Source organism: Diaphorobacter sp. MNS-0, from assembly GCF_019602835.1.
GTDB classification, from domain to species: Bacteria; Pseudomonadota; Gammaproteobacteria; order Burkholderiales; family Burkholderiaceae_C; genus Diaphorobacter; species Diaphorobacter nitroreducens.
This window is the reverse complement of record NZ_CP080761.1, coordinates 1883916-1999258: the sequence shown is the minus strand read 5'-3', so window position 1 is coordinate 1999258 and position 115343 is coordinate 1883916. Positions and strand designations below refer to the sequence as shown.

The following is a 115343-nucleotide window of genomic DNA, read 5'->3' as shown; positions in this document are numbered from 1 at the left end:
ATGCCCGCCTGCCCGAGGTCACCGTGTCCTCCAGCGGTTTGCAGCTGGGCGTGTCCGAAATGACGCAGCCCGTGTCTGTGCTGGAGGGCGACGCCCTCGTGCGCCAGCGCGAAGCCACGCTGGGCGAGACCCTGGACGGCGAGCCCGGCATCACCGGCAGCCATTTCGGCGCGGGCGCCAGCCGCCCCGTGATTCGCGGCATGGACGGCCCGCGCGTGCGCGTGCTCTCTGACGGGTCCGAACTGCACGACGCCTCCACCGTCAGCCCGGACCACGCCGTGGCGGCCGAGCCGCTGCTGGCCACGCAGGTCGAAGTGCTGCGCGGGCCGTCGGCGCTGGTCTACGGCGGCGGTGCCGTGGGCGGCGTGGTCAACGTGCTGGACGGCAAGGTGCCCACGGCCGTGCCTGACAAGGGCTACGAAGGCAGCGCCGAGCTGCGCGCCGGCAGCGCGGCCCGCGAAAAGGCCGGCGCTGTCGCGCTGACCGGCGGCGCGGGCAACCTGGCCGTGCACGTGGAGGCCGCCGGTCGGGACGCCGACGACTACCGCGTGGGCAGCGGCTGGGCCGAGGGGCGCAGCGTGCCCGGCAGCTTCAACCGCACGGGTACCGGCAGCGTGGGCCTGTCCTGGGTTGGCAGCCGTGGCTACCTGGGCCTGGCCTTCACACGCCAGAACGCCAAATACGGCCTGCCGGGCCACAGCCACAGTTTCGAAGGCTGCCACACCCATGGCAACCACCTGCACTGCGGCAGCCATGACGAGCACGACCACGAGGACGACGGGCATGACCACGACCACGACCACGAAGCCGTTCCTGTGGTGGACCTGCGCAGCGAGCGCGTGGACATCCGCGGTGAGCTGCGCGACCCGTTCACCGGCTTCTCCGCGTTGCGCCTGCGCGCGGGCGTGACCGACTACGTACACGACGAGGTGGAGGAGGGCACCGTCGCCACCACCTTCAAGAACAAGGCCCACGACCTGCGCGTGGAGCTGCAGCACGAGCCCGTGGCCGGCTGGCGCGGCGTGCTGGGCCTGCAGACCGGGCAGCGCAAGTTCAGCGCCGCGGGAGAAGAGGCCTACGTGCAACCCACCCTCACGCGCCAGTGGGGCGTGTTTCTGCTGGAGGAATACCGCCTGGGCGACTGGCATGGCGACTGGCGCATCGAGACCGCGCTGCGTCACGACCGCCAAAGCGCCGAAGCGCAGGACAGCGGTGTAGAGCGGCGCCACCACGGCACCTCCGCATCGCTGGGCGCGGTGTGGCGCTTTGCGCCTGGCTACGCCGCGGGTGCGAGCATCACCCGCGCCCACCGTGCGCCCACCGCCGAGGAGCTGTACGCGCGCGGCCTGCACATGGCCACATCCACCTACGAGCGTGGCGACGCCAGTCTGCGTGCGGAAACCTCGCGCAACATCGACCTGAGCCTGCGCAAGACCAGCGGGGACACCACGTTTGACGTGAGCGTGTTCCACAACCGCATCCGCAACTACATCTACGGCCGCACGCTCGACGAACTGGACGGCCTGCAGCTGCTGCAGTACAGCCAGGCGGGCGCCACCTTTACCGGCATGGAGGGCCGGGTGCGCCAGCGCATCACGCAGCGCCTGGGGGTCACCCTGTTCGGCGACAGCGTGCGTGCCCGCCTGGACGGTGGCGAACGGCTGCCGCGCATCGCCCCCGCACGCGTGGGCCTGCGCCTGGATGCCAACTGGCGCGACTGGGACGGCGCGGTGGAATGGGTGCAGGTAGCGCGGCAAAACCGCGTGGCCGCGTTCGAGACCGCCACGCCTGGCTACGGCATGCTGAACCTGGGCCTGGCCTACAACGGCCGCACGGGCAGTGGCACGCCGTGGCAGGTGTACCTGAAGGCGCGCAACCTCACGGACCGCCTGGCCTACGCCCACACCTCGTTCATCAAGGACGCGGCCCCGCTGGCAGGGCGCAACGTGACGGTGGGCGTGCGCGTGTCGTTCTGACACCGCCATCCCCAGCCCGCGGCGGATGCGCATGCACATCCGCCGCGCAGCACGCACGGCGGCGCACCAAAGACCGCGCGCCGCCGTGCGACAAGGTTGTCCCCCGGACTGCGCACTGCTAGCATGCGCGCCCATGTTCCCGACCACACCCGTCCGCCGCACCCGTGCGCGCAACCGCGTGGGCGTCGTGGCGCGTGTGCTCTGGCCATACCAGCCGGTCGCACATTCCTCCGCCCGGCGATAAAGCACCCTTCCTCTTTCCAACGCGCAGAACCACCATCGCCGGGCACCCGCCCTGCGCAACGGCGGACGACGCCTTCCCACGCCCGCTCACGCGGGCCCTTCGTTCGCCGGGTCACCCCGGGCCCCCGCAGCAGCACCGCACGGGCGCCTTGCAAGGATTGGAGCGTCGCATGGAATTCACCAAGCAGTTTCTCCGGGCCAAGAGCCCCTGCGCCAACGGCTTTCGCTGGTTCGTGCGCCATGTCGAGGACGGTGTGGGCTACCAGCAGGCGCTGGACCAGCTGGTGGCCGCCGGCCGCGTGGACGACGCGCTATGGCTGCTGGGCCAGTTCGGCCCCTCGAACGCAGTGCTGCACCTGGACAGCTTGGAGGCCGAGGCCCTGGTGTTCGCGGGCACCGTGCAGGTGCGCGGCGGCATCGAGGTGGACGGCGTGATCCACGTCGGCCGCTCCCTCCACGCAGGGGGCGGCATCCGCGCCGGCAGGGCCATCGTGGCGGGCGAGGACATCCGCGCCGGCGCGCACATCCACAGCGATGGGCGGCTGCACTGCGGCGGCCACCTGCGCACCGACTGGGGCGTGCAGGTGCAGGAATCGCTGCACTGCGGCGGCGACCTGCGCGCGGCGTGGGACGTGGTCTGCCACGGCGCGCTCAGCGTGGGCGCCAGCGCCTTCGTGGGACAGGACCTGCTGGTGCACGGCGGCATCGACTGCGGCAAAAGCCTGCGCGTGGGCGGGCATGTGAGCGGCGAAGGCAGCCTGCGCGCGGGGCAGGGCATCGTGGTCGGCGGAGCCATCAGCGGCCTGACGCACCTGGAGGCCGGCTGGGGCATCAAGGCGGGCGAGTGCATCCACACGCAGGGCGCCATCAAGGCCGGCGAGAGCCTGAGCGCGGGTGAGGACATCCGTGCGGGCGAAGGCTACGGCATTTTCGCGGGCCTGAACGTACAGGAGCCTGCCTGGGAGGTGTGTGCCCAGGTCTGGGCGCAGCAGCCGCCGGCCGGCCTGCGCAGCGGGGTGTGGATGGGGCCCTGCGCCATCTGATGCCCACAGCGGCTGCGGCCGCAAGGATCAGGAGGTCTGCTTGCGCGCGCACGCGCCGCGCTCCGCTGCTGGCACGCGGCGCCAGTCATCCGCGCGCCACGCGCAATAGCGATACTCGGGGTTTCGCGCCCGCTGCATGCCACCCATTTCTCCTTTCGCCGCCACACGCCACCAAGCCAGCGCCTGGCGGGTGTTCCTCATCTTCTTGCGCCTGGGCCTGACGTCGTTCGGCGGGCCGGTGGCCCATCTGGGCTACTTCCGCGAGGAATTCGTCGCGCGCCGCGGTTGGCTGACGGAAGACGCCTATGCCGACCTGGTGGCGCTGTGCCAGTTCCTGCCCGGCCCCGCCAGCAGCCAGGTGGGTCTGGCGCTGGGCCTGCGCCAAGCGGGGTGGGGCGGCGCACTGGCGGCCTGGCTGGGTTTCACGCTGCCGTCGGCCCTGGTGATGGCGCTGCTGGGCCTGGGCCTGGTGGCGGGGCAGGGCCTCGTGCCCGCGGGCGTGCTGCACGGCCTGAAGGTGGCGGCCGTGGCCGTGGTGGCGCAAGCCGTCTGGGGCATGGCGCGCAGCCTGTGCCGCGGGCCGGCGCGGCGGCTGCTGATGGTGCTGGCCTGTGCGCTTGCGCTGCTGTGGCCGGGCGTGGTGGGGCAGGTGGGCGCCATGCTGGTGGCGGCGCTGGCCGGCTTGGCCCTGTGGGGGCGCGCGGGCGCCATGCCGGCTCCACCATCGGAGGGCGGGCTGGCGGCCGGGGTGCGACCGCGTACCGGAGCGCTGCTGCTGGCCGCATGTGCGGCGCTGCTGGTGCTGCTGCCGCTGGCTGCGCGCGCCTGGCCTCAAGGATGGCTGGTGCTGGCCGATGCGTTCTACCGCGCCGGCGCCCTGGTGTTCGGCGGCGGCCACGTCGTGCTGCCGCTGCTGCAGGCCGAGGTGGTGGCCACCGGCTGGGTGGCGGCCGACGATTTCCTGGCGGGCTATGGATTGGCGCAGGCGGTGCCGGGGCCGCTGTTCACCTTTGCGGCCTTTCTGGGCGCTGCGGCAGGCCACGGCGCGGGCGGCTGGCTGGGCGCGGCCGTATGCCTGGTGGCGATCTTCGTGCCAGCATTCCTGCTGGTGGCGGGCGCGCTACCGTTCTGGGAGCGGCTGCGGCACAACGCACGTGCCCGGGCGGCCTTGGCGGGCGTGAATGCCGCCGTGGTGGGCCTGCTGCTGGCGGCGCTCTACCACCCGGTGTGGACCAGCGCCATCCATGCGCCAGCCGACCTGGCGTTGGCACTGGCGGCCTTTGCCGCGCTGGTATGGGCGCGCGTGCCGCCGTGGCTGGTGGTGCCGTTGTGCGGCGCAGCAGGTTGGCTGCTGGGCTGATGACGGAAGGAAAACGGCCTCAGCGCTTATCCATCAAGCGCTAGCAGCTCTCATTAATAGAGCATCACCCGCCCACGCTGCGGCGGTCGATCTTGCGGCTGAGCACGATGCTGGTCTGCGTGTTCTGCACGCCGTCCAGCTGGCCGATGCGGTCCAGCAGGCCGTCGAGCTGCTCGTGGCTGGTGCAGCGCAGGAACACCAGGTAGTCGAACGGCCCGCTCACCGCCGAAACCTCTTCCACCTGGGGCAGGGCCTGCAGCATTTGCAGCACCGCCGGCCCGGCCTTGGGCAGCACGCGCAGTGCGCACCACGCGCGCACGGCGCTGCCTGCCAGCCGCTGGCCCAGGCGCACGCCGTAGCCAGCAACCACCCCTTCACGCTCCAGCCGCGCGATGCGCGCCACCACCGTGGTGCGCGCCAGGCCCAGGCGGCGCGCCAGCTCGGCCGTGCCCTCGCGCGCGTTGGCCTGCAGCAGGCTGAGCAGTTGTTGGTCCAGTGCGTCCAGTTCCACGGGCATCTCCAATGCTGCCGATACGTCGCGTAATGCCGTCGATATGACGATCGTTGATGCTTTTATCGACAGTTGTGATGCTACACACTGACAACGATCCGGCCTAGCATGGCTCTACCGAACGACAACGCAAGGAGACCGCCATGACCCGCCTGCATCCCGTCAATGCTTCCCACCCGCACCGCGTACTGATCCTGGGCGCGGGCCATATCGGCCGTGCCATTGCGCTGCTATTGGAGGACGCGGGCAGCTACACGCTCACCGTGGCCGACCGCGACGCCGCCGCACTGAAGCGCCTGCAGGTCCACAGCGCCGCCACCTTGCAGGTGACGGACGACGCCATGCTGGAGGCTGCCATTGCCGGGCACCATGCGGTGCTGAACGCACTGCCGTTCCACCAAGCCGTGCCGGTGGCCACGCTGTGTGCACGCCATGGCGTGCACTACTTCGACCTGACGGAGGACGTGGCCAGCACCCGTGCCATCCAGGCGCTGGCCGAAGGCGCGCGCAGCGCGTTCATGCCGCAGTGCGGGCTGGCGCCCGGCTTCATCGGCGTGGTGGGCAACGCCCTGGCGCAGCGCCTGGACCGCGTGGAAGCGCTGCAACTGCGCGTGGGGGCGCTGCCGCGCTACCCCCAGGGCGCCCTGCGTTACGCCATGACCTGGAGCACCGAGGGCCTGATCAACGAATACTGCAACCCGTGCGACGCCATCGTGCAGGGCCGGCGCACCAGCGTGCCTGCGCTCGACGGGTTGGAAACGCTGCTGATCGACGGCGTGGAATACGAGGCCTTCAATACCTCGGGCGGCCTGGGCACGTTGCCCCAGACCTGGGAGGGGCGCGTGGGGCAGCTCGACTACAAGTCGGTGCGCTACCCCGGCCACCATGCCATCCTGCAGCTGCTGCTGCACGAGCTGCGCCTGCGCGACCGGCGCGACCTGCTCAAGGAACTGCTGGACGGCGCCGTCCCGACCACGCAGCAAGACGTGATCGTGATCCTCGCCAGCGCGCGCGGCCAGCGGGACGGCCGGTTGGTGCAGGAAAGCTATGCCGCCCACATCCTGGGCGCGCCGGTGCGCGGGCAGATGCTCAGCGCCATCCAGCGGACCACGGCCGCGGGCATCTGCGCGGCGCTGGACCTGGTCATCGCGGGCCAGCTTCCGCAGGCCGGTTTCATCGGGCAAGAGCAGATCGCGCTGGAGGACTTCCTGGCCAATCGGTTCGGGCGCGTCTACCGCGTGCCGGGAAGCGAGGGGGACGCCGGGTCGGCCCAGGCCCCGCTTGCGCGGTCATTGCAAGCGGTGGGGGCCTGAGCAGCGCTTTTGGTACATGGCCTCGATGGCGGCCGCGTAGTGCGCCATGAGGTTGGTGCGCTTGAGCTTGAGCGTGGGTGTCATGAACGCGTTCTCGATCGTCCATGGCTCGCGCACCAGATGCACGGCGCGCGGCACCGCATAGCGCGGGAAGCCGGCCGCCAGCTTCTCGATGCGCGCCAGTGCCGCCCGTTGGGCGCTGGGGTGCGCAAGGCTGGCAGGGTCGTTGGCGTCCAGTCCCAGTTGCCCGGCCAGTTGGCGCCACTCTTCGGCATGCACCACGGCCACGCAGGCGATGAAGGGGCGCTGCTCGCCCACCACAAAGGCCTGCTCGAACAGCGCATCGGCGGTGATGGCCAGCTCCAGGTCGGCCGGCGGCACCTTCTCGCCCGTGGAGGTGACGATGATTTCCTTGATGCGTCCCAGGATGCGGATGCGGCCGTCGACGATCTCGGCCTGGTCGCCCGTGCCCAGCCAGCCGTCGGCGGAGACGGTGCGGGCCGTATCCTCGGGGCGCTTCCAGTAGCCCTTCATGACGATGGGGCCGCGCACCTGCAGTTCGCGGTTCTCGCCGATGCGCACCTCCACGCCCGGCAAGGCGCGGCCGACGGTGGACGGGTCGTTGTCCTCCAGCGTGTTCACGCTGACCACGGGCGTGGTTTCGGTCATGCCGTAGCCCTGCACCAGTTGCAGGCCCAGGCCCAGGAAGCAGTGCGCGATGGTGGGCGACAGCGGCGCGCCCCCGCTCACGGCCACGCGCACGCGGCCACCGAACTGCGCCAGCAGCGGCTTGGCCACCAGGGCACGCAACAGCGGCCAGGGCAGGGCGCGCATCCAGCCGCCCGCGCCGTCGTCCTGGGGTGCTGGCAGGCGCTGCGCGGCGCAAAACCGCTTCCAGCCCACGGCCTGCGCGGCCTGGAACAGCTGCATCTTCAAGGGCGAGGGCGACAGCGTCTCGATGAGCTTGGCATGCACGCGTTCATAAATGCGCGGCACCGACACCAGCACCGTGGGGCGCACATTCTTCAAGTCCTCCGCCAGTTGCGCCACCGAGCGCGCATAGACCACGCAACTGCCAGAGGCCATGGGCAGGTAGTAGCCGCCCGTGCGCTCGAAGGTGTGCGACAGCGGCAGGAAGGACAGGAATACATCCTGTGGCGTGGGGGCGATGCGCTCCAGCACCGCCTTCACGTCGGCCACCACGTTGGCATGGCTGAGCATCACCCCCTTGGGCTTGCCGGTAGTGCCGCTGGTGTAGACGATCGCCGCCAGATCCTCAGGGCCGGGCGGCGAGGGCAGCGGCGTATCTGCCGCGGCATGCTGCAGCCAGGCAGCCAGCGATGCGACCGGTACGTCCTGCTCGGCGGCGGTGGGCAGGCCGGTGCTGGCGTTGGTCGTCACCACGCCCATCAGGTGCGGCAGCGGCATGCCCACGTCGCGGATGCGCCGCCATTGCTCGGGCTCTTCCACGACGAGCAGCGACACCTCGGCATCCGCCAGGATGTAGGCAATACTGCCCGGATTGTCGATGGCATGCAGAGGCACGGGCACACAGCCCGTGGCCATCACAGCCTGGTCGATGCTCATGGCATCCAGCCCGTTGGGCAGCAGGATGGCGATGCGCGCCCCCTGTGGCAGGCCCGATGCGGCAATGGCGCGGCTCCACTGCTGCACGCGCTCCTGGGTCTGTGCCCAGGTCAGGCTGATCCACTGGCCGGTGCCGGGGTCGCAGGCGCGGTAGGCCTCGCTGTGGGGAGTGAGGGCGGCGCGGAACGCCAGCAGTTCGGGCAGCGTCTGCACGCCGCGCAGGTCGGGGGTGGGGGAATTCATGCGTGCAATACGTGCAGTGCGTGCCGGCAGGGCGGGGCGACATTGCGGAGCCAAGCCGCCGGGCAAAAAGCGGAATCATAGGCCGGGCACGCGCGTTTTCGCACGATCGTTCGCAAACTTGTCGCTCACGCGACGGAAAAAAGAACGGCGGATGAGGGGCGGGCCCGGTCAGCCCGCTGCCTCCAGCCCATGCGCGAAATGCGCGGACATGGCGGCCACCGTGGCCTGCGGGTCGCGCGCGCGCAGCGCGGCCAGGATGGTTTCGTGCTCGGCCAGCGAATCCTCGATGCGTCCCTGCTTGAGCAGCGAGTTGTGACGGTTGAGCTTCATGACCTTGCGCAGGTCGGCCACCATCTGGCTGCGCCAGCGGTTGTCGGCCATCTCCAGCAGGCGCATGTGGATGCGCTCATTGATGGTGAAGAAGCGGTCGCGGTCCTGCACGGCGGCGGCCAGGTCGGCATGCAGCTGCTCCAGTTCGCGCAGTTGCTCCGGCGTGGCGCGGGCGGCCACCACGCCTGCGGCGTCGCTCTCCAGCAGGCTGAGCAGGTGGTAGACATCGTGCAAGTCCTTGTCGGACATCTCGGTCACGTAGGCGCCGCGGCGCACCTTCATGGTGACCAGGCCTTCCGCCGCCAGTACCTTGAGTGCTTCGCGCAAAGGCGTGCGGCTGATGCCGAACTCCTCGGCGATCTTCAGCTCGTCGATCCAGCTGCCAGGCTCCAGCTCGCGCCGAAAGATGCGCTGGCGCAGTTGCTCCGCCACTTGTTCATAGAGTGCGCGGGGAGTGAGGGTGACGGCTGACATGGGCGGACTGTACCTGAAAAAAACTAAGAATTAATAATTACAGATCAGGTAAACTCCGCAAAATTGCGAAAACGCAGCACGCATAACCACATCTCTTTGCCATCTTTGCGAAAGCGCCCCCGCCATGAGCAGCCATCCTGATCCCATCTTCCAGTCCGCCGACCTTGCCGCCTGGGCCAAGGCCGCGGCCAAGTCCGCGCCCGGCGGCGACGTGAATGCCCTGAACTGGGTGACGCCCGACGGCATCAGCGTGAAGCCCCTGTACACGGCGCAAGATACGCAGGACCTGCCCTACGCCAATACGCTGCCGGGCTTCGAGCCCTACCTGCGCGGCCCGCAGGCAACCATGTACTCAGTGCGCCCCTGGACCATCCGCCAGTACGCGGGGTTTTCCACGGCCGAAGAATCCAACGCCTTCTACCGCAAAGCGCTGGCCGCGGGGGGGCAGGGCGTGTCGGTGGCCTTTGACCTGGCCACGCACCGCGGCTACGACAGCGACCACCCGCGCGTGACGGGCGACGTGGGCAAAGCGGGCGTCGCCGTCGACAGCGTGGAGGACATGAAGATCCTGTTCGACGGCATTCCGCTGGACAAGGTGTCTGTTTCCATGACCATGAACGGCGCCGTGCTGCCCGTGCTGGCCGGCTATGTGGTGGCAGCCGAGGAGCAGGGCGTGAGCCAGGACAAGCTGGCCGGGACCATCCAGAACGACATCCTCAAGGAGTTCATGGTCCGCAACACCTACATCTATCCGCCCAAGCCGTCGATGCGCATCATCGGCGACATCATCGAGTACACGAGCAAGAACATGCCCAAGTTCAACTCGATCTCGATCTCGGGCTACCACATGCAGGAAGCCGGCGCCAACCAGGCGCTGGAACTGGCCTTCACCCTGGCCGACGGCAAGGAATACGTGAAGACGGCCATCGCCAAGGGCATGGACGTGGACGATTTCGCCGGGCGCCTGTCGTTCTTCTGGGCGATCGGCATGAACTTCTACCTGGAGATCGCCAAGATGCGCGCCGCACGCCTGCTGTGGTGCCGCATCATGAAGGGTTTCAACGCCAAAAACCCCAAGAGCCTGATGCTGCGCACCCACTGCCAGACTTCGGGGTGGTCGCTCACCGAGCAGGACCCCTACAACAACGTGGTGCGCACCACCATCGAGGCCATGGCGGCCGTGTTCGGCGGCACGCAAAGCCTGCACACCAACGCGCTGGACGAAGCCATCGCGCTGCCCACCGAATTCAGCGCACGCATCGCGCGCAACACGCAGCTCATCATCCAGGAAGAGACCCACATCACCAACGTGATCGACCCCTGGGCCGGCTCCTACATGATGGAAAAGCTCACCCAGGACATGGCCGACGCCGCTTGGAAGATCATCGAAGAGGTCGAGGCGATGGGCGGCATGACCGCCGCCGTGGACTCCGGCTGGGCCAAGCTCAAGATCGAGGCCGCGGCTGCGGAAAAGCAGGCGCGCATCGATTCGGGCAAGGAAGTCATCGTCGGCGTGAACAAGTACAAGCTTGCCAAGGAAGACCCGGTGGACATCCTTGAGGTGGACAACGTCAAGGTGCGCGAGAATCAGATTGCGCGCCTCAACGCCATCAAGGCAAAACGCGATCAAACCCAGGTCCAAAAAGCGCTGGCTGCTCTTACTTCTGCAGCAGAAAGCGGCCAAGGCAACCTGCTGGATCTGTCGATCCAGGCGATTCGCGCACGCGCCACGGTGGGCGAGGTGTCCGACGCGCTGGAAAAAATCTTCGGGCGCCACCGCGCCGATACGCAAAAGGTGACCGGTGTGTACGCTGCTGCCTACGACTCGGCCGAAGGCTGGGAAAAGCTCAAGGGTGAAATCGATCAGGCAGCCGAACAGCTCGGTCGCCGCCCGCGCGTGATGATCGCGAAGCTCGGCCAAGACGGCCACGACCGCGGTGCCAAGGTGGTGGCCACGGCCTTTGCCGACCTGGGGTTCGATGTCGACATGGGCCCGCTGTTCCAGACCCCCGAGGAGTGCGCGCGCCAGGCCATCGAGAACGACGTGCACGCGGTGGGCGTCTCCACCCTGGCCGCGGGCCACAAGACGCTGGTGCCCGCCATCATCGAAGAACTGAAAAAGCAGGGCGCCGACGACATCATCGTCTTCGTGGGCGGCGTGGTGCCCGCGCAGGACTACGACTTCCTCTACGGTGCAGGCGTCAAGGGCGTCTATGGCCCCGGCACGCCGATCCCGGCCAGCGCCAAGGACGTGCTGGAGCAAATCAAGAAGGCGCAGGCGCAGTGACCCCCCAGCAGCTGCAAGAAGGCATCCTGCACGGCACGCCCGCCGTGCGGCGCCGCGCCATGGCCAAGGCCATCACGCTGCTGGAATCCACGCGGGCCGACCATCGCACGCAGGGCGACGAACTGCTCACCGCGCTGCTGCCGCACACGGGCCGGGCGTTTCGCCTCGGCATCAGCGGCGTGCCTGGCGTGGGCAAGAGCACCTTCATCGAAGCCTTGGGCCTGCACCTGATCGCACAAGGCCTGAAGGTGGCGGTGCTGGCCATCGACCCGTCATCCACCGTCTCGGGCGGCTCCATCCTCGGTGACAAGACGCGCATGGAGCACCTGTCGGTCCAACCCGATGCCTACATCCGCCCCAGCCCGTCCAGCGGCACGCTGGGCGGCGTGGCCGAGAAGACGCGCGAGGCCATGCTGGTGTGCGAGGCTGCGGGCTATGACGTGGTCATCATCGAGACCGTGGGCGTGGGCCAGAGCGAGATCGCCGTGCAGGGCATGACCGACATGTTCTGCGTGCTGCAGTTGCCCAACGCGGGCGACGACCTGCAGGCCATCAAGAAAGGTGTGATGGAGCTGGCCGACCTGGTGGTCATCAACAAGGCCGACATCGACCCGCACGCCGCCACACGCGCGCAGGCGCAGATCACTTCCAGCCTGCGCCTGCTGTCCATGCATGGCAACCCCGAGCATGCGCACCACGACGAATCCCTGTGGACGCCGAAGGTCATCACGCTCAGCGCGCTGAAAGGCGAGGGGGTGGATGGCTTCTGGGCCGCGGTGCAGGAGTTCCGCCGCCTGCAGACGGCCAACGGCCGCCTGGCCGCGCGGCGCGAGCGGCAATCCCTGGCGTGGATGTGGGAGCGCATCGACGCAGGCCTGAAGCAGGCCTTCCGCCAGCACCCGCAGGTGCGCGAGCTGCTGCCCCGCCTGCAGCAGGACGTGACCGCGGGGCGCATAGCGGCTTCCACTGCAGCACGAAATCTGCTTGCAGCGCAATCTGGACAAGCGCTGCAAGCTACTATTTAAATAGCACTTCACTGAAAGAGCGACCATGCAAGACATCCTGGATCAACTGGAGAAAAAGCGCGAACTCGCCCGCCTGGGCGGTGGCCAGAAGCGCATCGACGCCCAGCACAAGAAGGGCAAGCTCACCGCGCGCGAGCGCATCGAGCTGCTGCTGGACGACGGCACCTTCGAGGAATGGGACATGTTCGTGGAGCACCGCTGCACGGACTTCGGCATGGAGAACACCAAGATCCCCGGTGACGGCGTGGTCACCGGCTACGGCATGATCAACGGCCGCCTGGTGTTCGTGTTCAGCCAGGACTTCACGGTGTTCGGCGGCGCGCTGTCCGAGACCCACGCCGAGAAGATCTGCAAGGTCATGGACCAGGCCATGAAGGTCGGCGCGCCGGTGATCGGCCTGAACGACTCGGGCGGCGCGCGCATCCAGGAGGGTGTGGCTTCCCTGGGTGGCTATGCCGACGTGTTCCAGAAGAATGTGCTGGCGTCCGGCGTGATCCCGCAGATCAGCATGATCATGGGCCCCTGCGCGGGCGGAGCGGTATACAGCCCGGCCATGACCGACTTCATCTTCATGGTCAAGGACAGCTCGTACATGTTCGTGACCGGCCCCGAGGTCGTGAAGACCGTCACGCACGAAGAGGTCACGGCCGAAGAACTGGGCGGCGCCATCACGCACACCACCAAGAGCGGCGTGGCCGACATGGCCTTCGAGAACGACGTGGAGGCGCTGATGATGCTGCGCCGCCTGTACAACTACCTGCCGCTCAACAACAAGGAAAAGGCGCCCGTGCGCCCGAGCAACGACCCGGCCGACCGCGCCGACCTGTCGCTGGACACGCTGGTGCCCGACAACCCCAACAAGCCGTATGACATGAAGGAGCTGATCGTCAAGACGGTGGACGACGGTGACTTCTTTGAGCTGCAGCCCGACTACGCCAAGAACATTCTCATTGGCTTCGCGCGCATGGAAGGGCAGACCGTGGGCATCGTGGCCAACCAGCCGCTGGTACTGGCGGGTTGCCTGGACATCAAGAGCTCCATTAAGGCCGCGCGCTTCGTGCGCTTCTGCGATGCGTTCAACATCCCCGTCATCACCTTCGTGGACGTGCCCGGTTTCATGCCAGGCACCAGCCAGGAATACGGCGGCATCATCAAGCACGGCGCCAAGCTGCTCTACGCGTACGCCGAATGCACGGTGCCGAAGATCACCGTCATCACGCGCAAGGCCTACGGCGGCGCGTACGACGTGATGAGCTCCAAACACCTGCGCGGCGACGTGAACCTGGCCTGGCCGAACGCCGAGATCGCCGTGATGGGCGCCAAGGGCGCGGTGGAGATCATCTTCCGCGAGGACAAGAACGACCCCGCCAAGCTGGCCGCCCGCGAGGCTGAGTACAAGGCGCGCTTTGCCAACCCGTTCGTCGCCGGCGCACGCGGCTTCATCGACGACGTGATCCTGCCGCATGAGACACGCAAGCGCATCTGCCGCAGCCTGGCCATGCTCAAGAACAAGCAGCTTGATAACCCGTGGCGCAAGCACGGGAACATTCCGCTGTAAAGGAGAGTTGGCATGGCGCTGATCGCAAATATCAAAGCGCAGCCACTGCAGTCGGTCGCAAAGCACTCGACAGTTGAATGCACTTACACCGTAGTCATCACAGACGATGGGAAGTGCTTGCAGCTAGACACATACGGTTCTGCCGGGCGCGCTCTCCCTGGGAAAAGAGTCAAAGTCTTCGATTCAGTCCTGAAGCCCTTCAGCAACTGAAGCAAATCATTCAAGAAAACGGGTTGTGAGAATGTTCACCAAAATCCTGATTGCCAACCGCGGTGAAATCGCCTGCCGCGTCATCGCAACCGCCCGCAAGATGGGCATTGCCACCGTGGCCGTCTACTCCGACGCCGACAAGGACGCGCGCCATGTCAAGCTGGCCGACGAGGCCGTGCACATCGGCGCTGCGCCCAGCCGCGAGTCGTATCTGCTGGCCGACAAGATCATTGCTGCCTGCAAGCAGACCGGCGCGCAGGCGGTGCATCCGGGCTACGGCTTCCTGTCCGAGAACGAAGCCTTCGCCAAGCGGGTGGAGGAGGAGGGCATCGTCTTCATTGGCCCCAAGCATGCGGCGATCGCCGCCATGGGCGACAAGATCGCGTCCAAGAAGCTGGCCAACCAGGCGGGCGTGAACACCATCCCCGGATACAACGACCCCATCGCCGGGCCCGAGGCCGCGGTGGAGATCGCCAAGGGCATCGGCTACCCGGTGATGATCAAGGCCTCGGCCGGTGGCGGCGGCAAGGGCCTGCGCGTGGCGTTCAATGACAAGGAAGCCTTTGAAGGCTTTGCCAGTTGCCAGAACGAGGCGCGCAACAGCTTTGGCGACGACCGCATCTTCATCGAGAAGTTCGTGCAGGAGCCGCGCCACATCGAGATCCAGGTGCTGGGCGACGCCCACGGCAACGTGATCTACCTGAACGAGCGCGAATGCTCCATCCAGCGTCGCCACCAAAAGGTGATCGAGGAGGCGCCATCCCCCTTCATCAGCGACGCCACCCGCAAGGCCATGGGCGAGCAGGCCGTGGCCCTGGCCAAGGCCGTGGGCTACCAAAGCGCCGGCACGGTGGAGTTCGTGGTCGGCAAGGACCAGGACTTCTACTTCCTGGAGATGAACACCCGCCTGCAGGTGGAGCACCCGGTGACCGAGTGCATCACCGGTCTGGATCTGGTGGAACTCATGATCCGCGTGGCCGCCGGCGAAAAGCTCACCATCCGCCAGGAGGACGTGAAGCGCGACGGCTGGGCCATCGAGTGCCGCATCAACGCCGAGGACCCGTTCCGCAACTTCCTGCCCTCCACCGGACGGCTGGTGCGTTTCCAGGCGCCGGAAGAGTCCATGTTCCAGGGCGACACGACCAAGAAGTATGGCGTGCGCGTGGACACGGGTGTGTTCGAAGGCGGTGAAATCCCGATGTACTACGACTCGATGATCGCCAAGCTGATCGTGCACGGCCAGGACCGCAACGACGCCATCGAGAAGATGCGCGCTGCGCTCAACGGCTTCGTGATCCGCGGCATCAGCAGCAACATCCCTTTCCAGGCGGCGCTGCTGGCGCACCCGAAATTCGTGGCCGGCCAGTTCAACACCGGCTTCATTGCGGAGCACTACGGCAAGGGCTTCGCCGCCGAAGACGTGCCGCACGACGATCCGCTGTTCCTGGTGGCGCTGGCGGCGTACATGAACCGCCGCTACCGCGCGCGTGCATCGGGCATCAGCGGCCAGCTCACGGGTCATGAGGTGCAGGTGGGCGCGCAGTTCACCGTGGTGGTGCTGGGCGCACAGGGCAACAACATCCACCATGAAGTGACGGTCACCGACTACGAGCCAGAGAGCCGCTCCAGCGCCGTGACCATCGGCAGCACCACCTACCGCATCAGCAGTACGGCCGGCCTGGGCGACATCCGCGTGCAGGGCCAGTGCAACGGCAAGGGCTTCACGGCGCAGGTGGAGCGCGGTACGGCCAAGAACCCGCTGGCGCTGCGCATCAGCCACAACGGTACGCAGATCGACGCGCTGGTGCTGTCGCCGCTGGGCGCAAAGTTGCACCAGCTCATGCCCTTCAAGGCACCACCGGACCTGTCCAAGTTCCTGCTGTCGCCCATGCCGGGCCTGCTGGTGGACGTCGCGGTGCAGCCGGGCCAGAAGGTGCAGGCCGGCGAGAAGCTGGCCGTGATTGAGGCCATGAAGATGGAGAACATCCTCTTCGCGGCGCAGGACGGCGTGGTGGGCAAGATCGTCGCGGGCAAGGGCGAGTCGCTGGCGGTGGATCAGGTCATCCTGGAATTTCAATGAAAACAGCATCTAACGCTTGCCCTGCAAGCGCTAGCAGCTATCAATAAAGGAGTAAATGGATGACACGCCCCTTCAAAGTGCTGGGCATTCAGCAGGTGGCCATCGGCGGCACCGACAAGCAGCGCATGAAGACCTTGTGGGTGGACATGCTCGGCCTCACGCAGACGGGTACCTTCCAGAGCGAGCGAGAGAACGTGGACGAGGACATCCTTGCCATGGGGCAGGGCGCCTTCAAGGTGGAGGTGGACATCATGCAGCCCCTGGACATCGAGAAAAAGCCTGCCGTGCACGCCACGCCGCTGAACCACATCGGCCTGTGGATCGATGACCTGCCCAAGGCGGTGGAATGGCTGACCGCACAGGGTGTGCGCTTTGCGCCCGGGGGCATCCGCAAAGGCGCGGCGGGCTACGACATCACCTTCCTGCATCCCAAGAGCAATGACGAGTTCCCGATCGCCGGGGAGGGTGTCCTGATCGAACTGGTGCAGGCGCCGCCCGAGGTGATCGCGGCGTTGGGTTGAAAAGGACAAGCTTCGACGAAGCACCTGACTGCTGAAAAACAAGAGAGCCCTGGTCCATGCGACCAGGGCTTTTTTTATGGTCATGCCGCATCTTCAGCAAAAACAGCAGGGTGTTTCTGGTAATTAAGGGGAGTTAAATGGGAGTTGATGGCAGATGAACAACATGACTTGCTTCCTCCATCTTCATTCCCGCTTTTTCACTTATATGCTTTCAAGACACATTAAAAATAACGCAAATACGCTTCTTTTAGGCACATCTTTTTTCATCCTGCTTTTTGAACGCTAAACCTTCACAGACCACTCAAGCCTTTACACAATCAGGAGCAGCGCCCAGCAGTGGCGACCGCAGAACCGGAGAAATTTGATGACCTCAGCCACAACAGCCCCGCATACAACCCAGACCCTGCAGTTTCATCCTCGCGTTGCCGAGAGTGTTGCGACGCAGCGAGGGGAGGGCTGGAGCATTCAAGCGGTACAGGAGCTCCTCGAGCTTCCATTCATGGAACTGCTCTGGCGCGCGCAGGCCACGCACCGCGCACATTGGCCCCAGGGCGACATCGAATTGGCCACGCTGCTGTCCGTGAAAACAGGCGGCTGTCCGGAAAACTGCGGCTACTGCCCCCAGTCGGCGGAGTTCGATACCGGCGTGAAGGCTGAAAAACTCATGAGCGTGCAGGAGGTAACCCAGGCAGCGCAAGCCGCCAAGGACGCCGGCGCGACGCGCTTTTGCATGGGCGCCGCCTGGCGAGCTCCGAAGGACCGCGACATCGAAAAGATGAGCGAGCTGATCACCGCCGTGAAGGACCTAGGCTTGCAGACCTGCGCCACGCTGGGCATGTTGCAGTCGCACCAGGCCCAGGCGCTGAAGGATGCGGGACTGGACTACTACAACCACAACCTGGACACGGCCCCCGAGTACTACAGCGACGTGGTCAGCACGCGCCAGTACCAGGACCGGCTGGATACGCTGCGCCATGTGCGCGACGCAGGCATCAACGTGTGCTGCGGCGGCATCGTTGGCATGGGCGAAGCGCCGGTGCACCGCGCGGGTCTCATCGCGCAGTTGGCCAACCTAAACCCGTATCCGGAGTCGGTGCCCATCAACAGCCTGGTGCGTGTTCCCGGAACACCGTTGGCCGACAGCGAGCCGGTAGACCCGCTGGACTTCGTGCGCGTGATCGCGGTGGCCCGCATCACCATGCCCAAGGCTCGCGTACGCCTGTCCGCCGGCCGCCAGCAGCTTGGCGACGCGGTGCAGGCTTTGTGCTTCTTGGCGGGTGCCAATTCCATCTTCTATGGCGACAAGCTGCTCGTAACGGGTAACCCGGATGTAGAGGCCGACACCCAACTGCTGGCCAAACTGGGGTTGAAGGGTACGCCCAACCAAACCACCACAGAAACTGCTTGCGGTGCTTAATCTGCATGCGCTGTTTTGTACAGAGGATGCGCGCCCTGAATAATCGGGGTGTCACCAGAGCCGGGTACGGTTTTCGGTACGCCATCGAGTAAGCGGCAGGATTAGTCAATTCAATTATTTAACATAATATACATCGTATCTAGTAGCCTGGGACTGAGGCTGCGGCGCAATGACCGTGACACCCGTCTACAACAGGCGCAGAAGTTCCGGGCCATGTACCGCAACCTGGGCTTGGACCTGTCCGGCTGCGCGAAGCTTCTTCATGTGACCGAGCGGACTTTACATAACTGGGAGTGCGGCAAACACGACATTCCCTATGCCACGTTCAAGCTGTTGCGCTTGCTCAACGGCATGGAGCTGCCCGGCGAGTCCTGGCGCGGCTGGAGCTTCCAAGGCGGTAAGCTATGGTCTCCTGAGGGTCGCGCGTTCGTTGGAACGGACGGCGCTTGGTGGTCGCTCCTGGTGCGTCAGGCTCACGGTTACAGGGAGCTGATGGCGCGGGGCGCTGAGGGCCGGGCGGCAGCAGGCGGCAAGCGCAGCGCGGCTGCTGCCGACCGGGCGGCAGTGCCCGGCCCCGATGCGCCAGCATCGGTGAGGCGCGAAGCGCCTGCGCCTATCGTTTTGCCGCTGTTGGCGGTGCGTTTGGGCCTCTCCGGCTTTGCTACCCCCCCGAGTAACACGGGGGTAAACAACGGTGTCTCATATCGTGGAATGGGGGGCGTTGTATGAATCCCTATGAAGCGCCGCGCCCGCCTCGCAAGCGGCACTATCCGCGTGATGCAAAGTCCGGGGCATTCCGTCCCGTCGAACCCCTCGACGACATGATCTTGTTTGGCTTCGTGCGCGATTCGCACGAGTCGCTGACCCGTGCCGCTCGGTTCTTGGAGCGTGTCCCGATTGCTGGCGATGAGGTGGCGGTGGGTCAGGTTCGGGACTTTGTGGTTGCCTACCTGGAGGTGGTGGCCGCTGAGCTGGCGCGGGATCTTGTGGTGGGTGATGGCCGCGCCGATTTGATGGGCCTTAACGATGGCTGACCCTGTTTCTTGGGGCGTTGTCCCCTTCCCTGCTCCTGCAGAAATCGTTCCCGGGAGCGTAATTAAGGCGGGGTATCGGGCGATTATGGCGCCGCGAACCCCTGACCAAAACCAGTCTTAGGAGGACTGATCATGGCTGTTGTGAATGCTACTACGTTGGAGAATGGACGGCTTTCCGGCGCTGTCGAGGAGCGCTTGTTGAGGCTGAAGCAGTTGCTTCAGATGGTGCATGACGCTGTCGGGGAAGGAAATACCCCTGCATGGTTGTTCACGGTGGATGACTACGTGGTTGCCATTGATGATGCATTCAGGGCGTATCACGGTTCTGTTTGGGAAAAGCTCTTGCCCCTGGCGCGTGACGTTGAGTCCGCATCTGCGCGGCTGGGCATGAAACCCGTCACTCGGGCCTGATGGGGTATGGGGGCCGTGGCCCCCATGTAAGCGAAGCGAAACCACACGATTAAACCCGTGGCGATTATTTGCCGCGTGGCGGAGCGTTTGTGCCCTTCGGCTGCTTGATCGCGCCTTGATAAACGGTCTTATTATGTGGATAACTCGCAACCCCTCTTTTTTTATGCGCAAATGAAGATTATTATCTAGGGCATGCTGATAATGGCGATATACATCGTATCTAGTACGCCAGCGGCTGGGCCTGAGGCACCACGATCCCGAAACCCGCGCACAGCTTGGAGAGCGCTTCAAGGCGATGCGCCTGAACCTGGGATGGGACCGGGCCACCTGCGCGAAAAACTTTCACGTCACCGAGCGGACTTTACATAACTGGGAAACCGGCAAGAACGACATCCCGTTCACAGCCTACAAGCTGCTGCGCCTGCTGAACCGGATGGAGTTGCCCGGCGACTCGTGGCACGGCTGGTACTTCCTCGGGGGCACGCTCTACACCCCCGAGGGGCACCCGCTCACGGGCCAGGATGGCTCCTGGTGGTCGCTCTTGGTGCGCCGGGCCGCCATGTTCGATCAGCTCTGCACCCGGGTGCATGGGGGCGGAACGGTGGGCGCGAGAACGCCCGGGGGGGCCCCGCCTGCGGGGCGGGCCCGGGCGCGAGCGCGGCCGCCGTCCCCACGGCGCCAGCCGGGGGGCGGCGCGAAGCGCCGCCGCCCCTAGATTTATCAATAGAACATATCTGTACAGGGGTTGATGTACGTAGCAGTGCCGTTACCCCGAGGAAAGCGGATTTAAACCCCGCTCCAGCGTCGGCAGATGCTACTAACATGATAGCGACCATCTTGCCCCCTAGCGATTCAAAGTGGTACCATTTTGAACCATGGCATTCTCCGTCCGACTCTCCCCCGATCTCGAAGCCGACGCCCGCGCCCGCTGCGAGCGGCTGGGCATCAGCCTCAACGCCCTGGTGGCCGTGGCGCTTGACGATTACCTTCGAGGTGGCGCTGGCGCAGCAAGGCCGCCAGACGGCGACGCAGGCCCCTCGGAGTCCACGCCCGCCCCTGCCCCTCGCCCTGCCCGAGAAAAGCCCGCCAAAGCTGCCCCAGGGCCCCAGCTCAACCGCCAGCAACGCCGCTGGCTGGCCTCCCGTAAGGGGTGAGCCCCCGGGCAGTCCAGGGGAGGCGGGGGCGAACCCCGTCCCCGAAGTCCCCGTCCTGTCGCGCAGCGTGCCCCCTGCCTGGGGCCTGACGCTCCCAGCGCGCCCGCAACACCCATCCCCGCCCGTCCGGCACGCCCCTGCGGCGTCTGTCCCGCCACGCCCCGGCAACGGCCCGCCGCGAGCCACCCCGGCGGGATTAACTCAGACGGTGAATCCGCGCCCCGTGAAAACGGGATTTGATTATGTGGATAACCAATATGAAACTATTATCTCGAGATGGGGGAGATAATGCCCTATACATCGTATCTAGTACGCCAGCGGCTGGGCCTGAGGCACCACGATCCCGACATCCGCACCCAGCTCAGGGAACGATCCCACCCTCCGCGTAAACGTTCAGTGACCGGCCCTTGTCAATTGACTACGATGGCTGGCATGTCCCAAACACTCTCCACGTCAACTATCTCCTTGGGCCATCACGGTCGCGTGTGTATTGTCACGGGCGGTGCCCAGGGCATTGGCGAGGCCTGCGTGCGCAGGCTGGCGCGCGACGGTGCCAAGGTGGTGATCGCAGACATGGATGATGCCCGCGGACGTGCTCTTGCCGATGCGGTGCCGCAAGCCGCCTACATTCATTGCGATGTGGGCAACAAGTCCGAAGTGGATGCCCTGGTAGGTCAAACCATGGCGCTGCACGGGCGCATCGACGTATTGGTCAACAACGCGGGTATCTTCCGCGCTGCGGATTTTCTGGAGGTGACCGAGGAAGACTTCGACGCGGTACTGCGCGTGAACCTCAAGGGTGCCTTTCTCATGGGCCAGGCCGTGGCACGCGAAATGGTGCGCTCGGGCGGCGGCAGCATCGTGAACATGAGTTCCGTCAACGGCGTTTTGGCCATTCCGAACATCGCCAGCTACAACGTGAGCAAGGGTGGCATCAATCAGCTCACCCGCGTGATGGCGCTGGCGCTGGCGGACCGTGGCATCCGCGTGAACGCGGTGGCGCCCGGCACCATTGCCACGGAACTCGCCGCGAAGGCCGTGCTGACGAGCGACGAGGCCCGGCTCAAGATCATGAGCCGCACGCCGATGAAGCGCCTGGGTGAGCCCTCGGAGGTCGCTGATGTGGTGGCATGGCTCGCCAGCGACGCCGCCAGTTATGTGACCGGCGAGATCGTCACCGTGGACGGCGGCCGCATGACGCTCAACTACACCGTGCCGGTCTAGCCCAGCCCATCACTCTGCGCAACAGGCCGCAGGGTCTTTGGGTTGACGGCACAATCCATGCCATGAGACTTCTGCACATCATGCTGCGCGTTGGCAATCTCCAGCGCTCCATCGATTTCTACACCCAGGTGCTGGGCATGCAGTTGCTGCGCACCTCCGAAAACCCTGAATACAAATACTCTCTGGCCTTCCTGGGCTTCGAGGGCGGCAACCCCGGCCAGGCCGAGATCGAGCTGACGTACAACTGGGGGGTGGAAAGCTATGAGATGGGCACAGCCTACGGCCACATTGCCCTGGGCGTGCCCGACGCCTACGCCGCCTGCGAGAAGATCAAGGCCGCCGGCGGCACCGTGACGCGCGAGGCCGGGCCGGTCAAGGGCGGCACCACGGTGATCGCCTTTGTGACCGACCCTGACGGTTACAAGATTGAATTGATCGAGCGCAAGAGCGATGCCGGCGCAGGCACCGGTCTGCGCTAGTTTGCTCCTTATTTAATAGCTGCTAGCGCTTATCCACAAAGCGCTATAGCCCATTTTACTTGTATTCATCAAACCCGCTGCAACGCGCTGGCTTCGCGCGCTAGACGGGTGATGCGGGACCAGTCGCCCTGCTCCAGCGCATCCGCGGGCACCAGCCACGACCCGCCCACGCAGGCCACGTTCTTGAGCGCCAGAAACTCCGCCGCATTGCCGGGCTGGATTCCGCCCGTAGGACAGAACGCCACGTCGCCAAACGGCCCCTGCCACGCTTTCAGCATGGCCGTACCGCCCGCCTGCACCGCAGGGAAGAACTTGAGCGCAGACAAGCCCTCTTCCTGCGCCGTCATGATCTCGCTGCCCGTGGCCACGCCCGGCAGCAGCGGCAAGCCCGCATCCCGGCAGGCGCGGCCTACGGCGGGCGTAAAACCCGGACTGACGGCAAACCGCGCCCCGGCGCGCGCGGCAGCAACCGCATCAGCACTGGTGCGTACGGTGCCTGCGCCGACCACGGCATCGGGCACCTCCGCGGCGATGGCCCGCATGCATTCGAGGGCTTGCGGCGTGCGCAACGTCACCTCCAGCATGCGGATACCACCGGCGACCAGCGCGCGCGCCATCGGCACGGCATGCCGCACGTCGTGCAGAACGATGACCGGGATCACGGGCGCATCGCGCATCACATCGAGCGCCGTGAGGGTGGGTTGCGTCACAGCCATGTACAGGCCCCCTCTTCCGCGCTGAGCGCATTGCGCCGCATGCCGGCGAACAGTTCGCGCCCCCAACCGCGTGCGTTGTCCTGCAGCAAGCCGGGCGGCACGGTGGCAGGGGTGCGCGCCTGCCATTCGGCCGCATCGACCAGCACATTGAGCGTGCCCGCCACGGCATCCAGCCGGATGACGTCACCGTCGCGCACCAGCGCCAGCGGGCCGCCGGCATGCGCCTCGGGCGATGCGTGGATGGCCGCAGGCACCTTGCCCGAGGCGCCGCTCATGCGGCCGTCGGTGACCAGCGCCACCTTGTAGCCCTTGCCCTGCAGCACGGCCAGCGGCGGGGTGAGCTTGTGCAGTTCTGGCATGCCATTGGCCTGGGGCCCCTGCCAGCGCACCACGCAGACCACGTCGCGGTCCAGTTCGCCGGCCTGGAAGGCCTGCTGCAGTTCGCCCTGCGAGGCAAACACGCGTGCGGGCGCCTGCACCACATGCCGGTCGGGCGGCACGGCAGAGACCTTGATCACGCTGCGCCCCAGGTTGCCCGACAGCAGCTTGAGGCCGCCCGTGGCGCTGAAAGGGTCGGCCGCAGGGCGCAGCACGCTGTCGTCACGCGAGGCGCCGATGTCGGCCCAGTGCAGTTGCTGATCGGCGGTTCCCTGCGGCTCGCGCGTGTATTCGCGGATACCTCCAGGGCGAACGGTGAGCACGTCCTCATGCATCAGCCCGGCATCGAGCAGCTCGCGGATCACATAGCCGGGGCCGCCGGCGGCCTGGAATTGGTTCACGTCCGCGCTGCCGTTGGGGTACACGCGCGCCAGCAACGGCACGACGGCGGACAGGGCGGAAAAGTCGTCCCAGTCGATCACGAGGCCCGCCGCGCGCGCCACAGCCACCCAGTGGATCAGGTGGTTGGTGGATCCTCCCGTGGCCAGCAGCGTCACCATGGCGTTGACGATAGCGCGCTCGTCTACCACGCGCCCGATAGGTGGGCATGACGCCCCCTTGTCGCCCAGCACCGTGCGTGCGGCCTCGCGCGTGAGTTCCTGGCGCAGCGCCTGACCCGGGTTCACGAAGGCCGTGCCCGGCACATGCAGGCCCATGGCCTCCAGCATCATCTGATTGCTGTTGGCCGTGCCGTAGAAGGTGCAGGTGCCCGGCGAGTGGTAAGCGGCCATCTCGGCCTCCAGCAGTTCACCGCGGCCCACCAGACCTTGCGCGGCCTGCTCGCGCACCTTGGCCTTGGCGCTGTTGGACAGGCCCGAAGTCATCGGCCCCGCCGGCACGAACACCGTGGGCAGATGGCCGAACTGCAGCGCACCCACCAGCAGACCAGGCACGATCTTGTCGCACACACCGAGCATGAGCGCGCCATCGAACACGTCGTGGCTCAGCGCCACGGCCGTGGCCATGGCGATCACGTCGCGGCTGAACAGGCTTAACTCCATGCCGGGTGTGCCCTGCGTCACGCCATCGCACATGGCGGGTACGCCGCCGGCCACCTGGGCCGTGGCCCCGCGCTTGCGCACCTCGTCCTTGATCAGGTCCGGGTAATGCTGTAGTGGCGCATGGGCCGACAGCATGTCGTTGTACGCCGTGACGATGCCGATGTTGGGTGCCTTCTGGACCACCACACGCAGCTTGTCGTTGCCAGGCATGCCGGCGAAGGCGTGGGCCACATTGGCGCAACCCAGGCGGTCTGCACCGCGGTCGCGGCGCGCCTGGAACTCAAGCTGCTGCAGATAGGCGCCGCGCGTAGGGGCGCTGCGCTGGCGGATGCGCTCGGTGACGGTGTGGACGGTGTCGTGCAGGGGCATGCTGGGTGGCGCGAGGGCGGCTGAAGGAAGGTTGCAGAAAACGGCTGCGGGCAAGCATTGCCCTGGGATCCTACGCGCCCGTGGGCGGCACAGGTGTAGGCCGAGGGCACATGGGCGGGGAACCGAAGGCAGGCGCCGCCGCCTGCCCCGCCCTTCGGGCTTACTTGGCGTTGCGCGCCTGCTGGACGGCGGCGTTCACCTCGTCCCAGGTCTGCTGGCCCACCGACTTGGCGATGCCCGCGTTCACGCTGACCAGCTTTTCGCGCATGCGGTTGGCCTCGGCGGCCGACAGCTCGTTGACCTGCATGCCCTTGCCTTTCAGGTCGGCCAGGGCCTTGGCGGCCTCTTCACGTGTGTCCTTGCGCTCGAAGTCGCGGCTCTTGATGGCGGCGTCCTGCAGCACCTTCTTTTCGGCGGCGGACAGGCCGTCCCACCATTTCTTGCTCACCGTGACGATCCAGGGGCTGTACACGTGGTTGGTCACCGTGAGGTACTTCTGCACCTCGTAAAACTTGCTGGAGACGATGGTGTTGTAGGGGTTCTCCTGGCCGTCCACGGCGCGCGTTTCCAACGCGGTGAACAGCTCGGAGAACGGCAGCGGCACGGCGTTGGCGCCCAGGGCCTTGAAGCTGTCGAGGAACACGTTGTTCTGCATCACGCGCAGCTTGATGTCGTTCAGGTCTTCCAGCTTGGCGACGGGGCGCTTGCTGTTGGTGAGGTTACGGAAACCGTTCTCCCAATACACCAGGCCCACCATGCCCTTGGCTTCCAGCTTGGCCTTGATCTTGTCGCCCACGGGGCCGTCCAGCACCACATCGGCTTCCTTGGCGTTGCTGAAGAGGAACGGCGTGTCCCACACGGCCATCTCCGGCACCAGGCCCACCAGCGTGGCGGTGGAGCCCACCATCATCTCCTGCGCGCCGCCGATCAGCGCCTGCTGCATCTGCGTGTCGGAGCCCAGCGAGGCGTTGCCAATGGCACGCACCTTCATCTTGCCGCCGGTGGCCTTTTCCACTTCTTGCGCAAACATGCGGGCCGCGCGGCCCTGGTTGGAGTTGTCCACCAGGCCATAGCCGAAACGCACGATGCGCGGCTTGAAGTCCTGCGCCTGTGCAGCGCCGGTGGCAACGAGTGCGGCCACGAGGCCGGCAAGAGCAAAGCGTATACGCATGGGAAGTCTCCTTTGGACAGTCAGGGTGAAAAGGGATGAAAAGCTCAGTGCATCCAGCGCAGCGGCGCGGTGATGAGGGCCGGGAACAGCGTGAACAGGACCGCCAGCAGCACATACACGGCCAGGAACGGCGTGGTGCCCTTGATCACGGTCTCCATGCGCAGGCGGCCCACGCCCGCCACCACGTTCTGCACCGTGCCCACGGGCGGCGTGATCAGGCCGATGCAGCCCACATAGATGAACATGAAGCCGAAGTACACGGGGTCGATGCCTGCCTTGGCGGCCAGCGGCGCGCAGACGGGGCCGAAGATCAGGATGGTGGGCGTGAGGTCCATGGCCGTGCCCACCACCAACAGGAAGGTCATCATCAGCGCCATGAACAGCACGGGGTTGCCCATCACGCCGGCGAAGCTGTCGGCCAGCATGTTGGGCAGGTCGGCCAGGGTGATCATGTAGGCCGTGACGGTGGCGGCGCCGCACAGGAACATGACCACCGCCGTGGTCTTGCCCGCGGCCAGGAATACGTCGTACAGCTGCGACCGGTTCAGTTCGCGGTACACGAACATGGACACCAGCAGCGCATACACGGCGGCGACCACGGCGGCCTCGGTGGGCGTGAAAATGCCGCCGCGCAGGCCGCCCAGGATGATGACCGGCATCATCATGGCCCAGAAGCTCTTGGTCAGCGCCTTCATGCGCGGGCCCCACGCCACGCGCTCCATCGAGGGCAGGTCGTGGCGGCGCGCAATCCAGGCCCAGGCGCCAATCAGGAAGATGCCCATCATCAGGCCCGGAGCCACGCCCGAGAGGAACAGCTTGCTGATCGAGGTATTCGTCGTCACCCCGTAGATCACGAACGGCATGGACGGCGGGATGATCGGCGCGATGATGCCGCCGGACGCCAGCAGGCCCGCGCTGTAGCTCATCGGGTATTTCTGCTCGCGCATCATCGGCAGCAGGATGGTGGCCAGCGCCGCCGTGTCTGCAATGGCCGAGCCGCTCATGGACGCCAACAGCACGGCCGCGCCAATCACCACGAAGCCCAGCCCGCCGCGGATATGCCCCACGAAGGCGCGCGCCAGGTCGATGATGCGCCGCGACAGGCCGCCCGCGTTCATCAGCTCGCCCGCCAGGATGAAGAACGGCACGGCCAGCAGCGGAAAGTTGTCAAAGCCGGCCTGCAGGTTTTGCGCCAGCAGCTGCGAATCGAAGAAATCCAGGTGCCACATCAGGGCGACACCCGTCAGCACCAGGGCGTGGGCGATGGGCATGCCGATCACCATGCCGCCGATGAGCACCAGAAGAAAGATGGCGGTAACGATCATGGTGCGCCCTACTCCACCGACGTTTCCGCGTCGCTGCCATGCGGCAGCGGCTCGCCGCGGCGCAGATCCACCACCACGCCCACCAGCAGGCCCACGGCCAGTACCAGCGTCGCCGCGGCGCCCAGCGCCAGCGGATAACCCAGCACGGTGCTGTAGCTGCCCATGCCGGCGATCACCTGTTCCCACGAACCCTTGAGCAGCAGCAGCATGCCGCCCGCCACCAGAGCCTGGCTGGCCCAGAACAGCAGCTTGCGCGAGCGGCCCTTCAGGCGCGAAGTGAGCATGTCGAAGCCCAAGTGCTTGCCCTCAAAGGCCGCGACGATGGTGCCCACCGCCACCAGCCACACGAACAGCAGGCGCGAGATCTCCTCGTACGAGACGATGCTCGTGGAGAACACGTAGCGCAATACCACGTTGACGAACACGGCCACGACCATGCCGGCCAGTGCGAGCACCATGAAATGCTCGGCCAGGCGCTGCACCAGGGGCTTGCGCGGCCGTTCCTGCGGGGAGGGGGAAGAAGCGCTCATGCACTGTCTCCGGAAGACGACGAAAGGGAAGCAGCTGCGTTGCCGCGCAGCCATTGGACGACGGACCGGGCCAGCTCGTCCACGGGGCGTGTGGCATCCAGCGTCAACACGCGCGGCTCGCCCTCGGGCGACTCCAGCGTGGCGAACTGATCGGCCACCAGAGCGGGCGAAAAGAAATGCCCCGCGCGCGTCTGCACGCGCTGCAATGCCTGCTCATAGTCCAGCGCCAGAAACACGAATCCCACGCGCGGGTTGCCCGCACGCAGGCGATCGCGGTATTTGCGGCGCAGCGCCGAGCAGGTCAGCACTACGCCCGCCGTGCCCGCAGGCGCCGCCAGCAATGCGGCCAACCGGTCCAGCCAGCCCGCGCGGTCGGCATCGGTCAAGGGCACGCCGGCGCGCATTTTGGCAATGCTCTCGGGAGCATGGTGGGCATCGCCCTCATGCAGCACCCAGCCCAGCGTTTTTGCGCAGGCCTCGCCCACGCTGGACTTGCCGCAGCCGGAAACGCCCATCACCACGATGGCATCGATGTCACAGGTCAAGATAGCGCTATCTCTAAAGATTCAAAAAAACGGCTGCATCCCAGGACGCAAGCCGTTCACCCGAAGTTCACGGCTTCACGCCGCGGCTTCTCATGGAGAAATTTCGCTGCATCGCATGGGGAGAAGCTACTCCTCCCCACAAACCCGCGAAAACCCCATGAAAGATAGCGCTATCTTAAGGGACAATTTTGGCCAGAATTCCTAGGAATAACCCTTGACCGCCAACCGACGACCGCGCCGCTCCAGCGGCCGCATCACCCTGAACGACGTGGCAGGCGCCGCCGGCGTGAGTCCCATCACCGTGTCGCGTGCCCTGCGCGGCGAACGCACCGTGGACCCTGCGTTGGCCGAACGCGTGCGCGAGGCGGCCGATCGGCTGGGCTACGTACCCGACCCGGCCGCGCGCGCGCTGGCGTCGCAGCGCAGCACGCAGGTGCTGGTGCTGGTGCCGCTGCTGTCCAACGCGCTGTTCGTGGATCTGCTGGAGGCGGTGCACCGCACGCTGTTCCCCAAGGGCTTTCAGCCGCTCATCGGCGTGACCCACTACGACAGCGCCGAGGAAGAGTTGCTGCTGCGCACCTACCTGCCCCACCGCCCCGCCGGCCTGCTGGTGACGGGGTTCGACCGCAGCGAGGCCGCACGCCAGCTCATCGTGCACAGCGGCGTGCCCTGCGTGCACCTCATGGAGACCAGCGCCGCGCCTGGTGTGGCCTGCGTGGGCTTTTCGCAGCAGGACGCGGGCGCCACCATCACGCGCCACCTCCTGGAACGCGGGCGCAAGCGCATCGCCTTTTGCGCCGCGCAACTGGACCCGCGCGTGCTGCAGCGTGCTGAAGGGTACCGGCGCACCCTGCGCGAAGCGGGCCTGTACGACCCGCGCCTGGAGTTGCTAAGCCCCGAGCGCTCTTCCATCGCCCTGGGCGCCCGGCTGTTCGAGGACCTGGTGCAACGCATGCCCGACGTGGACGCCATTTTCTTTTGCAACGACGACATTGCCCAGGGCGGGCTGCTGGCGGCCAACCGCATGCGCATCGACGTGCCGGGGCGCATCGCCGTCGCGGGATTCAACGACTTGGCCGGCAGCGCGCAGATGGTGCCGCCGCTGACCACCATCCGCACACCGCGCAGCGAAGTCGGCCGCGCCGGCGCCGACATGCTGCTGGGCCTGATGCGCGGCACGCTGGCCCAGCCGCAGTGCGTGCAGCTGGACTACGAGCTGATCGTGCGCGAGAGTACGTGAACAAGGATGCAGCGCAGTGCGCTACAGCTTTGGTAGCTTTTCGCGCTTGCAAATCAAGCACTCAAGGCAAAAAAGTACCTGAATCCTTCTTCAAACAAGCGCGACCAGCTATTGAATATGTAGCACGCCAGACACAAAAAAGCCCGGCATTACCGGGCTTTCGCAGGCTTGGCGCATCCAGGCTCAGGGAGCCAGAATCACCTCCACGCGGCGCGCCTCGGCATTGCTGCCGCTGCCCTGCGTGGCTTCGGGCTTCTTCAGCTCCACCTTCTCTTCGGCCACACCCAGGGCCTTCAGGGCGTCGCGCACGGCCAGCGCGCGCTGCTTGGCCAGCTCGGCGTTCACGGCCGCGTCGCCCGTGGCGTCATGGAAGCCCGACACCACGGCGGTCTTGCCGCCGTCCACCACGCCCTTGACCACGTCGCCCAGCGCTTCGTTGGCGCCCGGGGCCAGCTCGGCCTTGCCAGTGGCGAAGAAGAACTTCACCACACCGCCCTCCACCACCACGCTGGCGGCGTCCTCGGTGATCATGATCACCACGCCGGGCGCGGCTGCCTCAGCCGCAGGGACCACAGCGGCGGCCGGCGCCTTGGGGGCGTGGGCAATGCCACGCTTGTAGACCACCACGCCCACGACGGTGGAGACCACCAGCGCGATCAGCGCAAAGAGGAACCCGAGTGCGAAGCGTTGCTGGCTGTCGTCGTCGGAGCTGTTGAAGGACATGTTGAGAACTCCCGTGAATAATCGGTGCGTTGGACAAAACCCATCGATTGTAGAGTCTCGCCATGCCGCCGCTTGCCGCTCCCCTGCGTGACCCCGCCCCCATGCTCGACCGCGCGCTGCATGAATGGGGCGGGCGGGACGACCTGTGGATCTTTGGCTATGGCTCGCTGATCTGGCGGCCCGACTTTGCCTACGCCGAGCGGCGCGCGGCCACGGTGCACGGCTGGCACCGGGCTTTGAAGATGTGGAGCCGCGTGAACCGCGGCACGCCCGAATGCCCGGGCCTGGTGTTCGGCATGCTGTCGGGCGGCAGTTGCCGCGGCATGGTGTTCCGCGTGGACCACAGCCACGCGCGCCAGGTCATGGTCAACCTGTGGCAGCGCGAGATGGTCCTGGGCGTATACGACCCGCGCTGGCTCAACTGCCGCACGCCCCAAGGTGCGGTGCGCGCGCTGGCGTTCACGCTGTCGCGCAAGAGCCCCAGCCACACGGGCGTGCTGGCGGACGAGGAATACCGCCGCATCTTCGCGCAGGCCAGCGGCATCTACGGCACCACGCGCGACTACGCCGAGGCCACGCACGCCGAGCTGCAGCGCATGGGCATCCACGACCGAGCGCTCTCGCGTCTGATTGCGTTGGCGCGCGAACCGCGTTAGTTTGGCGGTTTTCAACCCTCCTGGAGAAATCGCATGTCCCTTCGCTACCTCCCCACGGGCGCGGCCCTGGCGGCTGCCGTCGCACTCGCCGGCTGCGCATCCATGTCCAGCGCGCCCTCGGCCACCGCACGGCTGGAGCCTACGCGCGGCAACAGCACCCAGGGCACGGTGCGCTTCGTGCAGAACGGTGATGCGGTGCGCGTCAGCGGCACGGTCAGCGGGCTCAAGCCGGGGGCGGAGCACGGCTTTCACATCCATGAAAAAGGCGACTGCTCCAGCGGGGACGGCAACAGCGCGGGCGGCCACTTCAATCCCACGGGCACACCGCACGGCCAGCACGGCAAGGGACCGCACCACACCGGCGACCTGCCCAGCCTGCGCGCGGACGGCAGCGGCGTGGCCACCTTCAACTTCGAGTCGCGCAGCATTCGCGTGGGCTCCGGCGCCACCGACATCGTGGGTCGCGGCCTGATCGTGCATGCCAACCCCGACGATTACGTCACCCAACCCACCGGCAACGCGGGCGCGCGCCTGGCGTGCGCGGTGATCGCCGGTCGCTGATCGTGCAGGGCTGGGCGCCCTGCGGGCACAATCCCCGCATGAGCCACAGCCCTCTTTCCTCCTCCATCGCCGACCTGCGCAAAAGCTACGAGCGCGCCGAGCTCAGCGAGGACGCCTCCCACGCCGATCCCTTGCAGCAGTTCGACCAATGGCTGCGCGAAGCCATAGCTGCCCAGGCGCCCGAGCCCAACGCCATGACCGTGGCCACCGTGGGCAGCGACCTGCGTCCCAGCACCCGGGTGGTGCTCATCAAGGGATATGACGCGCAGGGCATCGTCTGGTACACCAACTACGACAGCCGCAAGGGCCGCCAGATCGCGGGCAACCCCTATGCCGCGCTGCAGTTCCATTGGGTGGAACTGGAGCGCGTGGTGCGCATCGAGGGCGTGGTGGAAAAGGTGAGCGAGGCCGAGAGCGACGCCTACTTCCACAGCCGCCCGCTGGACTCGCGCATCGGCGCCTGGGCCAGTCCGCAAAGCCAGGTCATCCCCAGCCGCGGCGTGCTGGTGGCCAACGCGGCCAAGTACGGCGCGCAGTTCCTGCTCAAGCCGCCCCGCCCGCCGCACTGGGGGGGCTTTCGCCTGCGGCCGGATCAGTGGGAGTTCTGGCAGGGCCGCAAGAGCCGCCTGCACGACCGGTTGCGCTACCGGCTGGAGGGCGGCGCGTGGGAGCGCGAGCGGCTGGCGCCGTAAGCGCCCGGAAGACGCCCTGCTCCACGCGCGTCTTCAACGCGTTCAATGCATGAAGAACTGCGCCAACACCAGCACCACCGGCAGCGTGATCAGCGCCAGTGCGGTGGACAGCGCGATGGCCGAGGACACCTCCTCCTGCATCACGCCATAGCGCTGCGTGAACAACAGCACATTCGCGCCCACCGGCATGGCCGCGGCGGTGAACATCACCGCGATCGCCGGGCCTGACAGCCCCAGCGCCCACGCCAGCGTCCCCAGCGTGGCGGGCAGCGCCAGGTTCTTGATCACTGCCACCCGCAACGCGCCGCGCCAGTGGCTGCCAATACGTGTATGCGCCAGCGCTATACCCACCAGCAGCAGCGCCATGGGCCCCAGCGCCGCCGCCAGCACCTGCAGCGGGCGGTCCAGCATCTCGGGCAGCTTCCAGCCTGTCTGCGCGAACAGCAGGCCCGCCAGGATCGGTAGCGGCACCGGGTGCACGATGCTGTTGCGCACGGCCTGCCACACGGTGTGCGCCACGGGGCGCGGCGCGGCGCTGCCGGTGCGCTGCTGCTCGCGCGCCTCGGCCAGCTCGAACACCATGGTGGCCGCCGTCAGCAGCACCAGCGAATGCAGGGACACCAGCGTGAACAGCGTCACCAGGCCCTGCGGCCCATACACCAGGCCCATGAGCGGCGCGCCGATCATCACCAGATTGCTGAAGGTGTGCGCCAGCGCCCGCGCCGCCGCGGCCGTGGAGAACCGGCTGAACGCCAGCGTCAGCCCGAACAGCAGCGCCGCCGCGCTGAAGTACAGCAGCACGGGCTGAAAGTCCAGCTCTTGGAGCCGCACATGGCCCATGGTGCGAAACAGCAGCGCGGGCGTGAGCACCAGGAACACGATGTTGGACAGATCTGGCACCGCCGTGGCGCGCACCCAGCCCACGCGGGCGGTGAAGTAGCCGATGCCGATGCACAGAATGACGGGAACCAGGGGAACGAGGATCGAGGACAGCAAGGTGGGCAGAGGGTCGAGGTGCCGGCGCGGCGCCGGGCGGCAAGTGTAGGGCCTGGGGATGCGGCGCGCTTGCACTCATGAATTAATAGCTGCCAGCGCTTGATGGACAAGCGCTGGAGGCCGAAAACACCCTAAATCCCTTGCAACTGTGGCGCAGCGCCGGACCTGGGACAATACTGGCCCCCGCCCCGCTCCCTTGTCCCCCAGACCGCCCCGTTCTTCACCGTGCACGCTATGCCCTCCTCCATCGCCCACAGTCCCTGGCGCATGTCCGTCGCACCGATGATGGACTGACGGGAAAAACCAACATCCATGCGGGTTAGCGGGGTATGCCTGTGCAATCCGTGTGCATCTGTTTTTCACATTGCGAAATATTTAGGCTACGACAGTCGGTTTTTGCTCCCGATTTCTGCCGCAGTGCACACGCCCTACCCCCGGCACATTAGCACCAGCTCCACGCCTCGGCTGTTGGTGTCGATCACGCTCTCGATCTCGTACTGCTTGCCCTCATGCGTCACCTTGAGATCAGGCGTCACCCCTGGCCTGTAGCGCATGGTGATGCGCGTGGTCACCTCGGATTGAGCGGCCATCGCTGCCAGGTACTCCCGGCCCTTGAGCGGCTGCACGTTGGCCCACACGGTGCCCACGGCCACCAGCTCGTCGGGTAGCGGCGCTCCCCAGTCGTCAACACCTCCAGACAGGCGCCACAGCGTCACGCGTTGGTCGAGCTTCCCGGCCTGCATCACAGCACCTGCACGCGGTACGGGTTCAGCAGGCGTTCAAACGTCGGGTTCTTGGACAGCGGGCGCTCCACCAGGGCTTCCCGGTTTGAATAGAGATCACCCACCAGCAGCAGGCAGGCGGCCTTCACAGGAGCGGGCGCGGTGTCGTCCAGCGGCTCGGGCGCGTTGATGTAGTCGCCCACCGAAGCCACGGCGGCCTCGATCATGGCGGACAGCAACGTGTCCTCGTCGTTGGTGTCGATGCGGCAGTGCAGTTTCACTTCGGGCAGGGTCAGCATTTGAATCTTTCAAATGATTGGAAAAAGGGGTGCCAGCGCCGCAAGTGAAAGGGACAGGGCCACAGGTGCATCAGAGAATCACTCACCTTTGCATCCATGCCGTGAAGTCTTGCTCACTGGCTGCCGGGGTTTTTCTATGCATGGCACCTCACCGGCTAATCCATGTCCGGCCTTCCACTTGCGTGGCCCCCCGGCAAGGGTTAAACAAACAAGAAACCATCCCCCGCATAGGCGACAGCGGCCTCGGCACGGCTCGCGGCGCCCATAGCCATGGCAAGGGCCTGCATGCCGTCGATGCGGCCCGTGGCGCGTGATTTGTCGAGCTTGCGATTGCCTGCTGGATCACGAACGGTCGTGGCATTGGCTGCGCACATGGTCAGGACGGGGTGCCCGCCGTGGTTGATGCGTTGGTTAAGCAATTCGGCCTCCAGGGCGTCGAGGGCACCAGCCATATCGCGGAACCCCTGGCCATGCTCTACCAGCGGCAGCTCGGCGCCCAGCCGATCCAGCTCACGGCGCAGCTCACCGATGCGCCAGCGGTCGAATGCAATTGCCTGCACGTCCAGGCCGTCCAGAATCTCTAGCATGTCGGCGGCCACATGGGCATAGTCAACCGTGGCGCCTGGCGTGGTGCGAAGAAAGCCTTGCTTCACCCATACGTCATAGGGTGCGCGGTCACGGCGGGCGCGGTCTTGCAGGCCCTGCTCAGGCGTCCAGAAATGGGACTGCACTTGCCACACGCCATCGTCGTCCTGGCAGATCAGCACCAGGGCGGTAAGGTCGGTTCGGGCAGATAGGTCAAGGCCAGCGAATACGGGGGACTGCCCAAAATTGGACACACCCCCCGCGCAAGCCTTCCACACGTCCGGCGAGACAAAAGGCGATTCAGTCGAAACTCGCTGGTTGAGAAGCAGATTCCTGGCGCTGTTTTCCATGCTCGGCATGCGCTGCGCCTGCGTCATCTGCTCGCGTAGGTCATCTTCGGAGCGGAACAGGCCCAATGCCGGATTGGCGGCCTTCCAGGCTTCCACGTCCAGCAAGTCGGCACCCTCGGGCGCTGCATATACATGCGCCACGATGCGGGGATCGTCGCTGCGCTTGGCGTCGTCAATCCACTGGCTCAGGAGGTCAGCGTCCGATGCGGCTTGCGTCGAGATGGCGATCAGCAGCGGGTTTTCATGTGCACCTTGGCTGGTGGTGATGGCGTCGATGAAGTCGCTTTGCGGGCCACGCACCTGGCCGATTTCATCCAAGATCGCCAACACCGGGGACAGGCCGTGCGCGGTCTTGCCATCGGCGGCGAGGGCCTTGTACTCCACGTTGAGCGGCAGGCCGATCAGGCGCTTTCCACTGGGAATGATCTTCACCAGGGGAGACAGCTTCGGGGACTGCTGCACCATCTTGCAGGCCAGATTGAACACCAGGGCGGCCTGGTCGCGGGACATGGCGCCGCTGACGATTTGCGCGTTCTGCTGGGCCTCGGGCCCCACCAAATGGGCCAGCAGCAGGCCCGCAATCAGCCCGCTTTTGCCGTTCTTGCGCGCAATGCTCAGGATGGCGCGGCGGGTGCCTGCGGGGTTGTCGTAAACGTCCTTGATGAACTGCTTTTGGAAGTCAGCCAGCACCAGCGGTTTGCCCACATGCGCGCCCTCGGGCGTCACACAGAAACGCTCGATAAAGGCGATGATGCGGGCGGCTCGGCTCATACGGCGCGCAGGCGGGGGATCAGCTCGTCGCCGTCATCCTGGCGGGCTTCACGCTCGGCAGTGGCGGCGTTCACCAGGTCAGCAGCGCGGCCTACAGTCGCAGTCGGATGCACAGCCACGGCACGCGCCAGGGCCATGGACAGGCGGGTCAGCTTGGCATGCTCATCACTGCCGATCACAGCCGATTCAATGGCGTGCTGTACGCGGGCGAGGTTCGCAGCGTTCGCCAGGTCTGCATCGTTCCATGTGTCACGCGGGCGAGCGGTCACGATGGCATCCCAGAATGGACGGCAAGCGGCAGGCAGGGTGATGTACGGCGGCGGCTCGATAGGGCCTTGTGCGGCGTTCTGGTGGGCCTGCACTGCTGCTGCGGCGCTGTCGGAGCGTTTGCGCTTGGGTGTCAGCTTCATGGTTGCCTATTTTTTAAGCAGTCAGCGTTAAAAGAAGGGGAACCGGTCGGTGTTGCGGCCTCAGTCGCTGGTGATTTCTGATTCCAGTGGTGCGCCGGGTTGATCGGGTTGCCCTGCTCATCGCAACCCATGCGCGCAGGCCTGCCGTACAGGTCGGCCATCGTCTTAATGCTGTGGCAGGGCTTGCAGGTACTGACAAGGTTCTCCCGGCTGTTGTCGGCGGGATCGTTGTTCTTGTGGTCGACCTCGGTCGCGGGCGTCACGGCACCAGGCGGGCAGTACTGGCAAAGCGGCTGCTCGGCCAGCACGCGGCGGCGCAGCTTCCTCCAGGCGTCCGAGTTGAGCGGCAGCACTCGCCCGTTGTTGGCTTTCGTCCAACGCTTCGGGGGTTGATAGGGCCAGGTGCGCTCGGTGCTCATTGCTTGCTCGGGTAGGGCAGCGGTGCCCCAATCGGATTTGAAATCTGAGTGGGCGGCGCGTCGTCTATGCCCTCGATGGCGGGCAGGTTCTCCAGCTTGCGGGCCTCGCTCTTGAGCATCCAGCCCGATGCAATGCCGCTGCTGTAGAACGCTGCACGGTTGGCGCTGTCACCACGCAACAGGCCCTCCACCTGGTGTTCGGCAAAGTAGCTGCGGCGTCCGGCTTCGGTCAGCAGTTGCTTGGCGATGGCCTGCTCCCATGCCACCAGATGACGGCGCAGGGACAAGGTAATGAACTGTCGGGCCAGCTCGACGCTGTTGGAGTAGTTCGCTTCCTCCATGCTCTGCACGATGACGGGGGGCACACGGAACAAGCGGCACACCTCGATCACGGAGAACTTGCGGGCCTCGATCCACTGCGCATCCTCCAGGCTCATGGATAGGGCTTGGAAGTCCACGCCCTCATCCAGCACCGCGGTGCGGCCTGCATTGGCTCCACCGGCATATTGGCTGGCCCACGATGCGGCAATGGCCTGGCGCTGCTCTGGCTTGAGCTTGCCGGGGAACTTGAGCACGCCCAGCAGCTTGGCGCCGTTGGTGAACGTGTTCTTCCCGTGTTCCTGCTCGGACAAGGCCAGTTCCACCACACCACGCGCAGCAGTGATGGGAGACACGCCCAGCACGCCATCATCCCCCAGGCGGTGGCGCAGGTGCAGCACCTCATGGGCCAGCAGGCGGGTCAATACGCCTTCTTGCGTGTGCTCATACACCAGGCCCGAAGGGGTGCGACGAACCTGCACGGTGTCCGGGTTGAGCGGCCACAGCTCGCGTACCTGGCCGTCATACCCTCGGACGATGCGGGCGAAGGCATTGCCGCGCAGCAGGACACACGCTTGCATGTACTCGCGGAACTCCAAGGCGGTTTGCTCGGGGTTCGCCATGTCGTGCAGTACCCGATACAGCGGATGGTCGCTGGCGCGCTCGCGGTCGTCGCCGGTACGCTTGAACAGGATCAGCGGCAGGCTGGCGGTTGTCTCAGCGATGGCTTGCACGCAGGCATAGACAGCCGACACGCCTTGCGCACTGGCAGGCGTCACAGCACTGGCAGACAAGGGAATGGGCCAGCCATTCACGCCCAGGGTCGAGCGCTTTTCCAGGCCCACGGCAGACAGGACACGTTGAACCAGGCTCATTAGTACAGCTCCAGCCACAGGAAATTGGGGTCGCTATGCACGCGCAGTTGGGCAGGCTTGGAGCGCATGGCCACGGTGGTGTCCGAATAGGCCGGGTCGCTGGTCAAGGTGATTTCGGCCAGGTCAACGTCCAGCAGCTCGCGCACCATCGTGCTGCCCCGTTCCTCCCAGCGGTCGCCACCAGGGTTCACGCGGAACCCAAAAGAACATCCCTGCACATCGCCACGATCCACCAGAATGGCCAGGTCGCGCCCGTGGCTGGTGTCGGGCAGTGCCAGGGTGAAGGCCAGGCCCTTGGCGTCCTCGCGCAGTTGCAAGGTGCCCCCTCGGGTGGTGCCCAGCAGGGCTGTGCCGTCGTGTTGGTACAGGGCGCGAATGTTGGAGCCCGTCGCCAGCGATTTGGCGAAAGCGCCAGGGCGGATCACCTCGGAGAATGTGCCCAGGTTGGCCTCGGAATTGAACACGGCGGCGTAGCCGTGCAGAGTCTTGCCGGACGCTTGTAGCGTGCCGTGTCCGCGTAGTTCCAACATTCGCAACCCTCCTTACAGGCCCAGGTCGTCAGCCACCACGAACGCCTTGGGATGGCGCACCACGGCATCCATGCTGTGCATGATTCGCAGTTGAACGTCGCCCTTTTCGTAGTAACCAGCGGCGTAGGGGTTGGCCAGCACTTCGGTGGCGCCCCACTCACCGATCACCATTTGCGAGAAGTCGCCAGCGATCACGCGGCCCGTGTTGGGCGTGCCGGTCTTGGCGTCCAGTTGGTTGGTGACGTAGGCAGGCAGGCCAGCCACGCGGCCCCCTTGCATCAGGTACTCGCTACCGGCAGTGGCGTCCTTGAGCGTGGTTTGCAGCTTCGTCGCGGCCTTGGCATGGGTCACGATGGCATTGGCCGTGATGTTCTCCAGGCCCAGCTTTTCCAGCATGCCGACGATGGCGGCCCAGCTCAGGGTGGCCAGCGATGCGGTTTGGATGCCGGTCACGTTCAGGATGCCCACTGGCTGCTTGGCGGCTGCGGTGCCATGCAGCAGCGCCTTGTCCACGGCCAGGCCCACCACGGCGGCGATGTCATCGCGCAGCAGGGCTTCAATCGAGGGGTTGGACTGCAACGCCAGTTGGCGCGAGAAGGCCGTCAGCGCGCCCACGGTCTTGGGCTCCAGCTTGATGGAGCTGTACGTGGTGTTGCTCTCGGTCAGGCTGTCGCCTTCGTTCACCCAGTAGGCGGTGGCCGCGCCGGTCGCCTTCGGGATCACGGTGTCACCGCGCAGGCCGGTCAGCACGCGAGCGCCCAGGCTCTTCACGATCATGCTGTTGCGCAGCAGGCCGATGAATTGATCGGCGCGGTAGTCGTCGGGCACCACGGCAGCGGCGCCGGTCGTCGTCATCGTGGCGCGCTTTTCAAAGATAGATGTGGGCACGAGGATGCCGCCGTTACGGGCTTCGATGCCCTGGCGCTTGGCCTCGGCTTGGAACTCAGCCAATGCGCCAGTGGCGGCGCGGTTCTCGATCTGGCAGCGGATGGCGTCCAGCACCGTGACGGCGCTTTCCATCGTGCGCTGTGCCTTGTCCACCGGTTGGCCCACGCTGCGGCGCTCGGCGTCCTCGATGAACTGGGCGCGCTGCTCTTGCTGCTCCAGGCTGGTGATTTCGCCCTTGAGCTTGTCGAAGGCTGTCTGCTGCTCGGGCGTCAGGTTCTGGCCGTTGGCGTTGGCCAGCAGGGAGCGGGCTTCGGCCACCTTGGCGGCGCGTGCTTCGCGGATTTCGTGCAGTTGCATGTGGTGTCTTTCTTTGCAAAGAGAAGGGTTGATAGATTCCACTTCATGAAATGCAAATCTCACAATGCGGAATGTGCCTATTATCACATTTCGCAATGTGAAATCAATAGGTGATCGTAAAAAAACCCGCTCGGGACGGGTGGGGGGTTTTGAGGGGGGTTTAACGTGCCAGCACGATAAATCTGTGGGGGTGCATTTCCTGCGGTGGGCGTAACGTTACGGAAACGGTCGCTCACCGTCCGTTCACCGCCACGCGTCGTCACGCGTCACTGACGCGTCAAACCCATGGGTTAGCGTTGGGTTCGCCATGGGTTCCGCAACGGTTGCGCACGGTGCCAGCACAGTGCAAGCCCCTTGCTAGGCCCTTGCTAGTAGCAGGCGGCCGGCATGCCGTGGCGTTGCTTGGCGTTGCATGCCGTTGCATCGGTTCTTGATGCCGTGGCAATGCCGGGTGCTCGTCGTGGCAGTCGTGGGCCGCCCGTGGTTTTCCTTCCTCCAACATGCTCCACCATCTGCACACATGCCACCTCTATGGGTGGCAACATGCATAGGTGTTCAGAATCTGAAGCAGGGCAACAAAGTGTTTCCGACATGGTGAAAACGCTGGAAACCTAGGCTGCATGCGGGTTAGCGGCCTTTTTAGCCCTACTCGCCTGCTTCAGTTTTTGAACAAGTGAAACGGCAACTGCTTCAGAATCTGAATCGTTAAATCGGCTCAACGCTTCAGAATCTGAATCGGTACGCTTCAATTTCTGAAGGCCTGATTTGTTTTTGTCGGGCTGGCGTTTTGCATCGGCATGCGCTTTCTTGATGGCGCCCTTCACCTCGGCCAGCTTTTCAAAGCGTTTCCAATCATCAGTGGCTTGGCAGGCTTTCACGCCCACCTTGGGCTGCTCATAGACGGCTTCGTCTGTGAAACGGTATAGGCTGCACACCTGTCGCCCGTAGGCGATGCCGCCCTGGCGCGTGACAGCGATCAGGCCCACCGTTTGCAGCTCGCGCAGGGCCTTGGCCAGCGTGGCGCTGGTGGTGATGCCGTAGTGCTTCATATCGCCCAGGGCAGCGGATATGTTGCCGTTATTGGTGGACTGCAATCGGCGGCGCATGGCGATATAGACGGACTGGCTAGAGTAGGACAGCGCCCGCCATGCAAGGCTGTCGATCAGCGTCCAGTACAGGCGCACATGCCCGCCTCGGGGGTCTGAAGGCTTCTTGTGCGCCATCTAGCCTCCCAGCATCTTGACCATGCGGGCCAGGTGCGCCCGTTCGCTGGCCTCGGCCACCTTGGCGACGTGCAAGGCGTTCTCGGGCAACAAAACCTCCACATTGGCGCGCAGGATGGAGCGCAGGACGTGCGCAGGCATGGCCTCGGCTTCCACGGTGTATTCGATATGCTGGCTGCGCTTGTCGCCCTCCTTGCGCGGTTTGGTGGGCAAGTCGAACTCCTGCACCTGCTCATCGTTGATGGCGATGCGCCGGAAATCCATAGGAATATCTGCCCGCAGATGGGTGCGCAATTCCCGCTCCAAGGCGCGGTCGATCAGCACCCCGGCGGGGTCGTAGTCGCCCACGTAGAGCACGATCAGCGGGCGCGTGTCATCGTCGCCGTTATGTTCCTCGGCAGCAGCATGGGCAAAGCTCAGGCTGGCGAACCCCCCACAGGGGTACAGACTGACGGCCAGCTCCTCGCATGTGTCGGTCAGCACCGAAGCAATAGAACGAGACTCGGCCCAGACTTCACAGCGGTAATCGGCATCACGCCACAGGTCAGCACGGTAGTTTCCGGCCATGCGGCGGATGAAGTCGCCAGCGCCCGAGAACGTGTAGGTGAAATAGCCTCGGCGGCTCATGTCCGCGATCCAGTGGTACGGGATGCGGCCCGAGCGGCGCAGTTTGACGCAGCGGTCTTGAACGTGCCGATAACCCCGGTCGGATTTCTCCACCGGCTCAGGCAAGCGCGGATCGGTCATGCGGTAGAACACATGGCGCACCGACTGCGGATGATCTTCTTTCAGGACGGCGATGATCTGCGCATCAAGCTGCTCTAGGCGCTCTTTGGTTCGGCGCTCGCGTTTTAACGTGCTGGCACGATAAACCGCACTCACAGGCCCACCTCCGGCTCGGCTACCAGCGTGTAGAGCGCCACACGCGCATGGTGATAGCCGTCACGATCCACGATCACCACGGGGTCGGTGGTAATGCTGTAGCCGAATTTGTCGCGCAGTTCCTTGATGCGTGCCGGGGCTTGGTAAATGCCCAGGCGGCGCAGGTCGTAGGACGTTTTGGGACGCAGGCGCAGGGCCTCAATAATGCGCTTGTATTGCTCGCGGGTCGCGGTGGATTTAGACATTACAGCGCCTCCTTTGCGGAAACGCTGCTGCGCTCGCGGGTAATGCTCTCCAGATACTTCGCTACTGCCTTGCGCGGGTACAGGTAGCGATTGCCCAGCAGGATATAGGCCGGGCCCTGGCCACGCTTGCGCCAGGCTTCTACGGTGCTTTGGGACAGCTTGCCCAAAAGCATGATGTCTGTCTCTGTCAGACAGTCCAGCTTATCCGCGATATTGCGCAGGCGATCTAGCTGGTTCTCGGTGGCTTGCTGAATGACGGTTTCCATTTACCCATTACCTTTCTGGCGTAACGCCTAAGTGGTTGATGGGTGAATGGTGCTTTTCTGCCCTCCGGTTGTAATTGCAATTGCAGTAAGGCGGGCTGCAATTGCAGTTGTTCAACTCCCCCTTAGGCTGCGCTTCGCCTCTGGGAATTTGCGATTTAGATTGCTCTCGCTTATGCCGTGCTTGTCATCATAGTTGGCCACCAATTCTCGTATGATGGCAGCATCATCTTCTCTTCCAGGTCGAGGATTTTTCAGCATTTCAAGCATTGCGCCAATAATATTCATTAGCGCCCTGCGTTCATTGGTTCCAAGTGGTTTCTCAACTGCTGGTGTTGGAGTTTGCTCTGCTTTATCTTCAATAAATTCGCTGACAGCCTCGAACTCATCTATATCATCCATCATGAATATGCCGAAGGTTTCAAGGTCGGTCATTGTTATTGGTTCGTTCAACTTAAACCAAGTATCGAAACCAGGATAATATCCAACATGCGGCTCTCCAGGTGACTTATCGGAGTTAGCCCAGAAGAATCGATAGTGATATGCGCTATCGCGTTGTACTCTTTGTAAAAAAATAGGGTAGGACGGTCTTAGCTCAACCCATCCCTGATCCTCAATCACAGGTTCAAGGCTGTAGAAGGTGTGGTCACCCCGCTCGTTTTCCTCCCAGCTGTAAACAGATAGGCTTTCGGATGTAATAACCGCAGGAACGATTTTTCCCTCGCCAATAAGATAATGAAGATCTTCTGGTGAAATTGACCACCGTTGGCACAGTTCTTTGAAATTGATGTAATTCTTTTTAATTACTATTGCCATAAATGCGCCCCAAGCATTCCTCCCTGATAAGGTGCCAGCCCAGCCCGTCAGGGAAACGGGTTTTCGGGGATCAGCCTAGGGCTGGCGAATGGGGTTAGGCCAGCGACTTGATAAGCATGCGCTGTCGCTGGAGCACATAGGCGAGCCCCTGGGCGGCTTCAGTTTCCAGCCAATCGGCATTGCCGTAGGCGATGTTGTGAAGCTTTAACAGCTCATGCAGTTTGGAGGATGGCCGCGCACACATGGTGATTTCATCAACCAAGTCCCTGGCTTTGGTTACCCAATCCACCAAGTCGCCCAGGGCGGCGGCTTCCGATACAGCCATCTCGCGGTCAATGTGATTTACAGTCTCAGTAGCCATTGTCAAAGCTCCTTTTTGATGATGGTCAGACAGCCTCGGCGCTCTCTTCGCCCTGGCTGTCGCCTTGTTGCCCTGCATGATCCGGCGCAGGGCTTGCCGGTTTCTTGATTGCGTCGTGCACGTCCGATGGCTTGATGGCCGTATAGCGGCGTAGCATGGCCCATGTCTTATGCCCGGTCAGCAGCGCCACGCGGGGAATATCCAGGCCCATGCGGAAAAACTGTGCGGTTGCGCGGTGCCGCAGGTCGTGGAAGTGCAAGTCATCTATGCCCAGCTCAGTGCAGGCCCGTGTGAACGATGCCGACACGCTGCGCCCGTCGTAGGGGAACAGAAAGCCTGTTTTGCGCTCTTGGATGATGGGCTCCACGATGGCCCAGGCGTCGGGCAGTAGCGGGACGGTTTGATCGTTGCCGAGCTTCTGGCGCGGGTCTTTGCGGTCGCGGATCACCACAGTCTTGGCCTGCTGGTCTATGTCCTCGATTTCCAGGCGCGTGATTTCGCCCTGTCGCATGCCTGTGGCGAGGGCAAATTGGCAAATCGTCTGCATGGGGAGCTGCTGGCGCTTCATCGTCGCCCACAGGCCATAGATGCGGCTCAGTTCTTCGTCGGTAGGCTCCCGGTCGCGCTCCTTGCTGCGGGTCTTAAGGCCACGATGCTGGAGACTGGCGCGGGCGTCCAAGGCCAGGCGGTCGTTAATATCGAGCTGGCGGGCGTGGCGCCCCCACTTGAGGACTGCCGACAGAAAGGACAGGTCAGCGGCTATCGTCACGCCCCCTGCCCCGTCATCCTGGCGGCGGTCGATGAAGTCGCGCAGCACTACGGCGTTGAGGTTGGCCAGCTTCACCTTGCCCAGCTCGCGCCCCAGCATCAGCAGCGTGGCCTCCTTGGTCTTGCCTGCCCGCTGCGCCGCTGTCTCGCGGTACTTGTCGATCAGGTCGCCCAGCGTGGCGCCCTTCGGGACTGGCGCATATCCGCCGGTCGCTATGTGGTTGAGCTGCGCCTCCACTTGGGTGGCCCAGTCCTTGGCCTCGCGCTTGGTGGCAAAGCTCGCTGCGCGGTACAGGCCAGCCTTGCGAATCTGTGCGCGCCACTTGCCGGACGGGAGTTGAGAAAATGTCGCCATGCGTGTGCAGTCGTGTGCATTGGTTGATGCCCAGATTCTGCACTTTTGCGTGCACTTCGTGTGCACTTATCGTTAACTATTGCACACGTTGCCTAAATATTAAGCAGTAGCAAGTGGAAAAAAGCCTTATAAATCAACAATATAGCAAGTGGCGAATGAGCGTTGCGCCGATGATGGACTGGACCGACAGGCACTGCCGCTACCTGCACCGCCTGCTGTCGCGCCACACGCTGCTCTACACCGAGATGGTGACCACCGGTGCGCTGGTGCACGGCGACGTGCAGCGCCATCTGCGCTTTGACGCGGCCGAGCACCCCGTGGCGCTGCAGTTGGGCGGCAGCGAGCCGGCCGACCTGGCGCACTGCGCCCGTCTGGGCGAGCAGTGGGGCTATGACGAGATCAATCTCAACTGCGGCTGTCCCAGCGAGCGTGTGCAGCGCGGCGCTTTCGGCGCCTGCCTGATGAACGAGCCGCAACTGGTCGCCGACTGCGTGAAAGCCATGGTGGACGTGGTCCAGGTCCCGGTCACCGTCAAGCACCGCATCGGGATCGACCAGAACGAAGACTACGGTTTCGTGCGCGACTTCGTGGGCGTGGTGGCCGACGCGGGCTGCCGCGTTTTCATCGTGCATGCGCGCAATGCGTGGCTGAAAGGTCTGTCGCCCAAGGAGAACCGCGAGATTCCCCCGCTGCGCTACGACGTCGCGGCCCGGCTGAAAGCCGACTTCCCGCACCTGACCATCGCCATCAACGGGGGCTTTCAGACCGACGCCGCAGTGCTGGAGGAGCTGGCCCGGGTGGATGGCGTGATGGTGGGCCGCGAGGCCTACCACAACCCCTGGTGGCTGGCGCGCTGGGACGAGCAGTTCTTTGGCGCCGCGCCCGCCGCGCTCACGCGCGAGCAGGTCGAGGAAGACATGGTGGCCTACATGGAGCGCGAAGCCACCGCGCACGGCACGCACTGGTATGCGGTGGCGCGCCACATGCTGGGCCTGCGCAACGGCCTGCCCGGCGCGCGACGCTGGCGCCAGGTGTGGAGCGACCACCGCTTGAAACACCTGCCCGCGCGCGAAGTGATGGCCCTGGCGCGCACCAAGCCGGGCGCCACCGCGCCCGATGCACTGCGCGCAAGCGCCGTGCAAGCAGTCGCCCTGCCAACGGAGCCGCTCAGCCTTTGAGGCCCGCCAGCCAGTCCCGCAGTGGCTGCGGCAGCCCGAACAGATAGCCCTGCAGGCCATGGCAGTGGTGGGCGATGAGGAAGTCCGCCTGCTGCCGCGTCTCTACCCCCTCGGCCACCACGCGCAGGCGCAAGTGGCGTGCGACGGAAAGAATGGCCTGCACGATCGCCGCGTCGTTCGCGTCGGAGGGCGCGTCCTGCACGAAGCTGCGGTCGATCTTGAGCTCGTACAGCGGCAGGCGCTTCAGATACGCCAAGCTGGAGTAGCCGGTGCCGAAGTCATCGATGGAAAAGCGCACGCCCAGCGCCACCAGCTCGTGCATGCGCCGGGCGGTGTCCTGCCAGTTCTCCACCAGCAAGCTTTCCGTAACCTCCAGCGTGAGCAGCGCCGCGGGCGCGCCCGTGCTTTGCAGCGCCGCGCGCACCTGCTCCACGAAGTCCGCCTGACGGAACTGGCGGGGGCTGACATTGACCGAGATCGACAGCGCCCGGCCCTGCTGGTGCAGTTCGGCCAGCGTGGCGCAGGCCTGCTGGATGACACGCGCACCCATGCGCACGATCAACCCCGCCTGTTCCGCCACCGGGATGAACTGCGCCGGCGGCACGAAGCCGCGCTGCGGATGCGGCCAGCGCAGCAGCAGCTCCGCGCCGATGAGCTGGCCGGCGGCATCCACCTGCGGCTGCGCATAGGTCAGCAGCGCGTCGTTGTCGACCGCGCTCTTGAGGTCCTGCAGCAGCGCCAGGCGCTCCTGCGCTGCGGCGTGCATGTCCTGCTCAAAGAAGCACACCTGGTTGCGCCCCCGGTCCTTGGCACAGAACATGGCCGTGTCGGCCTCGCGCAGCAGGTCTTCCACGGCCTCACCGTTCTTGGGAAACAGCGTCACGCCGATGCTGCCGGTACTGCCGTAGTGCACCCCACCCAGGTCATAGGGCGCATCCAGGCATTCGCGCAGCTGCTGGGCGCGCCGGCAGGCCTGCTCACGCGCAACGGAGGGGGTGTCGCCCAGCCGCGGCACCAGCAGGACGAATTCGTCGCTCCCCAGCCGTGCCACGGTCTCCTGCGGCCCGGCCGCGTCCTGCAGGCGCGCGGCGACCTGCACCAGCAGCCCGTCGCCTACACCGTGGCCGCGCGCGTCGTTGATCTCCTTGAAGTTGTCCAGGTCGATGTAGAACAGCGCGCCCATGCCCCCCTGCTGCTGGGCCGTGACCAGTGCATCCTGCAGGCGCTGCAGCAGCAGGCGGCGGTTGGGCAGGCCGGTGAGCGCGTCGAAATACGCGAGCCGGTACATGGCGGCCTCGGCCTCGTGGCGCCGCGTGACGTCGCGCGACAGCGCGATGAAGTGGCGCTGGCCCGGGCCGCCCCCGGTCTGCGGCGCACCGCCCTGCTTGCAGGCCACGGACAGCTCGAACCAATGCTGGCTGCCCCCGATGTCCAGGCTGTACTGCCGCCCTTCGGAATAACCGTACTCGGCCGCCTCGTCCAGCGCAGCCATGCATTCGGCGGCGGCAGCGGGCGGCAACACATCCCCCAGCGTGCGCCCCACCAGCGCCTGGGCGCGCGTGCCGATCAGGTCCGCGCGGGCGGACCGGTAGTGGTGGATGCCTCCCTGTGCGTCCACCTCGAACAGTAGATCGGGCACGGCATTGAGTGTGGCTTCCAGCTCATCGCGCGTGCGGCGCAACTCGCGCGTCATCTCGCGGGCCAGCGCCATGGCCCGCTGTCGCGCGTTCACCTGCTGCCCCACGAACCATCCCGCCAGCAGGCTGAAGGCGGCGCCCAGCAGGGCAACCAGATGGTGTGTGGATCCTCCGAAGCGCTGCTCGAATGAGGGCAGCGGGTACAGCACCAGCGTCCAGCGCCTGCCGCCTACGTCGTAGCTGCGCACGGCCTCCAGCCCGCCATTGACCGCGTGGGGTGCATAGTCCGTGCGCGACGCAAACACCAGCACCCCACCTGCCACCGAGGGGCCGTCATGGATGGCCAGCGCAAGGTCGCTGTCCAGCTCGCGCGCCAGGCCCTGGATTACGTCGTCCATGCGAAATGGCGCGGCCACCCAGCCTGCAATGTTCTGGCGGCGCTGGGCCAGAGTGTCCACGGCAGCGTGTCTGGCATACAGCGGCAGGTACATGACCAGGGAGCTGCCGGCATTCCCTTCGCGGCTGCCCAGCGGGCCCGACAGCGCCAGCGTCCCGGAGTCGCGCGCGCGCAGCAGCGCCTCGCGCCGCGCCGGCTGCAGCATGGCATCCTGTCCCAATTCCTGCTGGTTTTCCGGCGTTTGGGGTGCGATGTGCGTGATCAACGCCTGCCCCGTGCGCGCCCCGGTGGATTCCGCCACGCGCGACAGCAGCGCCACGCCCTGCAGGCCCGGGCGCGTCTGCGGCAGGTGCAAGGCCTCCACATAGGCCTGGAATTCCTGCTGGTCGATGCTGTCGGAGCCTTCGTAGTAGCCCTTGACGCCACGCAACACCATTTCGTAGGCGGCGATGCGGTCCGACAGGTTGGAAACCACGCGGTCCACGGACAAGGCGAAAGCCTGCAGCCGGCGCTCGTCCCGTGCGCGCTCCACACCCTGCCAGACCAAATAGGTGACGGCGAGCAGCAGCAGTGAAAGCACCACTGCTGCAATCATGCCCGGATGCCATGGGGCCCAGTGCTGTGCGAACCCCCTCGGGGCAGCCACCTCTTTATTCATGCGTTTCCAAGCGTCGCATAGCGACCGCCGCAACACAATAGGGAAGCGCCAGATTGCCGTGCGCAGCGCGGCCCGTCTGTGGGACGCGGCCTTGTCCTACCCCGCCGAGGGCCGCCGCAGGCCTTTCCCTGCCTTACCATCCGTGGCTGTCCCTTGACCCCTGCGCCTGCCGTGCCCCTCCCCTCACCCGCGACCCATCTCACCCCTGAGGAGTCCGCGTTCCACGCGTTCTATGCGCAGGAGCGCCCGGCGCTGGACCACGCCTGCGCGTTTTACATGGCGCTGCTGCAGTCGCTGCTGTCGCAGGCGCGCCACATCGACATCGCCAAGATCGAAGGGCGCGTGAAGGACCGCGATGAATGCCTGCGCAAGTTCTCGCGCAAGTACCGCGCGGCGCTGGAGGAAAGCGGGGCCCCCTATGAAATCCGCCCCTACATCACCGACCTGATCGGCGTGCGCGTGGTCTGCCTGTACGAGGACGAGCTGGAAAAGGTGGCGCAGATCGTCCAGTCGCACTTCGACGTGATCGACGTGACCGACAAGGTCAGCGCCCTGGAGGGCACCGAGGCCTCTTTCGGCTACAAGGGCCTGCATCTGGACCTGCGGCTCAACGCCGTGCAGGCCGCCCTGCCCGAGAACGCCGCCTACGCGGCGCAGCCGTTCGAGCTGCAGTTGCGCACCATCATCCAGGACGCGTGGAGCGTGCTGGACCACAAGATCAAGTACAAGAAGTCGATTCCGGCCGAACTCAAGCGCCGCATCAACGTGCTGTCCGCCCTGTTCGAACTGGCGGACCGCGAGTTCCGCCAGATCCGCGATGCCACCGATGCCGAACTGCTCTACGCACCCGACGAGACCACCGAGGCCGAGACCGAAGCCAGCCGAACGTCGGCGCCCGGCAGCGAGCTCAACGCCTTCACGTTCCTGAAGATTGCCCGCCATTTCTTCAAGGACGTGGAGTTCGACGCGCAGAAGGTGGACCTGTTCGTGGACGACATGCGCGCATGGTCACCGGGCATCACGCGTGCCCGCTTCAACACCCTGATGCGCGAAACGATTGCCACCGTCAAGCGCTACAAGCAGTTCTACGAGGCGCAGAACCCCGAGGGCAGCTTCAACCCCTTCACCGTGATCCGCCACTGCCTGTACCTGGGCGACCGGCAGGCGTTTCGCCGCGCGCTGCGCAACAGCTCGCGCGAAGCCTTCGAAGCGTGGCTGCAGGAAAATCCCACCCTGATATAAGTCAAATCGACCTCCAGCGCTTGTCCATCAAGCGCTGACAGCTATCAAAAGCATTGCATCAAGCCCGCCCGCCAATGTCGCGCGCGGGACACTGAATGCGTAGTTGCACGACACGCAAGCAAATGCAACTGCTGATATATTGCACTGCAACATAACTTGGTCCTGCCCCATGCTGTACACCCTCTACGAGACCCAGCGCTCCCTCATGGAGCCCTTCGCCGACCTGGCGCAGGCCGCCGCCAAGTTCTACAGCAACCCGCTGTGGCCGTTCAGCGAGACGCAACTGGCCCATCGCATCTCGGCGGGCTATGAACTGCTGTACCGCCTGTGCAAGGACTACGAGAAACCCGAGTTCGGCATCAGCACCGTGGACGTGGATGGCGTGAGCGTGGCCATCCATGAGCGCGTGGACGTCGACAAGCCTTTCTGCGAACTGCGCCGCTTCAAGCGGTTTTCGGACGACCCGGCCACCTTGCTCAAGCTCAAGGGCCAGCCCGTGGTGCTGATCGTGGCGCCGTTGTCGGGCCACTACGCCACGCTGCTGCGCGACACCGTACGCTCCATGCTGGAGAGCCACAAGGTCTACATCACCGACTGGAAGAACGCGCGCATGGTGCCGCTGCAGGAGGGCGAGTTCCACCTGGACGACTATGTGAACTACGTGCAGGAGTTCATCCGCTACCTGCAGGGCCAATACGGTAACTGCCATGTGATGAGCGTCTGCCAGCCCACCGTGCCGGTACTGGCCGCCGTCTCGCTGATGGCCAGCCGCGGTGAGACCACGCCACTGTCCATGACCATGATGGGCGGCCCCATCGATGCGCGCCGCTCACCCACGGCGGTGAACAACCTGGCCACCCAACGCAGCTTGGAGTGGTTCGAGAACAACGTCATCTACCGCGTACCCAGCAACTTCCCCGGCGCCGGCCGCCGCGTGTACCCGGGCTTTCTGCAGCACATGGGCTTCGTGGCCATGAACCCGGACCGGCACGCCAGCAGCCACTACGATTACTTCAAGAACCTCATCAAGGGCGATGACGCCAGCGCCGAGGCCCACCGCAAGTTCTACGACGAATACAACGCCGTGCTCGACATGGATGCCGACTATTACCTGGAGACCATCAAGACCGTCTTCCAGGACTACAGCCTGGTCAACGGCACCTGGGACGTGCGCTCGCCGGACGGCGCGGTGGAGCGCGTGCGCCCCCAGGACATCACCCAGACCGCGCTGCTGACCATCGAAGGCGAGCTCGACGACATCTCCGGCTCCGGCCAGACCGAGGCGGCGCAGGATCTGTGCACCGGCATCGCCGCGGACCGGCGCAACCACCTTGAGGTGAAGGGCGCGGGCCACTACGGCATTTTCAGCGGCCGCCGCTGGCGCGAGCTGGTCTACCCGCAGGTGCGCGACTTCATCCGTGCCAACCAGTCCGCCCAGCCCACGTCACGCCCCCGCCGCGCACGCAGCGCCGCCTGACGCCGGCCATGACCTCCCCCGCAGCGCAGCAGGCGCTCGTCGAGCGCATTGACGCGGCCCTGCCCCAGACCCAGTGCACGCGCTGCGGCTACCCTGACTGCCAGTCCTATGCCCTTGCCATCGCACGGGGCGAGGCCGAGATCAACCAGTGCCCGCCCGGTGGGGCCCAGGGCGTTGCACGCCTGGCCGCCATCACTGGCCGGCCCGAGCTGCCGCTGAGCGCGGCCCATGGAACGGAGGTCCCGCGCGCCGTGGCGGTGATCGACGAGAACTGGTGCATCGGCTGCACGCTGTGCCTCAAGGCCTGCCCCACGGACGCCATCCTGGGCATCAACAAGCGCATGCACACCGTGATTGCACCGCACTGCACGGGCTGCGAACTGTGCCTGCCCGCGTGCCCGGTGGATTGCATCCGCATGGAAAATGCCAGCGGCCAGGCCACTGGCTGGGCCGCATGGTCCGCCCCGCAGGCCGAGCAGGCGCGCGTGCGCTACCAGGCGCGGCAAGAGCGGCTGCAGCGCGAGGAGGCGCAGGCCGCCGCCACCGAACCCGTCCCTCCGGCGCCGGACAACGCGCCCGATCCCAAGCGCGCAGCCATTGCCGCGGCCCTGGCGCGCGCCCGTGCGCAGCGCGCCGACCGCGGCTGACGCCGCTGCGCCGGCAGCCCTACCGCTCACGACCGCAGCGGGCTATGGCAATACGGCGCGAACCGGCGACAGGCCTGCCGCATCAGGCCGCGAGCGACTTGTAGACGCCGCAGCCCAGATAGACATCTCCCGCGCGCTGCACGTAGGACATCTTGGTTTGCACCGCGCCCGTGGCCGGATTGGTGATGTCGTATTCCACCCAGCCCGGCGCGCGTTCGGCCTGGGCCACGATGGCGCTGACCAGCGCATCCCCGGCAATACCGGGAATGTCCTGCACCCGCGTTCCCACCTTGGCGGGATTGCCGCCAAAGGCCAGGTAGGTGCCGCCCGCATCGAGCGCAAACACGTACATGTCGCGGTCGTGGTAGGGCTGTGCGGGGTCGGTCAACGTGCGAAGAAAGGCGTCGCGCGGCAGGCCGCGCTGCACGGCCGCAGCGCGCTGCACCAGGGCCACGGCCTCCTCGGCTGTACCCTGCTGCAGACGAAACGCCAGCACCGCCCGGGACAGGGTGGACGCCCGGCTCTCCAGCGCCTGCGCCTCGCGCAGGGCATCGCTCACCATCTGGGCATTGCGCTGCGTGATCTGGTCCAGTTGCTGCACCGCGGTGCTGATCTCGCGCAGACCCGTGCCCTGTTCATTGACCGAGTGGGAGATTTCGCTCACATGCCCGGCCACGCCACGGATGCCTTGCGCCATGGCCGCAATGCCCTCACCGGCGGTGCGGATCAGCCCCGCGCTGCCCTCCACCTGCCGCACGGACGTGCCAATGAGGTCGCGGATCTCGCGCGCCGCCTCGGCCGAGCGGCCCGCCAGCGTGCGCACCTCGGCCGCCACCACGGCAAAACCCCGGCCCTGCTCGCCCGCGCGTGCCGCTTCCACGGCGGCATTCAGCGCCAGGATGTTGGTTTGGAAGGCGATGCCGTCGATCACCTGGATGATCTCGCCCATGCGACGGGCATCGTTCTGGATGCCCTGCACCGCCTCCACCGCCCGCGCCATCGCCTGGGTGCCCGCCTCAGCGGCTTGGCGCACCTCGCCGGCGCGCTGATCGGCCACGCTAGCCGCCTGCGCGTTGTTGTTCACGGCGGAAGACAGCTCCTCCACGCTGGCCGCGGTTTGCTCCAGGCTGGCGGCCTGTTGCTCGGTGCGGTCGGCCAGTTCGCGGTTGTCCGCCGCCAGGCTTTGACCCGCGTGCGCCACCAGCGCCGCGTTGCTGCGAATGTCGGCCACCATCGACGAGAGCGTGTACACCATGCGGTTGAGTTGCTCGCCCATGTGCGCCAGTTCATCGCGGCCGCGCACTTCGGCCCGGCTGCACAGGTCGCCCTGCGCCGTGCGCTCCATTACGCCGCCCAGCCGCCGCAGGTCGCCCGCCACACTGGCCTGGAAAGCCGTGGCCAGATAGGCGGTGGCCAGCACCGCCACGCCACACACGGCCCACGTGGCGCGCGGCCCCCACCCCTGCACCCCCGCCACGGCCAGCAGTGCCAACACGGCCACGCCTCCCAACAGGGCCAGCTTGGCCGAGAAACGCAGGCGCCGCATGAGCCCTACGCCAGGTCGCAGAATGAATGAAACCGTCATCGCTTTTGTCCCCCTCGATGGCTGAAATGTGCGCCCTGGCGCGTCGCACTGATGAATTGATGCCGTTTGTAACCAAATTTGACGGCTGTGTAGAGCGATCAAACCCTGTAGTTGTTTTTGGGAACGGGTGGCGGGGCCGCGCCCTGTGGCGCCCGGCCGCATCCCTGATAATCGCCCCCCTATGAATCCCCTGCTCTCCCTACTGCAGCCCTATCCGTTCGAGCGGCTGCGACAGCTTTTTGCGGGGGTGACGCCCTCGGCCGCACACCGCGCCATCAGCCTGGGCATCGGCGAGCCACGCCATGCAACGCCGCCGTTCATCCAGGAGGCCCTGGCCGCCAACCTGGCAGGCCTGGCCAGCTACCCCTCCACCGCCGGTGACCCCAGCCTGCGCGAAGCCTGTGCCGGCTGGATGCAGCGGCGCTACCATATTCCCGTCAACCCCGCCACGCAGGTGCTGCCGGTGAACGGTTCGCGCGAGGCGTTGTTCGCATTCGCGCAAACCGTGGTGGACCCCACCCGCGCGGGCGCCACCGTGGTGTGCCCCAACCCGTTCTACCAAATCTATGAAGGCGCCACGCTGCTGGCCGGCGCCACGCCGTACTACGCCCCGAGCGATCCAGCCCGCAACTTTGCCGTGGACTGGGACAGCGTGCCCGAGGAGGTATGGCAGCGCACGCAACTGCTCTTCGTGTGCTCGCCCGGCAACCCCACGGGCGCCGTGATGCCCCTGCCCGAGTGGGAGAAGCTCTTCGCGCTGAGCGACCGCTACGGTTTTGTGATCGCCTCGGACGAGTGCTACAGCGAGATCTACTTCCGTGACGAGCCCCCGCTGGGCGGCCTGGAGGCGGCGACCCAACTGGGCCGAGCCGACTACCGCAACCTGATCGCCTTCACCAGCCTGTCCAAGCGCAGCAACGTGCCGGGCCTGCGCAGCGGCTTCGTGGCGGGCGACGCGGCACTCATCAAGGCGTTTTTGCTGTACCGCACCTACCACGGCAGTGCCATGGGTCCCGCCGTGCAGGCCGCCAGCGTGGCTGCCTGGAACGATGAGGTGCACGTGGAAGAAAACCGCGCCCTTTACCGCCAGAAGTTCGCCCAGGTCACGCCCATGCTCGCCGAGGTGATGGACGTGCGCCTGCCCGACGCGGGTTTCTACCTCTGGGCCAAGGTGCCCGACGCCCTGGGCATGAGCGATGCGGAGTTCGCCCAGGCCCTGCTGGCTCAATACAATGTCACGGTATTGCCGGGCAGCTATCTCGCCCGCGATTCCGGCGGCGCCAACCCCGGCGCCCAGCGCGTGCGCATGGCCCTTGTGGCCGAGACCGCGGAATGCGCCGAAGCGGCCTCGCGCATCGTGCAATTCATCCAATCCCGTACGTGATTCCATCCATGACCCAACAATTGCAGACCCTGATCGACAACGCCTGGGACAACCGCGCCAGCCTCTCGCCCTCCGCCGCGCCCAAGGAAGTGGTGGATGCCGTCGAGCATGTGATCGCCGAACTCAACAACGGCAGGCTGCGCGTGGCCACGCGCGAGGGCGTGGGCCAGTGGACCGTGCACCAGTGGATCAAGAAGGCCGTGCTGCTGTCGTTCCGCCTGAAGGACAACGAGCTCATGAAGGCCGGCGACCTGGGCTTCTTCGACAAGGTGCCCACCAAGTTCGCCCACCTGTCCGCCGACGAGATGGCCGCCACCGGCGTGCGCGTGGTGCCGCCGGCCGTGGCGCGCCGCGGCAGCTTCATCGCCAAGGGCGCGATCCTGATGCCCAGCTACGTGAACATCGGCGCCTATGTGGACGAAGGCACCATGGTGGACACCTGGGCCACCGTGGGCTCGTGCGCGCAGGTCGGAAAGAACGTGCACCTGTCCGGCGGCGTGGGGCTGGGCGGCGTGCTCGAGCCCCTGCAGGCCAACCCGACCATCATCGAGGACAACTGCTTCATCGGCGCGCGCTCCGAAGTCGTCGAGGGCGTGATCGTCGAAGAGAACTCGGTCATCAGCATGGGCGTGTACATCGGTCAGAGCACGCCGATCTACGACCGCACCACGGGCGAGACCACCTACGGCCGCGTGCCCGCAGGCTCCGTGGTGGTCAGCGGCAACCTGCCCAAGGACGGCGGCCGCTACAGCATGTACGCGGCCATCATCGTCAAGAAGGTGGACGCCAAGACCCGCTCCACCACCAGCCTGAACGACCTGCTGCGCGACTGAAGCTACGCCGCACCGGCACTGCACGCATACATAACCAGCACTGAGAGGGAACCAGCATGAGCACGATGGAGCGGATTCTGCGCCTGATGGCCGACAAGAAGGCATCCGATGTCTACCTGTCGGCCAACGCACCGGCGCTGATCAAGATCAACGGCGAATGCGTGCCGATCAACAGCCAGATCCTGCCGCCCGACGCGCCCAAGAACCTGCTGTCCGAGATCGTCCCCCCCGACCGCATCGAAGAGCTGGAAGAGACCGGTGAGCTCAACATGGGTGTGCCGCTCACCGGCGTAGGGCGCTTTCGCGTCAGCGCGATGCGCCAGCGCGGCACCTATGCGGTGGTGATCCGCTTCATCACGCAGAACATCCCGCAGTTGTCCACGCTGCACCTGCCGCCGGTGCTCAGCGAGCTGATCATGGAAAAGCGCGGCCTGATCCTGCTCGTGGGCGCCACGGGCTCGGGCAAGAGCACGACGCTGGCGGCGATGCTGGACGCGCGCAACGAGTCCATGACCGGCCACATCCTCACGGTGGAGGACCCGGTCGAATACCAGTTCAAGAACAAGAAGTCCATCGTCAACCAGCGGGAGATCGGCAGCGACACCCAGTCGCTGCAGACCGCGCTCAAGAACGCGCTGCGACAGGCGCCCGACGTGATCCTGATCGGCGAAATCCGTGACCGCGAGACCATGTCCGCCGCCATCGCCTACGCCCAGTCGGGCCACCTGTGCCTGGCCACGCTGCACGGCAACAACAGCTACCACGCCCTCAACCGCATCCTGTCGTTCTACCCCGTGGAGGTGCGCCCCACAATGCTGGGCGACCTGGCATCCGCGCTCAAGGCCATCATCTCGCAGCGCCTGGTGCGCACTACGACCGGCGATCGCGTGCCCGCGGCGGAGGTCATGCTCAACACCAAGCTGGTGGCCGAGCTGGTGGAAAAGGGCGACTTCTCGGGGATCCGCGAGGCCATGGAAAAATCCATGGCCGAAGGCTCGCAGACCTTCGAGGAAGCGCTGGCACACCTGATCCTGGAGGGCAAGATCGACCGCAAGGAAGGCCTGGCCTACGCCGATTCCCCCACCAACCTCATGTGGCGCCTGCAAAACGACTTCTCGGCTGCCGCGAAGTCGGCGCGCGCCGTCAACGATGCCGGCCAGCAGTCCGAGGACGATGCCCCCTCGTTCACCGAGATCGTGCTGGACGTCAAGCCCGCCTGAGCCCGTTTCGCGGCCGCTGCACGGCAGTGCGCCGCCTGTACCCATGTCCCCCACCCTGCTACTGACCGAACAGCTCATCGCCCGCCCCTCCGTCACGCCCGACGACGCGGGCTGCCTGGACCTGCTGACCCGGCGCCTCGCTCCCTTGGGCTTTGCCTGCGAACGACTGGACAGCGGGCCCGAGAACTTCCGCGTCAGCAATTTGTGGTCAAAACGCACTGCAACGCGCTCTGGACAAGCGCAAGCAGCTACCAAAACAGTAGTATTTGCCGGCCACACCGACGTGGTGCCCACGGGCCCCGTGGAGCAGTGGAGCAGCCCGCCGTTCACCCCCACACACCGGGACGGCCGCCTGTACGGCCGCGGCGCGAGCGACATGAAGGCCTCGATCGCCGCATTCGTCGTCGCGGTCGAGGAATTCCTCGCCGCCACGCCCGACCCGCGCCTGGATATCGCGCTGCTGCTGACCAGCGACGAGGAAGGCCCCTCGGTGGACGGTACCAAGGTGGTCATTGAGCAGCTGCGCGCGCGCGGGGAGCGGCTGGACTGGTGCATCGTGGGCGAGCCTACCTCGGTCGAGCAGACCGGCGACATGATCAAGAACGGCCGCCGCGGCACGCTGTCCGGGCGGCTCACCGTGCGGGGGGTGCAGGGCCACATCGCCTACCCGCAGCTGGCGCGCAACCCCATCCATCAGGCCGTGCCCGCGCTCACCGAGCTCGCCGCCACCGTGTGGGATATGGGCAACGCCTTCTTTCCGCCGACCAGCTGGCAGATGAGCAACATCCACGGCGGCACCGGTGCGACCAACGTGATCCCCGGCCAGGTGGTGATCGACTTCAACTTCCGCTTCAGCACCGAATCGACCGCCGAAGGGCTGCAGCAGCGCGTGCATGCGGTACTGGACCGCCACGGACTGGAATACGACCTGACCTGGACGCTGGGCGGCCAGCCCTTCCTGACCACGCCGGGCGAACTGGTGCAGGCGGTGCAGCAAGCCATCCGCGCGGAGACCGGCCTGGAAACCGAGCTGTCCACCACCGGCGGCACCAGCGACGGGCGCTTCATTGCCCAGATTTGCCCCCAGGTGATCGAGCTGGGCCCGCCCAACGCCAGCATCCACAAGATCGACGAGAACGTGCGCTTGGTCGACATCGAGCCGCTCAAGAACATCTACCGCCGCACGCTCGAGCATCTCAACGCACTGGCGGGCGCATGACCGCGAAAGTGCACGGTGACACCGTCGGGGCGCTGGTCGCCAGCGGCGCCGCGCGCCTCACACAGGCCGGCGTGGCCTTCGGCCACGGCACTGCCAACGCGCAGGACGAGGCCGCCTGGCTGGTGCTGTGGCGCCTGGGGCTGCCGCTGGACAGCGTGCTCGACGAGGGTGCTGAAGGTTCAGTGGCAAATCGGCCTGTAACGCCCGCCCATCAAGCGCTGGTAGCTACGCTTTTTGAAGAACGCATCGCCACGCGCAAGCCGGCTGCCTACCTCACGCGCGAGGCCTGGTTGCAGGGCGTGCCGTTCTACGTGGACGAGCGCGCCATCGTGCCGCGCAGCTTCATTGCCGAACTGCTGGCCGACGGCAGCATCGACGACTGGCTCAGCGACCAGACGCGCCACGTGCTCGACCTGTGCACCGGCAACGGCAGCCTGGCCGTGCTGGCCGCCATGGCGTATCCCGACGTGCAGGTGACGGGCGCCGACCTCTCGCCCGACGCGCTGGCCGTGGCCCGCATCAACGTGGACCGGCACGGGCTGCAGGAGCGCATCACGCTGGTCGAGTCCGACGGCCTGGCCGCCCTGCCCGGCCCCTGGGACCTGATCCTGTGCAACCCGCCCTACGTCAACGCCGCCAGCATGGCCCAGCTGCCGCCCGAGTACCGGGCCGAGCCCGAGCTGGCCCTGTCCGGCAATATCCGGGGCGGCAGCGACGGCATGGACTTCATTCGCCAGCTGTTGGCCGACGCCCCCGCGCGCATGAGCGAAGACGCCGTGCTGGTGCTGGAGATCGGCAACGAACGCGAACACTTCGAGGCCGCCTTTCCCGACCTGCCCGTGTTCTGGCTGGAGACCAGCGCCGGCAGCGACCAGGTGCTGCTGCTCACACGCCAGGCCCTGCTCCCACTCGCTTCCGCAAAGTGACGGCGCCGGCCCGTCCGGCCCCCGCCCCGTCCATTGGTTTTGACCCATGATCACCCTGAAGAACGTCACGCTGCGCCGCAGCGCCAAGGTATTGCTCGACGGTGTCTCCGTCACCATCAACCCCGGGGAGCATGTCGGCCTGGTCGGGCGTAACGGCGCTGGCAAGTCCACGCTGTTCGCGCTGCTCAATGGTTCGCTGCACGAAGACGGCGGTGACTTCTTCCTGCCCGCGGCCTGGCGCATGGCCCAGGTGGCGCAAAACATGCCAGAGACGGACGAGTCTGCCACCGCCTTCGTGTTGGATGGCGACACTCGCCTGACGGAGCTGCGCCAGGCGCTGCACACGGCCGAGCAGGCGGGTGATGGCATGGCCATCGCCCAGGCGCACTCCGACCTGGCAGACGCCGGTGCGCACGACGCGACCGCACGCGCGCAGGCGCTCATCCTGGGGCTGGGCTTTCAGGTGGCGGAGCTGGAGCGCCCGGTCAACAGCTTCTCCGGCGGTTGGCGCATGCGCCTGCAACTGGCGCGCGCGCTGATGTGCCCCAGCGACCTGCTGCTGCTGGACGAGCCCACCAACCACTTGGACCTGGACGCGCTGGTATGGCTGGAAGCCTGGCTGCAGCGCTACAACGGTACCTTGGTCGTCATCAGCCACGACCGCGAGTTCCTCGACGCCGTGACCCAGGTCACGCTGCACATCGATAACGCGCGCCTGACCCGCTACGGCGGCAACTACAGCAAGTTCGAGGAGCTGCGCGCCCAGCAGCTGGAACTGCAGCAGTCGGCCTACGAGCGCCAGCAGGACAAGATCGCGCACCTGCAGAAATTCATCGATCGGTTCAAGGCCAAGGCCACCAAGGCCAAACAGGCACAAAGCCGCGTGAAGGCGCTGGAGCGCATGGAGAAGATCGCCCCCGTGCTGGCCTCGGCCGACTTCACCTTCGAGTTCAAGGAGCCGGCCAACCTGCCCAACCCGATGCTGGCCATCACCGACGCGTCCTTCGGTTATCGCGCCGAGGATGGCAGCGAGACCACCATCCTGCGCCACGTGAACCGCTCGGTACTGGCCGGCCAGCGCATCGGCATTTTGGGCGCCAACGGCCAGGGCAAGTCCACGCTGGTCAAGACCATCGCCCGCACCATGGCGCCGCTCTCCGGCACCCTGACCGAGGGCAAGGGCCTGTCGATCGGCTACTTCGCGCAGCAGGAGCTGGACGTGCTGCGCCCCGGCGATAACCCGCTGGAGCACATGGTGCGCCTGGCGCGCGAACTGGGTGCCCAGGCCCAGGAACCCAGCCGCGAGCAGGACCTGCGCAACTTCCTGGGCAGCTTCAACTTCAGCGGCGACATGGTGCACCAGGCCGTGGGCACCATGAGCGGCGGGGAGAAGGCCCGCCTGGTGCTGGCCATGATCGTCTGGCAGCGCCCCAACCTGTTGCTGCTGGACGAGCCCACCAACCACCTGGATCTGGCCACGCGCGAGGCGCTGTCCATGGCGCTCAACGAGTTCGAGGGCACGGTGATGCTGGTCAGCCACGACCGGGCGCTGCTGCGCGCCGTGTGCGATGAGTTCTGGCTGGTGGGCCGGGGTGCCGTGGCGCCCTTCGACGGCGATCTGGACGATTACCAGCGCTACCTGCTTGAGGAGTCCAAACGCCTGCGCGAACTGGCCCGCGCAGCCGAGCAGGTGGTCGTTGCCGAGGCCGCGTCCCCAACCGCCACTGCCGCCCCTCCCCTGCGCGACGCCCGCGAACAGCGCCGCCAGGAAGCCCAGGCCCGCCAGCAACTGGCCGAGAAAACCCGCCCCCTCAAGCGAGAGCTTGAAAAAATCGACCAGCGCCTGGAAGCCCTAAACCGGGAAAAAGCGCAGTTGGAAGAACGGCTCATGCAGCCGTTGCCCCCCGCGGAGATCGCGGAATGCGGGCGCAGGCTCAAGGACTGCACCGAAGAGGTGACAGCCCTTGAGGAAAAGTGGCTGGATGTTTCCTCAGCGCTGGAGGAACTGGCGCGCTGAGGGGCTACAGGTATTTTTGGTATCTGTATAAAAACAGCCACCAAGCCTTACGCATAAACCGCAGACAGCTCCTTTTTCAGGAGTAAATTCTGGGGATATCCCGGGGTTGCATTTTTTTGCAGCGAACTGTCAACGTCTCCCCAGGGGGCCGCGTTGTGGGTACATCTAAGGAGTTTTCCCTATGACCATGACTGCAATCCTCTCTGCCTGGCCCGAAGACGAACGTGACCGCAAGCGCGCCCCGGCCCGCCTGTAAGCGTCCACTCGGCCTGTTCTGAAGGCCGTTCGTTGGAGGAATCGCCGCACTGCGCAATTCCAAGCCACTGCCAGGGCCCGCCGGGAGCTACCGGCCCCGATTCACACCGCCCACTTCAGGGTGGAGACAAAAAAGGAACGTGCTGCCACGTTCCTTTTGCATTTCAAGGCAGCCTTTTCCAGCTGCCGCTAGGTCAGCCCATGTGCAGGCCGCCGTTGACCGAGAAATCCGCCCCGGTGGCATAGCCGCCCTCTTCGGAGGCCAGCCACGAAATGATGGACGCGATCTCGCTGGGTTCGCCCAAGCGCTTCACGGGCACAGTGGCGACGATCTTTTCCAGCACATCTGGGCGGATCGCCTTGACCATGTCGGTGCCGATATAGCCGGGGCTCACGGTATTCACCGTCACGCCCTTGGTGGCCAGCTCCTGCGCCAGCGCCATCGAAAAACCGTGCATGCCCGCCTTCGCCGCCGAGTAGTTGGTCTGGCCGGCCTGGCCTTTCTCGCCGTTCACGCTGCTGATGTTGATGATGCGGCCCCAGCCCTTGTCCACCATGTCTGCAACGACCTGCTTGGTCACGTTGAACATGCTGTTGAGGTTGGTTTCGATGACAGCGTCCCAGTCCTCGCGCGACATCTTGAGGAACATGCGGTCGCGTGTGATGCCGGCGTTGTTCACCAACACATCCACGCTGCCATGCTCGGCCTTGGCCTGGGTGAAGGCCTCCACCGTGGACTCCCAGTTGCCCACGTTCCCGACCGACGCGTAAAACGTATAGCCCAGCGCCTTTTGCTCGCCCAGCCACTTGTTGTAGTCGCGCGTGGGGCCGCACCCGGCGATGACCTTGAACCCGTCCCGGTGCAGACGCTGACAGATGGCCGTGCCGATGCCCCCCATACCCCCGGTGACGTACGCAACTTTCTGGCTCATGTGTGCTCCTTGGATGTGTCAAAAGTGAATCAGATCAGTGACCACTCTACCCAAGAATTACGACAATACCGAGGAGGAAAACACTGCGCCCCAGCATTATTGTTGCGGCGCAAAAAACCGGGCATCATCGCGTTTTTGCACTCCGTAGCCAGCCGTTGCCGCCTGCGCCGACAAAAAAGGCCGTACGGGCTTCCCCGTGCGGCCTTTTTTGCATGCAGGGCACCCGTCCCAAAGGGTGCCGCGCCTTCAACGCTCCAGCGCCATGGACACGCCCATGCCTCCACCAATGCACAGCGCGGCCAGGCCCTTCCTGGCATCGCGGCGCTGCATTTCGTGCAGCAGGGTCACCAACACGCGGCAGCCCGAGGCACCGATGGGGTGACCGATGGCGATGGCGCCGCCATTCACGTTGACCTTGGCGGGATCGATGCCGAGTTCTTTGTTCACCGCGCACGCCTGGGCAGCGAAGGCCTCGTTGAGTTCGAACAGGTCCACATCGCCCACGCTCCAGCCCGCGCGCTGCAATGCCTTGCGGGATGCCGGCACCGGGCCCATGCCCATGGTGGCGGGGTCCAGTCCACTGGTGCCGTAGGCCGCAATGCGGGCCAGCGGCTGCAGGCCCAGGGCCGCAGCCTTGGTGGCACTCATCACCACCGCGGCGGCCGCACCGTCATTGATGCCCGAGGCATTGCCCGCCGTGACCGAGCCGGCCTTGTCGAAGGCGGGGCGCAGGCCAGCCAGAGCTTCGGCACTGGTTTTGCGGTTGAGATATTCGTCTGCCGCGAATATGACGGGGTCGCCCTTCTTCTGCGCAAGTGTCACCGGCACGATCTCGTCCGTGAAGCGCCCTGCGTCCTGGGCGGCGGCGGCCTTTTGCTGGCTGGCCAGGGCCAGCGCATCCTGCATCTCGCGCGTGATGCCGTGCTGCCTGGCCACGTTCTCGGCCGTGATGCCCATGTGGTACTGGTTGTACACGTCCCACAGGCCGTCGACGATCATGGTGTCGACCAGCTTCCAGTCGCCCATGCGCTGGCCTTCGCGCGAGCCATTGAGCACGTGCGGTGCCAGGCTCATGTTCTCCTGGCCGCCGGCCACGACGATCTCGCTGTCGCCCGTCGCCACGGCCTGGGCGGCCAGCATCACGGCCTTGAGACCCGAGCCGCACACGGCGTTGATGGTGAGCGCGGGCGTCTCCTGGGCCAGCCCCGCCTTCATCATGGCCTGGCGGGCCGGGTTCTGGCCGCAGCCGGCCGCAAGCACCTGGCCCATGATGACCTCGCCCACCTGATCGGGAGCGACGCGGGCGCGTGCCAGCGCCTCGCGGATGACGATGGCGCCCAGATCGGTCGCGGGGGTCTTGGCCAGTGCGCCGCCAAACTTGCCCACGGGCGTGCGCACGGCGGAAACGATGACGATGTCTTCCATGGTGTGTCCTTTCGGGAGTGGCACCTGCCGGCTGCACGGCCGCAGGCCAGTAGCCATTGTCTGTCGGCCCGGTGTCAGGACTATTGCGTAGTCACCCCGCAGCGCGCCGCAACACCGCCCCGGGAGCGTGCGGCGCCGGCCTCAGGCCTTTTGCTGCACGTAGCGCCCTGGCGCGGGTTCGATGGCCTTGAACTTCGGCGCCTTTCCATAGGCCTTGGGTGCGGAGATCTGCCGACCGGCGTGGCCGTGCAGCCATGCGCACCAGTCGTCCCACCAACTGCCGGGCAGTTCGGTGGCCCCAGCCAGCCATGCATCCAGCGTGGCGGGTAGTTGCCCATCCTCGCGCAGCCAGTGGCTGCGCTTTTTCTTGGCGGGCGGGTTGATGACCCCCGCGATATGGCCCGACGCGCCCATCACGAAACGCTTGTCCCCCGGCAATACCTGTGTGGAGGCGTAGGCCGCGCCGATCGGCACGATGTGATCCTCGCGCGAGCCGTAGATGTACACAGGCAGTTGGACCTGGGTCAGGTCGAGTGACTCGCCGCACACGGTGAGCCGCCCCGGCCGGATAAGGTTGTTCTCCAGGTAGAAGTTGCGCAGGTACCAGGCGTAGTACGGCCCAGGCAGGTTGGTGCTGTCGCTGTTCCAGTACAGCAGGTCGAAGGGCGGCGGCGTCTCGCCCTTGAGGTAGTTGCCCACCACATAGTTCCACACCAGGTCGTTCGGGCGCAGAAAGCTGAAGGTGGATGCCAGGTCCTGGCCCTTCATGAGCCCGCCCTGCCCCATCTGCAGTTCGCGCATGCGCACGAAGCCTTCGTCGATGAAGACGTCGAGGATCCCGGTGTCGGCAAAATCGATCAGCGTGGTCAGGAAAGTGCAACTGGCCACAGGCTCCTCGCCACGCGCCGCCAGCACCGCGAGCGCCGTGGCCAGCATGGTGCCGCCCACGCAAAAGCCCAGGGCGTTGATCTGCTTGGCGCCAGCGATCTGCTGCACGGTGGCGATGGCCGTAAGCACGGCCTCGTCGATGTAGTCGTCCCAGGTCTTGTGCGCCAGCGACGCATCGGGGTTGCGCCAGCTCACCACGAAGGTGCGGTGGCCCTGGACCACGGCATGGCGGATCAGCGAGTTGTCGGGCTGCAGGTCCAGGATGTAGTACTTGTTGATGCACGGCGGCACCATAAGCAAGGGCCGCTCGTACACCTTGGGGGTGAGCGGCTTGTATTCCAGCAGCTGGAACAGCTCGTTCTCGAACACCACGGCACCCTCGGTGGTCGCCACGTTGCGGCCCACTTCGAAACGGCTCTCGTCGGTCATTGAGATATGCCCCTGGCCCAGGTCGTGCAGCAGGTTGGCCACGCCCTTGGCGATGCTCTCGCCGTGCGTTTCCAGGGCCTTTTGCTGCGCATCCGCGTTGAACACCAGGAAGTTGCTGGGCGCCATAGCGGCCAGCCACTGCTCCACGCTGAAGCGGATGCGTGCGCGGGTCTTGTCGTCGGCCTGCACCGCGTCGACCAGTCCCATGAGCGCGTGCGCCTGCAACTGGTAGGCCGCGACCGAGAACGCCGACAACGGGTTGTGCGCCCAATTCTCGCCCGCGAACCGGCGGTCGTTGCTGAGGGGTGCATCGTCGTGATGCAGCGCGTGGCTCCACAGCGCCTGCACCTCTTGCAGGTACCGCTGCTGCACCGCAGCCAGCTTGTCGGGCGCGAAGCTCACCGGGCCGGCAGCTGGCATGGACAGCGCGGCGCCCATTTCCTTGGGCTGCAGGACCTGCAGCATCTGACTCCAGCCCTCGCCCACCATCTGCTGAAACTGCCGGGCGCTGTCGGCCCAGCTGGCGTCGAAATTCGTGCTCATGCAGCCTCCATCGCGGCCCAGGCGCGGGCCCCATGTGTCATTGTTGCCCAGCAGGCGGTGCCGCAGAAAACTGCAGCGCATTCGCAGGGCTTTGGGTTTCCGCCGCCGTGGCAAGCCGGCCACAATCGCCGCTTTGCCCTTTCGGAATCGATCATGTACCTGGTGGTTATCGCATGGCTGTATGTCACCGTGTTGATGGCCTTGGCCGAGGCCACGTCCGCCAACGGCACGGCGCTGGGCGCCAGCGTCACCTTCGTGCTGTACGGGCTGCTGCCCATGTCCATCGTGCTCTACATCCTGGGCACGCCCGGGCGAAAGCGCGCGCTGCGCGCCCGGCAGCAGGCCGAGGTGGAAGCCGCCTCAGGCGGCCAGCCAGATGCAGGCGGCCATGCGCCCGCTGCTGCCAAGCCGGGAGGTGTCCCGCCGGTGCGAAAAGAACCGTAACGGATTGGCCACCGTGCACCAGGCGCTGGTGCTGTCGTTGCCGTACAGCGCCGTAACACCGCAGGCGCGCAGGCGGTGGCGTGCCAGCCCGGCCAGGTCCGCCAGCCACTTGCCATCGCTGGCATGCGGGCGAAAGTACGCGGCCGCCCGCGGATCCTGCACACAGAAGACCTCGCGCACCTCCGCGCCCACCTCGAAGGCCTCGGGGCCGATGCAGGGCCCCAGCCAGGCCATTACGTCATCCGCATCCGCCGTCGCTCCGTTTTCAATAGCTGCCCGCGCTTGACCTGCCTGCGCTGCGGGCCTGAAACACTCCAAAGTCGATTCCAACACTCCTGCGGCCAGACCGCGCCAGCCCGCATGCGCCGCGGCCACGCGCGTACCCGCGCGGTTGGTGAACAGTACCGGCAGGCAATCCGCCGCCATCACGATGCAGGCCACGCCTGCGGCCTGCGTGGTGCAGCCATCGGCGTCCAGCCCATCGGGCGTGTGCGCGTCCAGCGGTTGCACCGCCGTGCCATGCACCTGGCGCAGGTATGACGCCCGTACCGCGGAGCCGCCAGCGCCCAGCGCATCCTGCAGCGCAGCCCAGTTGGCCTGCACGGCGGCGGGGTCGTCGCCCACGAAGCGGCCCAGGTTGAAGCTGTCCCAGGGCGGCGCGCTCACGCCGCCGTTGCGCGTGGTGCACAGCGCACGTACCCGGGCGGGCACGGGCCAGTCCGGAACCAGCCAGTCGTGCGGAACTGCGGAGGGAGCGGTCTGTGCCACGGGCTTCAGGCCTCGTGGTCCGAGCAGGCAGACGGCTGCGCGCGCTGGAAGGCCGGCAGCGCCATGCATGCGTCGAACGCGGCCATCGTGCGCGGCAGGCCGTCCATGTCCACATGGAAGCGCCGGCCGTTGAAAATCTGCGGCACCAGGCAGCAGTCGGCCAGCGTGGGCGCATCGCCCCAGCACAGGCGCGAGGCCGCCAGCCCGGCGGCCTGCCGTTCGCCGTCCAGCAGCCCCAGCTGCCGCTCGAACGCCTCCAGGCCCTTGCGCACCCAGTGGCGGTACCAGGCGTCCTTGGAGGCGTCTTCCACCTGCAGCTGGTGCTTGAGGTACTTGAGCACGCGCAGGTTGTTCAGGGGGTGGATCTCGCAGGCCACCATCTGCGCCAGCGCCCGCACGCGCGCGCGCGCCAGCGCGTCGCCGGGCAGCAGCGCAGGCTCGCGGTGGATCTCGTCCAGATATTCGATGATCGCCATCGACTGCGTGAGCAGGTGGCCGTCATCGGTCTGCAACGCCGGCACCAGCGTGTCACCCACGCGGTCGGCATAGCCGGGCGCCAAATGCTCTGCCTTGACCAGGTGGACCGGCAGGTAGTCGTAGGGCAGGCCCTTGACTTCCAGCGCGATGCGCACGCGAAACGATGCCGAGGAGCGGAAGTAGTTGTAGAGCTTCATGCGGCCGCAGCATAAGCCAAGCCGGCGCCGGGCGTAATGCGGGCCACAGCCCATGCGCGGCGCCGCGCCGTGGCACACTGCTTCATCCCTTCACACCGCCGCTACCACCCAGAGAACCATGAGCTATGTGATCCCTCCCGCACCGCAGGCCAGCGTGCCCGTCGTGGGCACAACCCAGCGCTTTCCCGTGCACCGCATCTACTGCGTGGGCCGCAACTATGCCGAGCATGCCAAGGAAATGGGCTTCACCGGCCGCGAGCCGCCGTTCTTCTTCATGAAGCCCGCCGACGCCGTGCTGCCCGTGAACCCGGGCGAGACCGGCCAGATGCCCTACCCCACGCTGACCAAGGACCTGCACCACGAGATCGAGCTGGTGGTGGCCATCGGCAAGGGCGGCAAGCACATCGCCGCGGCAGACGCGCTGTCGCACATCTGGGGTTACGCCGTGGGCCTGGACATGACGCGTCGCGACCTGCAGGGCGAGATGAAGAAGCAGGGCCGCCCCTGGTGCATCGGCAAGGGCTTCGAGGCCAGCGCGCCCATCGGCCCGATCACGCCCGCGGCGCAGGCGGGCGACGTGCAGCAAGCAGCCATCTGGCTGCAGGTCAACGGCACGGACCGCCAGCGCAGTAGCGTGGGCCAGCTGATATGGAACATCGCCGAGACCATCGAACACCTGTCCGCCGCGTGGGAGCTGCAGCCCGGCGACCTGATCTTCACCGGCACCCCCGAGGGGGTGGGCGCGGTGGTGCGCGGCGACGTGCTGGAAGGCGGCATCGACGGCCTGGGCACGCTGCGCGTGGCCGTGGCCTGATTCACTATCATAAAAATAGCTGCTAGCGCTTTCTCCATAAGCGCTGCAGCCGTTTTTTATTCATACAACGATGAATTTCCGCCGCCCCATCAAGCATTGCCGCGCCTGCGGAACGGCCGTGGCCTACCGCGTGCCCGACGACGGTGACACGCGCGAGCGCGCCGTCTGCCCCAGTTGCAACGTAATCCACTACGAAAACCCGCTGATGGTGGTGGGAACGGTGCCGGTACTGGGCGACCACGTGCTGCTGTGCAAGCGCAACATCGAGCCGCGCCGCGGCAAGTGGACCCTGCCGGCCGGCTTCATGGAACTGGACGAGACCACCGTCGAGGGCGCCGCGCGCGAGACCGACGAGGAAGCGGGCGCGCAAATCCAGATGGGCCCGCTGTTTTCGCTGCTGAACGTGCCGCAGGCGGGTCAGGTGCACCTTTTTTACCTGGCCACGCTGCTCAGCGACCGCTTCGATCCCGGCCACGAGACCATCGAGGCACGCCTGTTCACCGAGGACGAGATCCCCTGGGACGAGATCGCGTTTCGCACCGTCAAGCACACGCTGGAGCAATTCTTTGCCGACCGTCGCGCGGGGCACTTCGGCATGCACTGCATCGACATCACCTGAGCAAGCGGCCAGCCCCTGCGCTGCGCCAACCGAGACCCGCAAGGCACAGCGCCGCAAACGCACCGCCGGCCCAGAACGTGGCTGCCGGCCCCACGGCATCCCAGAGCAACCCAGCCACCGCGCTGGCCACCAGCATGGCCAAACCACTGGCCAGGTGGAACACGCCATAGGCCGTGCCGCGCAGGTCGGCCGGAGTTGCATCCGCCACCATGGCCGACAGCAGGCCCTGCGTCATGCCCATGTGAATGCCCCATACGGCCACGCCGGCAATCACCAGGGTCCAGTGCTGGGCCGTTGCGAGCAGCACGTCCGACAGGATCAGCACCACCAGGCCCCAGGCCAGCAGCCGCGTGTGGCTCACGCGGTCCGACAGCTTGCCAAATGGATAGGCCGCCGCCGCATACACCAGGTTCATGGCCACCATCACCAGGGGCACGAGTGCCATGGGTATGCCGATGTTCTGGGCGCGCAGCACCAGGAAGGCTTCGCTGAAACGTGCCAGCGTGAACACCGCACCCACGGCCACCACCCACCAATAGGCGGGCCCCAGGCGGCGGATGTTCTCGCGCCGGATGGGATTGGTGCGGCGCACGCCCCCTTGGGACGCAGGCTCGCGCACGCCCCAGGCCAGCACGGCCACCGACAGCACGCCCGGCACTACCGCCACCCAGAACACGGCGCGAAAGTCGTTGGCCCACAGCAGCATCAGGCCCACGGCCAGCAGCGGCCCGACGAAGGCGCCCACCGTGTCCAGTGACTGGCGCAGGCCGAACGCGGCACCGCGAATCTCCGGCGGGGTCACGTCGGCCACCAGCGCATCGCGCGGTGCGCCGCGGATGCCTTTGCCCACACGATCGATCAGGCGCGCCGTCACGATCAAGCCGGCGCCCGAAGCCAGCGCGAAGAGCGGCTTGGTGACCGCCCCCAGCCCATAGCCCAGCAACGCCAGCCCCTTGCGCCTGCCAAGATAGTCGCTGAGCGTGCCCGAGAACACCTTGACGATCAGCGCCGTGGCTTCTGCCAGACCTTCGATGAGGCCCACCGCGAAGGCCGACATGCCCAGCGCGCCCACCATGAACATCGGCAACAGGCTGTGGATCATCTCGGACGAGATGTCCATCAGCATGCTCACCAGGCCCAGCGCCCATACGGCGGCGGGGATGCGCGCTGGCGAGGGTTGGAGCGGCGTCTGCATGCCAAAGGGCCGTGGTCAGCGGGTTTCGACGAAAAACGGCGCGTTGTCCTGCGGCCGGGGTACGACCACGCCACGCTGCACGGGATCGACCACCACGCCAGGAACGACCTGCGGCACGGTGGGGCCGGCACCGGGTGGCGCCGGGGGCGCCGCCGGAGCAGCGGCTGGCGGAACCGGCAACGGTGCATCCGGCTCGGTCACCCACACCGGCGGCTCGGCCGGCGCGGGGCGGGGCGTGACCTCCTGCAGCGGCACAAGGGGCGCATCCGTGATCTCGGGGCGCTCTTCCGGCGGCGGGGCGCTGGCGGCCGGCGCCGGCGTCTGCGGCAGTTCGGGCTGCGGCGCCGGAGCGCCCGCCGGGCCGGCCTGCTCACCCGTGGGTCGGCCGAACAGGTCATAGACCCAGTTGCGCAGCGTGCCTGCGGCCGAGCCGATCCAGGAGCTTTCCTCCTCATCCACGAAGCGCTCGCGCGCGTCGATGACCTTGGCGCGCAGGGCCTGGCGGAACACGTCGCCCACCATAGGCAGCGCGCTGTGCGCGCCCTGCCCCCAGTAGTCGCTGCGCAGGGTGATGCGCCCGTCGTTGAAGCCCGCCCAGGCCCCCGCGACGAGCTGCGGATGCATCAGGATGAACCAGCCGTCGGTGTTGTCCTGCGTGGTGCCGGTCTTGCCCGCCACGTCCGCCGTGATGCCGTAGCGGCTGCGGATGGCCGCGCCCGTGCCTTTGTCCACCACGCCCCGCAGCGCGTCGCGCAGCTGCTGCGCGGCGGTGACGTCCAGCGCGCGCTCGGGCGATGCAGGTTTGAATTCCTCCAGCAGCTTGCCGTCCTTGTCCTCTATGCGCGTGATGACCCGGGGCGCCAGGTAACGCCCGCCGTTGGCGATGGTGCCGTAGGCGGCGACCATCTCCTTGAGCGTGACCGAGCTCGTGCCCAACGCCAGCGCGGGCACGGCCTCCAGTTCGGACTCGCGCACGCCCATGGCGCGGGCCAGCTGCACCACGCGCGCCGGCCCCACCTTCTGCATGAGCTGTGCGGTGATGGTGTTCTTGGAGTACGCCAGCCCGTCGCGCAGCGTCATGGGCTCCTCGCTGGGCGGCGTGCGGCCGTCCGTGGGGCGCCAGACCCGCTTGCCACCCAGGGGGATCTCCACCGCGGTGTCCAGCAGCGTGTCGGTCGGCTGCAGTCCCATCGCAAAGGCCGCGCCGTACACGAAGGGCTTGAAGGTGGAGCCCGGCTGTCGGCGTGCGGCCTGCACGTGGTCGAACGGATCGGTCGCGTAATCGCGGCTGCCCACCCAGGCCAGCACGGCGCCGCTGCGCGGGTCCATGGCCATGAAGCCGGCCTGCACGCGGGTCTTGGACTGGCGCAGCGTGCGCAGGAAGCTACCGTCGTCCAGCAGCTCGCGCAGCGCCTCCTCGGGTGCGGCCCCCCCGGCCACCGCCTTTTCGTACTGGGGCGACTCGCGCACCAGCTGTTGCACCAGCGCGCTCTTGGGGCCCCAGGCGCTGCGCGGCGCCCACGCACCGTCAGCCACGCCCTGCAGCGCCCGGCCCTGCTGCTGCACGGCCCGGTTGGCCATCTCCTGCAGCCGCCCGTCGATGGTGGTGCGGATCACCAACCCATCGGAATACAGGCTGTAGCCGTTGCGGTCGGCCCAGTCGATGAGCTGGCGGCGCAGCTGCTGCGCCAGGTGCGGGGCAAGTCCCGCCACCTCGGCCTGCCGCTCGAAGCGGATGCGCAGCGGGCGCTTGATCAGCCGCTCGTATTCCGCCTGCGAGAGCTTGCCGCGCTTGGCCATTTGCGCCAGCACGGTGTTGCGCCGGGCCTGCGCGCGCTCGGGGTTGAGCACCGGGTTGTAGTAGGCCGTGCCCTTGAGCATACCGATCAGCGTGGCGCTCTCCAGCACGTTGAGCTTGTCGGCCGACTTGTCGAAGTACGTGCGCGCCGCCATCTCGATGCCGTAGGCGTTGTAGAGGAATGGCACCGTGTTCAGGTAGGTCTCCAGGATCTCGTCCTTGGAGTACAGCCACTCGATCTTCAACGCGGTGATCGCCTCCTTGATCTTGCGCGTGAGCGTGGGCGCGCGGCCGATGTCCTCGGGGTAGAGATTGCGCGCAAGCTGCTGGGTGATGGTGGAGCCGCCCTGCTTGTCGCCGCCCACGGTGCGCACGACGGCCGACAGCGTGCGCCGCCAGTCCAGGCCGAAGTGGTCGTAGAAACGGTGGTCCTCGGTGGCGATGAGCGCATCGACCACGGGCTTGGCGATGGTTTCCAGCGGCACCCATTCGCGGTTCACCCACCGGTACTCGGCGAGCAGCCGCCCGTCGGCGGACACCAGTTGCGCAGGCTGGTCGCTCTTGGCCTTGCGGATGTCGCTGATCCCCGGCGTGAACGGGATCAGCGCCAGCACATACAGCACGCCGGCCAGCGCCAGCGCCGCCAGCAGCCACACCAGGCCATGCGCGGACAGCCAGCGCTCGGGCCGATGCAACAGTTGCGCCAGCGCGGGCCGCAGGCGGGCCCAGCGGGCTCGCAGGGTCGTGGAAAGATCCATGTAATTTATGGGCAAAAATGGCCTGTAGCGCTTGATCAGCAAGCGCTAGCAGCTATGAATTCAGAAGCAATGCGTAGACAGGGGTGCCCGGCCATGCGCGGCAGGCAGAACACGCGCCGGTCGCCGCACCAGCCGCGGCGCCTGGCGACGGGCCGGGCCTGCTTTATACCGCCAATCCCGCGCAAGGCTGGGCCGCTGTACGGATGCCACTGACCGCCCGGTGGCCCGCGCCACCGCGTCAGCCCATGAACTGGCGCAACTGCGGCAGGCTGGCATGGGCGGCGCGCCGGCCCTCGGCAATGGCGTCGCTGGCACGGTGAAAGTCCAGCAGGCCCAAATGCGCCAGGCGCGGGGCGATCACCACCTCGGGCGGGTCACCCGCCATGCGGCTGCGGGTGATGCGCATCTGCATGATGTTCACGCTGGTCATGATCACGTCCAGCGCCGATGGCTTGGGAGGCGGCGCCTCGCCGCTGGCGGGCGCCCAGAACTTCAGGCGGCGCATCCAGTCGGCGCTGACCAGCGGTTCGTGCACCGGCTCCGGCCCGGGGACCGGCGCCGCATCCGTGGGCACGGAGGCCTGCGGCTCGCGCACCACCGCCAGCGGATGCATGTGGCGGTGCAGGATGTCGGAATTCAGGTCCACGGCGATGACGATGTCCGCACCCATGGCACGGGCCAGCGATGCGGGCACGGGGTTGACGAGTCCGCCATCCACCAGCAGCCGCCCGTCGGTGTGGTTCACGGGGGTGAACAGGCCCGGCAGCGCGATGGAAGCGCGCACCGCGTCGGCGATGGAGCCGTGGCGCAGCCAGACTTCGGCACCCGAGTGCAGGTCGGTCGCCACCGCGCCGAAGGGCAGCGGCGACGCGTCGATGTCGAAATCGGCGAAGTTGCGGCGCCAGAAGGCGATGAGCTTTTCGCCCTTGAGCATGCCGCCCGACAGATTGAAATCCATGAAGCCGAACACGTCGCGCAGGCCCAGGCCCTGCACCCAGTCGGCAAAGCGCTCCAGTTCGCCCCCCGCGTAGGCCGCGCCCACCAGCGCACCGATGGAGGAGCCGCAGATCACGTCCAGCCGCACGCCCTCCTCCCGCAGCGCCTGCAGCACGCCGATGTGCGCCCAGCCGCGCGCCGAGCCGCTGCCCAGCGCAAGGCCCAGCCGTGGGGCGCGGCGGGTCAGTGCCATCTAGCCCCCACCTGCGTTGGGCGTTGTGCCCCGCAGCAACGCATGCAACCCATCCTCGTCCAGCACGGGGATGCCCAGTTCCTGCGCCTTGGCGAGCTTGCTGCCCGCGTCGGCGCCGGCCACCACGTAGTGCGTCTTCTTGCTGACCGAACCTGCCACCTTGGCACCGGCGGACTCCAGCAGGTCCTTGGCTGCGTCGCGGCCCAGGGTGGGCAGCGTGCCGGTCAGCACCACGGTCATGCCCGCCAGGGGCAGCGTGGCGGCGGCAGCGGGCTCGCTCTCGTCCCAGGTGACGCCGCAGGCCCGCAGCTGCTCGACCACCTCGCGGTTGTGGGGTTGCGCGAAGAAGGTGTGGATGGCCTCGGCCACCACGGGCCCCACGTCATTCACCTGCAGCAACTGCTCCACGCCCGCATCCATGATGGCGTCGAGCCGGCCGAAGTGGCGCGCCAGGTCCTTGGCCGTGGCCTCGCCCACATGGCGGATGCCCAGGCCGAAGAGAAAGCGCGCCAGCGTGGTGCGCTTGGATTTGTCGAGCGCATCCAGCACGTTCTGCGCGGACTTCTCGGCCATGCGGTCGAGCTGCGCAAGGCTGGACAGCCCGAGCCGGTACAGGTCGGGCAGCGTGCGGATCACGTGGCCTTCGACGAGCTGGTCCACCAGCTTCTCGCCCAGGCCCTCGATGTCCATGGCGCGGCGCTGTGCGAAGTGCAGCACCGCCTGTTTGCGCTGCGCGGGGCAGAACAGCCCGCCGGAGCAGCGGTGGTTGACCTCGCCCGGCTCGCGCACCACGGCGCTGCCGCAGATGGGGCACTGGCGCGGCATGCGGAAGTTGGGCACGTAGGGCTGGCGCGGCCCCGCCAGCGGCTGCGCGGGTGCGGTGCCGTCCGCGCTGCTGGCGGCGTCCACCAGCGCGTCGGACCCCGCCAGCACTGCCAGGCCTGCGCCCGCCGGCACCACGCCCACCACCTCGGGAATCACGTCGCCCGCGCGGCGCACGATCACCTGGTCGCCCACGCGCACTTTCTTGCGGCGCAGCTCGAACAGGTTGTGCAGCGTGGCATTGGTCACCGTGACGCCGCCCACGAACACCGGCGCGAGTCGCGCCACGGGCGTCAGCTTGCCCGTGCGGCCCACCTGCACGTCGATGCCTTCCACGCGCGTGACCATCTCCTGGGCCGGGTACTTGTGGGCCACGGCCCAGCGCGGCTCGCGCGTCACAAAGCCCAGCTGGCGCTGCAGTGCCAGGCTGTTGACCTTGTAGACCACGCCGTCGATGTCGTAGGGCAGCGCGTCCCGTTCGGCCCCCACACGCTGATGGAACGCTATGAGTTCAGAAGCGCCTTGCGCAATCTGCACCTGGGCTGCGACCGGAAATCCCCATTCCTTGAGCTGCTGCAGCATGCCGAAGTGCGTGCCGAAGTCGGGCCCGCCCTCGGCGGCAGGCGTGACCTCGCCCAGCCCGTAGGCGAAGAACGACAGCGGCCGCTGCGCGGTGATGCCTGAGTCCAACTGGCGCACCGCGCCGGCGGCGGCGTTGCGCGGGTTGACGAAGGTCTTGTCGCCCTTCTCGCGCTGGCGCTCGTTGAGTGCGTCGAAGTCCGCGCGGCGCATGTAGACCTCCCCGCGCACCTCCAGCACCGGCGGCACGCCGGCGGGCAGGCTCAGGGGGATCTGGCGGATGGTGCGCACGTTGTGGGTCACGTCCTCGCCCACCTCGCCATCGCCTCGCGTGGCGGCCTGCACCAAGCGCCCGCCCTCGTAGCGCAGGCTCATCGCCAGGCCGTCGAACTTGGGTTCGGCCACGTATTCCACCGGCGGCGCATCGGGCGGCAGCTTCAGTTCGCGGCGCACGCGCGCGTCGAAGGCTTTAGCGCCGCTGGCCTCTGTGTCGGTTTCAGTGCGGATGCTGAGCATGGGCACGCGGTGGCGCACCGGTGTCAGCCCGTCCAGCACCGCGCCCAGCACGCGCTGCGTGGGCGAGTCGGGCGTCACCAGGTCGGGGTAAGCGCCCTCCAGCGCCTGCAGCTGCTGGAACGCGCGGTCATACTCGGCATCGGGCACGCTCGGCGTGTCCTGGACGTAGTACTCGTGCGCCCAGCGGTTCAACTGCTCGCGAAGCGCTTTGATTTTTGTAGCTACCAGCGCAGACCCCTTGGGCGCGGGAGCCGGAAAAAGGTCGGATTGTTCAGTCATGCCGGAAAGGGTCAGGCCCGGTCCCATTGGGCGAGGTGCAGCAGCACGCCCGACGGGTCCCAGACGTAGGTCACGCACGCGCCGTACGGTTCCTGCTTCGGTGCGGACACGCGGGCCCCAGGAAAGCGGCCCGTGCCGATGAGCTGCGAAACGTCTGCAAAGCACTGGGCCGCGTCTTGCACGGAAATGTGCAGCATGCAGTTGTCCGCCCATTCCTTCACGCAGTAGCGCTGCAGGTAGAACCGTGCCCCGCCCAGGTGGAACAGGGCCAAGTCTTCGTCCGACCATTCCAGGGTGCAGCCCAGGGCCGCGTAGAACGCCTTGGACAGCGCGAAGTCCTGGGCTGGGAGGAAAGAGCGCACATCATGGGCGCGCAGGTCGATCATGCCGGTTCCTAGCTGAACAGGCGCCGCGCCAGCGCGGAGCCGGCCGAGAGTTCGCGGCTGTCCAGCTTGTCGTACAGCTGCTCAAGATCGGCGGCGATGGGCTCCATGGTCATGGCAGGCAGCGGCGTGCCGTTCTGGTCGCACAGCACGCCGTCCATGGCCTCGCCGAGCGCGGCCGCGACCTCGCGCAGACGCGCAAAGGGCTGCTGCGAGCGGTGGACCTGGGCCACGTCCAGGCTCAGCACGATGTCGCGCACGGCGGACTGCTCGGGGTCGTCGGACATGGCGGCCTGCGCGTCGTAGGTCAGCGTGAGCACGGGCGGCAGGCCCGGCCCCTGCGCCGGCAGCACCAGCCGGCCCGGAATGGCACCGGCGACGAGCCCCAGGCGTGCGGCGTTCTGCTGCACGTAGCCGGGGCTCCAGGCCGCGTGGCGCGCCCGCAGCACGAAGGTGAGCTGCGCATCGTGCTCGCTGGCGAACTGGTCCAGCTCGCGCGCGCGGGCCACCTCGTGCAGCATGTCGGGAAAGTCGGGCGCGGCATTGATCGCGTCGGCGAAGCCCTGGGCCTTCATGACGAATTCGGAGAACTCGATCTCGTTGAGCGCACCCAGGCGGTTGGCCAGTTGCACGCCCGCCTGGAACTGCAGGTAACGCTGGCCGGGCTGGGGGGTTTCCCACTGCTGCGCGGCGTCGTTGAAGCCCTCCACCGCGAACGGCTTGCTGCCCGCGCGGCGCGTGGGCGGCAGCGCGGCCAGGGCCGCATCGCCCGAAACCTGCTGCTCGGCCACGATGGGGGCGATGGCGTCGATCAGCGGATCCAGCCCGCCGCGGCGCTCGGCCGTGGGCACGGGCAGGTCCAGCGCATCACGCAGATCCACGGCGTGGCCGTCAAAGCCGGGCTCGGCCTCGCCTTCGGCGCCGCTCCCGACAAGCCCCGCGCCGGTGAGCCCCGCGCCGGTGAGCCCCGCGCCGGTAAGCACCGCGCCATCAAAGGCGGGCTCATGGCGCGCCACGGGCTCCTGCGCGGGATCGGCCTCGGCCGGCCGCGGGCGCTTGGGCGCGTTGCGGTGGGTTGTCCAGGCGTTGTAGGCGACGACGACGATCAGCACGAGCGCGCCGGCGATGATGAGACCAAGTTGGAAGTTGCTCATGGTGAATACGGGGTCAGGCCTCGGCCATGGACAGCGCGGACTCCATGTCCACGGCCACGATGCGCGACACGCCCTGCTCCTGCATGGTGACGCCGATCAGTTGCTCGGCCATCTCCATGGCGATCTTGTTGTGGCTGATGAAGAGGAACTGCGTTCCCTTGGACATGCTGGACACCAGCTTGGCATACCGCTCGGTGTTGGCATCATCCAGCGGCGCGTCCACTTCGTCCAGCAGGCAGAACGGCGCGGGGTTGAGCTGGAAGATGGCGAACACCAGCGCGATCGCGGTGAGTGCTTTCTCGCCGCCCGACAGCAGGTGGATGGTCTGGTTCTTCTTGCCCGGCGGCTGGGCCATGACCTGCACGCCGGAGTCGAGGATCTCGTCACCCGTCATGATGAGCTTGGCCTGGCCGCCGCCGAACAGTTCGGGGAACATGCGGCCGAAGTGCCCGTTGACGGTCTCGAAGGTGCCCGACAGCAGGGTGCGCGTCTCGCCGTCGATCTTGCGGATGGCGTCCTCCAGCGTGGTCATGGCCAGCGTCAGGTCTTCGGTCTGCGCGTCCAGGAAGCCCTTGCGCTCGCGCGCGAGCTGCAGCTCCTCCAGCGCGGCCAGGTTCACCGCGCCCAGCGCCGTGATCTCGCGGTGCAGGCGGTCGATCTCGCCCTGCAACCCCGCCATGCGCACGCCACCGTCCTGGATGGAGCGCTCCACCGCCGCCAGGTCGGCCTGCGCGTCCGCCAGCAGCGTGCTGTACTGCTCCAGGCCCAGGCGCGCCGCCTGCTCCTTGAGCTGGAACTCCGTGATGCGTGCGCGCAGGGGCTCCAGCGTGCGCTCGTTCTGCATGCGCAGTTCGTCGCTGGCGCGCAGCCGCGCCGTCAGGTCATCGTACTGGCTGCGCTGGGCGGCCAGGTCTTTTTCGCGCTCGATCTTCAGGTCCAGCGCCTGCTGCAGGCCGCCCTGGGCGGCGGCATCGGACAGGCGCGAAAGCTCGTCCTGCGCGCGCTGGCGCTCATCGTGCAACGCGCGTGCCTGGGTGGCCGCGGTGTCGATGGTGCGCGCCAGCTCGGCACGCCGGGCCTGCAGGCTGCGCTGGGAGAACTGGGCCTCCTGCGCCTGGCGCTCCAGCGCGCGCTGCTGCTCACGGCATTCGGCCAGGCGGCGCTCGGCCTCGATCACACGGTCGCCCAGCTGGGCGTGGCGCTCCTGGCTGTCGGCCAGTTGCATGTCTAGTTCTTCAAAACGCGCCTCCGCGGTGACGCGGCGCTCCTGCAGGTCGCCCAACTGCGCCTCAACCTCGGACAGATCGGCGCCAATCTGCTCGCTGCGCGCCCGGGTCTGCTCGGCCAGTTGGGACAGGCGCAGGGTCTCGACCTGCAGCTCGTGCGCGCGGCCTTGGGCCTCGCTGGCCTCGCGGCGCGCGGCCACCAGGCGCTGCGCCGCGTCGGCGTACAGGCTCTCGGCACGCACCAGCGCCGTGCGCGCCTCCTCGGCGATCAATGCCTGGGCACGCAGCTCTTTCTCCAGGTGTTCGATCTCCTGCGCCCGGGCCAGCAGGCCGGACTGCTCGGAGTCCTGCGCATAAAAACTCACGCTGTGCGCGCCCACGGCATGTCCGGCTGCCACATAGATGGCCTCGCCCGGCTGCAACTGCGCACGGCGGTTCAGCGCATCGTCCAGCGTCTGCGCGGTGTAGCAGCCCTGCAGCCAGTCCACGAGCACGGCGTGTAGCCCGGCGTCGTGCACGCGCAGCAGATCCGACAAGCGCGATGAACCAGCGGGGGTTTCGGGCGCGGGCGCAGACGGCGCGCAGTAGAAAGCCAGCCGCGCCGGAGGCGCATCCTGCCCGCCCGCGCCCAGGAAGCCGCGCACCATGTCCAGCCGGCCCACGGGCAGCGCGGCCAGGCGCTCGCGCAGCGCGGCCTCCAGCGCGTTCTCCCAGCCGGGTTCGATGTGGATGCGGCTCCACAGTCCCTGCAGCCCTTCCAGCCCGTGCTTGGCCAGCCAGGGCTGGAGCTTGCCGTCCACCTTGACCTTCTCCTGCAAGGCCTTGAGTGCCTCCAGCCGCGCGGACAGGTCGGCCTGCCGGGCCGTTTCCTGGTTCACGACCTGCTGGCGCGCACGGCGGTCCTCGTCGAGCTGGGGCACGCTGTCCTGCAGCTCGGCCAGGCGCGCCTCGGCCATCTCGGCGCCCTCCTCGGCCTGCTGCAACTGCTGGCGCAGGTTGGCCAGGCGCGCCTCGTCGGGCGCAGCCAGGGCATTGCGGTCGGTGCGCAGGCGCTCCAGGCGCGCCTCCAGTTGGCGGCTTTGCTCGTCCAGGCTGCGCTGCTCGGCCGCCAGCACCTGGATCTGCTGCTGCACCTGCGCCACGGTGGCGCGCTGCTCGTCGCTGCGCTGCTGGCTCTGGCGCAGGGCGTCTTCCAGCTCGGGCAGGCGTGTCGCCTGCTCCTCGACCTGTGCGGCCAGGATCTCGGCCTGCTCCTCGGCATTCATGCCGGCGCCTTCGATGCTTTCGACTTCGGCTTCAGCCTCTTCCTTGCGCGCGGACCACTGGGCGATCTGCTCGGCCAGTTGCACCAGGCGCTGCTCCACGCGCTGGCGGCCCTCGACCACGTAGCGGATCTCGGCTTCCAGCTTGCCGACCTCGGCCGTGGCCTCATAGAGGCGCCCCTGTGCCTGGTTGACCTTGTCGCCCGCCTCGTAGTGCGCCTGGCGGATGGTCTCCAGGTCGGCCTCCACATGGCGCAGGTCGGCCATGCGCGACTCCAGGTCGTTCACGGCGGCCAGGCCCTCGGTGCGCACGCGGGCCTGTTCGCTTTCCGCCTCGGTGCGCTTCAGGAACCACAGCTGGTGCTGCTTGAGGGTCACGTCCTGCTGCAGCGCGTTGTAGCGCGCGGCCACCTCGGCCTGCTTTTCCAGCTTGTCGAGGTTGGCATTGAGTTCGCGCAGGATGTCCTCCACCCGCGTGAGGTTCTCCCGCGTGTCGGACAGGCGGTTCTCGGTCTCGCGCCGGCGCTCCTTGTACTTGGACACGCCCGCGGCTTCTTCAAGGAACAGGCGCAGTTCCTCGGGGCGACTTTCGATGATGCGGCTGATCGTGCCCTGGCCGATGATGGCGTAGGCGCGCGGGCCCAGGCCCGTGCCCAGGAACACGTCCTGCACGTCGCGGCGACGCACCGGCTGGTTGTTGATGAAGTAGCTGCTGGTGCCGTCGCGCGTGAGTACGCGCTTGACGGCAATCTCGGTGAACTGGTTCCACTGCCCGCCGGCGCGGTGGTCGCTGTTGTCGAACGTCAGCTCCACGCTGGAACGGCTGGCCGGCTTGCGGCTGGTGGTGCCGTTGAAGATCACGTCCTGCATGCTCTCGCCGCGCAGCTCGCTGGCCTTGCTCTCGCCCAGCACCCAGCGCACGGCGTCCATGATGTTGGACTTGCCGCAACCGTTGGGGCCCACCACGCCCACGAGTTGCCCCGGCAGCATGAAGTTGGTGGGCTCGGCAAACGACTTGAAGCCGGCGAGTTTGATCGAGTTAAGACGCACGGGTCAGGCGTTGGACAGGGCGGTTCGCAGGTGCAGGAAAGACCGGAATCATACCGTGGCGCTCGTGTCGGCCCCATGCCCAGCCGGGCATCCTTCGATTGCAAGCAAAAATGGCCTCTAGCGCTTACCCAGCAAGCGCCAGCAGCTATTCTTACGAGAGCATCCTACGGCAGCTCAGCCCCCACGCGGGGCAAAGGCAATGATGGCCATGCCGCACAGCGTGACGGCCACGCCCAGCCAGTCCCATGGGCCGGGGCGCACGCCGTCCACCGTCCACAGCCAGACCAGCGCCACGGCCACATACACGCCGCCGTAGGCCGCGTACACACGCCCTGTGGCCGCCGGATGCAGCGTGAGCAGCCAGGCAAACAGCGCCAGGCTGGCGGCCGCCGGCACCAGCAGCCAGGCGCTGCGCCCCTGGCGCAACCACAACCAGGGCAGATAGCAACCGACGATCTCCGCCACGGCAGTGAGCAGGAACAGGGCCAGGGTCTTGAAGGGCAGCATGCGTGAATGCGTGATGGAAAAGAAGGCCGCAGCGATCAGACGCCGGCCCGCTTCAGCACCAAGGCCTCGAACGCCGCAGCCTGCAGCGGTGGGCTGAGCAGATAGCCCTGCCAGGCGTGGCAGCCGTTGCGCTCCAGAAAGGCGCGCTGCGCCTCGGTCTCAACGCCCTCGGCCACCACCCGCAGGCCCAGGCTGGTGCCCAGGGCGACGATCGTGCGTGCGATCACGGCATCGTTGGGGTCGGTGAGCACGTCGCGCACGAAGCTCTTGTCGATCTTCAGCTCGTGCAGGGGCAGGCGCTTGAGGTAGGCCAGCGACGAGTAGCCCGTGCCGAAGTCGTCCAGCGAGAAGCCCACGCCGTAGCCACGCAACTGCACCATCTTGGCGATGGTGTCCTCCACGTCCTGCAGCAGCATACCCTCGGTCAGTTCCAGCCGCAGGCGGCGCGCGTCGGCGCCCGAGGCGGCCAGCGCCTCCAGCACCTGGGGCACGAAGCTACTCTCGTGGAACTGGCGCGGGCTCACGTTCACCGCGACGGTGAGCTCACCCAGCACCGGGTGCGCGCTCCACTGCGCCAGCTGTGCGCAGGCGCTGCGCATCACCCACTCGCCCACGCGCAGGATCAGTCCGCTTTCTTCCGCCAAGGGAATGAATTCCGCTGGCGAGATGAAGCCCCTGTCCGGATGGCGCCAGCGTACCAGCGCCTCGGCGCCCGTGATGCGGCCCTGGTCCACCTTGGGCTGGTAGAACAGTTCTAACTGTCCCGCATCCAGTCCGGCGCGCAGGTCCGCCTCCAGCGCCGCGCGTTCGGACACCGCAGCCTGCATCTGTGGATCGAAAAAGCGCAGCGTATCGCGCCCGGCGGCCTTGGCCTCGTACATGGCAAGGTCGCTGCGCTTGAGCAGTTCGTCCGCCGATTCGCGCACCCCGCGGAAGATGGCGATGCCCACGCTGAGCGCCGTGTGGTGCTGCTGACCGTCGATGTCGAAGGGCGCGCGAATGGCCGCCAGGATCGTCTGGCCCATTTCCTCGGCGCGGTTGGCGGCCTCCTGCGGGTCGGCGCCCAGGTCCTTGAGCACCACGACGAACTCGTCGCCGCCGTGGCGCGCCAGGGTTTCGTCCTCGGGCACGCAGTCGCGCAGCCGCCGGGCCACCTCGCGCAGCAGGCGGTCACCCATGTCGGGGCCTTGCGTCTCGTTGATGGTCTTGAAGTTGTCCAGATCCAGCATCATCACCGCGCCGCACAGCTGGTGGCGGGCGCTCATGGCCAGCGCCTGCTCCAGGCGGTCCAGCAGCAGGCGGCGGTTGGGCAGGCCGGTGAGCGGATCGTTGTAGGCCAGGTAGCGCACCTCTTCCTCGGCCGCCTTGCGCTGGCTCTGGTCCACCATGGTGACGATGTGCGAGTCGCCCAGGATCATGCCGGACAGCTCGACCGCGCGGCGCACGCCCGACTTGGCGGTGATCACGCATTCCACGGTACGGATGGCACCGTCGGGGTTCTTCAGCGCCGCCGTGCATGCGGAGTGCCATGCCTCGCGCGCATGCTCGCGTTGGTATGCATCGGGCATTACCAGGCGCCACCAGGTGTCCACGTCGGGCGCCTCGCGTATGTCGTAGCCGCAGATCTGGACATGACGGTCGTTGCGGAACACGATCTTGCCGTCCTGCACCTGGTTCACGCCCACGGGCATGTGGTTCAGGATGTTGCGCAGGTGCTCCTCACTCTGGCGCAGCACCTGCTCCATGTGCTTGCGCTTGCTGATGTCCTGCACCACCGCAAGGTGGTGTTCGGGCTGGCCTTCCAGGCGCAGCGGCGAGACCATGAGGTCCACCCACACCTCGCTGCCGTCCTTGCGGCGGTAGCGCTTTTCCATGCGGTATTCGCTCAGCTCACCGGCCAGCATCCGCTGCAATTGCTCCAGGTCCGCGGCCAGGTCGCTGGGCTCGCTGAAGTCCTGAAAGCGCATCTGCTGCAGTTCCTGCGCGCTGTAGCCCAGCAGGTCGCAGAACTTCTGGTTCATGCGCACCAGGCGGCCGGTGCGCGAGTCGGTCTGGGCGATGCCCACCGCAGCCTGGTTGAACACGGCGCGCAGGCGCGCCTCGCTTTCGCGCAAGGCCGTATCGGTCTCCTTGGCATGGTCCAGTGCCTGCGACCGCCGCAGCACCAGCATGGATACCAGCGCGGTGAGCAGTGCGGTCACCACCAGACCACCCGAGCCCAGCAGCCAGGGCAGGCGCGACTCCTGCGGCGAGAGGAACGGCACGACGGGCTGAAACTGCAGGCTCCAGCGCCTTGCGCCCACGCGCACGCTTTGCTCATATTCCATGGCAGAGGTGCCGACGCGCGTCTCCGATTCAAAGAGGGATTGCGGCGGAGCAGGCTCCTCGCTGTTGAAGGGGCCCACGTCCGCCATGCGCAGCGCCAGGCCCTGCATGTTGCCCGCGGTGCGCACGGCATGCACGATGTCGTAGATGCGCAGGCTCACGCCCACCGCCCCCAGAAAGCGCGCCGGCCCCGCCTGTCCGGCCGCCGGCTCGGCAAACACCGGCATGCGGATGATGACGCCCGTGCGGTGCTCGGTTTCCTGGTGCAGCTCGAACGGCGCGGAGGCGACCAGCCCGCCGGTGTCGCGCGCACGGCGCATGGCTTCGAGGTTCGCTGGCTGGGAATGGATCTCCAACCCTTGCAAGCCGCTGTTGCCCCCCTGGGGCCAGAGGTAGTCCACCACGAAATAGTCGGGCAATACGGCCTGCGGATGGATGGCGAAATCCCGCGGCAGGTCGCCGTCCAGATGCGGGTCGGAGCGCGCCTGCTCTTCGAAGGCCGCCCGCCGGGGGCCGGGCACGTACCGCGTAAAGTTGATGTTCTTCACGCCGGGGTGGTAATGCTGCAGATCCAGCTCACGCGCCACGCGCTCGAAGTCGGCGCGCCGCAGCTGCGGATTCACCGTCAGCAGGCCGCGCATGCCCTGCAGCAAAACCGCGTGGGACTCCATGCGCCGCTGCAGCGTCTCGGCAAACAGCCGGGCCTCCTGCTCGAAACGCACCCGCGCGATGGCCTGCATGGAGGATTGCTGCTGGTGGTACAGCGCGTAGCTTGCCGCGCAACCGGCCAGCGCCACGGCCGCTCCGGGGAGCCAGTGCCAGGGGAACGAGCGCTGTGCGTGGGATGTCGGCATGCGGGCAGATGGACAGGGAGGACAACGGCTGATAGGCCGCCGCCGCGCCGCAGAGCATAGCGGCATTTACCCGTGCGGGGGCAACAGACACCGCCAACGTCTGCTGCGACCGCGCGGCTGCGGCGCCTGCGCAATTCCCCACGCCGGCGTCGCCAGCCGCCGGCCCGTACCATGGCCGCATCAGGAGTGTCCGCCATCGTGTTGTTTCGGTTGTTCGAAAATCGTGTCCCCCCGTACCCTGCGGCCGAGCCGACCGTGCCGCCCGCCGGGTTCCTCGCCTTCGTGTGGGCCAGCACGCGCGGCCTGCGCGGCTATGTTGGGGCCATGGCCGCCCTGTCTGCCGTGGTGGCCATCTACGAGGCGCTGCTGTTTGCCGTGCTGGGACGGGTGGTGGACTGGATCGCCGCCACTGCGCCCGAGCGCTTCTGGGCCGAGCGCGGCACGCTGCTCGCCGGGGTGGCTGCGGTGCTGGTCGCCAGCATTGGCATAGTGGCGCTGCAGACCACCGTGCGCCACCAGGTGCTGGCCATCAACTTCCCGCTGCGCCTGCGCTGGAACTTCCACCGGCTGATGCTGGGCCAAAGCATGGCGTTCTATGCGGACGAGTTCGCGGGCCGCATCACCACCAAGATCATGCAGACCGCGCTGGCCGTGCGCGACATGATCTTTACCACCTGCGACGTGGTGATCGGCATGGGCGTCTACCTGGTCACCATCCTGGCACTGGCGGGCGGCTTTGAATGGCGACTGCTGCTGCCCTTTCTTGCGTGGGCGCTGTGCTACGCGGCCGCGTGCTGGTACTTCGTGCCACGCCTGGGCCAGGTGAGCAAGGCCCAGGCCGACGCGCGCTCCGTCATGACCGGCCGCGTGACGGACGCTTACACCAACATCGCCACGGTGAAGCTGTTCTCGCACACGCGGCGCGAGGCCGAGTTTGCCCGCGCGGCGATGGACGCGTTCAAGACCACGGGCTACGCACAGATGCGGCTGGTCAGCCGCTTCGAGATCGTGAACCACGCCCTGGTGGTGGGCATGATCCTCGGTGCCTGCGGCACGGCGCTATGGCTGTGGTCACGGGGCGAGGTAGGCGCCGGCGCGGTGGCCGCGGTGACCGCCATGGCACTGCGCGTTTCGGGCCACGCCCACTGGGTGATGTGGGAGATGACCACGCTGTTCGAGAGCGTGGGCACCATCCAGGACGGCATCAACACCCTCACCCGCCCGCGCACGGTGGTGGATGCGCCCGATGCCCGCCCGCTGCAGGTCACGCGTGGCGAGGTGCAGTTTGAGAACGTGCGCTTCGGCTACCGCGACGGCGCGGCAGTGATCGACGGGCTGAACCTCACCATCCGCCCAGGCGAGCGCATCGGGCTGATCGGCCGCTCCGGCGCGGGCAAGTCCACGCTGGTCAACCTGCTGCTGCGCTTTCATGACGTGCAGGGCGGACGCATTCTGGTGGACGGGCAGGACATCGCCCACGTCACGCAGGACAGCCTGCGCCAAGCGATCGGCATGGTCACGCAGGACACTTCGCTGCTGCACCGATCAATGCGCGACAACATCCTGTACGGCCGCCCCGATGCCTCCGAGGAAGACATGCGCCTGGCTGCCGAACGCGCCGAGGCCGCGCAATTCATCGACGAGCTGACCGACCTGCAGGGCCGCCGCGGCTACGACGCCCAGGTGGGCGAGCGCGGCGTCAAGCTCTCGGGCGGGCAGCGCCAGCGCGTGGCGATCGCGCGCGTGATGCTCAAGGACGCCCCGATCCTGCTGCTGGACGAGGCCACCAGCGCGCTGGACTCCGAGGTGGAGGCCGCCATCCAGCAGAGCCTGGACGGACTGATGCGGGGCAAGACGGTGATCGCCATCGCGCACCGCCTGTCCACCATCGCCGCCATGGACCGGCTCATCGTGCTGGACGCCGGCCGCATCGTCGAGGAAGGCACGCACGCACAGCTGCTGGCGCAAGGGGGTGTCTATGCGCGGCTGTGGACGCACCAGAGCGGCGGCTTCATGGGACAGGACCCCGACGAGGCCTGAGCGATACAGGATCGGCCGCGCACGATCATGGCAATCGGGATAGAAATAGGCCTTCAAGGCAATACTGGCAAGCGCCAACAGCTCTTATAACAATAGCACAAGAGACTGACGAGTCCCGGTTCAGCTCTGCTCCTCGGGGCCCAGGGGATGGGGGCGCGGCGGCTCGTGCGGCGGCAACTGCAGGAACAGCGCCGTGGCCGCCAGCGTCAGCACACCCATGCAGGCAAACGTGGCGCGAAACGCGTGGAGCGTGTCCTGCGCATCTGCGGCGCCAAAGTAGCCCTGGAAGCTCGCCAGCACCGCCCCGGCAGCCGCCACCCCCATGCCCATGGCCAGCATCTGCACCATGGACAGCAGGCTGTTGCCGCTGCTGGCATGACCTGTGTCCAGGTCCTTGAGCGTGACCGTGTTCATGGCCGAGAACTGCATGGAGTTCACGCCGCCAAACGCCGCCAGCTGCACCATCAGCAGCCACGGGGGCTGGCCGGGCGTGATCAGGCAGAAGCTGGCGATGAGCAACGCCAGCGCGCAGGTATTGACCACCAGCACCTCGCGATAGCCCCAGCGCCGCACCATGAAGGTGACCGCAGGTTTCACGGCCATGCTGCCCAGCACCGTGGGCAGCATCATCATGCCCGCCTGCAGGGGTGCGTAGCCCAGGCTGACCTGCAGCACCAGCGGGATCATGAAGGGCATGCACGAGCTGCCCAGCCGCGAAAACAGGTTGCCCAGCAGCCCCACACGCAGCGTGCGCACCGCAAACAACCCCGGCACAAACAGCGGCGCATCGCTGCGCAGCGCATGCAGCCAGTAGGCCGCCAGACTGGCCAGGCCAAAGATCATCATCACCAGCGACGACGCGCTGCGCGCACCACCGCCGGCCATGCCCTCCACCGCCAGCGACACGGCCGCCATGCCAAAGGCCAGCAGGCCATAACCCACGGCGTCGAATCCACGCACGGCCAGCACCTCTCCCGCCGCCATGAAGCGCCGCGCGGCCATCAAGCCCACCAGCCCCACGGGCACATTGACCCAGAAGATCCAATGCCAGGAGGCGTACTCCACCATCCAGCCGCCCAGGGTCGGCCCGATCAGCGGCCCCACCAACCCGGGAATCGCCACGAAGCTCATGGCGCGGATGAACTCGTCGCGCGGAAACGCCCGCAGCACCGCCAGCCGCCCCACGGGCAGCAGCAGCGCACCGCCCAGCCCCTGGACCACGCGTGCACCCACCAGCAGCGGCAGCGTGGACGACAGCGCGCACAACACCGAGCCGAGCACGAACAACGCGATCGCCGACATGAACACCCGCCGCGTGCCGAAACGGTCCGCCAGCCAGCCCGACGCCGGAATCAGCACCGCCATGGCCAGCGAATACGCCACGATCACCGAGTGCATCTGCAGCGGGCTCTCGCCCAGGTCGCGCGCCATGGCCGGCAAGGCCGTGTTGACGATGGTGGCGTCCAGCGTCTGCATGAAGAAGCCCAGCGCGACCACCCACAGCAGCGGCTGGCGCGAAGTGGGGGAAACAGGTCCACGCGTCATGAAATCGCCCATGTCGGGCTCAGAAAAGAAGGCCAAAGTGTGCCATTGGGGCCCGTTTGCGGACTAATGCGCTGGTCATATCCGTCAAAACGATGTTGGGCCCTGTTCACCAAACATGAACCGCTATCAAAGTAGAAGCACTTTCCCGAGATGGTGAGTGGCAGGTATGCGGAGGCACTTCACCCCATCACCGGGCAAAACCCAGCAAGACGTTGCCTATCGCCGCGGGCACGTTCATGAAAATCCACGTAAATCAACTATTTACTATCACTTGTCGGCAGATTTCCCGTCATGCCGTGGTACCCTCGCGCCCCATGTTTCGTCGGTTGTGCCTGCTGCTGCTGCTTTGCTCGAATGCCTACGCCGCTCCCTCCCCCGAGGTGGAGCGGGCAGCCGCCACCCCTGCAGTCAGCATTGACCGCAGCCTGCTCGTCCAGTTGCAGGACGTTCAGCACAACGTGGCAGACCGCACCTCCTCCCTGATTTCCACCGCCATGGGCTTCATCGGTGTGCCATACCGCCGGGGTGGCAGCAGTGCCGAGACGGGTTTTGATTGCAGCGGCTTCGTGCGCGCCATCTACGAGCAGGCCAAGGGCATGGTGCTTCCACGCCGCGCCAACGAGCAGGCCGCCGCCACCGAAGTCATCGACAAAAAAGACCTGCAGCCCGGCGACCTGGTGTTCTTCAACACCATGCGCCGCGCGTTCAGCCACGTGGGCATCTACGTGGGCGACGGCAAGTTCATCCATGCCCCGCGCTCCGGTGCGCAGGTGCGCGTGGAAGACATGGGCGCTTCCTACTGGCAGCGGCGCTTCAACGGTGCACGGCGTGTGACGACGGACGAAGACGCCGCCGCCATGGCCATTTCCGCGCGCGCTCCGGCCGCCAACTGAGACCGGGGCCGGCACCCTGTCCGGCACTGCTCTAGTAATTGCGGTAAGTAGCTACGCACGGGCCAGCGTTTTCAGTGCATGCACATGGGGTGACGGTGTGCAAGCCACACAGGTGTCCTGAGTCCTTCCAGCCATGACCACACCCACTACGCGCTTTTGGCTCATGAAATCGGAGCCCGACGAATGCTCCATTGACGATGCATTGGGCGCCCCGGGCGCCACCGTGCCGTGGACCGGCGTGCGCAATTACCAGGCGCGCAACTTCATGCGCGACGAGATGCAAGTGGGGGATGGCGTGCTCTTCTACCACTCAAGCTGCCCTGCACCCGGTATCGCCGGCATTGCACGCATAGCCTCGGGCGTACGCCCCGATCCCACACAGTTCGACCCTGAATCCCCTTACTACGACCCCAAGTCACCCCTTGAGAAACCCCGGTGGCTGCTGCGGGACGTGCAAGCCGTGCGCAAGACACGGCTCATTGGCCTGGCGGAACTGCGCGCCCATCCCGAGTTGGCGTCGATGCGCGTACTGCAGCGAGGCAACCGGTTGTCGATCACGCCGCTGCAGCCCCAGGAGTGGACCTTCATCACGCAGGTGCTCGCGGCAGACTAGCGGGCCGCGCGGGTGTCCCCGCCACGCATCAACAGGCTGGAGGCTGGAGGCTGGAGGCTGGAGGCGGGAGGACTGGAGGCGGGAAGAGGGAATCCCCGCCAGAAGTCCAACCTTCATCAACCCGTCCCCTTGGCGCGCAGCAGCGCTACCAGCTCCGGCACCAGCGCCTGCGGCCCACCCTCGGCAACGGCGGCGGCAAAGGTGTCGTGCACGGCCTGGGCAATGCCATCGGCCGCGCCGCCTTCGTGCGCCATGGCGGTGTAGTAGCCCATGTCCTTGAGCGCGTTGGACATGAAGAAGCGCAGCCCGGAGGGGTCCTGCTGCAGCAGGTAGGGCCGCAGGCGCTCCAGCGCCACGCCGCCGCCGCCGCCCTTGGCGAGAACATCCAGGAACACCTGCGGCGCCACGTCGGCCGCCAGCGCGCAGGCGGCAGCCTCCGCGATCAGCGCCACGCTGCCCAGCGACACATAGTTGTGCAGCAGCTTCATGCGGTGGCCACTGCCCACGGCACCGGTATGCGTGATGTTCTCGGCAAAGCACTGCAGCACCGGGCGCACTTCGTCGAGCAGTGCGGCCTCGCCGCCCACCAGCAGGTTCAGCCGGCCCTCGGCGGCCTCCTTGGGGGTGCGGGTCATCGGCGCATCCAGGAACCGCCCGCCGGCCGCCGCCACGGCGCGGGCGACGGATTCGGTGGACGAGGGAATGGCCGTGGAGCAGTCGATCACCACGGTGCCGGGCTGCAGGGCGGCCAGGGCGCCCTCCTCGCCCAGCAGCACCGCCTCTACCTGGGGCGATCCCGTCACGCACAGGATGAGCACCTGCACCTGTCGCATCAGTTCACGCACCGACGCGGCGCTGGCCACGCCCTGGGCGCGCAATGCATCCAGGGGCTGGTTGCCAGGGTGCTCCAGCACCGTCAGCGCATAGCCCTTGCGGGCGATATTCATGGCAATGCCGTGGCCCATCAGGCCTACGCCGATCAGTCCGATGCGAGGGGTGTTCATGTGCTGCGTTTCAACCGGTGGGTGGGAAGCGATGTCCACCGCATTGTGGCGCGCGGAGCCCCTTCAACCCACCGCCGCCGTATCCCGGAAAACCAGTACCTTCAGCGACCGCTCCTCGTCCACATCGGCGAACACCGCCGGGTTGGGAACGCGTTCCACGAACGCCAGCGAAGGCGCCTGGGTTCGCATCTGCTCGCAGAGAAACTCCATCCCCAGCTCCGGCGCGTTCAGGCACAGCAGGGCGTGGCCGCCCGGTATCAGCAGTTCCGGCAGGCGCCGCATGAGCCGCGCATAGTCCTTGGTCGCGACGAAGCTGCCCTTCTGGTAGGACGGCGGATCCACGATCACCAGGTCGTACGGCCCGCTGCGCGTGATCTTGCCCCACGAGCTGAAGATGTCATGCGCCAGAAAGCGGGCACCGGCGCCCAACCCGTTGAGCTGGTGGTTCTGCTGCCCGGTGGCTATGGCACCCCGGCTCATGTCCACATTCACCACCTCCGCCGCGCCCGCCTGCAGCGCGGCAACCGAGAACGCACAGGTATAGGCGAACAGGTTGAGCACCCGAGCGCCGCGTCCGGTGCGTGCGCGGTGGTTCGCCACATGCGTGCGCACCCAGCGACGCCCTTCGGCCATGTCCAGGAACAACCCGTGGTTCTGCCCGCGCAGCACCTGGACGCGCAGGCGTGCGCCATCCTCGGTGACCACATGCGGCTCGGGCACCTCGCCCGCCATCAGCCGCGTATCGCTGCGGCCCTCGATGCGCAGCGTCTCGCCGCGGTGCTGGAACACCCAGTTCAGCGGCTGCCCTGGCGCCACCTGCTGCCAGCGTGCGCGCAGGGCGCCGTCGATGGTGGCGAGTGCGTCGTCCGTCACCGGGGCGAAGCTGGTGAGCACCAGCACGGGTGGATAGGCATCCAGCGTCCACTGCTCGCTGCCGGGAAACCGCCCGCCACGCCCATGGAAGATGCGGCAGGCCTCAACGGGCGGAGTGAGGGTGGCGATGGCGTCGAGCAGGGCTTGCATGAGTGGGGTCGGGCGCAAAGAAAAACAGGCATCAAAATGCCCTCTAACGCAGATTGTGCCAGCGCTAACAGCTATGGTTTTTACGTTATCGTCACGGTTTCATCCGCTCCGTTCAAGGCTTTTGCATGACCTTCGCTGACAACCTGCGCCAATTGCCCTCCATTGCCCACCTGGCAGCCCTGCAACTGCTGGACGACGCCGGCCAGGTGGTGGCCACCATTCCCAACCAGCCGGGTAAGACGGGCTCACTGACCGTGTACGCCGCGCTGGCCGCCAAGCACGGCGGCATCACCGTCGCCGCGGCGCAGGAAGGCCTGGAACTGTTCGCCGAACACACCGCCGATGCCCGCCAGCATCCCGGCAGCCATCCCAACATCGACCGGCTGCTGCAGGTGATCGAGACGGGCCAGGGCTACCGCGTGGCACTGGTGCAGGCCTGAGCTGCCACGCACACTCGCCAACCCAGCACCTCATACAAAAAACGCCTCTAGCCCTTGCACAGCAAGCGCTAGCCACTATCAAAAGCATAAAAAAGGCAGCCAGAGGCTGCCTTTTTTGCTACGGCCGTGGCCTTTACCTGCGCTGCGGCGGCACGTCCGTGCAACTGCCGTGGGCAATCTCCGCCGCCATGCCGATGCTCTCGCCCAGCGTGGGGTGCGGGTGGATGGTCTTGCCGATGTCCACCGCGTCGGCGCCCATCTCGATGGCCAGGGCGATCTCGCCGATCATGTCGCCCGCATGCGTGCCGACCATGCCGCCGCCCAGGATCTTGCCGTGGCCCCGGCCAGCATGGCCGTCTCCTGATCCTGCTTCGGGGCTGTCGTCGAACAGCAGCTTGGTAAAGCCTTCGTCGCGGCCGTTGGCGATGGCGCGGCCGCTGGCCGCCCAGGGGAACAGGCCTTTCTTGACCTTGATGCCCTGCGCCTTGGCCTGATCCTCGGTCAGGCCCACCCAGGCCACTTCGGGGTCGGTATAGGCCACGCTCGGGATCACGCGGGCGTTGAAGGCGGCGCTTGCCAGTTCCTTGTTGCCCTGCAGTTCACCGGCGATGACCTCGGCCGCCACGTGCGCCTCGTGCACCGCCTTGTGCGCCAGCATGGGCTGGCCCACGATGTCGCCGATGGCGAAGATGTGCGGCACGTTGGTGCGCATCTGGATGTCGACGTTGATGAAGCCGCGGTCCGTCACGGCGACACCGGCCTTGTCGGCGGCGATCTTCTTGCCGTTGGGCGTGCGGCCCACGGCCTGCAGCACCAGGTCGTACACCTGGGGCTCGGGCACCGTGACGCCGTCCTTGGCGGGCGCGAAGCTCACCTTGATGCCCTCGGGCGTGGCCTCGGCGGCCACGGTCTTGGTATTCAGCATCACGTTGTCGAAACGGTGCTGGTTCATCTTCTGCCACACCTTGACCAGGTCGCGGTCAGCGCCCTGCATCAGGCCGTCCAGCATCTCCACCACGTCCAGGCGCGCGCCCAGCGTGCTGTACACCGTGCCCATTTCCAGGCCGATGATGCCGCCGCCCAGGATCAGCATGCGTTTGGGCACGTCCTTGAGCGCCAGCGCACCGGTGGAATCCACCACGCGCGGATCGTCGGGCATGAACGGCAGGCGCACGGCCTGGCTGCCGGCGGCGATGATGGCGCGCTTGAACGCCACCACCTTCTTGGCGCCGGTCTTGTCCTGGCTGGTGCCGGTGGTTTCCTCCACCTCCAGGTGGTTGGCGCCGACGAAGTGGCCGTAGCCGCGCAGCACGGTCACCTTGCGCATCTTGGCCATCTGCGCCAGCCCGCCGGTCAGCTTGCCGATGACCTTTTCCTTGTGGCCGCGCAGGGTGTCGATGTGGACCTGCGGCGCGCCGAAGTCGATGCCGGCGCTCTTCAGGTGGCTCACCTCGTCCATCACCGCCGCCACGTGCAGCAGCGCCTTGGAGGGAATGCAGCCCACGTTCAGGCACACGCCGCCCAGGGTGGCGTAGCGCTCGACCAGCACCACGTTCAGGCCCAGGTCGGCCGCGCGGAAGGCGGCGCTGTAACCGCCGGGGCCGCCGCCCAGCACCAGCACATCGCACTCCACGTCGGCACTGCCGCCGAAGCTGGCTGCTTCGGTTTTAGGAGCTGCTGGCGCTTGAACAGCGTGCGCTGGAGCCGGTTTTGACTCAGATGGCGGTGCGCTGGGTGTGCTCGCCGCGGCAGGGGCCGCAGCCGGCGCCGCCGCACCCTGCGCCACTTCCAGCGTCAGCAGCACGGAGCCCTCGGCCACCTTGTCGCCCAGCTTGACCTTGAGCTCCTTGACCACGCCGGCGTGGCTGCTGGGAATCTCCATGGAGGCCTTGTCGGACTCCACGGTGACCAGGCTCTGCTCGGCCCGGATGGTGTCGCCCGGCTGCACCAGCACTTCGATCACGCCCACCTCGGCGAAGTCGCCGATGTCGGGCACCTTGATGTCGATGATTGCCATATGTTGTGCTCCGTCCTTACAGCAGGATGCGGCGGTAGTCCGCCAACACTTGGCCCAGGTAGGCGTTGAAGCGCGCGGCAGAGGCGCCGTCGATCACGCGGTGGTCGTACGACAGGCTCAGCGGCAGCGTGAGGCGCGGCACGAACTGCTGGCCGTCCCACACGGGCTTCATCTGGCTCTTGGACAGGCCGAGGATGGCCACCTCGGGCGCATTGATGATGGGGGTGAAATGCGTGCCGCCAATGCCGCCCAGCGAGCTGATCGACATGCTGCCGCCCTGCATGTCGGCCGCACCCAGCTTGCCGTCGCGGGCCTTCTTGGCCAGCTCGGCCATCTCGGCGCTGATCTGCAGGATGCCCTTCTTGTCGGCATCTTTCAGCACGGGCACCACCAGGCCGTTGGGCGTGTCGGCCGCAAAGCCGATGTGGAAGTACTGCTTGTAGACCAGCGCGTCGCCGTCCAGGCTGGCGTTGAACTCGGGGAACTTCTTCAGCGCCGCGACCACGGCCTTGATGACGAAGGCCAGCATGGTGACCTTGACGCCGCTCTTCTCGTTCTCCTTGTTGGTGGAGACGCGGAAGGCTTCCAGCTCGGTGATGTCGGCCTCGTCGTTGTTGGTGACGTGGGGAATCATCACCCAGTTGCGCGACAGGTTGGCGCCGCTGATCTTCTTGATGCGCGACAGCTCCTTGCGCTCGATGGGGCCGAACTTGGCGAAGTCCACCTTGGGCCACGGCAGCAGGTCCAGGCCCACCCCAGAGCCACCCGCAGCGGGCGCCTTGCTGCCCTGCGCCTGGGTCTGCAGCGCACCGCTCATCACCTGGCGCGTGAAGGCCGCCACGTCATCCTGCGTGATGCGGCCCTTGATGCCCGTGCCCTTGACCTCCGCCAGCGGCACACCCAGTTCGCGGGCGAACTTGCGCACCGAGGGGCTGGCGTGCGGCAGGCCCGGCGTGGGCGTCGAGGGCTGGTGGGCCGGCACGGGCGCCGTTGCCGTTGCCGCAGCCGGTGCGGGCGCGGAGGCCTGAGCCGCCACGGGCGCGGCAGCGGCCGGAGCGGAAGCGGAAGCGGCCGCTGGTGTAGAAGCCTGCGCCGGAGCGACCGCCGGTGCAGGGGCGGCACCTTCAAGCACCGCCACGAGGTCGCCCACGTTGATCTTGTCGCCGATCTTGACCTTGAGCTCCTTGAGCACGCCGGCGGCGGGCGAAGGGATCTCCATCGAGGCCTTGTCGGACTCCACGGTGAACAGCGACTGCTCCACCTTGACCGCATCGCCGGGCTGGACCAGCAATTCGATCACGGCGACGTCCTTGAAGTCACCGATGTCGGGCACACGCACCTCAACCGCGCCACCACCCGCAGCAGGGGCGGCGGGTGCGGCAGGCGCGACCGGCGCTTGCGTTTCGATAGCTGCCGACGCTTGTGCGGCGGGCGCTGGAGCCGGTTTTTCATCAGAAGCAGCGGCTTCGCCCGTGGCCTCCAGCACGGCGATCACGCTGCCCTGCTTAACCTTGTCGCCCAACTGGACCTTGAGTTCCTTGACCACACCCGCGTGGCTCGACGGGATTTCCATCGAGGCCTTGTCGGACTCCACGGTGATCAGCGACTGCTCCGCCTTCACCGTGTCGCCCACCTTGACCAGCAGCTCGATCACGCCGACTTCGTCGAAGTCGCCGATGTCGGGAACCTGGATGTTTACCAATGCCATGTCGTGTCTCCCGGTCTTCAGGCGTGCAGGGGGTTGATCTTCTCGGTCTGGAGGCCGTACTTGGCAATCGCCTCGGCCACCTTCTCCTTGGGCAGCTTGCCCTCGTCGGCCAAGGCGCTCAGCGCGGCCACGGTGATGTAGTGGCGGTTGACCTCGAAGTGCTCGCGCAGGCGGTAGCGGAAGTCGCTGCGGCCAAAGCCGTCGGTGCCCAGCACTGTGTAGGAGCGCCCTGCGGGGACGAAGGCGCGGATCTGCTCGGCGTAGTTCTTCATGTAGTCGGTGGACGCCACCACGGGGCCCGGGCGGCCGCCCAGCTGCTGCGCCACGAAGGACACGCGCGGTGTCTCCAGCGGGTGCAGCAGGTTCCAGCGGCCTGCCTGTTCTACGCGATTGCTCCAGATCGGAGGAAATGGGGGAAAGTCTCACCGGGGAAGGCGATGGTTGCGAACATCGGCGATCCTAGCGGTGCAGACATGCGATGATGGCGGTCACGACGGCAGTCGTCTCGGCTACGTCGCGCACCTTCACCGTATCGAGGCCGATTTCAGCAGCAGGATAGTCATTCCCGCCGGGGAAAATCGCATCGCCGATGAACAGCATCGCATCGAGCGGCACGCCGCTTTCGGCACTCAGACGCTTCAGGCCATAGCCTTTGTCGACCCCTGCCCTCGTCACGTCGATCGATGTCGTGCCGCCAAGATTGATCGAGAGGTCCGGCAACGCCGCGCGCAAGGTCGCCTGCAACGCGGTGCGCTTCTTTCGGTCAGGATCCCACGCTTCCTTTTCCTTCAGCGGCGCTGCCTGGCCAAGCCCTGAAAAGGTGATCTGGCTACCCCGATCCTCGATCCGTTCACCCCAGATGCGTTCATCAGCGATCCCGGCATCGACGAGCGCCCGATCGAAAGCCGTGCGGATCTTCGCCCTCTCCGCGTCGTCGAACAACTCGGCATAGACAGCGCGCCAAGCGCCATTGATGAACCGGTAGAGCTTTGTGCCCGTGGTCGGCATCAACCAGAGGCGGTCTAGGGCGGCATCCACAGGAAGGCGTGAAGCAACCTGCTTTTCGAATTGCGGCCAGTCACCGCCCGAGATCACCGCCACGTCGGTGACGGCAAGCAATCGAGCGAGGGTTGCGGCCATCTCCTGTGACAATGGCCGCTTGCTCTCCGCAAGCGTGCCGTCGAGGTCGAAGGCAATCAGCCACTTCATGCCGCCTTCCCCGCCGGATCGCGGTAGGCGAGCAGCCTGAGCGCGTTGATGACGACGAGCAGCGTGGAACCCTCATGGACCGCCACCGCTGGCCCGATGCCGAGGCCGAGGATGGTGGCAGGCACTAGGAAGGCGACAACGCCCAGGCTGACGAAGACGTTCTGTCGGATGATCCCGCGCGTGTGGCGGCTCAGGCCGACCGCGAACGGCAGGTGCGCCAGATCGTCGGCCATCAACGCCACGTCGGCCGTCTCCAGCGCCACGTCCGAGCCGGCTGCACCCATCGCAATGCCGACCGTTGCGCTCGCCATCGCCGGCGCGTCGTTCACGCCATCGCCGACCATCGCCACCTTGTCTTCGCCGGCAAGCTTCTTGATCGCGGCGACCTTGTCTTCCGGCATGAGATCGCCCCATGCCTCGTCGATCCCGACATCGTTGGCGATCGCTTCGGCGACCTTCTGGTGATCGCCGGAGATCATAATCATCCGCGATACGCCCATCTCGTGCAGCCGGCGCAGCGCGGTTTTTGCCGCTTCGCGAGGCGTGTCCATCAGGCCGATCGCGCCCAGGTCGCGATCCCCCTTGCGGACCACCATCGTCGTGCGCCCGTTCTCGCGCAGGCGCGCAATTGCATCCTGCGCCCCCTGCCCAAGGGTCGGAATACCTTCCGTTCCGAACATCTCCGCCTTGCCGATCCACACCGTCTCGCCATCGACGCTTGCGGTGACGCCGCGACCGGTCAGGCTCTTGAGATCGCCGGCAGTGGGCAAGGCGCGCCCATCCAGACGTTCGCGACCGTCCTTGACGATCGCTTGGGCCAGCGGATGATCGCTCAGCGCCTCGACAGCCACGGCCAGCGCCAGCAGCTCGCCTTCATCGGCGCCATCGACCGGCACGACATCAGTGATGCGCGGCCGACCTTCGGTCAGCGTGCCCGTCTTGTCGAAGGCGATCGCCTTCAGCGACCCGAGATTTTCGAGCGGCGCACCGCCCTTCACCAGCACGCCGCCGCGCGCTGCGCGGGCGACGCCCGATAGCACCGCGCTCGGCGTGGCGATCGCGAGCGCGCAAGGGCTTGCCGCCACCAGCACCGCCATCGCGCGGTAGAAGCTGTCGCGGAACGGCTCGTCGACGACGACCCAAGCGAACAGGAGAAGCACCGACAGGATCAGGACGGCGGGCACGAAGATCCGCTCGAACCGGTCGGTGAAGCGCTGCGTCGGCGACTTTTGCGTCTCCGCTTCGCTCACCATCTTGACGACCTTGGCAAGCGCGCTTTCATTGGAACGGCGCGTCACCTCGATCTCGATCGCACCGCCGCCGTTGATCGTACCGGCAAAGACCCGGCTTTCCGCGTCTACCGCATCGGGCTTGGCGCGTGCCGCTGCGGCATCTGCGACCGGCACCTTGTCGACCGGGATGCTTTCACCCGTGACCGGGGCCTGGTTGATCGCGCTGGTGCCCTTGATGACGAAGCCGTCGGCAGGCAGGCGCTCGTTCGGGCGGACGATGGCAATGTCCCCGACGACCATCTGCTCGACCGGGATTTCGCTGGTCTGCCCGCCGCGTCGCACGGTCGCGGTTTCGGGCGCGAGCTTCGCCAGCGCCTCGATCGCCTTCTTGGCGCGGCCCATTGCATAATGCTCAAGCGCATGGCCGAGGCTGAACAGGAACAGCAGCAGCGCACCTTCGGCCCATGCGCCCAGCGCAGCGGCGCCGGCCGCAGCGACCAACATCAGCGTGTCGATCTCGAACTTCTTCATCCGGAGGTTGTCGATCGCCTCGCGCAGCGTGAAGAATCCGCCGAAGAAATAGGCTGCGATATAGCAGGCGGTCGGCAGCCATTCGGGCGCGCCAGCGACCAGCCTCTCGATCGCGTAGCCGATCCCCAGCAGCGCGCCACAGGCGAGCGCGAAGATCAGCTCGGTATTGGGGCCGAGAAATTCGGCGTGGCTATGGTCGTGGCCATCGCCGGGGCCGTGCTTCTCTTCGCCCGCGCCGTGGCCCCCGGGGCCGTGGTCGTGGCCGGCATGTTCATCGGCAGCGACCCGCTTGCCCACCCTCACCTTCAGCTTGCGAAGCGCAGCGCGCACCTCCTCTTCGGTGGTTTCGCGGCGATCATATTCGACCCGGACAGACCCGCTGGTGCTGGCGCTTGCCTGGACCACGCCGGGCAAGGCGCACAGCGCATCGCTGACCGTGCGCGCCCGACGTTCGTGGTTGATCCCCGTCACCTGCCAGATCGCATGGCCGTAGCGCTCGGTGATTTCGGCACCTGCGGCGCGCACCATTTCGCGCAACCGTGGCAGCGGCAGCTTGGCGGCATCGAAATGGATGCACAGCGCCGCTGGCGTGTTGCCGTCGAGACAGATCACATGCGCCCGCTCGACACCTTCGCGCTTTGACAGGGTTGATACGAGACGGTCCAGGCAGGCATCGGCCGCGTCAGGAAGGTCCGGCAACAACACTGGAATGTCGAGTTCGAGCTTGTCGTTCATGACGACCTCCTTTCGCTTTTCTTGGTTTCGGCGCGCGCGTCGCGCAGGATTTCGACACCGCCCTTGATGGCGATGATGGCGGTGGCGAAGCCGACCAGCAGGTCCGGCCAATTGGTACCCAACCACAGCACCAGCACGCCGGCGATCAGGATGCCGCCGTTGGAAATGAAGTCGTTGAAGCTGAAGGTGGTTGCGGCCCGGAGATTGACGTCCGGATCCTTGAGGCGCTGGAGCAGCCGCAGGCAGAGGTAATTCACGACGCCGGCGATCGCGGACATGACCATCATGGTAGGTCCGATGGGCTCGCTGCCCTGCACGTAGCGCCGTCCGACATCGATCAAGATGCCGCCCGCGAAGATCAGCAGCATGACGCCCGAAGCGACCGCGGCGCGTGTCTTCCATGTCTGGCCCCGGGTGAGCGCCACAAGGCTCAGCGCATACACAGCCGTATCGGACAGGTTGTCGACGCCGTTGGCGATCAGCGCGCTCGAGTCCGCGAAGAAGCCGGAAACGAAGAAGCCCGCAGCGATCGCCGCGTTCAGCAGCAGGACGATCCACAGTGTGCGGCGCTCCTGCCCGCCATTGTTGTCGTTGCCCGGGATCATCCCATCATCTCCTCAAGTGTCAGCAGGGCCAGGAAGCCGACGAAAACGGATAGGAAATTCAACCGCATGAGGCCAAGTATGGCACGAGTTTTGGGCCTCGAAACACGTTCGGCCAAGGAAGGTTGAGCGCTCGCTTGCCGCTCAATGGCAAGAGCTTGGGAGGCAGTATGCATTTGGGCCTGGCGCGCGCGCAGCTGCTTCCCCGCAGCGATGGATACCGCCGCTTCACTGGGTCACCAATTGACGCGCTGGTCTACCTCGTCGGGTTGAGCTGCCAGATCCCAATCCGGCTCGCCTTGCGCACCATCATCCACCGGCGCGTCGCAGCCCTCCCACAGCGGTGGCCCGCGTGCCGGGGTGATGTGCGGGGGGGCAGACTCCACCCCGATGTGGTTCAGGATGTGGCGGATTTCGGCGCTGTGGGTGATGAAGGCAATGATGCGCATCTGTCCACCGCACATGGGGCACAGCAGCGGAAATGCCTCGTAGATGCGGGCAATCAGCACCGCCCACAAGTAATGCGCCGCTCGCTTCGGGCGTGCTTCAGGTTCGGGTGTGGGTGTGGCCGCGTTGCCCGGCGCCGCCACCCCAGGTACGCCCGCGCCAGGTTGTGCAGTCTCCACCGTGGCTGGTTGCGACGCAGCAGGCTGAGCCAGCGCCGTTACCGCCGCTCTCAGCGGCGAGTTTGGTGCCAGCACACCAAAGTAGCGGTGCCGGTGGGTGCGTGGCGGTGGCACCAGCGCGGCGATGCGGTCGATCAGTTCCAGCGGTGTGAGGTGCAGCTCATCTGCCTTGGCACCACGCTTGTCACTGGTGGGCTCGCTGCGCTGTTTGGCACAGCGGTACACCAGTTTGCTTCCCTCTTTGCGTAGGCGCTCCATGGAAAACGGTGGACGCGCGCAATAGCGCAGCAGCCGCTCCAGCGCAGCGCGGTCGTGGGCTTCGATGCACACCCCCGCATCCACCGAGAAGCCGCTGTGTTTGTAGCCCAGCATGTCTTTGGCGTCACAGTTCTCCAGCAGGCCCCGAGCAACGAAGGCGCGCAGGATGCGTTTTTGCAGTGTGGTCTGCACTGGGGCCACGGTAGCCGCATCGATGCCGGTGGCCGCGTGAAAGATGACACCCGGCGATGAGATTCGAGGGGTCGCATCAGCATCGCCCTCCACTTCCTCAAACACCCCGTCCACCACACAAACGTGGAAGTGGACGTGTTCATTGAGGCTGGAGCCGAATCGGTGAATGAAGGCGATGGCACCGATGTGCAGGCCTGCCTTGTCCATATGGGCCGCACCGGGGCTGTGGGTCTGCAGAGTTTGTGCGATCACCCGCAGAAAGATGCGCAGCACCATGCTCAGCACCGCTCCGTCGCGCTGCATGAAGTAACGAAGCCGCTTGGGAACCGACAGCACCCACTGGCGCACCGGCAGGCGGGGGAATACGTGATCGTTCAGGTGCGCTGCTGTCTCCACCATGCGCCGGGTGGTGCACGAGGGGCAGACTCCCCGGCCTTTGCAGGAGAAGGCTACAAAGTAGTCGTGCCCACAGTCGCCGCAGCGAGCGCGGGCAAAGCCATGGGCAAAGATGCCGCACTCAAGATACTTGGCAAACGCTTTGCGCACGAAGGGCTTGGGGGTGTGGTGGTCGCCCTGTCCGTCGAACTGACCCGCGCTGGCCAACTCTAGCCAGGTCTCGTGGTGCTCGGCTACCGTTTGGTAGAGCAGCGTGCGTTCGGGGTGGCGTGGGTTGTAGAGCTTGGGCTTGGAAGTGGCTGACATGAATACTGTACAAATGCACAGCATTCTGCGGCGATTGTTTGGGTACGCAAAGCACAAGGCCCGAACCGTCGCCAGTTCGGGCCTTGTCAGGGTAGCTTGGCTGCGGACTTACTTGCGCGCAGGCGGCACATCCGTGCAGCTGCCATGCGCCACTTCCGCCGCCATGCCGATGCTCTCGCCCAGCGTGGGGTGCGGGTGGATGGTCTTGCCGATGTCCACCGCGTCGGCGCCCATCTCGATGGCCAGGGCGATCTCGCCGATCATGTCGCCCGCGTGGGTACCGACCATGCCACCGCCCAGAATCTTGCCGTGGCCATGGGCCTCGGGCGAATCATCAAACAGGAGCTTGGTGAAGCCTTCGTCACGCCCATTGGCAATGGCGCGGCCCGAGGCGGCCCAGGGGAACAGGCCCTTCTTGACCCTGATGCCTTGGGCCTTGGCCTGATCCTCGGTCAGTCCCACCCAGGCGACTTCGGGATCGGTGTAGGCCACGCTGGGGATCACGCGGGCGTTGAAGGCGGCGCTGGCCAGTTCCTTGTTGCCCTGCAATTCACCGGCGATAACTTCTGCCGCCACATGCGCCTCGTGCACCGCCTTGTGCGCCAGCATGGGCTGGCCCACGATGTCGCCGATGGCGAAGATGTGCGGCACGTTGGTGCGCATCTGGATGTCGACGTTGATGAAGCCGCGGTCCGTCACGGCGACACCGGCCTTGTCGGCGGCGATCTTCTTGCCGTTGGGCGTGCGGCCCACGGCCTGCAGCACCAGGTCGTACACCTGGGGCTCGGGCACCGCGACGCCGTCCTTGGCGGGCGCGAAGCTTACCTTGATACCTTCGGGCGTGGCCTCGGCGGCCACGGTCTTGGTATTCAGCATCACGTTGTCGAAACGGTGCTGGTTCATCTTCTGCCATACCTTGACCAGGTCGCGGTCAGCGCCCTGCATCAGGCCGTCCAGCATCTCCACCACGTCCAGGCGCGCGCCCAGCGTGCTGTACACCGTGCCCATTTCCAGGCCGATGATGCCGCCGCCCAGAATCAGCATGCGTTTGGGCACGCCCTGCAGCGCCAGCGCGCCGGTGGAATCCACCACGCGCGGATCGTCGGGCATGAACGGCAGGCGCACGGCCTGGCTGCCGGCGGCGATGATGGCGCGCTTGAACGCCACCACCTTCTTGGCGCCGGTCTTGTCCTGGCTGGTGCCGGTGGTTTCCTCCACCTCCAGGTGGTTGGCGCCGACGAAGTGGCCGTAGCCGCGCAGCACGGTCACCTTGCGCATCTTGGCCATCTGCGCCAGCCCGCCGGTCAGCTTGCCGATGACCTTTTCCTTGTGGCCGCGCAGGGTGTCGATGTGGACCTGCGGCGCGCCGAAGTCGATGCCGGCGCTCTTCAGGTGGCTCACCTCGTCCATCACCGCCGCCACGTGCAGCAGCGCCTTGGAGGGAATGCAGCCCACGTTCAGGCACACGCCGCCCAGGGTGGCGTAGCGCTCGACCAGCACCACGTTCAGGCCCAGGTCGGCCGCGCGGAAGGCGGCGCTGTAACCGCCGGGGCCGCCGCCCAGCACCAGCACATCGCACTCCACGTCGGCACTGCCGCCGAAGCTGGCTGCTTCGGTTTTAGGAGCTGCTGGCGCTTGAACAGCGTGCGCTGGAGCCGGTTTTGACTCAGATGGCGGTGCGCTGGGTGTGCTCGCCGCGGCAGGGGCCGCAGCCGGCGCCGCCGCACCCTGCGCCACTTCCAGCGTCAGCAGCACGGAGCCCTCGGCCACCTTGTCGCCCAGCTTGACCTTGAGCTCCTTGACCACGCCGGCGTGGCTGCTGGGAATCTCCATGGAGGCCTTGTCGGACTCCACGGTGACCAGGCTCTGCTCGGCCCGGATGGTGTCGCCCGGCTGCACCAGCACTTCGATCACGCCCACCTCGGCGAAGTCGCCGATGTCGGGCACCTTGATGTCGATGATTGCCATATGTTGTGCTCCGTCCTTACAGCAGGATGCGGCGGTAGTCCGCCAACACTTGGCCCAGGTAGGCGTTGAAGCGCGCGGCAGAGGCGCCGTCGATCACGCGGTGGTCGTACGACAGGCTCAGCGGCAGCGTGAGGCGCGGCACGAACTGCTGGCCGTCCCACACGGGCTTCATCTGGCTCTTGGACAGGCCGAGGATGGCCACCTCGGGCGCATTGATGATGGGGGTGAAATGCGTGCCGCCAATGCCGCCCAGCGAGCTGATCGACATGCTGCCGCCCTGCATGTCGGCCGCACCCAGCTTGCCGTCGCGGGCCTTCTTGGCCAGCTCGGCCATCTCGGCGCTGATCTGCAGGATGCCCTTCTTGTCGGCATCTTTCAGCACGGGCACCACCAGGCCGTTGGGCGTGTCGGCCGCAAAGCCGATGTGGAAGTACTGCTTGTAGACCAGCGCGTCGCCGTCCAGGCTGGCGTTGAACTCGGGGAACTTCTTCAGCGCCGCGACCACGGCCTTGATGACGAAGGCCAGCATGGTGACCTTGACGCCGCTCTTCTCGTTCTCCTTGTTGGTGGAGACGCGGAAGGCTTCCAGCTCGGTGATGTCGGCCTCGTCGTTATTGGTGACGTGGGGAATCATCACCCAGTTGCGCGACAGGTTGGCGCCGCTGATCTTCTTGATGCGCGACAGCTCCTTGCGCTCGACGGGGCCGAACTTGGCAAAGTCCACCTTGGGCCACGGCAGCAGGTCCAGGCCCACCCCAGAGCCACCCGCAGCGGGCGCCTTGCTGCCCTGCGCCTGGGTCTGCAGCGCACCGCTCATCACCTGGCGCGTGAAGGCCGCCACATCGTCCTGCGTGATGCGGCCCTTGATGCCCGTGCCCTTGACCTCCGCCAGCGGTACACCCAGTTCGCGGGCGAACTTGCGCACCGAGGGGCTGGCGTGCGGCAGGCCCGGCGTGGGCGTCGAGGGCTGGTGGGCAGGCACGGGCGCCGTTGCCGTTGCCGCAGCTGGTGCGGGCGCGGAGGCCTGAGCCGCCACGGGCGCGGCAGCGGCCGGAGCAGAAGCGGCCGCTGGTGTAGCAGCCTGCGCCGGGGCGGCGGCAGGTGCAGGGGCGGCACCTTCAAGCACCGCCACGAGGTCGCCCACGTTGATCTTGTCGCCGATCTTGACCTTGAGCTCCTTGAGAACGCCGGCGGCGGGCGAAGGGATCTCCATCGAGGCCTTGTCGGACTCCACGGTGAACAGCGACTGCTCCACCTTGACCGCGTCGCCGGGCTGGACCAGCAATTCGATCACGGCGACGTCCTTGAAGTCACCGATGTCGGGCACACGCACCTCAACCGCGCCACCACCCGCAGCAGGGGCGGCGGGTGCAGCAGGCGCGACCGGCGCTTGCGTTTCGATAGCTGCCGGCGCTTGTGCGGCGGGCGCTGGAGCCGGTTTTTCATCAGAAGCAGCCGCTTCGCCCGCGGCCTCCAGCACGGCGATCACGCTGCCTTGCTTGACCTTGTCGCCCAGCTGGACCTTGAGTTCCTTGACCACACCCGCGTGGCTCGACGGGATTTCCATCGAGGCCTTGTCGGACTCCACGGTGATCAGCGACTGCTCGGCCTTCACCGTGTCGCCCACTTTGACCAGCAGCTCGATCACGCCGACCTCGTCGAAGTCGCCGATGTCGGGAACCTGGATGTTTACCAATGCCATTGTCTTGTCTCCCGGTCTTCAGGCGTGCAGGGGGTTGATCTTCTCGGTCTGGAGGCCGTACTTGGCAATCGCCTCGGCCACCTTCTCCTTGGGCAGCTTGCCCTCGTCGGCCAAGGCGCTCAGCGCGGCCACGGTGATGTAGTGGCGGTTGACCTCGAAGTGCTCGCGCAGGCGGTAGCGGAAGTCGCTGCGGCCAAAGCCGTCGGTACCCAGCACGGTGTAGGAGCGCCCATCGGGAATGAAGGCGCGGATCTGCTCGGCGTAGTTCTTCATGTAGTCGGTCGAGGCGACCACGGGGCCCGGGCGGCCGCCCAGCTGCTGCGCCACGAAGGACACGCGCGGTGTCTCCAGCGGGTGCAGCAGGTTCCAGCGCGCCACGTCCTGGCCCTCGCGGGTCAGCTCGTTGAAGCTGGTGCAGCTCCACACGTCGGCCTGCACGCCCCAGTCGGCGGCGAGCAGCTTCTGCGCCTCGATCGACTCGCGCAGGATCGAGCCCGAACCCAGCAGCTGCACGCGCTTGTCGCCGTCCGCGCCGGCCTTGCACAGGTACATGCCCTTGATGATCTGCTCTTCCGTGCCCGGCTGCAGGCCCGGCATGGCGTAGTTCTCGTTGAGCAGCGTGATGTAGTAGTAGACGTTTTCCTGCTTCTCCACCATGCGCTTCAGGCCGTCCTGCATGATGACCGCCACCTCGTGCGCGAAGGTCGGGTCGTAGCTCACGCAGTTGGGAATGGTGTTGGCCAGGATGTGGCTGTGGCCGTCCTCGTGCTGCAGGCCTTCGCCGTTGAGCGTGGTGCGACCGCTGGTGCCACCCAGCAAGAAGCCGCGCGCCTGCATGTCGCCCGCGGCCCAGGCGAAGTCGCCAAAGCGCTGGAAGCCGAACATCGAGTAGTACACGTAGAACGGGATCATGATGCGGTTGTTCGTCGAATACGACGTCGCCGCAGCGATCCACGAGCACATGCCGCCCGCCTCGTTGATGCCCTCCTGAAGAATCTGACCGGCCTTGTCTTCCTTGTAGTACATCACCTGGTCGCGGTCGACCGGGGTGTAGAGCTGGCCCTTGGGGTTGTAGATGCCAATCTGGCGGAACAATCCCTCCATGCCGAAGGTACGCGCCTCATCCACCAGGATGGGCACCACGCGCGGACCCAGGGCCTTGTCGCGCAGCAGCTGCGTGAGAAAGCGCACGTAGGCCTGGGTGGTGGAGATCTCGCGGCCCTCCGCGGTGGGCTCCAGCACGGCCTTGAAGGTCTCCAGCGCCGGCACGGTGAAACTCTCGTCGGCGTGCGTGCGACGCTGCGGCAGGTAGCCGCCCAGGGCCTTGCGGCGCTCGTGCAGGTACTTCATTTCCGGCGTGTCGTCGGCCGGCTTGTAGTAGGGCAGCTTGTCCAGCTCGCTGTCGGGGATCGGGATGTTGAAGCGGTCGCGGATGTACTTGATGTCCTCGTCCGACAGCTTCTTGGTTTGGTGCACGGTGTTCTTGCCCTCACCGGCCTTGCCCATGCCATAGCCCTTGACGGTCTTGACCAGCAACACCGTGGGCTGACCCTGGTGTTCATTGGCCGCATGGAAGGCGGCATACACCTTCTCGGGCTCGTGACCACCGCGGCGCAGTTCCCAGATTTCGTCGTCGCTCAGGTGCTCCACGAGCTTGGCCGTCTCGGGGTACCTGCCAAAGAAATGCTTGCGGATATACGCACCGTCCATGGCGCGGTAGGTCTGGTAGTCGCCGTCCAGCGTCTCCATCATCAGCTGCTTGAGCTTGCCGCTCTTGTCGCGCGCCAGCAGCTCGTCCCAGCCCTTGCCCCACAGCAGCTTGATGACATGCCAGCCCGCACCGCGGAAGTCACCCTCCAGCTCCTGGATGATCTTGCCGTTGCCGCGCACCGGGCCGTCCAGGCGCTGCAGGTTGCAGTTGATAACGAAGATCAGGTTGTCCAGGTTTTCACGTGCGGCCAGGCTGATCGCGCCTTTGCTCTCGGGCTCGTCCATCTCGCCGTCGCCCAGGAAGATCCAGACCTTGCGGTTCTCGGTATTGGCGATACCGCGGGCATGCAGGTACTTGAGAAAGCGCGCCTGGTAGATGGCCATCATCGGCCCCAGGCCCATGGACACCGTGGGGAACTGCCAGAAGCCCGGCATCAGCTTGGGGTGCGGGTAGCTGGACAGGCCCTTGCCGCCCACTTCCTGGCGGAAGTTTTCGAGCTGGTCCTCGGTGATGCGGCCTTCCAGGTAGGCGCGGGCGTAGATGCCGGGCGCGCTGTGGCCCTGGAAATAGATGCAGTCGCCGCCGTGGCTCTCGCTCTCGGCATGCCAGAAGTGGTTGAAGCCCGCGCCCCACATGGAGGCCAGCGAAGCGAAGGAGCCGATGTGGCCGCCCAGGTCGCCGCCGTCATGCGGATGCAGGCGGTTGGCGCGCACCACCATGGCCATGGCATTCCAGCGCATGTAGGCGCGCAGGCGCTTCTCGATGGCGATATTGCCGGGGCAGCGGGCCTCCTGGTCCGGCTCGATGGTGTTCACGTATCCCGTATTGGCGGAGAACGGCAGGTCAATACTGCTCTGGCGCGCCTGCTCCAGCAATTGCTCCAGCAGGAAGTGGGCACGCTCCGGCCCCTCCTTGTCGATCACTGCCGACAGCGCGTCCAGCCATTCGCGGGTTTCCTGTTGGTCGATGTCGGTAGCGGTCAGGACTTTGGTCGGATCAGACATACCTGTCTCCTTGATTCAGTGGCAATAACGGTAATACGGGCGCGAGTTTCGCACAAATTTTCATCATTTCAAATGATGCTTTTTCATCTCTTAATATGAAAAATTGCTGCAATTGCACATTATTTCTTCAGATGAAATCACCCCCGCGAAGCCTTTAAACTCCGCGCCCATGGAGTCCCCTGTCGCACCCTCTTCCACCGTGTCTGCCGTGAAAACCCCGGCGCGCTGGTGGCGTGCCTGGTGGCGCAGCCTCTCGCCCACGCGCCAGGACCGGTTCGCGGCGCTGGCGCCCGTGGCATCGGTGCTGATGTTCCTCGCTGCCATCGTGGCCTCGTTCTGGTATTTGCGCACGGAAGAGGTGGAACGCGAGAAGGAAGCCCTCAGGCGCGACGTGGAATACGCCCAGCAGCGCGTGCGTTTGCGCTTGCTGGAGCGGCAAGAGCAGATCATGCGCATCGCGCGCGATCTGTCCAACCAGGATGTGGAGCGCGCGGACTTCGGCAGCCGCGCCGAGCCGCTCATCAGCCAGTACCCCGAGCTGCAGGCCATCACCTGGATCGACGAGCGCCGGCGCATCCGCGCCAGCCACGCCGCGCCTGCCGTGACCAGCAGCCAGCTGCGCGTGGGCGGGGAGGTGCTCAAGCCCGGCGAGACCACCAACCTCTTTAACGCCGTCCGCGACCTGCAACAGCCGCTGTATTCGCAACCCACGGCCACCGAGGGCGAGAGCGCGCCCCTGCTGCAACTGCAGGTGCCCCTGTCGCCCCAGGGCAAGTTCGGCGGCGTGGTGCTGGCGGAATATTCCATCGACAGCCTGCTGCGCTACGGCACTCCCACCGAGGTGCTGGCGCGCTACGCCGTCACGTTGCTGGACGGCAATGGCCGCACCTTGGCGGGCACGCCCCTGCCCCCGCGCACCAATGCGCTGCTGCCCTGGACCACCAAGGCCAACCAGTACGAGATCCCGGTCTACCCGGTGGGCAACGGCCTCGTGATGCGGGCGCAGGCGTACCGTACGTCGCTGGGCGTGGTGGGCAGCGGGCTGTTCTGGCTCGTGGGCACGCTCAGCGTGATGACGGCATGGATGCTCATCGCCACCTGGCGGCACACGCGCAGGCGGCTGCAGGCCCAGGAAGCACTGGTGGCAGAAACCAACTTCCGCCGGGCGATGGAGAACTCCATCCTCACCGGCATGCGCGCGCTGGACCTGGAGGGCCGCATCACCTATGTGAACGCCGCGTTCTGCCAGATGACAGGCTGGACCGAGGCCGAGCTGGTCGGGCAGACCCCGCCCTACAGCTACTGGCCCGAGGGCGAATATGAGTCGCTGCACGCCAATCTGCGCGACGAACTCTCGGGCAAGACCGTGCCCGGTGGATTCCAGGTACGCGTGCGGCGCAAGAGCGGCACGCTGTTCGACGCGCGCCTGTACGTCTCGCCGCTGATCGACGCACGCGGTCACCAGACAGGCTGGATGACCTCGATGACCGACATCACCGAGCCCAACCGCGTGCGCGAGCAACTCACCGCCTCGCATGAGCGCTTCACCATCGTGCTGGAGGCGCTGGACGCCTCCGTCTCCGTGGCGCCGCTGGGGAGCGAGGAGCTGCTGTTTGCCAACCGCCTGTACCGCCAATGGTTCGGCTCGCAGACCAGCGGCCACCTGCAGCTAGTGGCGCAGGCGGGCGTGCTACCCACCTCCTACAGTTCCGGCGGCATGGACGACGAAGATGGCCTGATGGGCCTGCCCACCGACTCGCTGACCAGCGCCCGTTCGGAGAACGCCGAGATCTACCTGCCCGATCTGGGCAAGTGGCTGGAGGTGCGCTCGCGCTACCTGAACTGGGTGGACGGCCGGTTGGCGCAAATGGTCATTGCCACCGACATCACGCCGCGCCGCCAGGCCGAGGAGCAGGCCGCGCGCCAGGCCGAACGCGCCCAGTCGGTCAGCCGCCTCATCACCATGGGCGAGATGGCCTCCAGCGTAGCCCACGAACTCAACCAGCCGCTCACCGCCATCAACAACTATTGCAGCGGCATGGTCTCGCGCATCCAGGGCGGCCAGATCAGCGAGGAGGCACTGCTCACGGCGCTGCAAAAGACCGCCCACCAGGCGCAGCGCGCCGGCCAGATCATCCAGCGCATCCGCGCCTTCGTGAAAAAAAGCGAACCCAACCGCACGCTGGCCGACGTGCACGAGATGGTGAGCGAAGCGGTGGAACTGGCCGACATCGAACTGCGGCGCCACAACGTGCACCTGACGCACTACGTCGCCGCCCGCCTGCCCCAGGTGATGGCCGACACGATCCTGATCGAGCAGGTGCTCATCAACCTGATGAAGAACGGCGCCGAGTCCATCGCCCAGGCCCACCGCCCCCCCTCCGGGCGCAGCGTGGAGCTGCGCGTGGTGCCGCGCCATGTGGATGGCCGCGGGGTGATCGAGTTTTCGGTGCAGGACACGGGCAAGGGCCTGGCCCCGGAAGTGCTGGCGCACCTGTTCGAGGCATTCTTCTCCACCAAGAGCGAAGGCATGGGCATGGGCCTGAACCTGTGCCGCAGCATCGTCGAGTCGCACCAGGGCCGGATGCACGCGGAGAACCTCTACAATGGATCGGAGGTCACCGGCTGCCGGTTCTCCTTCTGGCTTCCGCTCGCCACTGCTGCGGATGCCACTATCAATTCCGCAGCAACGTCAACCCCAAGGACTATTGCATGAGTTTGATTCCGAAAAAAGGCACCGTCTATGTCGTCGACGACGACGAAGCCGTCCGCGACTCGCTCCAGTGGCTGCTGGAGGGCAAGGACTACCGTGTACGCTGCTTTGATTCGGCGGAATCGTTCCTCGCACGCTATGACCCGCGCGAAGTCGCCTGCCTGATCGTGGACATCCGCATGGGCGGCATGACGGGCCTGGAGCTGCAGGACCGCCTGGTCGAACGCAAGTCGCCCCTGCCCATCGTCTTCATCACCGGCCACGGCGACGTGCCCATGGCCGTGAACACCATGAAGAAGGGCGCGCTGGACTTCATCCAGAAACCCTTCAACGAAGAAGAGTTGCTGGGCCTGGTTGAGCGCATGCTGGACCATGCACGCGAAGCCTTTGCCGACTACCAGCAGGCCGCCAGCCGCGACGCGCTGCTGTCCAAGCTCACCAGCCGCGAGGCGCAGGTGCTGGAACGCATCGTTGCCGGCCGCCTGAACAAGCAGATCGCCGACGACCTGGGCATCAGCATCAAGACGGTGGAGGCGCACCGCGCCAACATCATGGAAAAGCTCAACGCCAACACCGTGGCCGACCTGCTCAAGATTGCCCTGGGGCCAGGTAGCGCCAAGGCCTAATCGCTCCGTTTTTAATAGCTGCCTGCGCATACCAGACAAGCGCCAGGCAGCTTTTTCATTTGTATCGTGGATTCATCAATGACAGCCCAACTGATCGACGGCAACGCCCTCTCCCGCCAACTGCGCACTGAAGTCGCCGCGCGCACGGCCGCGCTGAAAAGCCGCGGCATCACCCCCGGCCTCGCAGTGGTGCTGGTGGGCGACAACCCTGCCAGCCAGGTCTACGTGCGCAACAAGGTCAAGGCTTGCGAGGACGTGGGCTTTCACTCGGTGCTGGAAAAGTACGACGCCAGCATGACCGAAGAACAGCTGCTGGCGCGCGTGCAGGCGCTGAACAACGACCCCAGCATCCACGGCATCCTGGTGCAACTGCCGCTGCCCAAGCACATCGACGACCACAAGGTCATCGAAGCGATCTCACCCCTCAAGGACGTGGACGGCTTTCACGTCGCCAGCGCCGGGGCACTGATGGTGGGCGAGGTGGGCTTCAAGGCCTGCACGCCTTACGGCTGCATGAAGATGCTCGAATCCATCGGTATGAAGGACCTGCGCGGCAAGCACGCCGTGGTCATCGGTCGCTCCAACATCGTGGGAAAACCCATGGCCATGATGCTGCTGGCAGCCAACGCCACCGTCACGGTCTGCCACAGCGGCACAGCGGATCTTGCCGCCATGACGCGCCAGGCCGATGTGGTGGTGGCTGCCGTGGGCAAGCGCAACGTGCTCACGGCCGATATGGTCAAACCCGGCGCCGTGGTGATCGACGTGGGCATGAACCGCAATGACGAAGGCAAGCTCTGCGGCGACGTGGACTTCGAGGGCGTCAAGCAGGTGGCGGGTTACATCACGCCAGTGCCCGGCGGCGTGGGCCCGATGACAATTACCATGCTCCTGGTGAACACCCTGGAAGCGGCTGAGCGCCTCTGACGCGAGGCACCCCTGACCCGAGTGCCGGTGGGCGCGCGTTTGCGCCAACGGCTTGAACCCACTCACGGCAACGCCATCTAAGCCAGCATGAGCAATCCCCTCCTCGACTTCTCGGGCCACATTCCCTTCGACCGCATCACCCCCGCCGACGTAGCCCCTGCGGTGGATGTGCTGCTGCAACGCGCAGACGCCGCACTGGAAACCGTCACCCAGCCGGACTACCCGGCCCGCTGGGATGCGATTGCGCAGGTACTGGATGTCGCCACCGAGGAACTGGGCCGCGCATGGGGCGCCGTCAGCCACCTCAACAGCGTGGCGGACACGCCCGAGCTGCGCGCCGCCTACAACGAGGCGCTGCCCAAGGTCACCGAGTTCTGGACCCGCCTGGGCGCCGACGAGCGCCTGTACGCCAAATACAAGGCGATCGACCCCGCCACGCTCAACCCCGAGCAGCGGCAGGCGCACAGCAATGCGATCCGCAACTTCGTGCTGTCGGGCGCCGAGCTGCAGGGCGCAGCCAAGGAGCGCTTTGCTGCCATCCAGGAACGCCAGGCCGAGTTGCAACAAAAGTTCAGCGAGAACGCGCTGGACGCCACCGACGCCTACGCCTACTACGCCACGGCCGAGGAACTGGACGGCGTGCCGGCCGACGTGCAGAACGCCGCCCGCGCCGCGGCCCAGGCCGAGGGCAAGGACGGTTACAAGCTCACGCTGAAGATGCCGTGCTACCTGCCGGTGATGCAGTTCGCCACCAGCAGTGCCCTGCGCGAGAAGCTCTACCACGCCTACGTCACACGCGCATCGGACCAGGCCAGCGGCGACGCCGCGCGTTTCGACAACACCGCCGTGATGGGCGAGATCCTCGCGCTGCGCAAGGAAGAGGCGCAGCTACTGGGCTATGGCAACTTCGGCCAGGTGTCGCTGGTGCCCAAGATGGCGCAATCGCCCGAACAAGTCATCCACTTCCTGCGGGACCTGGCGCACCGCGCCCGGCCCTTTGCGGAGAAGGACGTAGCCGACCTGCGCGCCTTTGCCGCTGAGCATTTGGGCTTGGCCAACCCCCAGTCTTGGGACTGGCCCTACATCTCCGAGAAACTCAAGGAAGCGCGCTACGCCTTCAGTGAGCAGGAGGTCAAGCAGTACTTCACGGCGCCCAAGGTGCTGGCCGGGCTGTTCAAGATCGTCGAGACGCTGTTCGAGGTGGCCATCCGCCGCGACGTCGCGCCCGTATGGAACAGCGCCGTGGAGTTCTACCGCATCGAGCGCGGCGGCGAGCTGGTGGGTCAGTTCTACCTGGACCAGCCTGCCCGCCAGGGCAAGCGCGGCGGGGCCTGGATGGACGATGCGCGCGCCCGCTGGCTGCGCCCGGACACGGGCCTGCTGCAGACACCGGTGGCGCATCTGGTGTGCAACTTCGCCGACGGGGTGGACGGGCGCCCACCCCTGCTCACGCACGACGACGTGATCACCTTGTTCCATGAATTCGGCCATGGCCTGCACCACATGCTCACCCAGGTGAACGAGCGCGACGTGTCAGGCATCAGCGGCGTGGAATGGGACGCCGTGGAACTGCCCAGCCAGTTCATGGAGAACTTCTGCTGGGAATGGGAAGTGCTGCGCCACATGACCTCCCATGTGGACACGGGCGAGCCGCTGCCGCGCCCGCTGTACGACAAGATGATCGCGGCCAAGAACTTCCAGGCCGGCATGGCCACGCTGCGCCAGATCGAGTTTGCGTTGTTCGACATGCTGCTGCACACCGAGCACGACCCCCAAGGCGACGTGCTGGCGCTGCTGGACCGCGTGCGCGACGAAGTGGCCGTGCTCAAACCTCCCGCCTTCAGCCGCTCGGCCCACACGTTCAGCCATATCTTCGCGGGCGGCTACGCGGCGGGGTATTACAGCTACAAGTGGGCCGAGGTACTCAGCGCCGACGCGTATGCCGCGTTCGAGGAAACTGCCGGCGCGGGCGGGGAGCCCAGCGCGGAGACCGGCCGGCGCTACCGCCAGGCCATCCTGGAAGCGGGCGGCAGCCGCCCCGCCATGGACTCCTTCAAGGCCTTCCGCGGGCGCGAACCCACACTGGACGCGCTGCTGCGCCACCAGGGCATGGCAGCATAAAAGTGAGCGGTTCGCGCTTGTCTGCCGGGCGTTTGCGCCTGCTTTCTACTGGAAAATGGCTTGCAGCAAGCGCGACCAGCTATTATTTTTAAGAAACCAAGAGGAGAGGAACCCATGTCCATCATTCGCAACGCTGCCGTGTTGGCCACCACATGCGCCACGGCCGCCCTGCTGTCCACGGCCGCGCTGGCCCAGCAGGTGTACCGCATCGTC

At 66.4% G+C, this 115343-nt stretch carries 97 protein-coding genes and 1 pseudogene (2 of these 98 cut by a window edge); 43 read left to right on the top strand and 55 right to left on the bottom strand.

Annotation, left to right across the window (positions count from 1 at the left end):
• From K2L43_RS09585 to chrA, 3 genes are all read left to right on the top strand, one after another.
• Positions 1-1976, top strand: partial view of a TonB-dependent receptor domain-containing protein gene (locus tag K2L43_RS09585; protein ID WP_220637414.1) — the 3' portion only. Its footprint begins 106 nt before the window's first position; 1976 of the gene's 2082 nt are visible here — the last part of the coding sequence; the start codon falls outside the window, past its left edge; its stop codon occupies positions 1974-1976.
• Positions 1977-2389: 413 nt separating this feature from the next.
• Entirely contained in the window at positions 2390-3262 is an 873-nt protein-coding gene (locus tag K2L43_RS09580) for a FapA family protein (RefSeq protein ID WP_220637413.1), read from the top strand.
• 136 nt (positions 3263-3398) lie between these two features.
• Complete coding sequence (gene chrA / locus K2L43_RS09575; RefSeq protein ID WP_220637412.1) at positions 3399-4622, top strand: chromate efflux transporter; 1224 nt, start codon at positions 3399-3401, stop codon at positions 4620-4622.
• 64 nt (positions 4623-4686) lie between these two features.
• Here chrA and K2L43_RS09570 read toward each other — a convergent pair whose 3' ends face one another.
• Entirely contained in the window at positions 4687-5139 is a 453-nt protein-coding gene (locus tag K2L43_RS09570) for an Lrp/AsnC family transcriptional regulator (protein ID WP_047351494.1), read from the bottom strand.
• 137 nt (positions 5140-5276) lie between these two features.
• Here K2L43_RS09570 and K2L43_RS09565 point away from each other — a divergent pair, with 137 nt between their 5' ends.
• On the top strand, positions 5277-6446 hold the full coding sequence (locus K2L43_RS09565) for a saccharopine dehydrogenase NADP-binding domain-containing protein (RefSeq protein WP_220637411.1): 1170 nt from the start codon (positions 5277-5279) through the stop codon (positions 6444-6446).
• On the opposite strand, the gene K2L43_RS09560 is transcribed toward K2L43_RS09565, so the two are convergent.
• Positions 6423-8276: a long-chain fatty acid--CoA ligase gene (locus tag K2L43_RS09560; protein ID WP_220637410.1), complete on the bottom strand. Its 1854-nt coding sequence runs from the start codon at positions 8274-8276 to the stop codon at positions 6423-6425. The two genes, K2L43_RS09565 and K2L43_RS09560, sit on opposite strands and share 24 nt — an antisense overlap.
• Before the next feature lie 168 nt (positions 8277-8444).
• A complete protein-coding gene (locus tag K2L43_RS09555) occupies positions 8445-9080 on the bottom strand; it encodes a GntR family transcriptional regulator (protein ID WP_015913371.1) in 636 nt (211 codons plus the stop codon).
• A 124-nt stretch (positions 9081-9204) separates the two neighbouring features.
• Here K2L43_RS09555 and scpA point away from each other — a divergent pair, with 124 nt between their 5' ends.
• From scpA to gloA, 13 genes are all read left to right on the top strand, one after another.
• A complete protein-coding gene (gene scpA, locus K2L43_RS09550; RefSeq protein WP_220637409.1) occupies positions 9205-11367 on the top strand; it encodes a methylmalonyl-CoA mutase in 2163 nt (720 codons plus the stop codon).
• Entirely contained in the window at positions 11364-12392 is a 1029-nt protein-coding gene (gene meaB / locus K2L43_RS09545) for a methylmalonyl Co-A mutase-associated GTPase MeaB (RefSeq protein ID WP_084002089.1), read from the top strand. Before scpA ends, meaB begins: the two co-directional genes overlap by 4 nt.
• A gap of 25 nt (positions 12393-12417) precedes the next feature.
• A complete protein-coding gene (locus K2L43_RS09540) occupies positions 12418-13950 on the top strand; it encodes an acyl-CoA carboxylase subunit beta (protein WP_015913374.1) in 1533 nt (510 codons plus the stop codon).
• Positions 13951-14191: 241 nt separating this feature from the next.
• Positions 14192-16240 (top strand): acetyl/propionyl/methylcrotonyl-CoA carboxylase subunit alpha, encoded by a 2049-nt coding sequence (locus tag K2L43_RS09535; protein ID WP_220637408.1) that lies wholly within the window; start codon positions 14192-14194, stop codon positions 16238-16240.
• 59 nt (positions 16241-16299) lie between these two features.
• Positions 16300-16761, top strand: a complete 462-nt coding sequence (locus tag K2L43_RS09530; protein WP_015913377.1) for a VOC family protein — start codon at positions 16300-16302, stop codon at positions 16759-16761.
• A gap of 364 nt (positions 16762-17125) precedes the next feature.
• Positions 17126-18178 (top strand): biotin synthase BioB, encoded by a 1053-nt coding sequence (gene bioB, locus K2L43_RS09525; RefSeq protein WP_047351489.1) that lies wholly within the window; start codon positions 17126-17128, stop codon positions 18176-18178.
• Between the two features lie 213 nt (positions 18179-18391).
• Positions 18392-18907 (top strand): VC1465 family Xer recombination activation factor, encoded by a 516-nt coding sequence (locus tag K2L43_RS09520; protein ID WP_103737680.1) that lies wholly within the window; start codon positions 18392-18394, stop codon positions 18905-18907.
• A complete protein-coding gene (locus tag K2L43_RS09515) occupies positions 18904-19212 on the top strand; it encodes a hypothetical protein (protein WP_146052206.1) in 309 nt (102 codons plus the stop codon). Before K2L43_RS09520 ends, K2L43_RS09515 begins: the two co-directional genes overlap by 4 nt.
• A 132-nt stretch (positions 19213-19344) precedes the next feature.
• On the top strand, positions 19345-19623 hold the full coding sequence (locus K2L43_RS09510; RefSeq protein WP_103737682.1) for a hypothetical protein: 279 nt from the start codon (positions 19345-19347) through the stop codon (positions 19621-19623).
• A 295-nt stretch (positions 19624-19918) separates the two neighbouring features.
• Positions 19919-20338 carry a VC1465 family Xer recombination activation factor gene (locus tag K2L43_RS09505; RefSeq protein WP_220637407.1) on the top strand — a complete coding sequence of 140 codons (420 nt, stop codon included), beginning with the start codon at positions 19919-19921 and terminating at the stop codon, positions 20336-20338.
• A 160-nt stretch (positions 20339-20498) separates the two neighbouring features.
• Positions 20499-20777 carry a toxin-antitoxin system HicB family antitoxin gene (locus K2L43_RS09500; RefSeq protein WP_220637406.1) on the top strand — a complete coding sequence of 93 codons (279 nt, stop codon included), beginning with the start codon at positions 20499-20501 and terminating at the stop codon, positions 20775-20777.
• A gap of 432 nt (positions 20778-21209) precedes the next feature.
• The gene (locus K2L43_RS09495) at positions 21210-22001 is read left to right on the top strand and encodes an SDR family NAD(P)-dependent oxidoreductase (RefSeq protein ID WP_135149236.1); all 792 of its coding nucleotides are present in this window, start codon (positions 21210-21212) and stop codon (positions 21999-22001) included.
• Positions 22002-22063: 62 nt separating this feature from the next.
• The gene (gene gloA, locus K2L43_RS09490; protein ID WP_220637405.1) at positions 22064-22480 is read left to right on the top strand and encodes a lactoylglutathione lyase; all 417 of its coding nucleotides are present in this window, start codon (positions 22064-22066) and stop codon (positions 22478-22480) included.
• A gap of 68 nt (positions 22481-22548) precedes the next feature.
• Here gloA and eda read toward each other — a convergent pair whose 3' ends face one another.
• The 6 genes from eda to K2L43_RS09460 all read right to left on the bottom strand — a co-directional run bounded on the left by eda (position 22549) and on the right by K2L43_RS09460 (position 28545).
• Positions 22549-23196 carry a bifunctional 4-hydroxy-2-oxoglutarate aldolase/2-dehydro-3-deoxy-phosphogluconate aldolase gene (gene eda, locus K2L43_RS09485; RefSeq protein WP_220637404.1) on the bottom strand — a complete coding sequence of 216 codons (648 nt, stop codon included), beginning with the start codon at positions 23194-23196 and terminating at the stop codon, positions 22549-22551.
• Positions 23187-25004: a phosphogluconate dehydratase gene (gene edd / locus K2L43_RS09480; RefSeq protein ID WP_220637403.1), complete on the bottom strand. Its 1818-nt coding sequence runs from the start codon at positions 25002-25004 to the stop codon at positions 23187-23189. The genes eda and edd overlap by 10 nt, the downstream gene beginning before the upstream one ends.
• A gap of 160 nt (positions 25005-25164) precedes the next feature.
• A complete protein-coding gene (locus K2L43_RS09475) occupies positions 25165-26175 on the bottom strand; it encodes a TRAP transporter substrate-binding protein (RefSeq protein WP_047351486.1) in 1011 nt (336 codons plus the stop codon).
• 44 nt (positions 26176-26219) lie between these two features.
• Entirely contained in the window at positions 26220-27500 is a 1281-nt protein-coding gene (locus K2L43_RS09470) for a TRAP transporter large permease (protein WP_103737686.1), read from the bottom strand.
• 8 nt (positions 27501-27508) lie between these two features.
• Positions 27509-28030, bottom strand: a complete 522-nt coding sequence (locus K2L43_RS09465) for a TRAP transporter small permease (protein ID WP_015913397.1) — start codon at positions 28028-28030, stop codon at positions 27509-27511.
• Complete coding sequence (locus K2L43_RS09460) at positions 28027-28545, bottom strand: gluconokinase (RefSeq protein WP_047351512.1); 519 nt, start codon at positions 28543-28545, stop codon at positions 28027-28029. Before K2L43_RS09460 ends, K2L43_RS09465 begins: the two co-directional genes overlap by 4 nt.
• 244 nt (positions 28546-28789) lie before the next feature.
• Here K2L43_RS09460 and K2L43_RS09455 point away from each other — a divergent pair, with 244 nt between their 5' ends.
• Positions 28790-29815: a LacI family DNA-binding transcriptional regulator gene (locus K2L43_RS09455; protein ID WP_015913399.1), complete on the top strand. Its 1026-nt coding sequence runs from the start codon at positions 28790-28792 to the stop codon at positions 29813-29815.
• A gap of 183 nt (positions 29816-29998) precedes the next feature.
• On the opposite strand, the gene K2L43_RS09450 is transcribed toward K2L43_RS09455, so the two are convergent.
• The gene (locus K2L43_RS09450) at positions 29999-30538 is read right to left on the bottom strand and encodes an OmpA family protein (RefSeq protein ID WP_103737687.1); all 540 of its coding nucleotides are present in this window, start codon (positions 30536-30538) and stop codon (positions 29999-30001) included.
• A gap of 62 nt (positions 30539-30600) precedes the next feature.
• On the opposite strand from K2L43_RS09450, the gene K2L43_RS09445 reads away from it, so the two are divergent.
• From K2L43_RS09445 to pdxH, 3 genes are read left to right on the top strand one after another with little or no spacing between them, the layout of a single operon-like run.
• Positions 30601-31194, top strand: a complete 594-nt coding sequence (locus K2L43_RS09445; protein ID WP_015913401.1) for a gamma-glutamylcyclotransferase — start codon at positions 30601-30603, stop codon at positions 31192-31194.
• A gap of 33 nt (positions 31195-31227) precedes the next feature.
• Positions 31228-31755, top strand: a complete 528-nt coding sequence (locus K2L43_RS09440) for a superoxide dismutase family protein (RefSeq protein ID WP_220637402.1) — start codon at positions 31228-31230, stop codon at positions 31753-31755.
• A gap of 38 nt (positions 31756-31793) precedes the next feature.
• Positions 31794-32447, top strand: coding sequence for a pyridoxamine 5'-phosphate oxidase (gene pdxH / locus K2L43_RS09435; RefSeq protein WP_220637401.1), 654 nt, complete (start codon positions 31794-31796; stop codon positions 32445-32447).
• Positions 32448-32489: 42 nt separating this feature from the next.
• Here the strand turns inward: pdxH and K2L43_RS09430 are convergent, their stop codons facing one another.
• From K2L43_RS09430 to K2L43_RS09355, 16 genes are all read right to left on the bottom strand, one after another.
• The gene (locus K2L43_RS09430; RefSeq protein WP_220637400.1) at positions 32490-33443 is read right to left on the bottom strand and encodes an AEC family transporter; all 954 of its coding nucleotides are present in this window, start codon (positions 33441-33443) and stop codon (positions 32490-32492) included.
• 428 nt (positions 33444-33871) lie between these two features.
• Complete coding sequence (locus tag K2L43_RS09425) at positions 33872-34186, bottom strand: phage head closure protein (protein WP_220637399.1); 315 nt, start codon at positions 34184-34186, stop codon at positions 33872-33874.
• On the bottom strand, positions 34186-34464 hold the full coding sequence (locus tag K2L43_RS09420) for a head-tail connector protein (protein ID WP_220637398.1): 279 nt from the start codon (positions 34462-34464) through the stop codon (positions 34186-34188). Before K2L43_RS09420 ends, K2L43_RS09425 begins: the two co-directional genes overlap by 1 nt.
• A gap of 200 nt (positions 34465-34664) precedes the next feature.
• Positions 34665-36170, bottom strand: a complete 1506-nt coding sequence (locus K2L43_RS09415) for a terminase large subunit (protein ID WP_220637397.1) — start codon at positions 36168-36170, stop codon at positions 34665-34667.
• Entirely contained in the window at positions 36167-36580 is a 414-nt protein-coding gene (locus K2L43_RS09410; protein ID WP_220637396.1) for a terminase, read from the bottom strand. Before K2L43_RS09410 ends, K2L43_RS09415 begins: the two co-directional genes overlap by 4 nt.
• A complete protein-coding gene (locus tag K2L43_RS09405) occupies positions 36577-36999 on the bottom strand; it encodes an HNH endonuclease signature motif containing protein (protein ID WP_220637395.1) in 423 nt (140 codons plus the stop codon). Before K2L43_RS09405 ends, K2L43_RS09410 begins: the two co-directional genes overlap by 4 nt.
• Positions 36996-38192 (bottom strand): phage portal protein, encoded by a 1197-nt coding sequence (locus K2L43_RS09400; protein WP_220637394.1) that lies wholly within the window; start codon positions 38190-38192, stop codon positions 36996-36998. Before K2L43_RS09400 ends, K2L43_RS09405 begins: the two co-directional genes overlap by 4 nt.
• Positions 38192-38722 (bottom strand): HK97 family phage prohead protease, encoded by a 531-nt coding sequence (locus K2L43_RS09395; RefSeq protein ID WP_220637393.1) that lies wholly within the window; start codon positions 38720-38722, stop codon positions 38192-38194. Before K2L43_RS09395 ends, K2L43_RS09400 begins: the two co-directional genes overlap by 1 nt.
• 12 nt (positions 38723-38734) lie before the next feature.
• Positions 38735-39967 (bottom strand): phage major capsid protein, encoded by a 1233-nt coding sequence (locus tag K2L43_RS09390; protein WP_220638952.1) that lies wholly within the window; start codon positions 39965-39967, stop codon positions 38735-38737.
• A 611-nt stretch (positions 39968-40578) separates the two neighbouring features.
• Entirely contained in the window at positions 40579-41190 is a 612-nt protein-coding gene (locus K2L43_RS09385; RefSeq protein ID WP_220638951.1) for a hypothetical protein, read from the bottom strand.
• On the bottom strand, positions 41191-42072 hold the full coding sequence (locus K2L43_RS09380) for a hypothetical protein (RefSeq protein WP_220638950.1): 882 nt from the start codon (positions 42070-42072) through the stop codon (positions 41191-41193).
• Complete coding sequence (locus K2L43_RS09375; RefSeq protein WP_220638949.1) at positions 42069-42317, bottom strand: helix-turn-helix domain-containing protein; 249 nt, start codon at positions 42315-42317, stop codon at positions 42069-42071. The genes K2L43_RS09380 and K2L43_RS09375 overlap by 4 nt, the downstream gene beginning before the upstream one ends.
• Positions 42317-42583 (bottom strand): AlpA family transcriptional regulator, encoded by a 267-nt coding sequence (locus K2L43_RS09370; protein ID WP_220638948.1) that lies wholly within the window; start codon positions 42581-42583, stop codon positions 42317-42319. The genes K2L43_RS09375 and K2L43_RS09370 overlap by 1 nt, the downstream gene beginning before the upstream one ends.
• A gap of 111 nt (positions 42584-42694) precedes the next feature.
• On the bottom strand, positions 42695-43396 hold the full coding sequence (locus K2L43_RS09365) for a hypothetical protein (protein ID WP_220638947.1): 702 nt from the start codon (positions 43394-43396) through the stop codon (positions 42695-42697).
• A 94-nt stretch (positions 43397-43490) separates the two neighbouring features.
• On the bottom strand, positions 43491-43757 hold the full coding sequence (locus tag K2L43_RS09360) for a hypothetical protein (protein WP_220638946.1): 267 nt from the start codon (positions 43755-43757) through the stop codon (positions 43491-43493).
• Between the two features lie 25 nt (positions 43758-43782).
• Positions 43783-44880, bottom strand: coding sequence for a site-specific integrase (locus K2L43_RS09355; protein WP_220638945.1), 1098 nt, complete (start codon positions 44878-44880; stop codon positions 43783-43785).
• 128 nt (positions 44881-45008) lie between these two features.
• On the opposite strand from K2L43_RS09355, the gene dusA reads away from it, so the two are divergent.
• Entirely contained in the window at positions 45009-46058 is a 1050-nt protein-coding gene (gene dusA / locus K2L43_RS09350) for a tRNA dihydrouridine(20/20a) synthase DusA (RefSeq protein WP_255580593.1), read from the top strand.
• Here the strand turns inward: dusA and K2L43_RS09345 are convergent.
• On the bottom strand, positions 46048-48687 hold the full coding sequence (locus K2L43_RS09345; RefSeq protein WP_255580579.1) for an EAL domain-containing protein: 2640 nt from the start codon (positions 48685-48687) through the stop codon (positions 46048-46050). The genes dusA and K2L43_RS09345 overlap by 11 nt on opposite strands.
• A 234-nt stretch (positions 48688-48921) precedes the next feature.
• On the opposite strand from K2L43_RS09345, the gene K2L43_RS09340 reads away from it, so the two are divergent.
• From K2L43_RS09340 to K2L43_RS09330, 3 genes are all read left to right on the top strand, one after another.
• Positions 48922-49992 (top strand): GTP pyrophosphokinase family protein, encoded by a 1071-nt coding sequence (locus tag K2L43_RS09340; RefSeq protein WP_047351509.1) that lies wholly within the window; start codon positions 48922-48924, stop codon positions 49990-49992.
• A gap of 169 nt (positions 49993-50161) precedes the next feature.
• Positions 50162-51469 carry a polyhydroxyalkanoate depolymerase gene (locus tag K2L43_RS09335; RefSeq protein WP_220638942.1) on the top strand — a complete coding sequence of 436 codons (1308 nt, stop codon included), beginning with the start codon at positions 50162-50164 and terminating at the stop codon, positions 51467-51469.
• An 8-nt stretch (positions 51470-51477) separates the two neighbouring features.
• Entirely contained in the window at positions 51478-52116 is a 639-nt protein-coding gene (locus tag K2L43_RS09330) for an RnfABCDGE type electron transport complex subunit B (RefSeq protein WP_172206812.1), read from the top strand.
• Between the two features lie 82 nt (positions 52117-52198).
• Here the strand turns inward: K2L43_RS09330 and K2L43_RS09325 are convergent, their stop codons facing one another.
• Complete coding sequence (locus K2L43_RS09325; protein WP_015913410.1) at positions 52199-53662, bottom strand: methyl-accepting chemotaxis protein; 1464 nt, start codon at positions 53660-53662, stop codon at positions 52199-52201.
• A gap of 220 nt (positions 53663-53882) precedes the next feature.
• On the opposite strand from K2L43_RS09325, the gene dapC reads away from it, so the two are divergent.
• Genes dapC through K2L43_RS09295 form a run of 6 tightly spaced genes read left to right on the top strand, consistent with a single transcriptional unit; the run spans position 53883 to position 61300 of the window.
• A complete protein-coding gene (gene dapC, locus K2L43_RS09320; RefSeq protein ID WP_220638941.1) occupies positions 53883-55085 on the top strand; it encodes a succinyldiaminopimelate transaminase in 1203 nt (400 codons plus the stop codon).
• A gap of 8 nt (positions 55086-55093) precedes the next feature.
• The gene (dapD, locus tag K2L43_RS09315) at positions 55094-55918 is read left to right on the top strand and encodes a 2,3,4,5-tetrahydropyridine-2,6-dicarboxylate N-succinyltransferase (protein WP_015913412.1); all 825 of its coding nucleotides are present in this window, start codon (positions 55094-55096) and stop codon (positions 55916-55918) included.
• Positions 55919-55974: 56 nt separating this feature from the next.
• Entirely contained in the window at positions 55975-57138 is a 1164-nt protein-coding gene (locus K2L43_RS09310; protein ID WP_088886622.1) for a PilT/PilU family type 4a pilus ATPase, read from the top strand.
• A gap of 43 nt (positions 57139-57181) precedes the next feature.
• On the top strand, positions 57182-58357 hold the full coding sequence (gene dapE / locus K2L43_RS09305; RefSeq protein WP_220638940.1) for a succinyl-diaminopimelate desuccinylase: 1176 nt from the start codon (positions 57182-57184) through the stop codon (positions 58355-58357).
• Entirely contained in the window at positions 58354-59283 is a 930-nt protein-coding gene (gene prmB / locus K2L43_RS09300; protein WP_220638939.1) for a 50S ribosomal protein L3 N(5)-glutamine methyltransferase, read from the top strand. The genes dapE and prmB overlap by 4 nt, the downstream gene beginning before the upstream one ends.
• Before the next feature lie 46 nt (positions 59284-59329).
• Positions 59330-61300 carry an ABC-F family ATP-binding cassette domain-containing protein gene (locus K2L43_RS09295; protein ID WP_011805314.1) on the top strand — a complete coding sequence of 657 codons (1971 nt, stop codon included), beginning with the start codon at positions 59330-59332 and terminating at the stop codon, positions 61298-61300.
• Positions 61301-61749: 449 nt separating this feature from the next.
• Here the strand turns inward: K2L43_RS09295 and phbB are convergent, their stop codons facing one another.
• The 3 genes from phbB to K2L43_RS09280 all read right to left on the bottom strand — a co-directional run bounded on the left by phbB (position 61750) and on the right by K2L43_RS09280 (position 65772).
• Positions 61750-62487 carry an acetoacetyl-CoA reductase gene (gene phbB, locus K2L43_RS09290; RefSeq protein ID WP_015913416.1) on the bottom strand — a complete coding sequence of 246 codons (738 nt, stop codon included), beginning with the start codon at positions 62485-62487 and terminating at the stop codon, positions 61750-61752.
• Positions 62488-62733: 246 nt separating this feature from the next.
• Entirely contained in the window at positions 62734-63912 is a 1179-nt protein-coding gene (locus K2L43_RS09285; RefSeq protein ID WP_220638938.1) for an acetyl-CoA C-acetyltransferase, read from the bottom strand.
• A gap of 141 nt (positions 63913-64053) precedes the next feature.
• The gene (locus K2L43_RS09280; RefSeq protein WP_220638937.1) at positions 64054-65772 is read right to left on the bottom strand and encodes an alpha/beta hydrolase; all 1719 of its coding nucleotides are present in this window, start codon (positions 65770-65772) and stop codon (positions 64054-64056) included.
• Positions 65773-65925: 153 nt separating this feature from the next.
• On the opposite strand from K2L43_RS09280, the gene K2L43_RS09275 reads away from it, so the two are divergent.
• Positions 65926-66216 carry a hypothetical protein gene (locus K2L43_RS09275; RefSeq protein WP_011805318.1) on the top strand — a complete coding sequence of 97 codons (291 nt, stop codon included), beginning with the start codon at positions 65926-65928 and terminating at the stop codon, positions 66214-66216.
• Here the strand turns inward: K2L43_RS09275 and pgeF are convergent.
• Together pgeF and maiA are read right to left on the bottom strand one after the other, a co-directional pair.
• Complete coding sequence (gene pgeF / locus K2L43_RS09270) at positions 66133-66984, bottom strand: peptidoglycan editing factor PgeF (protein WP_220638936.1); 852 nt, start codon at positions 66982-66984, stop codon at positions 66133-66135. The genes K2L43_RS09275 and pgeF overlap by 84 nt on opposite strands.
• 5 nt (positions 66985-66989) lie before the next feature.
• On the bottom strand, positions 66990-67658 hold the full coding sequence (maiA, locus tag K2L43_RS09265; RefSeq protein ID WP_220638935.1) for a maleylacetoacetate isomerase: 669 nt from the start codon (positions 67656-67658) through the stop codon (positions 66990-66992).
• A gap of 118 nt (positions 67659-67776) precedes the next feature.
• Between maiA and K2L43_RS09260 the strand changes: the two genes are divergently transcribed.
• Positions 67777-68472, top strand: coding sequence for a fumarylacetoacetate hydrolase family protein (locus K2L43_RS09260; protein WP_011805321.1), 696 nt, complete (start codon positions 67777-67779; stop codon positions 68470-68472).
• Between the two features lie 70 nt (positions 68473-68542).
• Complete coding sequence (locus K2L43_RS09255) at positions 68543-69091, top strand: NUDIX hydrolase (protein WP_011805322.1); 549 nt, start codon at positions 68543-68545, stop codon at positions 69089-69091.
• Here K2L43_RS09255 and K2L43_RS09250 read toward each other — a convergent pair.
• From K2L43_RS09250 to K2L43_RS09210, 9 genes are all read right to left on the bottom strand, one after another.
• Complete coding sequence (locus K2L43_RS09250; protein WP_220638934.1) at positions 69084-70286, bottom strand: MFS transporter; 1203 nt, start codon at positions 70284-70286, stop codon at positions 69084-69086. The two genes, K2L43_RS09255 and K2L43_RS09250, sit on opposite strands and share 8 nt — an antisense overlap.
• A 15-nt stretch (positions 70287-70301) precedes the next feature.
• Positions 70302-72842: a penicillin-binding protein 1A gene (locus K2L43_RS09245; RefSeq protein WP_220638933.1), complete on the bottom strand. Its 2541-nt coding sequence runs from the start codon at positions 72840-72842 to the stop codon at positions 70302-70304.
• 238 nt (positions 72843-73080) lie between these two features.
• Complete coding sequence (locus K2L43_RS09240) at positions 73081-74031, bottom strand: patatin-like phospholipase family protein (protein WP_220638932.1); 951 nt, start codon at positions 74029-74031, stop codon at positions 73081-73083.
• Complete coding sequence (ligA, locus tag K2L43_RS09235; protein ID WP_220638931.1) at positions 74032-76227, bottom strand: NAD-dependent DNA ligase LigA; 2196 nt, start codon at positions 76225-76227, stop codon at positions 74032-74034.
• An 11-nt stretch (positions 76228-76238) separates the two neighbouring features.
• Positions 76239-76613 carry a hypothetical protein gene (locus K2L43_RS09230; protein WP_220638930.1) on the bottom strand — a complete coding sequence of 125 codons (375 nt, stop codon included), beginning with the start codon at positions 76611-76613 and terminating at the stop codon, positions 76239-76241.
• A gap of 8 nt (positions 76614-76621) precedes the next feature.
• Positions 76622-77764 carry a cell division protein FtsZ gene (locus K2L43_RS09225; RefSeq protein WP_220638929.1) on the bottom strand — a complete coding sequence of 381 codons (1143 nt, stop codon included), beginning with the start codon at positions 77762-77764 and terminating at the stop codon, positions 76622-76624.
• A gap of 13 nt (positions 77765-77777) precedes the next feature.
• Complete coding sequence (gene smc, locus K2L43_RS09220) at positions 77778-81302, bottom strand: chromosome segregation protein SMC (RefSeq protein ID WP_220638928.1); 3525 nt, start codon at positions 81300-81302, stop codon at positions 77778-77780.
• 174 nt (positions 81303-81476) lie between these two features.
• Positions 81477-81809, bottom strand: coding sequence for a YnfA family protein (locus K2L43_RS09215; protein WP_011805330.1), 333 nt, complete (start codon positions 81807-81809; stop codon positions 81477-81479).
• 35 nt (positions 81810-81844) lie between these two features.
• Positions 81845-84988: an EAL domain-containing protein gene (locus K2L43_RS09210; protein WP_220638927.1), complete on the bottom strand. Its 3144-nt coding sequence runs from the start codon at positions 84986-84988 to the stop codon at positions 81845-81847.
• 171 nt (positions 84989-85159) lie between these two features.
• Between K2L43_RS09210 and K2L43_RS09205 the strand changes: the two genes are divergently transcribed.
• Entirely contained in the window at positions 85160-87028 is a 1869-nt protein-coding gene (locus K2L43_RS09205) for an ABC transporter ATP-binding protein (RefSeq protein WP_269466925.1), read from the top strand.
• Positions 87029-87148: 120 nt separating this feature from the next.
• On the opposite strand, the gene mdtD is transcribed toward K2L43_RS09205, so the two are convergent.
• Positions 87149-88585, bottom strand: coding sequence for a multidrug transporter subunit MdtD (gene mdtD / locus K2L43_RS09200; protein WP_220638926.1), 1437 nt, complete (start codon positions 88583-88585; stop codon positions 87149-87151).
• A 302-nt stretch (positions 88586-88887) separates the two neighbouring features.
• Between mdtD and K2L43_RS09195 the strand changes: the two genes are divergently transcribed.
• Both K2L43_RS09195 and K2L43_RS09190 read left to right on the top strand, forming a co-directional pair.
• Positions 88888-89466, top strand: coding sequence for a C40 family peptidase (locus K2L43_RS09195; RefSeq protein ID WP_011805334.1), 579 nt, complete (start codon positions 88888-88890; stop codon positions 89464-89466).
• Positions 89467-89599: 133 nt separating this feature from the next.
• Entirely contained in the window at positions 89600-90079 is a 480-nt protein-coding gene (locus tag K2L43_RS09190) for an EVE domain-containing protein (protein WP_015913211.1), read from the top strand.
• Positions 90080-90195: 116 nt separating this feature from the next.
• Here the strand turns inward: K2L43_RS09190 and K2L43_RS09185 are convergent, their stop codons facing one another.
• Complete coding sequence (locus K2L43_RS09185; protein ID WP_220638925.1) at positions 90196-91083, bottom strand: NAD(P)-dependent oxidoreductase; 888 nt, start codon at positions 91081-91083, stop codon at positions 90196-90198.
• 63 nt (positions 91084-91146) lie between these two features.
• The gene (locus K2L43_RS09180; RefSeq protein ID WP_220638924.1) at positions 91147-92106 is read right to left on the bottom strand and encodes a class I SAM-dependent methyltransferase; all 960 of its coding nucleotides are present in this window, start codon (positions 92104-92106) and stop codon (positions 91147-91149) included.
• Between the two features lie 125 nt (positions 92107-92231).
• On the opposite strand from K2L43_RS09180, the gene K2L43_RS09175 reads away from it, so the two are divergent.
• Entirely contained in the window at positions 92232-92546 is a 315-nt protein-coding gene (locus K2L43_RS09175) for a DUF2322 family protein (RefSeq protein ID WP_011805338.1), read from the top strand.
• Between the two features lie 133 nt (positions 92547-92679).
• Here the strand turns inward: K2L43_RS09175 and lpdA (K2L43_RS09170) are convergent, their stop codons facing one another.
• The 10 genes and pseudogenes from lpdA (K2L43_RS09170) to aceE (K2L43_RS09125) form a co-directional block, all read right to left on the bottom strand.
• Entirely contained in the window at positions 92680-94563 is a 1884-nt protein-coding gene (gene lpdA, locus K2L43_RS09170; protein ID WP_220638923.1) for a dihydrolipoyl dehydrogenase, read from the bottom strand.
• A 16-nt stretch (positions 94564-94579) separates the two neighbouring features.
• Complete coding sequence (gene aceF / locus K2L43_RS09165; protein WP_220638922.1) at positions 94580-96271, bottom strand: dihydrolipoyllysine-residue acetyltransferase; 1692 nt, start codon at positions 96269-96271, stop codon at positions 94580-94582.
• 17 nt (positions 96272-96288) lie between these two features.
• Positions 96289-96654 (bottom strand): annotated as a pseudogene (aceE, locus tag K2L43_RS09160) (pyruvate dehydrogenase (acetyl-transferring), homodimeric type); the annotation flags it as partial.
• 76 nt (positions 96655-96730) lie between these two features.
• Positions 96731-97480: an HAD-IIB family hydrolase gene (locus K2L43_RS09155; RefSeq protein WP_220638921.1), complete on the bottom strand. Its 750-nt coding sequence runs from the start codon at positions 97478-97480 to the stop codon at positions 96731-96733.
• On the bottom strand, positions 97477-99978 hold the full coding sequence (locus K2L43_RS09150; RefSeq protein ID WP_220638920.1) for a heavy metal translocating P-type ATPase: 2502 nt from the start codon (positions 99976-99978) through the stop codon (positions 97477-97479). Before K2L43_RS09150 ends, K2L43_RS09155 begins: the two co-directional genes overlap by 4 nt.
• Positions 99975-100583, bottom strand: a complete 609-nt coding sequence (locus K2L43_RS09145; protein WP_004212885.1) for a cation transporter — start codon at positions 100581-100583, stop codon at positions 99975-99977. The genes K2L43_RS09150 and K2L43_RS09145 overlap by 4 nt, the downstream gene beginning before the upstream one ends.
• Before the next feature lie 233 nt (positions 100584-100816).
• Positions 100817-102358: an IS91-like element ISPps1 family transposase gene (locus K2L43_RS09140; RefSeq protein ID WP_220638919.1), complete on the bottom strand. Its 1542-nt coding sequence runs from the start codon at positions 102356-102358 to the stop codon at positions 100817-100819.
• A 108-nt stretch (positions 102359-102466) separates the two neighbouring features.
• Positions 102467-104326: a dihydrolipoyl dehydrogenase gene (gene lpdA / locus K2L43_RS09135; RefSeq protein ID WP_220638918.1), complete on the bottom strand. Its 1860-nt coding sequence runs from the start codon at positions 104324-104326 to the stop codon at positions 102467-102469.
• A 16-nt stretch (positions 104327-104342) separates the two neighbouring features.
• Positions 104343-106028, bottom strand: coding sequence for a dihydrolipoyllysine-residue acetyltransferase (gene aceF / locus K2L43_RS09130; protein ID WP_220638917.1), 1686 nt, complete (start codon positions 106026-106028; stop codon positions 104343-104345).
• Between the two features lie 18 nt (positions 106029-106046).
• Entirely contained in the window at positions 106047-108743 is a 2697-nt protein-coding gene (aceE, locus tag K2L43_RS09125; protein WP_220638916.1) for a pyruvate dehydrogenase (acetyl-transferring), homodimeric type, read from the bottom strand.
• Positions 108744-108912: 169 nt separating this feature from the next.
• On the opposite strand from aceE (K2L43_RS09125), the gene K2L43_RS09120 reads away from it, so the two are divergent.
• The 5 genes from K2L43_RS09120 to K2L43_RS09100 all read left to right on the top strand — a co-directional run.
• The gene (locus K2L43_RS09120; protein ID WP_220638915.1) at positions 108913-111459 is read left to right on the top strand and encodes a PAS domain S-box protein; all 2547 of its coding nucleotides are present in this window, start codon (positions 108913-108915) and stop codon (positions 111457-111459) included.
• Complete coding sequence (locus K2L43_RS09115; RefSeq protein ID WP_011805358.1) at positions 111456-112082, top strand: response regulator transcription factor; 627 nt, start codon at positions 111456-111458, stop codon at positions 112080-112082. The genes K2L43_RS09120 and K2L43_RS09115 overlap by 4 nt, the downstream gene beginning before the upstream one ends.
• 78 nt (positions 112083-112160) lie before the next feature.
• Positions 112161-113009, top strand: coding sequence for a bifunctional methylenetetrahydrofolate dehydrogenase/methenyltetrahydrofolate cyclohydrolase FolD (gene folD / locus K2L43_RS09110; protein ID WP_220638914.1), 849 nt, complete (start codon positions 112161-112163; stop codon positions 113007-113009).
• Between the two features lie 87 nt (positions 113010-113096).
• Positions 113097-115130: a M3 family metallopeptidase gene (locus tag K2L43_RS09105; RefSeq protein WP_220638913.1), complete on the top strand. Its 2034-nt coding sequence runs from the start codon at positions 113097-113099 to the stop codon at positions 115128-115130.
• Between the two features lie 114 nt (positions 115131-115244).
• Positions 115245-115343: the beginning of a glutaredoxin family protein gene (locus K2L43_RS09100; RefSeq protein ID WP_015913201.1), read on the top strand. It continues 558 nt past the right edge of the window; only the first 99 of its 657 coding nucleotides appear in the window; the start codon lies at positions 115245-115247; its stop codon lies beyond the right edge, outside the window.

Coding starts and splice junctions, on each gene's coding strand:
- K2L43_RS09580 (WP_220637413.1), top strand. CDS start 2,390: ATGGAATTCACCAAGCAGTTTCTCCGGGCCAAGAGCCCCTGCGCCAAC.
- chrA (WP_220637412.1), top strand. CDS start 3,399: ATGCCACCCATTTCTCCTTTCGCCGCCACACGCCACCAAGCCAGCGCC.
- K2L43_RS09570 (WP_047351494.1), bottom strand. CDS start 5,139: ATGCCCGTGGAACTGGACGCACTGGACCAACAACTGCTCAGCCTGCTG.
- K2L43_RS09565 (WP_220637411.1), top strand. CDS start 5,277: ATGACCCGCCTGCATCCCGTCAATGCTTCCCACCCGCACCGCGTACTG.
- K2L43_RS09560 (WP_220637410.1), bottom strand. CDS start 8,276: ATGAATTCCCCCACCCCCGACCTGCGCGGCGTGCAGACGCTGCCCGAA.
- K2L43_RS09555 (WP_015913371.1), bottom strand. CDS start 9,080: ATGTCAGCCGTCACCCTCACTCCCCGCGCACTCTATGAACAAGTGGCG.
- scpA (WP_220637409.1), top strand. CDS start 9,205: ATGAGCAGCCATCCTGATCCCATCTTCCAGTCCGCCGACCTTGCCGCC.
- K2L43_RS09540 (WP_015913374.1), top strand. CDS start 12,418: ATGCAAGACATCCTGGATCAACTGGAGAAAAAGCGCGAACTCGCCCGC.
- K2L43_RS09535 (WP_220637408.1), top strand. CDS start 14,192: ATGTTCACCAAAATCCTGATTGCCAACCGCGGTGAAATCGCCTGCCGC.
- K2L43_RS09530 (WP_015913377.1), top strand. CDS start 16,300: ATGACACGCCCCTTCAAAGTGCTGGGCATTCAGCAGGTGGCCATCGGC.
- bioB (WP_047351489.1), top strand. CDS start 17,126: ATGACCTCAGCCACAACAGCCCCGCATACAACCCAGACCCTGCAGTTT.
- K2L43_RS09520 (WP_103737680.1), top strand. CDS start 18,392: ATGTACCGCAACCTGGGCTTGGACCTGTCCGGCTGCGCGAAGCTTCTT.
- K2L43_RS09515 (WP_146052206.1), top strand. CDS start 18,904: ATGAATCCCTATGAAGCGCCGCGCCCGCCTCGCAAGCGGCACTATCCG.
- K2L43_RS09510 (WP_103737682.1), top strand. CDS start 19,345: ATGGCTGTTGTGAATGCTACTACGTTGGAGAATGGACGGCTTTCCGGC.
- K2L43_RS09505 (WP_220637407.1), top strand. CDS start 19,919: ATGCGCCTGAACCTGGGATGGGACCGGGCCACCTGCGCGAAAAACTTT.
- K2L43_RS09500 (WP_220637406.1), top strand. CDS start 20,499: ATGGCATTCTCCGTCCGACTCTCCCCCGATCTCGAAGCCGACGCCCGC.
- K2L43_RS09495 (WP_135149236.1), top strand. CDS start 21,210: ATGTCCCAAACACTCTCCACGTCAACTATCTCCTTGGGCCATCACGGT.
- gloA (WP_220637405.1), top strand. CDS start 22,064: ATGAGACTTCTGCACATCATGCTGCGCGTTGGCAATCTCCAGCGCTCC.
- eda (WP_220637404.1), bottom strand. CDS start 23,196: ATGGCTGTGACGCAACCCACCCTCACGGCGCTCGATGTGATGCGCGAT.
- edd (WP_220637403.1), bottom strand. CDS start 25,004: ATGCCCCTGCACGACACCGTCCACACCGTCACCGAGCGCATCCGCCAG.
- K2L43_RS09475 (WP_047351486.1), bottom strand. CDS start 26,175: ATGCGTATACGCTTTGCTCTTGCCGGCCTCGTGGCCGCACTCGTTGCC.
- K2L43_RS09470 (WP_103737686.1), bottom strand. CDS start 27,500: ATGATCGTTACCGCCATCTTTCTTCTGGTGCTCATCGGCGGCATGGTG.
- K2L43_RS09465 (WP_015913397.1), bottom strand. CDS start 28,030: ATGAGCGCTTCTTCCCCCTCCCCGCAGGAACGGCCGCGCAAGCCCCTG.
- K2L43_RS09460 (WP_047351512.1), bottom strand. CDS start 28,545: ATGGGCGTTTCCGGCTGCGGCAAGTCCAGCGTGGGCGAGGCCTGCGCA.
- K2L43_RS09450 (WP_103737687.1), bottom strand. CDS start 30,538: ATGTCCTTCAACAGCTCCGACGACGACAGCCAGCAACGCTTCGCACTC.
- K2L43_RS09445 (WP_015913401.1), top strand. CDS start 30,601: ATGCCGCCGCTTGCCGCTCCCCTGCGTGACCCCGCCCCCATGCTCGAC.
- K2L43_RS09440 (WP_220637402.1), top strand. CDS start 31,228: ATGTCCCTTCGCTACCTCCCCACGGGCGCGGCCCTGGCGGCTGCCGTC.
- pdxH (WP_220637401.1), top strand. CDS start 31,794: ATGAGCCACAGCCCTCTTTCCTCCTCCATCGCCGACCTGCGCAAAAGC.
- K2L43_RS09425 (WP_220637399.1), bottom strand. CDS start 34,186: ATGCAGGCCGGGAAGCTCGACCAACGCGTGACGCTGTGGCGCCTGTCT.
- K2L43_RS09420 (WP_220637398.1), bottom strand. CDS start 34,464: ATGCTGACCCTGCCCGAAGTGAAACTGCACTGCCGCATCGACACCAAC.
- K2L43_RS09415 (WP_220637397.1), bottom strand. CDS start 36,170: ATGAGCCGAGCCGCCCGCATCATCGCCTTTATCGAGCGTTTCTGTGTG.
- K2L43_RS09410 (WP_220637396.1), bottom strand. CDS start 36,580: ATGAAGCTGACACCCAAGCGCAAACGCTCCGACAGCGCCGCAGCAGCA.
- K2L43_RS09405 (WP_220637395.1), bottom strand. CDS start 36,999: ATGAGCACCGAGCGCACCTGGCCCTATCAACCCCCGAAGCGTTGGACG.
- K2L43_RS09400 (WP_220637394.1), bottom strand. CDS start 38,192: ATGAGCCTGGTTCAACGTGTCCTGTCTGCCGTGGGCCTGGAAAAGCGC.
- K2L43_RS09395 (WP_220637393.1), bottom strand. CDS start 38,722: ATGTTGGAACTACGCGGACACGGCACGCTACAAGCGTCCGGCAAGACT.
- K2L43_RS09390 (WP_220638952.1), bottom strand. CDS start 39,967: ATGCAACTGCACGAAATCCGCGAAGCACGCGCCGCCAAGGTGGCCGAA.
- K2L43_RS09385 (WP_220638951.1), bottom strand. CDS start 41,190: ATGGCGCACAAGAAGCCTTCAGACCCCCGAGGCGGGCATGTGCGCCTG.
- K2L43_RS09375 (WP_220638949.1), bottom strand. CDS start 42,317: ATGTCTAAATCCACCGCGACCCGCGAGCAATACAAGCGCATTATTGAG.
- K2L43_RS09370 (WP_220638948.1), bottom strand. CDS start 42,583: ATGGAAACCGTCATTCAGCAAGCCACCGAGAACCAGCTAGATCGCCTG.
- K2L43_RS09365 (WP_220638947.1), bottom strand. CDS start 43,396: ATGGCAATAGTAATTAAAAAGAATTACATCAATTTCAAAGAACTGTGC.
- K2L43_RS09360 (WP_220638946.1), bottom strand. CDS start 43,757: ATGGCTACTGAGACTGTAAATCACATTGACCGCGAGATGGCTGTATCG.
- K2L43_RS09355 (WP_220638945.1), bottom strand. CDS start 44,880: ATGGCGACATTTTCTCAACTCCCGTCCGGCAAGTGGCGCGCACAGATT.
- K2L43_RS09345 (WP_255580579.1), bottom strand. CDS start 48,687: ATGATTGCAGCAGTGGTGCTTTCACTGCTGCTGCTCGCCGTCACCTAT.
- K2L43_RS09335 (WP_220638942.1), top strand. CDS start 50,162: ATGCTGTACACCCTCTACGAGACCCAGCGCTCCCTCATGGAGCCCTTC.
- K2L43_RS09330 (WP_172206812.1), top strand. CDS start 51,478: ATGACCTCCCCCGCAGCGCAGCAGGCGCTCGTCGAGCGCATTGACGCG.
- K2L43_RS09325 (WP_015913410.1), bottom strand. CDS start 53,662: ATGCGGCGCCTGCGTTTCTCGGCCAAGCTGGCCCTGTTGGGAGGCGTG.
- dapC (WP_220638941.1), top strand. CDS start 53,883: ATGAATCCCCTGCTCTCCCTACTGCAGCCCTATCCGTTCGAGCGGCTG.
- dapD (WP_015913412.1), top strand. CDS start 55,094: ATGACCCAACAATTGCAGACCCTGATCGACAACGCCTGGGACAACCGC.
- K2L43_RS09310 (WP_088886622.1), top strand. CDS start 55,975: ATGAGCACGATGGAGCGGATTCTGCGCCTGATGGCCGACAAGAAGGCA.
- dapE (WP_220638940.1), top strand. CDS start 57,182: ATGTCCCCCACCCTGCTACTGACCGAACAGCTCATCGCCCGCCCCTCC.
- prmB (WP_220638939.1), top strand. CDS start 58,354: ATGACCGCGAAAGTGCACGGTGACACCGTCGGGGCGCTGGTCGCCAGC.
- K2L43_RS09295 (WP_011805314.1), top strand. CDS start 59,330: ATGATCACCCTGAAGAACGTCACGCTGCGCCGCAGCGCCAAGGTATTG.
- phbB (WP_015913416.1), bottom strand. CDS start 62,487: ATGAGCCAGAAAGTTGCGTACGTCACCGGGGGTATGGGGGGCATCGGC.
- K2L43_RS09285 (WP_220638938.1), bottom strand. CDS start 63,912: ATGGAAGACATCGTCATCGTTTCCGCCGTGCGCACGCCCGTGGGCAAG.
- K2L43_RS09280 (WP_220638937.1), bottom strand. CDS start 65,772: ATGAGCACGAATTTCGACGCCAGCTGGGCCGACAGCGCCCGGCAGTTT.
- K2L43_RS09275 (WP_011805318.1), top strand. CDS start 65,926: ATGTACCTGGTGGTTATCGCATGGCTGTATGTCACCGTGTTGATGGCC.
- maiA (WP_220638935.1), bottom strand. CDS start 67,658: ATGAAGCTCTACAACTACTTCCGCTCCTCGGCATCGTTTCGCGTGCGC.
- K2L43_RS09260 (WP_011805321.1), top strand. CDS start 67,777: ATGAGCTATGTGATCCCTCCCGCACCGCAGGCCAGCGTGCCCGTCGTG.
- K2L43_RS09255 (WP_011805322.1), top strand. CDS start 68,543: ATGAATTTCCGCCGCCCCATCAAGCATTGCCGCGCCTGCGGAACGGCC.
- K2L43_RS09250 (WP_220638934.1), bottom strand. CDS start 70,286: ATGCAGACGCCGCTCCAACCCTCGCCAGCGCGCATCCCCGCCGCCGTA.
- K2L43_RS09245 (WP_220638933.1), bottom strand. CDS start 72,842: ATGGATCTTTCCACGACCCTGCGAGCCCGCTGGGCCCGCCTGCGGCCC.
- K2L43_RS09240 (WP_220638932.1), bottom strand. CDS start 74,031: ATGGCACTGACCCGCCGCGCCCCACGGCTGGGCCTTGCGCTGGGCAGC.
- ligA (WP_220638931.1), bottom strand. CDS start 76,227: ATGACTGAACAATCCGACCTTTTTCCGGCTCCCGCGCCCAAGGGGTCT.
- K2L43_RS09230 (WP_220638930.1), bottom strand. CDS start 76,613: ATGATCGACCTGCGCGCCCATGATGTGCGCTCTTTCCTCCCAGCCCAG.
- K2L43_RS09225 (WP_220638929.1), bottom strand. CDS start 77,764: ATGAGCAACTTCCAACTTGGTCTCATCATCGCCGGCGCGCTCGTGCTG.
- K2L43_RS09215 (WP_011805330.1), bottom strand. CDS start 81,809: ATGCTGCCCTTCAAGACCCTGGCCCTGTTCCTGCTCACTGCCGTGGCG.
- K2L43_RS09210 (WP_220638927.1), bottom strand. CDS start 84,988: ATGCCGACATCCCACGCACAGCGCTCGTTCCCCTGGCACTGGCTCCCC.
- K2L43_RS09205 (WP_269466925.1), top strand. CDS start 85,160: ATGGCCGCATCAGGAGTGTCCGCCATCGTGTTGTTTCGGTTGTTCGAA.
- mdtD (WP_220638926.1), bottom strand. CDS start 88,585: ATGGGCGATTTCATGACGCGTGGACCTGTTTCCCCCACTTCGCGCCAG.
- K2L43_RS09195 (WP_011805334.1), top strand. CDS start 88,888: ATGTTTCGTCGGTTGTGCCTGCTGCTGCTGCTTTGCTCGAATGCCTAC.
- K2L43_RS09190 (WP_015913211.1), top strand. CDS start 89,600: ATGACCACACCCACTACGCGCTTTTGGCTCATGAAATCGGAGCCCGAC.
- K2L43_RS09185 (WP_220638925.1), bottom strand. CDS start 91,083: ATGAACACCCCTCGCATCGGACTGATCGGCGTAGGCCTGATGGGCCAC.
- K2L43_RS09180 (WP_220638924.1), bottom strand. CDS start 92,106: ATGCAAGCCCTGCTCGACGCCATCGCCACCCTCACTCCGCCCGTTGAG.
- K2L43_RS09175 (WP_011805338.1), top strand. CDS start 92,232: ATGACCTTCGCTGACAACCTGCGCCAATTGCCCTCCATTGCCCACCTG.
- lpdA (WP_220638923.1), bottom strand. CDS start 94,563: ATGGCAATCATCGACATCAAGGTGCCCGACATCGGCGACTTCGCCGAG.
- aceF (WP_220638922.1), bottom strand. CDS start 96,271: ATGGCATTGGTAAACATCCAGGTTCCCGACATCGGCGACTTCGACGAA.
- K2L43_RS09155 (WP_220638921.1), bottom strand. CDS start 97,480: ATGAAGTGGCTGATTGCCTTCGACCTCGACGGCACGCTTGCGGAGAGC.
- K2L43_RS09150 (WP_220638920.1), bottom strand. CDS start 99,978: ATGAACGACAAGCTCGAACTCGACATTCCAGTGTTGTTGCCGGACCTT.
- K2L43_RS09145 (WP_004212885.1), bottom strand. CDS start 100,583: ATGATCCCGGGCAACGACAACAATGGCGGGCAGGAGCGCCGCACACTG.
- K2L43_RS09140 (WP_220638919.1), bottom strand. CDS start 102,358: ATGTCAGCCACTTCCAAGCCCAAGCTCTACAACCCACGCCACCCCGAA.
- lpdA (WP_220638918.1), bottom strand. CDS start 104,326: ATGGCAATCATCGACATCAAGGTGCCCGACATCGGCGACTTCGCCGAG.
- aceF (WP_220638917.1), bottom strand. CDS start 106,028: ATGGCATTGGTAAACATCCAGGTTCCCGACATCGGCGACTTCGACGAG.
- aceE (WP_220638916.1), bottom strand. CDS start 108,743: ATGTCTGATCCGACCAAAGTCCTGACCGCTACCGACATCGACCAACAG.
- K2L43_RS09120 (WP_220638915.1), top strand. CDS start 108,913: ATGGAGTCCCCTGTCGCACCCTCTTCCACCGTGTCTGCCGTGAAAACC.
- K2L43_RS09115 (WP_011805358.1), top strand. CDS start 111,456: ATGAGTTTGATTCCGAAAAAAGGCACCGTCTATGTCGTCGACGACGAC.
- folD (WP_220638914.1), top strand. CDS start 112,161: ATGACAGCCCAACTGATCGACGGCAACGCCCTCTCCCGCCAACTGCGC.
- K2L43_RS09105 (WP_220638913.1), top strand. CDS start 113,097: ATGAGCAATCCCCTCCTCGACTTCTCGGGCCACATTCCCTTCGACCGC.